Source organism: Paenibacillus sp. FSL F4-0236 (assembly GCF_038000135.1).
Taxonomy (GTDB): Bacteria; Bacillota; Bacilli; order Paenibacillales; family Paenibacillaceae; genus Paenibacillus_AQ.
This window is the reverse complement of the sequence record NZ_JBBOBK010000001.1, coordinates 5,189,648-5,304,990: the sequence shown is the minus strand read 5'-3', so window position 1 is coordinate 5,304,990 and position 115,343 is coordinate 5,189,648. Positions and strand designations below refer to the sequence as shown.

At 45.2% G+C, this 115,343-nt stretch carries 86 protein-coding genes, 15 tRNA genes, 3 rRNA genes and 1 riboswitch (2 of these 105 running past the window's edge); of the genes, 76 read left to right on the top strand and 28 right to left on the bottom strand.

Features of this window, described 5'->3' with window-relative positions; genetic code table 11:
- Positions 1-3,175, top strand: partial view of a HEAT repeat domain-containing protein gene (locus tag NSQ29_RS23750; protein ID WP_341126234.1) — the 3' portion only. 191 nt of this gene lie to the left of the window's left edge; the window shows 3,175 of its 3,366 coding nt (coding positions 192-3,366); the start codon falls outside the window, past its left edge; the stop codon is at positions 3,173-3,175.
- 80 nt (positions 3,176-3,255) lie between these two features.
- Here NSQ29_RS23750 and NSQ29_RS23745 read toward each other — a convergent pair whose 3' ends face one another.
- A complete protein-coding gene (locus tag NSQ29_RS23745) occupies positions 3,256-5,031 on the bottom strand; it encodes an ABC transporter ATP-binding protein (protein WP_042184891.1) in 1,776 nt (591 codons plus the stop codon).
- Positions 5,018-6,793: an ABC transporter ATP-binding protein gene (locus NSQ29_RS23740; protein ID WP_339268748.1), complete on the bottom strand. Its 1,776-nt coding sequence runs from the start codon at positions 6,791-6,793 to the stop codon at positions 5,018-5,020. The genes NSQ29_RS23745 and NSQ29_RS23740 overlap by 14 nt, the downstream gene beginning before the upstream one ends.
- Before the next feature lie 274 nt (positions 6,794-7,067).
- Between NSQ29_RS23740 and NSQ29_RS23735 the strand changes: the two genes are divergently transcribed.
- Positions 7,068-7,769, top strand: coding sequence for an ABC transporter ATP-binding protein (locus NSQ29_RS23735; RefSeq protein ID WP_042184895.1), 702 nt, complete (start codon positions 7,068-7,070; stop codon positions 7,767-7,769).
- Between the two features lie 13 nt (positions 7,770-7,782).
- Positions 7,783-10,428 carry an ABC transporter permease gene (locus tag NSQ29_RS23730; protein WP_341126233.1) on the top strand — a complete coding sequence of 882 codons (2,646 nt, stop codon included), beginning with the start codon at positions 7,783-7,785 and terminating at the stop codon, positions 10,426-10,428.
- A gap of 120 nt (positions 10,429-10,548) precedes the next feature.
- On the opposite strand, the gene NSQ29_RS23725 is transcribed toward NSQ29_RS23730, so the two are convergent.
- The 3 genes from NSQ29_RS23725 to NSQ29_RS23715 form a co-directional block, all read right to left on the bottom strand.
- Entirely contained in the window at positions 10,549-11,007 is a 459-nt protein-coding gene (locus NSQ29_RS23725) for a GNAT family N-acetyltransferase (RefSeq protein ID WP_076286124.1), read from the bottom strand.
- A gap of 20 nt (positions 11,008-11,027) precedes the next feature.
- Positions 11,028-12,020, bottom strand: coding sequence for a DUF4003 family protein (locus NSQ29_RS23720; protein ID WP_341126232.1), 993 nt, complete (start codon positions 12,018-12,020; stop codon positions 11,028-11,030).
- An 85-nt stretch (positions 12,021-12,105) separates the two neighbouring features.
- Complete coding sequence (locus NSQ29_RS23715; protein ID WP_076286126.1) at positions 12,106-12,672, bottom strand: TetR/AcrR family transcriptional regulator; 567 nt, start codon at positions 12,670-12,672, stop codon at positions 12,106-12,108.
- 196 nt (positions 12,673-12,868) lie between these two features.
- Between NSQ29_RS23715 and lpdA the strand changes: the two genes are divergently transcribed.
- The 3 genes from lpdA to NSQ29_RS23700 are packed head-to-tail and all read left to right on the top strand — an operon-like array spanning position 12,869 to position 16,036.
- A complete protein-coding gene (lpdA, locus tag NSQ29_RS23710; RefSeq protein WP_341126231.1) occupies positions 12,869-14,263 on the top strand; it encodes a dihydrolipoyl dehydrogenase in 1,395 nt (464 codons plus the stop codon).
- Entirely contained in the window at positions 14,260-14,892 is a 633-nt protein-coding gene (locus tag NSQ29_RS23705) for an HlyD family efflux transporter periplasmic adaptor subunit (protein WP_076286128.1), read from the top strand. Before lpdA ends, NSQ29_RS23705 begins: the two co-directional genes overlap by 4 nt.
- Positions 14,876-16,036 (top strand): ABC transporter permease, encoded by a 1,161-nt coding sequence (locus NSQ29_RS23700; RefSeq protein ID WP_341126230.1) that lies wholly within the window; start codon positions 14,876-14,878, stop codon positions 16,034-16,036. Before NSQ29_RS23705 ends, NSQ29_RS23700 begins: the two co-directional genes overlap by 17 nt.
- Before the next feature lies 1 nt (position 16,037).
- On the opposite strand, the gene NSQ29_RS23695 is transcribed toward NSQ29_RS23700, so the two are convergent.
- Entirely contained in the window at positions 16,038-16,661 is a 624-nt protein-coding gene (locus NSQ29_RS23695; protein WP_339800447.1) for an NAD(P)H-dependent oxidoreductase, read from the bottom strand.
- A gap of 168 nt (positions 16,662-16,829) precedes the next feature.
- Between NSQ29_RS23695 and NSQ29_RS23690 the strand changes: the two genes are divergently transcribed.
- The gene (locus tag NSQ29_RS23690; RefSeq protein WP_341126229.1) at positions 16,830-17,504 is read left to right on the top strand and encodes a MarR family transcriptional regulator; all 675 of its coding nucleotides are present in this window, start codon (positions 16,830-16,832) and stop codon (positions 17,502-17,504) included.
- 2 nt (positions 17,505-17,506) lie between these two features.
- Here NSQ29_RS23690 and NSQ29_RS23685 read toward each other — a convergent pair whose 3' ends face one another.
- The gene (locus tag NSQ29_RS23685) at positions 17,507-18,445 is read right to left on the bottom strand and encodes a helix-turn-helix transcriptional regulator (RefSeq protein ID WP_341126228.1); all 939 of its coding nucleotides are present in this window, start codon (positions 18,443-18,445) and stop codon (positions 17,507-17,509) included.
- Between the two features lie 96 nt (positions 18,446-18,541).
- Here NSQ29_RS23685 and NSQ29_RS23680 point away from each other — a divergent pair, with 96 nt between their 5' ends.
- The 18 genes from NSQ29_RS23680 (at position 18,542) to NSQ29_RS23595 (ending at position 43,238) form a co-directional block, all read left to right on the top strand.
- A complete protein-coding gene (locus tag NSQ29_RS23680; RefSeq protein WP_341126227.1) occupies positions 18,542-18,991 on the top strand; it encodes a VOC family protein in 450 nt (149 codons plus the stop codon).
- A gap of 190 nt (positions 18,992-19,181) precedes the next feature.
- The gene (locus NSQ29_RS23675; RefSeq protein ID WP_042184917.1) at positions 19,182-19,763 is read left to right on the top strand and encodes a TetR/AcrR family transcriptional regulator; all 582 of its coding nucleotides are present in this window, start codon (positions 19,182-19,184) and stop codon (positions 19,761-19,763) included.
- A gap of 37 nt (positions 19,764-19,800) precedes the next feature.
- The gene (locus NSQ29_RS23670) at positions 19,801-21,111 is read left to right on the top strand and encodes a cytosine permease (RefSeq protein ID WP_076286137.1); all 1,311 of its coding nucleotides are present in this window, start codon (positions 19,801-19,803) and stop codon (positions 21,109-21,111) included.
- Between the two features lie 4 nt (positions 21,112-21,115).
- Positions 21,116-22,228, top strand: a complete 1,113-nt coding sequence (locus tag NSQ29_RS23665) for a DUF917 domain-containing protein (protein ID WP_341126226.1) — start codon at positions 21,116-21,118, stop codon at positions 22,226-22,228.
- Positions 22,228-23,808: a hydantoinase/oxoprolinase family protein gene (locus NSQ29_RS23660; RefSeq protein WP_341126225.1), complete on the top strand. Its 1,581-nt coding sequence runs from the start codon at positions 22,228-22,230 to the stop codon at positions 23,806-23,808. Before NSQ29_RS23665 ends, NSQ29_RS23660 begins: the two co-directional genes overlap by 1 nt.
- A 145-nt stretch (positions 23,809-23,953) precedes the next feature.
- Positions 23,954-24,799: a TolB family protein gene (locus NSQ29_RS23655; protein WP_341126224.1), complete on the top strand. Its 846-nt coding sequence runs from the start codon at positions 23,954-23,956 to the stop codon at positions 24,797-24,799.
- 61 nt (positions 24,800-24,860) lie between these two features.
- Positions 24,861-26,558, top strand: coding sequence for a hypothetical protein (locus tag NSQ29_RS23650; RefSeq protein WP_341126223.1), 1,698 nt, complete (start codon positions 24,861-24,863; stop codon positions 26,556-26,558).
- A gap of 279 nt (positions 26,559-26,837) precedes the next feature.
- Positions 26,838-28,544 (top strand): amylo-alpha-1,6-glucosidase, encoded by a 1,707-nt coding sequence (locus NSQ29_RS23645; protein ID WP_341126222.1) that lies wholly within the window; start codon positions 26,838-26,840, stop codon positions 28,542-28,544.
- 139 nt (positions 28,545-28,683) lie between these two features.
- Complete coding sequence (locus NSQ29_RS23640; RefSeq protein WP_341126221.1) at positions 28,684-30,432, top strand: cache domain-containing sensor histidine kinase; 1,749 nt, start codon at positions 28,684-28,686, stop codon at positions 30,430-30,432.
- Positions 30,410-31,630 carry a response regulator transcription factor gene (locus NSQ29_RS23635; protein ID WP_341126220.1) on the top strand — a complete coding sequence of 407 codons (1,221 nt, stop codon included), beginning with the start codon at positions 30,410-30,412 and terminating at the stop codon, positions 31,628-31,630. Before NSQ29_RS23640 ends, NSQ29_RS23635 begins: the two co-directional genes overlap by 23 nt.
- Before the next feature lie 157 nt (positions 31,631-31,787).
- Positions 31,788-33,011, top strand: coding sequence for an ABC transporter substrate-binding protein (locus tag NSQ29_RS23630; protein ID WP_179085840.1), 1,224 nt, complete (start codon positions 31,788-31,790; stop codon positions 33,009-33,011).
- 62 nt (positions 33,012-33,073) lie between these two features.
- Positions 33,074-34,027 (top strand): carbohydrate ABC transporter permease, encoded by a 954-nt coding sequence (locus NSQ29_RS23625; RefSeq protein WP_339271492.1) that lies wholly within the window; start codon positions 33,074-33,076, stop codon positions 34,025-34,027.
- Positions 34,024-34,836, top strand: coding sequence for a carbohydrate ABC transporter permease (locus tag NSQ29_RS23620; protein WP_339800476.1), 813 nt, complete (start codon positions 34,024-34,026; stop codon positions 34,834-34,836). The genes NSQ29_RS23625 and NSQ29_RS23620 overlap by 4 nt, the downstream gene beginning before the upstream one ends.
- 73 nt (positions 34,837-34,909) lie before the next feature.
- Complete coding sequence (locus tag NSQ29_RS23615; protein WP_341126219.1) at positions 34,910-38,065, top strand: glycoside hydrolase family 2 TIM barrel-domain containing protein; 3,156 nt, start codon at positions 34,910-34,912, stop codon at positions 38,063-38,065.
- A gap of 14 nt (positions 38,066-38,079) precedes the next feature.
- Positions 38,080-38,862 (top strand): SDR family NAD(P)-dependent oxidoreductase, encoded by a 783-nt coding sequence (locus NSQ29_RS23610; protein ID WP_076286146.1) that lies wholly within the window; start codon positions 38,080-38,082, stop codon positions 38,860-38,862.
- Between the two features lie 54 nt (positions 38,863-38,916).
- Complete coding sequence (gcvPA, locus tag NSQ29_RS23605; protein WP_339244904.1) at positions 38,917-40,317, top strand: aminomethyl-transferring glycine dehydrogenase subunit GcvPA; 1,401 nt, start codon at positions 38,917-38,919, stop codon at positions 40,315-40,317.
- Between the two features lie 26 nt (positions 40,318-40,343).
- On the top strand, positions 40,344-41,903 hold the full coding sequence (gene gcvPB / locus NSQ29_RS23600) for an aminomethyl-transferring glycine dehydrogenase subunit GcvPB (RefSeq protein WP_076300304.1): 1,560 nt from the start codon (positions 40,344-40,346) through the stop codon (positions 41,901-41,903).
- 99 nt (positions 41,904-42,002) lie between these two features.
- On the top strand, positions 42,003-43,238 hold the full coding sequence (locus tag NSQ29_RS23595; protein ID WP_340974142.1) for an MFS transporter: 1,236 nt from the start codon (positions 42,003-42,005) through the stop codon (positions 43,236-43,238).
- A 150-nt stretch (positions 43,239-43,388) separates the two neighbouring features.
- On the opposite strand, the gene NSQ29_RS23590 is transcribed toward NSQ29_RS23595, so the two are convergent.
- Positions 43,389-43,847, bottom strand: a complete 459-nt coding sequence (locus tag NSQ29_RS23590) for a hypothetical protein (RefSeq protein ID WP_341126218.1) — start codon at positions 43,845-43,847, stop codon at positions 43,389-43,391.
- Between the two features lie 267 nt (positions 43,848-44,114).
- Here NSQ29_RS23590 and NSQ29_RS23585 point away from each other — a divergent pair, with 267 nt between their 5' ends.
- The 8 genes from NSQ29_RS23585 to NSQ29_RS23550 all read left to right on the top strand — a co-directional run bounded on the left by NSQ29_RS23585 (position 44,115) and on the right by NSQ29_RS23550 (position 49,110).
- The gene (locus NSQ29_RS23585; RefSeq protein WP_042184926.1) at positions 44,115-44,459 is read left to right on the top strand and encodes a YojF family protein; all 345 of its coding nucleotides are present in this window, start codon (positions 44,115-44,117) and stop codon (positions 44,457-44,459) included.
- A gap of 23 nt (positions 44,460-44,482) precedes the next feature.
- The gene (gene bshB2, locus NSQ29_RS23580) at positions 44,483-45,136 is read left to right on the top strand and encodes a bacillithiol biosynthesis deacetylase BshB2 (protein WP_042193301.1); all 654 of its coding nucleotides are present in this window, start codon (positions 44,483-44,485) and stop codon (positions 45,134-45,136) included.
- Positions 45,137-45,303: 167 nt separating this feature from the next.
- A complete protein-coding gene (locus NSQ29_RS23575) occupies positions 45,304-45,468 on the top strand; it encodes a hypothetical protein (RefSeq protein WP_341126217.1) in 165 nt (54 codons plus the stop codon).
- A 12-nt stretch (positions 45,469-45,480) separates the two neighbouring features.
- Positions 45,481-45,900, top strand: coding sequence for a hypothetical protein (locus NSQ29_RS23570; RefSeq protein ID WP_341126216.1), 420 nt, complete (start codon positions 45,481-45,483; stop codon positions 45,898-45,900).
- Between the two features lie 118 nt (positions 45,901-46,018).
- Positions 46,019-47,392, top strand: a complete 1,374-nt coding sequence (locus tag NSQ29_RS23565; protein WP_341126215.1) for a hypothetical protein — start codon at positions 46,019-46,021, stop codon at positions 47,390-47,392.
- A gap of 80 nt (positions 47,393-47,472) precedes the next feature.
- Positions 47,473-48,126: a M48 family metallopeptidase gene (locus tag NSQ29_RS23560; protein WP_339271494.1), complete on the top strand. Its 654-nt coding sequence runs from the start codon at positions 47,473-47,475 to the stop codon at positions 48,124-48,126.
- Between the two features lie 108 nt (positions 48,127-48,234).
- The gene (locus tag NSQ29_RS23555) at positions 48,235-48,792 is read left to right on the top strand and encodes a hypothetical protein (RefSeq protein ID WP_341126214.1); all 558 of its coding nucleotides are present in this window, start codon (positions 48,235-48,237) and stop codon (positions 48,790-48,792) included.
- Between the two features lie 24 nt (positions 48,793-48,816).
- A complete protein-coding gene (locus tag NSQ29_RS23550) occupies positions 48,817-49,110 on the top strand; it encodes a transposase (protein WP_076286155.1) in 294 nt (97 codons plus the stop codon).
- A 62-nt stretch (positions 49,111-49,172) separates the two neighbouring features.
- Here NSQ29_RS23550 and NSQ29_RS23545 read toward each other — a convergent pair whose 3' ends face one another.
- Complete coding sequence (locus NSQ29_RS23545) at positions 49,173-50,894, bottom strand: cellulase family glycosylhydrolase (RefSeq protein WP_341126213.1); 1,722 nt, start codon at positions 50,892-50,894, stop codon at positions 49,173-49,175.
- A 219-nt stretch (positions 50,895-51,113) separates the two neighbouring features.
- Between NSQ29_RS23545 and NSQ29_RS23540 the strand changes: the two genes are divergently transcribed.
- The 6 genes from NSQ29_RS23540 (at position 51,114) to NSQ29_RS23515 (ending at position 61,363) form a co-directional block, all read left to right on the top strand.
- A complete protein-coding gene (locus NSQ29_RS23540) occupies positions 51,114-51,692 on the top strand; it encodes a hypothetical protein (protein WP_341126212.1) in 579 nt (192 codons plus the stop codon).
- Between the two features lie 91 nt (positions 51,693-51,783).
- A riboswitch (cobalamin riboswitch) is annotated at positions 51,784-51,984 on the top strand.
- A gap of 165 nt (positions 51,985-52,149) precedes the next feature.
- Positions 52,150-57,072, top strand: a complete 4,923-nt coding sequence (locus NSQ29_RS23535) for an S-layer homology domain-containing protein (protein ID WP_341126211.1) — start codon at positions 52,150-52,152, stop codon at positions 57,070-57,072.
- 73 nt (positions 57,073-57,145) lie between these two features.
- Entirely contained in the window at positions 57,146-58,120 is a 975-nt protein-coding gene (locus tag NSQ29_RS23530; protein ID WP_341126210.1) for a DUF4430 domain-containing protein, read from the top strand.
- Positions 58,120-59,010, top strand: a complete 891-nt coding sequence (locus NSQ29_RS23525; RefSeq protein ID WP_042124206.1) for an energy-coupling factor transporter transmembrane component T — start codon at positions 58,120-58,122, stop codon at positions 59,008-59,010. Before NSQ29_RS23530 ends, NSQ29_RS23525 begins: the two co-directional genes overlap by 1 nt.
- Positions 58,983-60,653 carry an ABC transporter ATP-binding protein gene (locus NSQ29_RS23520; RefSeq protein ID WP_341126209.1) on the top strand — a complete coding sequence of 557 codons (1,671 nt, stop codon included), beginning with the start codon at positions 58,983-58,985 and terminating at the stop codon, positions 60,651-60,653. The genes NSQ29_RS23525 and NSQ29_RS23520 overlap by 28 nt, the downstream gene beginning before the upstream one ends.
- On the top strand, positions 60,635-61,363 hold the full coding sequence (locus tag NSQ29_RS23515) for an ECF transporter S component (RefSeq protein ID WP_339244954.1): 729 nt from the start codon (positions 60,635-60,637) through the stop codon (positions 61,361-61,363). The genes NSQ29_RS23520 and NSQ29_RS23515 overlap by 19 nt, the downstream gene beginning before the upstream one ends.
- Positions 61,364-61,756: 393 nt before the next feature.
- Here NSQ29_RS23515 and NSQ29_RS23510 read toward each other — a convergent pair whose 3' ends face one another.
- The 5 genes from NSQ29_RS23510 to NSQ29_RS23490 all read right to left on the bottom strand — a co-directional run bounded on the left by NSQ29_RS23510 (position 61,757) and on the right by NSQ29_RS23490 (position 68,444).
- Complete coding sequence (locus NSQ29_RS23510; RefSeq protein ID WP_341126208.1) at positions 61,757-63,181, bottom strand: HAMP domain-containing sensor histidine kinase; 1,425 nt, start codon at positions 63,179-63,181, stop codon at positions 61,757-61,759.
- Complete coding sequence (locus tag NSQ29_RS23505; RefSeq protein ID WP_341126207.1) at positions 63,178-63,855, bottom strand: response regulator transcription factor; 678 nt, start codon at positions 63,853-63,855, stop codon at positions 63,178-63,180. Before NSQ29_RS23505 ends, NSQ29_RS23510 begins: the two co-directional genes overlap by 4 nt.
- 59 nt (positions 63,856-63,914) lie before the next feature.
- Entirely contained in the window at positions 63,915-65,888 is a 1,974-nt protein-coding gene (locus tag NSQ29_RS23500; RefSeq protein WP_341126206.1) for a serine hydrolase domain-containing protein, read from the bottom strand.
- A gap of 286 nt (positions 65,889-66,174) precedes the next feature.
- Positions 66,175-67,449, bottom strand: coding sequence for an MFS transporter (locus tag NSQ29_RS23495; RefSeq protein WP_341126205.1), 1,275 nt, complete (start codon positions 67,447-67,449; stop codon positions 66,175-66,177).
- A gap of 77 nt (positions 67,450-67,526) precedes the next feature.
- Positions 67,527-68,444 (bottom strand): ArsR/SmtB family transcription factor, encoded by a 918-nt coding sequence (locus NSQ29_RS23490; RefSeq protein ID WP_339800535.1) that lies wholly within the window; start codon positions 68,442-68,444, stop codon positions 67,527-67,529.
- Positions 68,445-68,660: 216 nt separating this feature from the next.
- Here NSQ29_RS23490 and NSQ29_RS23485 point away from each other — a divergent pair, with 216 nt between their 5' ends.
- Both NSQ29_RS23485 and gshAB read left to right on the top strand, forming a co-directional pair.
- Positions 68,661-70,004 carry an MATE family efflux transporter gene (locus NSQ29_RS23485; protein WP_341126204.1) on the top strand — a complete coding sequence of 448 codons (1,344 nt, stop codon included), beginning with the start codon at positions 68,661-68,663 and terminating at the stop codon, positions 70,002-70,004.
- A gap of 19 nt (positions 70,005-70,023) precedes the next feature.
- Complete coding sequence (gshAB, locus tag NSQ29_RS23480; protein ID WP_341126203.1) at positions 70,024-72,354, top strand: bifunctional glutamate--cysteine ligase GshA/glutathione synthetase GshB; 2,331 nt, start codon at positions 70,024-70,026, stop codon at positions 72,352-72,354.
- Between the two features lie 81 nt (positions 72,355-72,435).
- Here gshAB and NSQ29_RS23475 read toward each other — a convergent pair whose 3' ends face one another.
- On the bottom strand, positions 72,436-72,879 hold the full coding sequence (locus tag NSQ29_RS23475; RefSeq protein WP_076286168.1) for a hypothetical protein: 444 nt from the start codon (positions 72,877-72,879) through the stop codon (positions 72,436-72,438).
- A gap of 156 nt (positions 72,880-73,035) precedes the next feature.
- Between NSQ29_RS23475 and NSQ29_RS23470 the strand changes: the two genes are divergently transcribed.
- The 3 genes from NSQ29_RS23470 to NSQ29_RS23460 are packed head-to-tail and all read left to right on the top strand — an operon-like array spanning position 73,036 to position 76,370.
- Positions 73,036-74,319, top strand: a complete 1,284-nt coding sequence (locus tag NSQ29_RS23470; protein WP_341126202.1) for a glycoside hydrolase family 5 protein — start codon at positions 73,036-73,038, stop codon at positions 74,317-74,319.
- Between the two features lie 10 nt (positions 74,320-74,329).
- Complete coding sequence (locus NSQ29_RS23465) at positions 74,330-74,977, top strand: response regulator transcription factor (RefSeq protein WP_076300313.1); 648 nt, start codon at positions 74,330-74,332, stop codon at positions 74,975-74,977.
- The gene (locus NSQ29_RS23460) at positions 74,961-76,370 is read left to right on the top strand and encodes a sensor histidine kinase (RefSeq protein ID WP_341126201.1); all 1,410 of its coding nucleotides are present in this window, start codon (positions 74,961-74,963) and stop codon (positions 76,368-76,370) included. Before NSQ29_RS23465 ends, NSQ29_RS23460 begins: the two co-directional genes overlap by 17 nt.
- A 651-nt stretch (positions 76,371-77,021) precedes the next feature.
- Here the strand turns inward: NSQ29_RS23460 and NSQ29_RS23455 are convergent.
- Genes NSQ29_RS23455 through NSQ29_RS23445 form a run of 3 tightly spaced genes read right to left on the bottom strand, consistent with a single transcriptional unit; the run spans position 77,022 to position 80,055 of the window.
- Positions 77,022-78,161, bottom strand: coding sequence for a DHHW family protein (locus tag NSQ29_RS23455; RefSeq protein WP_341126200.1), 1,140 nt, complete (start codon positions 78,159-78,161; stop codon positions 77,022-77,024).
- A 13-nt stretch (positions 78,162-78,174) separates the two neighbouring features.
- Entirely contained in the window at positions 78,175-79,560 is a 1,386-nt protein-coding gene (locus NSQ29_RS23450; protein WP_341126199.1) for an MBOAT family O-acyltransferase, read from the bottom strand.
- Between the two features lie 6 nt (positions 79,561-79,566).
- Positions 79,567-80,055 (bottom strand): DUF4358 domain-containing protein, encoded by a 489-nt coding sequence (locus NSQ29_RS23445; protein ID WP_042184975.1) that lies wholly within the window; start codon positions 80,053-80,055, stop codon positions 79,567-79,569.
- Positions 80,056-80,282: 227 nt separating this feature from the next.
- Here NSQ29_RS23445 and NSQ29_RS23440 point away from each other — a divergent pair, with 227 nt between their 5' ends.
- Together NSQ29_RS23440 and NSQ29_RS23435 are read left to right on the top strand one after the other, a co-directional pair.
- Positions 80,283-80,723, top strand: a complete 441-nt coding sequence (locus NSQ29_RS23440; RefSeq protein ID WP_042184977.1) for a HEAT repeat domain-containing protein — start codon at positions 80,283-80,285, stop codon at positions 80,721-80,723.
- Between the two features lie 11 nt (positions 80,724-80,734).
- Positions 80,735-81,313 carry an SMI1/KNR4 family protein gene (locus NSQ29_RS23435; protein ID WP_042184979.1) on the top strand — a complete coding sequence of 193 codons (579 nt, stop codon included), beginning with the start codon at positions 80,735-80,737 and terminating at the stop codon, positions 81,311-81,313.
- An 80-nt stretch (positions 81,314-81,393) separates the two neighbouring features.
- Here the strand turns inward: NSQ29_RS23435 and mbcS are convergent, their stop codons facing one another.
- The gene (gene mbcS / locus NSQ29_RS23430; protein WP_341126807.1) at positions 81,394-82,989 is read right to left on the bottom strand and encodes an acyl-CoA synthetase MbcS; all 1,596 of its coding nucleotides are present in this window, start codon (positions 82,987-82,989) and stop codon (positions 81,394-81,396) included.
- A 164-nt stretch (positions 82,990-83,153) separates the two neighbouring features.
- Between mbcS and NSQ29_RS23425 the strand changes: the two genes are divergently transcribed.
- Together NSQ29_RS23425 and NSQ29_RS23420 are read left to right on the top strand one after the other, a co-directional pair.
- A complete protein-coding gene (locus tag NSQ29_RS23425; RefSeq protein WP_076287051.1) occupies positions 83,154-83,675 on the top strand; it encodes a GNAT family N-acetyltransferase in 522 nt (173 codons plus the stop codon).
- 187 nt (positions 83,676-83,862) lie between these two features.
- On the top strand, positions 83,863-84,567 hold the full coding sequence (locus NSQ29_RS23420; RefSeq protein WP_339244981.1) for a hypothetical protein: 705 nt from the start codon (positions 83,863-83,865) through the stop codon (positions 84,565-84,567).
- Positions 84,568-84,679: 112 nt separating this feature from the next.
- Here the strand turns inward: NSQ29_RS23420 and NSQ29_RS23415 are convergent, their stop codons facing one another.
- Positions 84,680-84,805, bottom strand: coding sequence for a DUF4023 domain-containing protein (locus NSQ29_RS23415; RefSeq protein WP_052404154.1), 126 nt, complete (start codon positions 84,803-84,805; stop codon positions 84,680-84,682).
- A 167-nt stretch (positions 84,806-84,972) separates the two neighbouring features.
- Between NSQ29_RS23415 and NSQ29_RS23410 the strand changes: the two genes are divergently transcribed.
- The 20 genes from NSQ29_RS23410 (at position 84,973) to NSQ29_RS23315 (ending at position 96,706) form a co-directional block, all read left to right on the top strand.
- Positions 84,973-89,301 carry an S-layer homology domain-containing protein gene (locus tag NSQ29_RS23410; RefSeq protein WP_341126198.1) on the top strand — a complete coding sequence of 1,443 codons (4,329 nt, stop codon included), beginning with the start codon at positions 84,973-84,975 and terminating at the stop codon, positions 89,299-89,301.
- 471 nt (positions 89,302-89,772) lie between these two features.
- Positions 89,773-91,330 (top strand): 16S ribosomal RNA (locus NSQ29_RS23405).
- Between the two features lie 233 nt (positions 91,331-91,563).
- Positions 91,564-94,492 (top strand): 23S ribosomal RNA (locus tag NSQ29_RS23400).
- A gap of 75 nt (positions 94,493-94,567) precedes the next feature.
- Positions 94,568-94,684: ribosomal RNA gene (gene rrf / locus NSQ29_RS23395) — 5S ribosomal RNA — on the top strand.
- Together the 16S, 23S and 5S rRNA genes with 15 tRNA genes alongside form the textbook arrangement of a ribosomal RNA operon.
- A gap of 58 nt (positions 94,685-94,742) precedes the next feature.
- A tRNA-Ile gene (locus tag NSQ29_RS23390) sits at positions 94,743-94,819 on the top strand.
- A gap of 3 nt (positions 94,820-94,822) precedes the next feature.
- Positions 94,823-94,898, top strand: a tRNA-Asn gene (locus NSQ29_RS23385).
- A 5-nt stretch (positions 94,899-94,903) separates the two neighbouring features.
- Positions 94,904-94,996 (top strand) — tRNA-Ser (locus NSQ29_RS23380).
- Between the two features lie 16 nt (positions 94,997-95,012).
- A tRNA-Glu gene (locus NSQ29_RS23375) sits at positions 95,013-95,084 on the top strand.
- Between the two features lie 6 nt (positions 95,085-95,090).
- A tRNA-Val gene (locus NSQ29_RS23370) sits at positions 95,091-95,166 on the top strand.
- A 17-nt stretch (positions 95,167-95,183) separates the two neighbouring features.
- Positions 95,184-95,260, top strand: a tRNA-Met gene (locus tag NSQ29_RS23365).
- A gap of 72 nt (positions 95,261-95,332) precedes the next feature.
- Positions 95,333-95,409 (top strand) — tRNA-Met (locus NSQ29_RS23360).
- Between the two features lie 25 nt (positions 95,410-95,434).
- A tRNA-Asp gene (locus NSQ29_RS23355) sits at positions 95,435-95,512 on the top strand.
- A 16-nt stretch (positions 95,513-95,528) separates the two neighbouring features.
- Positions 95,529-95,603 (top strand) — tRNA-Gln (locus NSQ29_RS23350).
- A 7-nt stretch (positions 95,604-95,610) separates the two neighbouring features.
- A tRNA-Lys gene (locus NSQ29_RS23345) sits at positions 95,611-95,686 on the top strand.
- Positions 95,687-95,701: 15 nt separating this feature from the next.
- A tRNA-Leu gene (locus tag NSQ29_RS23340) sits at positions 95,702-95,785 on the top strand.
- Positions 95,786-95,791: 6 nt separating this feature from the next.
- Positions 95,792-95,866: transfer RNA gene (locus tag NSQ29_RS23335), tRNA-Gly, on the top strand.
- Between the two features lie 8 nt (positions 95,867-95,874).
- Positions 95,875-95,951 (top strand) — tRNA-Arg (locus tag NSQ29_RS23330).
- A 30-nt stretch (positions 95,952-95,981) separates the two neighbouring features.
- Positions 95,982-96,055 (top strand) — tRNA-Pro (locus tag NSQ29_RS23325).
- 12 nt (positions 96,056-96,067) lie between these two features.
- A tRNA-Gly gene (locus tag NSQ29_RS23320) sits at positions 96,068-96,138 on the top strand.
- Between the two features lie 103 nt (positions 96,139-96,241).
- Positions 96,242-96,706: a YdeI/OmpD-associated family protein gene (locus tag NSQ29_RS23315; RefSeq protein ID WP_341126197.1), complete on the top strand. Its 465-nt coding sequence runs from the start codon at positions 96,242-96,244 to the stop codon at positions 96,704-96,706.
- Positions 96,707-96,807: 101 nt separating this feature from the next.
- Here NSQ29_RS23315 and NSQ29_RS23310 read toward each other — a convergent pair whose 3' ends face one another.
- A complete protein-coding gene (locus tag NSQ29_RS23310; protein WP_060625163.1) occupies positions 96,808-97,263 on the bottom strand; it encodes a GreA/GreB family elongation factor in 456 nt (151 codons plus the stop codon).
- Between the two features lie 394 nt (positions 97,264-97,657).
- Here NSQ29_RS23310 and NSQ29_RS23305 point away from each other — a divergent pair, with 394 nt between their 5' ends.
- On the top strand, positions 97,658-97,852 hold the full coding sequence (locus NSQ29_RS23305) for a sporulation protein Cse60 (protein ID WP_042184993.1): 195 nt from the start codon (positions 97,658-97,660) through the stop codon (positions 97,850-97,852).
- Between the two features lie 156 nt (positions 97,853-98,008).
- Here the strand turns inward: NSQ29_RS23305 and katA are convergent, their stop codons facing one another.
- Together katA and glgP are read right to left on the bottom strand one after the other, a co-directional pair.
- Positions 98,009-99,466 (bottom strand): catalase KatA, encoded by a 1,458-nt coding sequence (katA, locus tag NSQ29_RS23300; RefSeq protein WP_341061154.1) that lies wholly within the window; start codon positions 99,464-99,466, stop codon positions 98,009-98,011.
- 250 nt (positions 99,467-99,716) lie between these two features.
- Positions 99,717-101,333 carry an alpha-glucan family phosphorylase gene (glgP, locus tag NSQ29_RS23295; protein WP_341126196.1) on the bottom strand — a complete coding sequence of 539 codons (1,617 nt, stop codon included), beginning with the start codon at positions 101,331-101,333 and terminating at the stop codon, positions 99,717-99,719.
- A 253-nt stretch (positions 101,334-101,586) separates the two neighbouring features.
- Here glgP and rbsK point away from each other — a divergent pair, with 253 nt between their 5' ends.
- Entirely contained in the window at positions 101,587-102,525 is a 939-nt protein-coding gene (rbsK, locus tag NSQ29_RS23290; RefSeq protein ID WP_341126195.1) for a ribokinase, read from the top strand.
- 45 nt (positions 102,526-102,570) lie between these two features.
- Positions 102,571-103,335, top strand: coding sequence for a type I 3-dehydroquinate dehydratase (gene aroD, locus NSQ29_RS23285; RefSeq protein ID WP_341126194.1), 765 nt, complete (start codon positions 102,571-102,573; stop codon positions 103,333-103,335).
- Positions 103,336-103,409: 74 nt separating this feature from the next.
- Here aroD and NSQ29_RS23280 read toward each other — a convergent pair whose 3' ends face one another.
- The 4 genes from NSQ29_RS23280 to bglX form a co-directional block, all read right to left on the bottom strand.
- Positions 103,410-104,186 carry a MerR family transcriptional regulator gene (locus tag NSQ29_RS23280; RefSeq protein ID WP_340974189.1) on the bottom strand — a complete coding sequence of 259 codons (777 nt, stop codon included), beginning with the start codon at positions 104,184-104,186 and terminating at the stop codon, positions 103,410-103,412.
- 126 nt (positions 104,187-104,312) lie between these two features.
- Positions 104,313-105,065: a 3'-5' exonuclease gene (locus tag NSQ29_RS23275; protein WP_341126193.1), complete on the bottom strand. Its 753-nt coding sequence runs from the start codon at positions 105,063-105,065 to the stop codon at positions 104,313-104,315.
- A 193-nt stretch (positions 105,066-105,258) separates the two neighbouring features.
- Positions 105,259-106,227: a metallophosphoesterase family protein gene (locus tag NSQ29_RS23270; RefSeq protein WP_341126192.1), complete on the bottom strand. Its 969-nt coding sequence runs from the start codon at positions 106,225-106,227 to the stop codon at positions 105,259-105,261.
- A 31-nt stretch (positions 106,228-106,258) separates the two neighbouring features.
- Positions 106,259-108,418, bottom strand: a complete 2,160-nt coding sequence (bglX, locus tag NSQ29_RS23265; protein WP_341126191.1) for a beta-glucosidase BglX — start codon at positions 108,416-108,418, stop codon at positions 106,259-106,261.
- A gap of 591 nt (positions 108,419-109,009) precedes the next feature.
- Between bglX and NSQ29_RS23260 the strand changes: the two genes are divergently transcribed.
- The 5 genes from NSQ29_RS23260 (at position 109,010) to NSQ29_RS23240 (ending at position 114,551) form a co-directional block, all read left to right on the top strand.
- Positions 109,010-109,945 carry an ABC transporter permease gene (locus NSQ29_RS23260; protein ID WP_339268868.1) on the top strand — a complete coding sequence of 312 codons (936 nt, stop codon included), beginning with the start codon at positions 109,010-109,012 and terminating at the stop codon, positions 109,943-109,945.
- Between the two features lie 28 nt (positions 109,946-109,973).
- Positions 109,974-110,870: a carbohydrate ABC transporter permease gene (locus NSQ29_RS23255; RefSeq protein ID WP_197069743.1), complete on the top strand. Its 897-nt coding sequence runs from the start codon at positions 109,974-109,976 to the stop codon at positions 110,868-110,870.
- A 77-nt stretch (positions 110,871-110,947) separates the two neighbouring features.
- Positions 110,948-112,528, top strand: coding sequence for a DUF3502 domain-containing protein (locus NSQ29_RS23250; protein WP_339268871.1), 1,581 nt, complete (start codon positions 110,948-110,950; stop codon positions 112,526-112,528).
- Between the two features lie 68 nt (positions 112,529-112,596).
- Positions 112,597-113,625 (top strand): LacI family DNA-binding transcriptional regulator, encoded by a 1,029-nt coding sequence (locus NSQ29_RS23245; protein ID WP_197069744.1) that lies wholly within the window; start codon positions 112,597-112,599, stop codon positions 113,623-113,625.
- A gap of 38 nt (positions 113,626-113,663) precedes the next feature.
- Positions 113,664-114,551 (top strand): sugar phosphate isomerase/epimerase family protein, encoded by an 888-nt coding sequence (locus NSQ29_RS23240; protein WP_341126190.1) that lies wholly within the window; start codon positions 113,664-113,666, stop codon positions 114,549-114,551.
- A gap of 82 nt (positions 114,552-114,633) precedes the next feature.
- On the opposite strand, the gene NSQ29_RS23235 is transcribed toward NSQ29_RS23240, so the two are convergent.
- Positions 114,634-115,343: the 3' portion of a spermidine synthase gene (locus NSQ29_RS23235; protein WP_445164903.1), read on the bottom strand. It continues 70 nt past the right edge of the window; the window shows 710 of its 780 coding nt (coding positions 71-780); its start codon lies beyond the right edge, outside the window — the gene reads right to left on this strand; it ends in the stop codon at positions 114,634-114,636.

The window sequence follows — 115,343 nt, the reverse complement described above, 5'->3', positions numbered from 1 at the left end:
CATTGCAACACATGATGCCCCTATTATTCTGTCAGCCCTGCGGCATCCCATGGCAAGTATCAGAAATACGGCTGCGGGTCTTTTGGCAAAGGTGGCTTCAGATGCTGATATTGAACGTGAGCTCCCCCATTTATCATATGATTGCCGCCGTAAGCTGCTGCACAGTATTTCACAGATTAACCGTCAGGAATTGGCGGAACGTTTATTGCCTGTGGTGTACGACCGGTGGGGAGCGGAGGAGGCAGCGATTGTACTGCAGGCCTGTTACTCGGAAACAGTTAGTAAGTGGCTTGCTGATATCGGATATGCCATAAAAGACTGGAAGAAACTAGCCAGCAGGCATCTTGACGTAGTAGCGGAATACTTTGAAACAACGCTAGAAAGCACACCACTCAGGGAAAAGGGATATGTCTGGTGGAGGTTCTCATCAGCTGTGGAGATTCTATGCAATCTGAAGGCAGATCTGGTACTTGCGTGTGCGATGAATCATGGACCCGAGGGTATCATACATCCTGCGTTAAAGGAACAACTTGGCACGCTAGTACGCCAAAATCCGAATATGGTGTATCAGCTGCTGACACGAACGGAGTCGCGGAGCGATCTGATTTCTTATGGTGTGCCTGAAGGGGTACTACAAAGAAAAAAATATTTATCCATGAATCAATGGATTGAGATAGCGAAATTACTCGCAGATCACCCAATGCATTTAGCGAAGTTGCTGCATAATATTGCACCTTCCAACCGCCAAGTGATTTTTGATGCCGTGTATGAAGAAGATAAACGCCAAGATCATGTTTTTCCGGAAAGATTACTTTATGTATTACCGCATGCCTTGCGTGACAAGGAAGCCACCCGGATGCTTGGCCTTCGTGAAATCAATGATGACCGGGAGAGAACAATCAGACTCACCGCTTGCCGTTCGATTCTTCATTCAAGAGCGGGGCTTGAACAAGCAACAAAGGTATCCAGTTCAGAAGAACGTTCCACGGCGCTTATGCAACTGATCAGAAGTACGGTTCTGTCGAGACAGGGTATGCATGAGACTTTGGTATTTTTGGGCCGGATTAGAAATGAGCAAGATCCTGTTCGAGGTTTTGTGTTTAAGGAGCTTTCAGAAAGTCCTGCATCTGTGTTCACCGATGCCCATGTACAAGAACTTACTATGCTTGTTGATAGTGTTATAGATGCCAGAGATACTTCATATGGTACGAAGTTTTCCGTTCAACAACTGGCATTTGCTATTCTCCGGCATAACGCATTAAATCCTCACAGTGAGTTGTTCAAGTTCTCTTTAAATACGATCCGGAAACTGGCCCAGCAGAACGGACAGCTTTCACTTCCATCATTGGAGAAGAATTTACCCCAAGGAGTAAAAGAGGTCATCTTTGATGAAATCTATACATTAGCTGTACAGGGCAACAAAAGAGAAGACTACAATCTGGTGCTTAGCCTGGCTAGCTCATTTGGTAAAAGAGGTTACGGCATCATAAAACTTCAGAATCTGTTAAAGGAAGCAACGAGGGCAAAGGCAGATTCTACAGCTATACAAGCAGCCAGATACTGGCTTGCGCCTCGTACAACACGTGATGCCAGAGTTAAGGAATTATTAGCTTTAGATAAATCGTATATTACGATCCATGAAGTATTCCAGCATCTGCATCTGAAGCGTCAAGAATGGCTCGATCCTTTTATTTCAGGGGCTGTCATTAAGGGCAAGTTCCTATCAGGCAAAACTATCTATCTTGTGCCGGCCGCGGATGGATTCCACAGATGGCTGCCACGTCAGCAACAAGCATTAAGTGCCTTATTAGAAAAAATTGCATACGATGCCGAACGTAATCTTTGGGAGCGTGCAAGAGTTATTAAGATCATGGCAAGCATGCCTGATCTCGGTTCGGATAGGTTACTTGGGCTTATGCAGGATAAGGAAGTAACTGTAGTAGAAGCTGCACTTCATGCCTTTTCACTTATGGAAGAACCGGAGAAGGCACTTCCCATTCTGCTGGAGAATCTGGATGGGGACCGGGCACGTGTAGCCATGTACTCGATACCCAGATGCATCCGCAGGGTGAATCCGGTGTTACTGGTTACCATGCTGAAAGAGCTTCTGAATCGGGATAAGCTGAAGATCACTGTCAGAAAAGAGGCCATCCGCTTACTGGGTACTTATAGAAGCGATGACAGCATTCCGCTATTGATGAACGAGTTCGAGAAACCAAATGCACACAAGGATGTAATCATTGCCATAGGGCATGCTGCAAAACAGCTTTTAGATGATGAGCGCGCTTGGGAGATTTTAAGTGCAATGGCTGCTTCATCAGAAAGTGATATCGCAAGAAGCTTGTTATCCCAACGGCCTAATGATCTTCCGCTAGACTATAGACTTCGCTATTTAAAATTAATCATTGAAATCGGAAATCATCCGGATGGGTTTGTCGGCAAGTATGCTTTCAGTTCTATGATGTGGTGGACCAATGGAAATGAAGGCATTGTTGCAGCTGCCACCGCTCAGGCTATTATGGATTTGGAAGACAGCAACAGATGGGAATTTGCCATGAACACGCTAATACAAACCTGCCGCGATGGTAAGATCAATGAGGTTGTAATCGGCGTTTGTCAGAAATTAGCTAGTGCGGCGATAAGGGATGAATGGAATGCAACTACCAGTAGAGATTTGCCTCATCGGCAACGTCTCCTGAAACTTATCAACCAGCTGAACGCTTTGCCAACAATCACCCGGGTGCACCTTAAACCTTTGTATACGGGATTGATTGAGTGTCTAACATCGGATGAGACTTTACAGCAAGTTGTGATGAAGCTGTATATAGCAGTAATAGACTGGAATAATGTGCAGGAATCCGCCGCTTATCTGAATCAGATGGTTAACTGTATTTCAAATCAGCCGCAGCTGTTGAGCGACGGCTATAAGCAGGTTGCTTATAATTTAAAAGACAGCACAGGCTACTGGAGTCCGGAGACTTTATTGGGAATTGTAGATGTGCTAGGGTCTGAGGGGAGTTACGAATCTCAGTATATTGGACTTTCGTTGCTTGAGGTTGCCGGAAGTGCTCTACTCTGGAGTCCAGAGCCTGCGGAGCGTTTGAGGGTGTACAGAAATCACACGAATATTGCGATTCGCTCACTTGCGCTAAATATTTGGACGGTGATAGATTAGTTTTCATATTTTTAATAAAATATAAACACCAAAAAAGCTCAGGCTACAATTCGGCCTGAGCTTTTTTGGTGTTTATTCAATTAAGCTTCCATCTTCTGCGCCGTATAAAGGCGGTGGTAAAGCCCCTTTTGTGCGATAAGCTCATCATGTGAGCCGCTTTCTGCGATACCTTTGTTAGACACATACATAATGCGGTCGCAGTTTTTTACGGTGGACAGGCGGTGCGCGATAATGAATGAGGTACGTCCTTTAAGGAGCTCATTCAGACCTTTTTGCAGCAAACGCTCAGTCTTCGCATCGATCGATGAAGTGGCTTCATCTAATATGAGAATTCTCGGATCAGCCAAAAGCGTTCTTGCGAACGAGATGAGCTGCCGCTGTCCCTGAGACAGCTTGGAGCCACGCTCGTTGACCTCCGTCATGTAGCCTTGATCGAATTCACGGATGAATTCGTCGGCGCACACGGCTTTCGCCGCAGCAATCACTTCTTCCTCGGTGGCATCGAGTTTACCGTAACGAATATTGTCCAAGATCGTACCGGAGAAGATGAAGCTGTCTTGAAGCATAATCCCCATCTGGCTGCGCAGGGACTTCAGCGTAACCTGCGAGATATCCTGATCGTCGATAAGAATCTTACCGCTAGAAATATTATAGAAGCGCGAGATCAGATTGACGACTGTAGTTTTGCCTGCACCTGTTGGTCCCACTAGAGCGATGCTTTCTCCCGCTTTGATCTTAAAGGAGATATTCTCCAGAATATTGAGTCCTGGGTCATAGGCAAAGGTCACATCGTCGAAAGTGACATGGCCCTCTACAGGCCGCAGTGTCTTCGCATCCGGAATATCACTGACGGTAACGGGCTCATCCAGCGTCTCGAAGATACGCTCGAGATAGGCAACGGCGTTGATGAAGTTATTGTACAGGTTCGAAAGATTCAGAATCGGCTGCCAGAAGCGGGCAGCGTAGCTGCTCATCGCCAGAATGACGCCGAGGGTCATGTCTTGAGGACTCAGTGTTAGTAGGCCTACAAGGAAAATCAATGATGTAACGATCGTAGACAAGTTGTCTACGGAGAACGGAATAAGTAAGTTGTAACGTTGAGCCTTCATCCATTCTGTACGGAAATTACCCGCGAGACGTGTGAAGATTCCTTCGTTGCGTTGTTCCCGGGAGAACATTTGCGTCACACCAATACCGCTGATACTTTCTTGCAAATAGGCGTTTAGGTTGGAGCTTTTATTGGATACTGCTTGCCAAGCCCGGCGTTGCCGAGTTTTGATCAGCATCATGATGACAAAGAATACTGGCAGCCCTGCAAGGATGACAAATGATAGACGCACATCAACAGCGAACATGAAGGCTGCGATAAAGAGCAAATTCACGATTTCCAGAATAAAGTTGATAATACCGTTGGATAACACATCTGAAACGGCGTTAACGTAGTTTACGACCCGGATGAGAATCTTGCCTTGCGGACGGTCGTCATAATACTTAAAGGGCAACTCTTGCAGATGCTTAAACAAATCTGTACGGATGTCAAAAATAATATCCTGCCCAACACTCGTCATGATACGTGAACGTATGGTAGCGAGATAAACGCTGACCACAATGGTCAGAAGCATCAGTCCAGCCCAGCCCAGTAGCGCAAGCTTCGCTTTTGCCGGAATGGTCACGTCGATCACATGCTGCATGATCAGTGGAGCTGATAGTGAAATGGCCGCTGAAAGTGCACTGAGGATAAATGCAACAATCATTGGCGTTTTCTTTCGTTTGATGTATACCATCGCACGCCGGAAGTGTTTTATATTAAACGGCGATTCCAGATTCTCATCGACGTCGAATTTATTCCTTGCCACTTGCGGTCACCTGCCTTCCAATACCCTCGTTCTGCAGTTTAAACACATCGTAGTAGTAGCCCCGTTTCGCTAGCAGTTCGGCGTGGGTGCCTTCCTCAACCAGCTTCCCGTTATCCAGAATGAGAATACGGTCAGCCTGCGCGGTCGTAGATACACGCTGCGCGATAATAATCTTCGTGCAAGGATAATCCAGCTCGCGTAGACTTTTCTGAATATGCTCTTCCGTCTCAAGATCGACAGCAGAGGTCGTATCATCCAGAATGAGGATCGGACGGCGAACTGCCAAAGCACGTGCTAAAGCGATACGCTGTTTTTGACCTCCAGATAAGCCGACTCCTCGTTCTCCGACAACTGTATCATAACCTTCAGGCATTTTGGTAATGAAGTCATGTGCGGCTGCGAGCTCGGCAAAGCTTATCGCATCTTCTTCCGGAAGATCAGGATCACCGTAGGCGATGTTTCCATCGATAGTATCAGAGAACAAGAGCACATCTTGGGTCGCCATGCCGATATTATCGCGCAGCTCATCGAGCTCCAGCTTTCGGACATCAACGCCGTCGACGAGTACACGTCCTTCGGCTACGTCATAGAAGCGAGGAATCAGGTTGATGATTGTTGTTTTGCCTGATCCGGTCGAGCCCATGATTGCTATGGTTTCACCAGGTTCTACGGTAAAGCTAACATCGTCAAGTACGATAGCGCTGTCATATTTGAAGCGAACATGATCGAACTCAATACGGCCTTCGTAACGGCGTTTGTCAGTAGACTTATGCTCGTTTACGATATTAGGCTTTGCGTAATAGATATCAATGATTTTGGACAAGCTCGCAAAAAAGCGCTGAATGTCGTTGATAATAATACCAATGTTGCGCATAGGGTTGGATATAGCCCAGATCAGTGAAGAGAAAGCTGTAAATTCACCGAAGGTGATCCGGCCGTTCATCAGGAACAAACCACCAGCCAGCATTAGAATGACGTTGAAGCCCTGAGCGAAGGATTCCAGAAAAGGAAAGTAATCAAGCCATACAAGGGCGGCCTTTTTGTTCGCTGTAGAGTAATTGACATTCTTCTCCGTAAATTTTTGAACTTCGAACTCTTCGCGGGCAAAAGCCTTAACCACACGGTTGCCTGAAATATTCTCCTGAGTAGTCGTGTTAAGCTGGGACAGCCGCTCACGCAGGTCAATATACATAGGACGGACGCGTTTAGCGAATATGTAAGCCACGATAAAAATGGGCGGTGACAGGATTAGCATCCACAGCGTTAGCTGAGCATCTATAGTGAAAAAATAGATAACAGCAGCAATGAAGATCGTTAGCGATTCAATGATCGTTTTGAAAATCCATGCCATCGAGTGCCGAACCATGTCCAGATCCCCGGTCATCTTGGTCATGAGATCACCGGTACGGTTACGGTCGTAATATTCTCTGTCCTGTCCTTGAATCTTGTTGTACAAAAAAATACGGATATTGTACATCATGTTTTGCGAGGATCTTTCGTACTGCATGGTTGTAATATAAGCAAGTCCTGTGCGCAGTAGAGAAAATCCAATCATGCCCAGACAGAGCATAATCAATAATTGCCGTTCTTGTGTAAGATTCTGCAGCGCATTGTCACCTGCTATAAACGTATCGACAATGCGCTGACTGATGTAAGGGTTTACAATCGTAAGACTTGAACCCACTACTGAGAGGCAGAGCGCTAGAATGTACCGTGTCCGGTTGCCCTCTAAGTTCTGCCATAGCCATTTCAGTTCGAACATCTGATCACCTGTTTCTGATTGTTCTTGTTCTTTCACTCTTGCCTGAAAAGAGTGAATAAAACAAAGTGATTATAACATTATCAATTGACTAAGTATCGTTTACGGTAAAATTTCCTTGTTACATTATTGTTACAAAAAAATGAACTTATTAATGATGTGAATTTATCCTTGAGTAATGAGGGTTTGCCATTCGGGCTTGGGCGTTCTAATTATGATAAACTGAAACAATGTAAAGTGATTAGGCTTGGTTTGGATAGAGACAGGAGGATGGAAAATGAGCTTTGTTGCTGTCAAAAATGAGTACAAGCGTTACAAAATGGGTGAAAGTGTGATCGTTGCCAACGACGGAATTGATTTTGAGATAAATAAAGGTGAGTTTGCAGTGATTGTCGGCCCCAGCGGTGCGGGCAAATCGACGGTGCTTAATATTCTTGGCGGGATGGATTCTGCTGACGAAGGCCAGGTCATTGTGGACGGTACGGACATTGCCAAGTTCAGTGCCAAAGAGTTGACGGGCTACCGCCGCAATGACGTGGGTTTTGTGTTCCAGTTCTATAACTTAGTGCCGAATCTTACCACACTGGAGAATGTTGAGCTTGCTTCTCAGATTTCCCCGCGTGCACTAGATGCGCGTAAGGTGCTGGAGGATGTGGGATTAGGTGCACGGCTGGATAATTTTCCGGCTCAGCTGTCTGGTGGTGAGCAGCAACGTGTCGCTATCGCCAGAGCGCTAGCTAAACAGCCGAAGCTGCTCCTTTGCGATGAGCCAACAGGTGCGCTAGATTACAATACTGGTAAGCAAGTGCTTAAGCTGCTTCAGGATACCTGCCGTAACACAGGTACTACGGTTATCGTAATCACGCATAATTTGGCGATTGCGCCAATGGCAGACCGGGTTATTGAGATTAATAATGCTAAGGTACGGAAGATGGTAACCAATCCTTCGCCAGTATCCGTTGAAGATATCGAATGGTAAGGAGAAGGCATCTATGAAAAAGCGCGCGTTATGGAAAGATATTTTTCGTGAAATTAGGCATACCAAAGCCCGATTTATTTCGATTTTTGCAATTATCATGCTGGGCGTTAGTTTCTTTTCTGGCATCAAGTCAGCCGGTCCAGATATGCTGGATACAGCCGGAACCTTTTATCAAGAGACGAGACTGATGGATCTGAAGGTGCAGACCAACTATGGTTTGACCAAAGATAACATAGATCTGCTGAGCGATGTACCGGGGATCGATGAAGTCCAGCCGGGTTACAGCGCAGATGTGTTCAGTGGCGATAATGCTTTGATACTCAAAGTCCATTCTTACAATTCAGATAAACCGCTTAACCAGTACAGTATGATTGAAGGACGTCTTCCAGAGGATTCCGGAGAAATCGTATTGGATGACAAGCTGGCTGGAAAGTATGCGCTAGGCGACAAAATAACGTTCAGCGGAGCTGGAACGGATGCGGTTTTGTCGAACAACTTTGAAACATTGAATTATACTGTTGTGGGCTTTGTGCGAAGTCCTCAATTTATAGAGAAGAGTACCCGGGGCACCAGCGGAATTGGTAAAGGGACGGCGGATGCATTCGCAGCGATCCCAGAGTCGGATTTTAAGCTCCCGGTCTATACGGAGGCCTATCTATCCTTCAAGGATACAACCGGAGTGAAGGCTTATTCACCAGAGTATGAGGGATTGATCGAACAGCATACCAAGTCAGTAGAGCAGGCGATGTCGAGTGTGCCGGAAGCTCGGCTTGCGGAGATGCGCGCGGAAGGTGAGAAAGAGCTGTCCAGTGGACGAGGCAAGGTGGCCGCCGCCGAGAAGCAGCTCGCCGATTTAAAGCGCCAGCCAGAAGTGGTGCAGCAGGGACAAGCTGCAAACATGAAAGCCATTGCTGATGGGCTGGTCTCTGCCAAGGCGGAACTGGCTGCAGGGGAGCAAAAGCTTGCAGAACTAGGGCTCCCGAAGGTCTATGTCACTGACCGCAGTGCCAATCCGGGATATGCCGAATATAAAGACAACGCTGATCGATTATCGGCAATTGCGAGTGCTTTCCCGGTATTCTTTTTCCTGATTGCTGCGCTGGTCAGCTTGACGACTATGACTCGAATGGTCGAGGAGCATCGTTTGCAGATCGGGACACTTAAAGCGCTTGGGTATGGCAACCGTGACATTATGGCCAAATTCTTGGTTTATGGTACACTTGCCAGCTTGACGGCTTCGGTTGCGGGACTTGCGCTCGGTTTTACCATGTTTCCAACCATTATCTATAATGCGTACAGTTCGCTTTATAATCTGCCGGATCTTATCAAAAGCTTCTATCCGTCGTATTCCATCATTTCCATTATAGTGGCGCTTATCTGCACTACATTGACGGCTTGGATTGCCGCACGTGTAGAGCTGCGTAGCAATGCTTCTGTGTTAATGCGTCCGAAGGCGCCAAAGAGCGGGCAGCGGATTCTACTGGAGAGAGTTACGTTTGTATGGAAACGGCTGAGCTTTGTTCAGAAAGTTACCGCACGGAATTTATTCCGCTACAAGCAGCGGATGTTCATGACTGTGTTCGGCGTGGCCGGCTGTACGGCGCTGATTCTGACCGGGTTTGGTCTTAAAGACTCGATCGGCAGCATTGCCCCTCAGCAGTTCGGCACGATTATGAAATATGATGCACTTGTAGCGCTGCATGAAGATGCGTCTGCTGATGCGCGGGATGCCTACGAGCAATTGATCACTGGCGAGTCCACTATAACTGGATCACTAAGTGTGGCACAGGAAACGATGAAAGCGCACAGCAGTGGTGTAAATGATCAGGATGTGCATATGTTCATCCCTGCATCTGTTGATGCGATATCCGATTATGTGGAGCTGCGGGATCGAGTGAGTGGAGAAAAACGCACGCTTTCGGACGAGGGCGCTATAATCTCGGAGAAGCTGGCTAAATTATACGGGCTTGAGCCCGGCGACCAGTTGAATGTGGTGGACAAGGATAACGAGACATTCAAGATTAAGGTCATAGGGATTACAGAGAACTATGTAATGCACTATGTTTATATGACACCTGCGTATTATTCTTCCGTATTTGGACAAGAACCGGTGTTCAACACAGAGCTGCTGAAGTATACCACGCACGATAAAGCATGGGAGGACAAGTTCGGCGAGAAGCTAACGGACAATGAGGGAGTGGCCGCGGTCAGCTTTTCCAGCAACGTAGGTACTGCCTTTGATGACACCATGAAGAGTATGGATGTTGTAACCTTGGTACTCATTGTATCAGCTGCTGCTTTGGCTTTTGTCGTCCTCTACAATTTGACCAATATTAATGTCTCTGAGCGGATCAGGGAACTATCAACCATCAAGGTATTGGGATTTTATGATAAGGAAGTAACGTTGTATATTTACCGCGAGAATATGCTGCTAAGCCTACTTGGTATTGTAGCCGGATCGGGTCTTGGCATTATATTGCACAGCTTCGTCTTAAATACAGCTGAGCTGGATGCGACGATGTTCGCGCCGATTATTAAGTGGCCAAGCTATGTGTATGCCGCGCTATTAACACTGCTGTTCTCAGGCATAGTCATGGCTTTCATGCATATTAAGCTCAAACGGATTCATATGATTGAGGCGTTGAAGTCGGTAGAATAAGCGGAGCTTTCACACCAAAAACAAAAGTTGATCCTACTTAAACACAAAGGACCGCTTCGAACAGCCATTGTTATGGCTACTCGAAGCGGTCTCTTTTGCTTTGAGAGGCGATGGAATCTTTTAACGTGAGTCGATCGATAACTTCATATGCAGGATAGGAAAAGGATTGCCCTGTTCATCCAGTGCAGAACGCTCATAAACTTGAAAACCCATATGCTCATAGAAACCTAAGGCCTGCGGATTTTGTTCATTTACATCAACGTAGCGTACGTTCAGTGTCTGTATAGCATAAGCAACGAGCGATTTACCAATTCCTTTTCCCATTGCAGCAGGTTCTACGAATAGCATTTCAATCTTGTTATCCTGAATCCCTATGAATCCAAGCGATTGGTCATGGTCATCTATAAAAGCAAGCAGATGACTTATATGCTCCATCCCTTGTATAACCAGTGGCCGCAACGCATCAATGTCCTGTTCAGACAGGAATAGATGTGTATGCCGCACAGATAATTCCCAAATATTCAGTAGACGGTATAAACATTCTTCATTTCTAGCGGTGATTGGTTGTATCGAGTCCATGTCTTCCCTCACATTTCCACTTAATTCGAAGAAGATGAAGCTGCAGCCGCAGCCGACGCAGCCGCAGCCCCAGCAAGAGCAGCCTGCTGTGCGATCACAATATTAGTGATGCTGGTGGAAAGCATCGAGGTTACAATGCCGCTTTGCACATCCTCTACATATTTGAAGGCTACCAGCGCAGCTGACAGCAGTAGCAATTCCTGCTTTACAATGGACCAGCTGCCAAAGCTTTTTTTGGTACGCAGTAATTCGAAGGTCTCTGAGACTTCCGTAACCATGTCCTTATTGTTGGAGGAGAGCAAAGTTAGCACGCCCAGCGAAGAAAGGGTATATTCCTTATCTAACCGGATGCCATGTGCACGGAACGCATCTCGTAATGCCAGTACACGATCCGCTGCTTCTGAAGCTTCTTTTCCAAGAACCAGTACCTGTGTCAGAGCTTGCACACTGTTCCCCGACATAAATTCAGGCTTTAGTGTAGTGTAAAGCTGCTCCATCCGGTCGATGCCGCTGTCCACGTCGATATCGGAAAGGCCGAGCATGGCAGAGAAGATATAATCATCATGTCCGGTAAGGAAACGGTGCTTCGCTTTCATGCTATCGTAAAACATCTTTGCGCGTTCTACCGTACGCTGATACTGATCTGTTGTCGTATTAGCGGCGATTTGATAAGCGGCAACGACGAGATAATCAGAGGCTCTAAATTTGACATCCTTCAATAAGTCATACACGGTCAGCGTGTTAGCAAGCTGTTGTTCCTTGTCAGCAGAAAGAGAGAGCATAGTAGCAATACTGATTGCCGAATTCCCCCTAAACGAAGAAAACATTCCGGTATTTTCTTTAATAAGCTCGTGGCTCGCACGAATCGCATCCTCATCTGCACTTTTATTCTCTGCTGTGTACAGTAACCCCGCCAAACGGCTAACCATTGCATTATGCCAAGGAAAAGCCTTTTTGATCCTCTGCGCGTTCTCTGCGAACAATTCAACCCTTGCAGCATACTGCTCGTTCATTGGATACACCCCTCAGTTATCTATAATTCATAATATTACGAAAATTTTCTGAGTTGGATTCATTTGTTTGGGGTGTTTATTGTTTTTAGATCGTAACCAGCTCTTTAGCATACCGTTTGCCTGACGAAAGAAGGCTGTCGCTCAGTTCAGGGTCATTTACAGTCCTTGCAAGAACTAGAGAGCCAACCATGGTGCTGAACAGTGCGCTACCTTTGGAGGGTTCAATTCCCGCCAGATCGGAGATAAAAGCAGTCATCCGCTCCAGTTCCTGGGTGAATACTTGCCGAACTTCTTCGGAAGAATGAGATATCTCGGCAGAAAGGGCAGGGATAATACAGCCCATCTCTGTTTTGTCGCGGTGATACGGACTTAAATAATAGTCAATGACCGCATTGATTTTGGGGTTCTGCTCTTCCTGGTCCGCGACCTTCTGCAAAAGTGCGATGGTATCGCTGATGGCATACCGGCAGGCTTCGGCGACGAGTTGTTCTTTGTTGTCGAAATGTGAATAAAACCCGCCGTGAGTCAATCCGGCTCCCTTCATAATGAATGGAACACTTACATCATGAATGCCATGGGTGCGAAAAGCCTGGGCAGCACTTTCAACAATCGTATTCCGTACTTTTATTTTATGGCCTTTGGGATAGGGCATCATAATCACTCCATAGCTTCATAATTCTACTTTTAAAATATTATATGCATCATAATAAAGCCTGTCAATTTAACGATTCTGAGCACTGTCTGCTTATGAAAGGATAAACACGGTTGTTGACGGTTTTAAAATATGATGGTAATAATATATTACGATCATCATATTTTAAAATAGCAGGTACAGGAGGTATCAGGAGATGGGGAATCTTGAGTTCGTAGAAACGTTGGTCATTGGATCAGGTCCGGGTGGGTATGTGGCGGCGCTGCGATCTTCACAACTTGGAATGAGAACGGCGATTGTTGAACGTAATCAGCTAGGTGGGGTCTGCACTAATGTTGGGTGTATTCCCTCCAAAGCATTAATTGCTGAATCCCATCGTTACGAGTTGCTTAGACCGTTCAGCTCTGCGGATGCGGCAGTGTCATTTAAGAATGCTCAGGATTTCAAGCAAGGAATTGTGAATAAGCAGGCAGGTGGAGTTGGCTATTTATTAAAGACTGCAGGTGTGAGCATTTTGGAAGGGGAGGCCAGATTGGTCGATGAGCATACCGCTATTATCAGTCAGTCCGGACAAGAGCAAAGCATTTCTTTTAAAAATGCCATCTTAGCCACAGGATCACGTCCGATTGAGCTGCAAGCCTTTCCAGTTGGCGGACGTGTTTTGTCTTCGACAGAAGCTCTGTCGCTCCGTGAAGTTCCAACTAGCCTAGTAGTTATTGGCGGTGGATATATAGGCGTTGAGCTGGGGCAAATGTATGCCAAATTTGGAACAACGGTAACGATTCTGGAGGGAGGAGATCAAGTGCTGCCTGGATTTGAGGCGGAGCTTGTGAGCCCTGTTGGAAGGCAGTTGAAAGCTGATGGGATTAAGATGATTACCGGAGCGACAGCTGTGAACGTAGTGCAGAGTGCAGACGCCATCACACTGCATTATTTGAAAAATCAGGAGCAGCTGCATGTGACAGCGGAATATGTGTTAGTCACTGTCGGCAGAAAACCAAATACAGATGGCAATTTAGGGCTGGACCGTATAGGTTTGCCAGTGACGAGCAGGGGGTTCCTTGAGACAGATGAACAGTGCAGAACGGCTATCCCGAATATTTTTGCAATTGGAGATATTACGTCGGGTCCTGCCCTTGCTCACAAGGCGTCCTATGAAGCCAAAATTGCGGCAGAAGCCATAGCAGGTCTTTCCTCCGAGGTTGATTATAGAGCCATTCCGCTTGTTGTTTTTTCTGATCCAGAGCTGGCCAGTGTTGGCTTAAGTGAAACAGAAGCAAAGGCAAAAGGCATCCCGCTGGTTATTGGCAAATCTTCTTTTGGGATTAACGGGAGAGCATTGGCCTTGAGGGAAACGGAAGGTTTCGTCAAGCTTGTAGCGGACCTAAATTCAGGAGTCGTAGTGGGTGCACAAATCGTTGGAGTAGAGGCATCCACACTCGTGTCGGAGCTTGCTCTTGCTATTGAGATGGGAGCCACTGTGGAGGACTTGGCGATGACCATTCACCCTCATCCCACATTGGGAGAAGTAATTATGGAGGCTGCTGAAAATGCAGTTAAAAAAATGGTGATGAAAGAGAGTGGAAAATGAAGATAAAAGCAGGGCTATATATAGGAATTGCGATTGTGCTGATTGTTGGTGGGGCGCTTCTTGCTGTAAAAGGAAAGGATGCAGTCAGTCAGGCTGAGAGCAGGAAACAAGGGATTCTGGATGCGGAGCAGAAGACAATATTTTATCAGAACAGTCCAGGGTCAATTGTAGAGGTCAGTGTGGCTGTAGGTGATTCTATAAAACAGGGAGAGGTATTGTTCAAGGTTAAATCCGCTGAAGAAGGAGAAACAGATGTACTCGCGCCGGAGGACGGGTCGGTCAACAGGATTGTTGTAAAGCCGGGAGATCAAATACAGCTAGGAATGCCAATGGCGGTTTTACAAAAAAACAACTTTTATACAGACCTTTACATACAGGAGAGCGAAATCCAAAAGCTAAAGGTGAATCAAAGTATCGACGTTCATTTTCCGTATTTGAACCATCCAAGCGAGGTGACGGGTGTGGTTACTTCCATCGCAGCCGCCCCTCAATTTGCGAGCTTGCGCATGTCACGTGAAAAAGGGCAAGCCGATTTAAGCATGTTTCTTGTCCGTATAGCTATGGATGCGAATGCTGATTTGCTTCCGGGGATGACAGCGGAGGTGAAGCTCGATGAAATCACTGATTGACGAGTGGAAGTACGTGGCGGGCAGTAAGTATTTACGCCTGATTTTTATTGGTCCACTTATCGCGGCTATATTTTTTGGCTTGATGTTCTCGAAGAATCAAATCAGCGAATCGCATGTTGTAGTCATTGATGAGGATCACAGCTCGTATTCACGACAGCTGATCTCTAAAATAAATGCTTCTCCATATATGAAGGTAACTAATGTGTATGCCAGCCCCTTAGATCCAGAAACATTATTGGCAAATGAGCAGGCTGTCGCGGTCATCACCCTTCCCAAAGCGTTAGGGCTGCATCAGCAGCAGGGGATATCAACGAATCTCGGCATCTTAATGGATAACACCATGCCATCAGGTCTAACCGGCATCCGAACTGCGATTCAGGAAGTCATCCAGACGGAAAATATGACTCTTTCTATGACCCGTCTCCTCCAAAAGGGGATGGATGCCGAAACCTCTAAAGGACTTGCTTCTCCGTTGTCCCTGCAGCAGCGGATGTTGTTTAATCCGACCACAAGTTATGTGAGCTTTATGGTCATTGGATTTGTGAATATTGTGGTGCTGATGATTACAACAAGCGCAGCAGGTTCAATTGCCCCTCGCTTACGGCAGGAGGGGAAACTTTTTGCAAACGGGAAGTCTCCTTGGCAGATTTGGGTTCGTAGTATACCTTACGCTGTTTTATCAACGATCTCGCTGCTCCTGTGTTATGGCTTATTAAAGCAGGTAGGGGGAATGCGCTTTGAAGCAGAGCCTTATCTTTTTATTATTCCGCTGTTTGTGTATGCCTTTGCTCTGTCACTTATGGGCCTGTTGATTGGTTATACTGCCAAAGACGTATCCAAAGTTAATTTACGAACTAATTTCGTATTGTATCCGTCGTTTCTTGCCACTGGAATCCAATTGAGCCCATTAGCGTTTCCGGAGTTTTTTCAAATTTCCGCTTGGGCATTGCCGATGAACTGGCTTAATCGCCTTATACGCGGGATGGCTTTTCGGGATGCGGCGTTAACAGCCTACAGCCAGGAGCTGGGAGCACTGCTGATCATTATTGGTGTTGTGTCCTTATTCATCGGATTGCTGGTGCTCAGGGAGGCGAACAAACCCGAGGTTCAGCTCTCGAAATCAGTCCCAGCTTCAGTAATCTAATCTACTCTAGTCGTGCAAAACGTTGTTCTGTTTTATTAAGATGCTTCACCCGTTCTTCTAAGCTGCGATCTGACATCCCGGCATAATTATACCAACGGAGGTTCTTCCGTATTCCCATTTTGCGGAAGGTCCCTCTGAACAGAATTTTGGTGATGGGGTTGCCAAAAATCCAGCGATAAAAGAAGTCGGGCGTGTTCATTACGGTCAGCAGTGACACTCCTTTAAGATTCGTGAGCAAGCATTTGAAGGGCCTTCCAGGTTTAATTTCCTCGTAGACAATACCTTTTGCGAATACCTTATCAAGAAAGCCTTTGGTGAGAGCGGGCATGGCCTCCCACCAAATGGGGAATAGGAAGACGATATGATCTGCTGCCAAAAGCCGTTGCTGATAATTGGCGACTAGGGGGTCGGTGGTTTTCTTTTGTCGCCAAACAGCAAGTTCTTCGCGCGACATGACTGGATCAAATCCATCGGCATGCAGATCGATAAGATCAATCGTATGACCTTTGGTGGTAAGACCTCGCATTACGGAGGCTAATAAGGCTGCGGAATAGCTTCGCTGATGTGGGATATTCTCGGACGCTGATGCTCCGTAGGGATGATCAAAAATAACTAAGACATTCATATAAATACCTTCTCTTCGTTTTATTGTTTCCTAGAAATTAAATATTAACCATGGAAACAATAATACGTTTTAAGTTTCCTTATTGTCAATATTATTTCTAGGAAACTTTATTTATGAGCTGTGTCTTGTTAAAATGAGCATAAGATGAATTTACGAGGAGACTTAACAGTGACGCATTCTTTCGAGAACTTACCTAATAAGGATATTATGATAAAAAAATTGATAGATATGATTCCCCAATTACAAAAGCGATTTCAATCGGAGGATGATGAAGAGAAGGCGTGGCTGATTCAGAACTGTAGTAATCCCCTTATCATTGATTTCCTCCAAGACTCCACAGTCATGATGCTGCATGTAATCGATGCAATTGGACAGCTTGAGCCGGTGAATGGCACTACCATTTCGAAGCATTTCGGAATTCCGAAAGGTAGCGTGTCCAAAATCACTAGAAAATTAGTTCTGCAGCAAATTATTCGCACGGAGTTTCTCCCCGATAATAAAAAAGAAGTGCTGTTTCTTACAACACCTCTTGGAAAAGAAATATTCGATTTGCATCAAGCACTACATAAGGAGATGAATAAAGGGATAAATCGGTTTCTACAGAGATATAACACAGATGAATTGTTATTTCTGATCCAAGCGTTCGAGGATACTTTAGAAGCATCATGGGTTCATCCGGAATCGGTTGCTGAAGAAGAACCATTAAATGCTGGAGAATCTCTTGAGGCAATGGAAATCGATGAAATGAGTCAAATCGTAGACATGCTTAACCAACTTGATACACGCAACCTTAAAAAGGCTAAAGCCATTCTCCAAGATGTGTTTTTTACCTCTTTTGAGTAGCTTTATAGTTTCTGATAGTGAGTTAAGAGTTGCTCTAGCTTATCCTGAATCATTTGTTTCAAGCCTTCAGGCTTCACCGCTCTAACATACTGACCATAACGCATGAAATAATTAGCTAGAAATTCTTCTTCGCCTGGATTATAGAATCCCTTAATGACGGTTATCGGTCCAGCTTCTATTTCCATAGAGGGATAATGCTCTTTATAAAAAATATCTTTGGCTTGCTCCGCAATCTCAACTTCAAAGTGAATACTGTTCTCGGATTGATAAAATTCTAAGGAACGATTAAGAAGTTCTTCTATAGAATAGCGGGCTGTGCTTTCCTCTTCTTCAATGAAGGTTATTCGATCACATCTAAACACTCTATATGTATTCGTATTTAACTCTATTCCAGTAGCATACCATTGACCAAACTTCGCGGAAATTCTGAAGAATTGTACAGGGTAGCTTTTTGTCTGGTTATTTTTTGTGTATTCAATGTTACAGGCACATTCATTTAGAATACTTGCCAGGATTTTATCTAAAGAACGACTGACATGCTTATGCTGATACATTTCGAATTGTAGAACTTTTTTCATTTTATGAATCTGGTTGATTTGTGTACTCGATAGACAGTGCTCGAACTTTTCGTTTAGCTTGTTAACACTTAAATGAAAAGGTGTAGATTGATAAGATTCTAGCGTCAGCATAGCAAAGTACAGTGCATAGACTTCATCTATCGTGAAAATAATAGGAGATAACAATCTATTTTTCAAAATACCATAACGTCCGTGTCTTCCATGTTCCGCGAAAATAGGCATACCCAATTGTTCTAATGAAGTAACATCACGTAGCGCTGTGCTTTTTGAAATATTGTATTTCTCCATAAGGTCACTTAGATTGAAAAACTCTCGCCCGTTTAAGTATCTCATCATGTCATTTAAGCGTTCGGATTTCTTCATATAAAAAACTCCTTATTAAGGTGTCATGTTTTGATACCTTTATATATGATAATAAGTTTAAGATCACATATCAAATATACGAAGGAGATTTACACTATGAGTACAACATTAGAAGTAGCTATTTTCTTATCGATGAAGGGAAGAGCCAAGGAAGCTATAGAATTTTACAAAAAGCATTTTAATGCAGAGGAATTGTTACGTGTTACCTATCAACAACTAGCAGAACGTGACAGCTCCATACGGCTTACGGATGAAAATAAGGATTATATTACTCACTCTGTCTTGTTAATCGGCAAAACCAAACTAATGATCGCAGAAGAAACCATGAATCCAAGTGAAGAATATACAATGGGTAATAACACTTCATTATGTATTCAAAGTGCTGACCTAGAGGAAATTGAACACTTCTATAGTAGCTTAATCACGGATGAGCGCGTGAAAATTATTACTCCTTTATCTAGTAATGTGTTTAGTAAAGCCTACGGTATCATTGAAGATCCCTTTGGTATTCAAATTCAACTCATGTTTGATGAAAGATTACAGTAACAACTTTGCTTCTAAAGTAAACCCAGTTCACCGTTCAGCTGATCATAATTCAGGGATTATCCTGATGTTGGTCGGCTTTTTTGTATGTATTGATGGCTATTTTTTATGAAAAATATTGAATTATTATGCATAAAGATGTATAGTGTTTTTTAATTAACGTTAATTAAGTAAGTAAGGGATGTGGAATGTCTTGACCAAAAACAAGTTGAAAGAAGTAGCGATGCGACTATTCGGAGAGAAGGGTTACGAGGGTACGGCTCTCTCTGAAATTACGAAGGAAGTTGGCGTGAAGACTCCGGCGATCTATGCCTTTTTTGAGAATAAAGAGGATTTGTTTATGACGGTCTTTCGTGAGGCTATGCAGTCCTATAACACTTATATTCAAGAGCTGTCGGAAGAACAGAAAGTACTGAGTGCCCAGGAAAGTCTACGAGGCATATTGTCTAGACAGTATGAGTTCTATCAGAAGAGTCCTGAAGCAAGCAAAATTGTGCTGAGGTATGTGGTCTTCCCACCGGCATTCTTAAAGGAAACGATTGAGGAAGCATTCCTAGAGTCCGACGCGATGCTGACGAAGATCATTGAACAATTCATCTCAAAAGGGATGGAAGAGGGCGTAATTCGCGATCAATCCGTGCAGCTTCTCACAGATGCTTTTCTCAACTTGATGGATGGATTAAGCATGCAGTATTTCTATTACACTTCTAAAGGAATTTATGAGCGTAAGCTAAACCATGCGTTTGAAATGTATTGGAAGGGTGCGTCCTCATAGCGCTACAGAAGAAGATAACAACAAGGGGATGGGGAGAATGGCAGAAGTAAGTGAAGTAAAGGGGAACGAGCTTAGCTCGGGGGATTTTGAGAGAGAGCCGGTTCCAGCGCATTTGCGTAAAAAATGGCTATCTATGTCGCTCGTCTGGATCGCCATCGGGATTGACCTATCAGCGATGTTCTTGGGTGCTCAGCTTGGCAATGGAATGAATCTGACGGATTCACTCACAGCAACAATAATCGGTTCGTTAATCCTAGGGGTGATCGGAGCGTTATGTGCGTATGTAGGAGCGAAAACAGGGTTATCGACATCGATGATCTCTCGGTTTCTATTTGGAAATGTGGGTGCACGTGTCGTAGCAGTTATCCTCGGTATTTTCTCACTCGGTTGGTTTGGGGTGCAGGTCGGGTTCTTCGCTTCGAATATGCAGACTGCTTTTAGTCAATTATGGGATATTCATCTGTCCTTAGGGGTGCTTTCATTCATAGGTGGGCTTTTGATGATGTCGACAGCTATTTGGGGATATCAATCTATTGAACGACTAAGCACCTGGTCCGTACCATTGCTTATTTTGTTTATCGGTGTGGCTATTTATTCCGCGTTCCACACCAAAGGAGCTTCAGCCGTGTGGGAACCGATTAGCGGAGCAGCGATCCCGATGGGGACAGCGATCTCGCTTGTTATTGGTATCTTTATTGTCGGCACGGTGCTTTCACCGGATATCGCTCGTTGGGCGCGCACACCCAAGCATGCTATAACCGCGGCCTTTATCGGCTTCTTTGTGGGTAACAGCTTCATGACGATTGTAGCTATTTTTCTATCTCGAATTATGGACACAGATGATCTGACGAATATTTTCATTGCGCTAGGACTTGGGCTTCCAGCCATTATCGTCTTAACCCTTGCCCAATGGACGACAAACACGAACAATTTATATTCTGCTTCGCTAGGGTTCTCTGTCGTGTTCCAAAAGGTTCCGAAAAAGCTAATTACTATTGTGGCAGGTATCTTTGCTACGTTGCTTGCCGTACTTGGCATCTATGATAAGTTTTTATCTTTCCTAAATATTATTACGGTGTTTGTCTCTCCAATCGGGGGGATATACACGTCCGAATTTTTGCTTGTAGATCGAAAGAAATTCACTTTTGAAGGTCTGGATCGCAATAAGAACTGGGTGATTCGCTCCTTAGCGGTGTGGGTTGCAGCTACGTTGTTCGCTTTTATGACAACCGCAGCGCCAGATGGATTTGGATGGTTCCAAATCACGAGCGTACCGGCATTAGATGCGTTTATGTTCGCCTTTATCGTGCAGTGGATTGTCGGCAAAATCATGACAAAGAAGGGATAACAACATGAGAAATCACAAACTAACAGAATTAAATGAACAAGCGGTGCAATACATTGCTGTTGGTGCAGCCGTTCTTGGAACAGGCGGGGGCGGTGACCCGCATATTGGTAAATTGATGGCGATGGAAGCCATTCGCAAATATGGTCCTGTTCGTTTATTAAGTCCTGAGGATCTGGAGGACGATGCATTGGTTGTTCCCATATCCATGATTGGCGCACCTACGGTTATGAATGAGAAGATTCCTTCGATTCAGCAAATGATCAAGCCTTTGGATATGATTGAGAAAGAGCTTGGACGCAAGGTGAGCGCCATTATGCCGATTGAGGTCGGTGGCGGTAACTCTCTGGTTCCCGTAATTACGGCTGCGGAACGCAATATTCCTATCGTAGATGCGGATGCCATGGGACGGGCTTTTCCAGAATCGCAAATGGTGACGTTCTACTTGGACGGTATTGACTGCAGTCCGATTACGATGGCAGATGAACGCGGCAACGGTGTGCTTATGCATGCGATCGACGGTGTTTGGGAAGAGCGGATGGCGCGTGCGGTTACGATTCAAATGGGCGGATCAGCTTCGATTTGTGATTATCCGGTAACTGGAGCGCAGGTAAAGCAAAGCGCAATCCCACATACCTTGACGCTTGCGTATGAAATCGGAAAAACATTGTTCGAGTCCAAGGAATTGAAGCAGAATCCAATTGAAATGCTGCTGAAGCAGCTGAATGGATATGCGTTGTTCCAGGGGAAGGCAGTAGACATTCGCCGTCGTACAGAAGGCGGATTTACACGCGGTGAAGCGATCTTCGAAGGTACAGATGCTAAAAAGGGACGTACGATGACTTTGTTCTTCCAGAATGAGTTCCTTCTTGCCACAGAAGATGGACATTCAATTGCTATTACTCCTGACCTGATCTCAGTGCTTGACCAGGATACCGGTATGCCAATCACGACTGAGAATTTGAAATACGGTGCCCGGGTGAGTGTGGTTGGTTTCTCTTGTGATCAGAAATGGCGTTCACCAAAGGGCCTCGAGACGGTAGGTCCACAATATTTTGGCTATGATGCACCTTATGTTCCAATTGAACAATTGGCAGCAGAGAAAGGGGGAGCAGAGTAATGTCTCATACGAATGTAAACAACATGGAAGAAATATACCGCATTGGGATTGATGTCGGCGGGACAAATACAGATGCAGCCTTGCTCGACTCCAAGCTAAACACCATTCATACGATAAAAGTGCATACCACACGTGATGTGAATGAAGGCATTACTGAATCCATCCGTCGTTTGTTAGCAGAGAGTAGTGTGAATCCGGCGCAGATTCGTTATGCAATGCTCGGAACTACGCACTGTACGAATGCTATTGTGGAGCGCAAACACTTGGGGAAAGTCGGCTTGATTCGAATCGGGGCACCGGCAACAACTGCGGTTCCTCCACTTGCAGATTGGGACGATACACTTAAGGCAACGGTTTGCCCACATGCTTATGTTGTTCATGGCGGATATGAATATGATGGCCGCACGATTGTTGAAATGGATGAAGAAGAGATTCTAGACTGCTTTTTGAAAATGAAGGGTGAAGTCGAGGCGGTTGCGATCTGTGGTGTGTTCTCCCCAGTGAATACCTCGCAGGAGAAACGTGTCGAAGAACTAGCAAAGCAAGTACTTGGCACAGATATGCCTGTGACGTTGTCTCATGAGATTGGAAGTATTGGATTGCTCGAGCGTGAGAACGCGTCGTTGCTGAACGGCGCATTACTTAACGTCATTGCTGGAGTCGTAAAGGGCTTCGAAGAGGCGCTTCACACTTATGGAATTGACGCGAGCCTATACATCTGTCAGAACGATGGAACACTGATGTACAGTGAATATGCGCTTCGTTACCCGATTCTGACGATTGCTTGCGGTCCGACGAATTCCATTCGGGGCGCGGCACACTTGTCAGGTCTGAATGATGCACTTGTTGTTGATATCGGTGGCACCACGACAGATATCGGCGTCCTGATGCAAGGCTTCCCGCGTCAATCCTCCGCTGCGGTTGAGATTGGCGGGATTCGAACGAACTTCCGCATGCCGGATATCTTATCGATCGGGATCGGCGGCGGTACAATCGTTCGCTTGGATGAAACGCAGGATCAGGTAACAGTGGGTCCGGATAGCGTGGGATACGAGCTATTGAAGCGCGGCCTCATCTTTGGTGGTGATACGCTCACAGCAACCGATGTGGCGGTGAAGCTTAATCGATACGAGTGGAAAGATGTGCAGACAGAGGTACTTGATGAATCGATCTGCAAGAGAGCAGATGAGATCATTACGCGGGATATCGAGGAAGCGATTGATCGGATGAAGACAAGCTCAGATCCTGTTGACGTCATTTTGGTCGGTGGCGGAAGTATTCTTGTGGCAGACAAGCTTGAAGGTGTATCACGGATTGTGAGACCGGATCACTATGATGCTGCGAATGCGATTGGCGCTGCGTTAGGTGAGGTGAGCGGGGAGACAGAGCGGATTTATTCCCTGGACGAAATGTCTTATGATGAAGCTAAGGAAGATGCCCGCAGCCATGCAATAGAGCAAGCTGTTCTAGCCGGTGCAGATCGCGATACCGTTCAGATCGTATTGTCTGAGGATATTCCGATTGCATACTTGCCGGGCAATGCCTTGCTGGTAAAAGTAAAAGCGGCTGGACGTTTATAAGATGATTATGGATCTGCCTTGAGGAGTGAACTCTCTTCGAGGCAGATCTTTTTGTCTTTATAATTGCATTACCAAGAAAGAAAGGGGATTTAGAATAGCTGTCGAAGTGGGTTATGTACATATTTTAACGATGGGAGAGAGGACAATGAAAGTGATTAGCACATTAGAAATCGTAGATGTACAGACTGGGGAACGTACTGCGCTCCGCTCATTTGATTATTTAATCGAGGCACCCAATTGGACTAGCGATGGTAAGCGTCTTATTTATAATAGTCGAGGTTGTCTCTATTCGTTCGACATCGCAACCTGTGAGCTTGTTCAAATTGACTCGGGGTTTGCTGCGGAATGTAATAACGATCATGTTCTGTCTTTTGACAACACTAAGATTGCAATTAGTCACCATACGAAAGAAGATGGTAAATCTCGTATATATATTCTTCCCATGGAGGGTGGCGAACCGGTTCTAGTTACACCGAATGCTCCAAGTTATTTACATGGTTGGTCTCCAAACGGTGCTGAGTTAGCTTACTGTGCAGAGCGCAATGGTCAGTATGATATTTATACCATTCCAGTAGACGGGGGAGTAGAGGTACAACTGACGGATTCGCCTGGGCTGGATGATGGGCCTGAATATTCACCAGATGGGGGACATATATGGTTCAATTCGGTGCGTACAGGGCTGATGCAGATATGGCGAATGAATGCCGATGGCACTGAGCAAACACAGATGACTTTTGATGAGAGTAATAACTGGTTCCCGCATGTATCGCCAGATGGTCAGACGATTGCCTACCTGAGTTACCGCAAAGGGGATGTAGATCCTGGCGATCACCCTGCGAATAAGGATGTTGAGATTCGATTGATGGCAAGTACGGGAGGAGATTATCGCACACTAGTACAATTGTTTGGAGGACAAGGAACGATTAACGTGAATTCGTGGTCTCCGGATAGTAAGCGCTTGGCGTTTGTAAGTTATGTGGTGGAGGAATAGGAATAAAATACCGATAAAAATTATAGTATTTTTATTTATATATAAATGGGGGAAAAGTTGGATGAAGAGGATTTTTAGTGTTTTGCTAATTGTATTACTGGTTATACCAGCGCTAGGCACTACAACCTTTGCGAGCAGTACGGTGAAGGCTAAGGTAACCGAGAGCAGTACATATTTTGACGGAGAACAAAGGGACCTGAACGGATTCAATATCTCGAACAACAATTATTTCCGGCTGCGCGATGTAGCGGAGTATTTCTCGGGAACAGCCAGTCAATTTGATATCACTTGGAATAAAGCAAACAATGCGATAGAGATCATAACCGGGCAAGCCTATACTCCTGAAAAGAAAGCTAGCAGCAACTATTATAGTCGCAATAGAAATTATTCAGCTACGCTGTCGACCTCTAAAGTGCTAGTGAACGGACAGCTACAGTCGATTACGGCGTACAATATTGACGAGAATAACTATGTTCAGTTGCGAGATTTGGCGGGGAAAATTCCATTCGATATCGAATATGACGTTCAGTCTGATCGAATATCCTTGTTCTCAAAAGTTCCAGATCATGCTTACCGGGTAAAGACGGCGGTGAAAACCGAAAGTAACGCTGTATCTTCTTATTTTCCCAGATGGAAAAGTACGGCCACTTCTTATCTTGTGAATAATAATGATGGGACTGTAAGTGTCCTTGAGGCGAATAAGGAAGTTACGATTGAATCATATAATGAGAAGTTTGAACTAACTGGAAATAAGAGTATCCCTTTTGAGCTTCCGATATTTGGTGGTTTCTATAGTGGGGAGAAGTATAACTATATTGCTTTTGGACAAGAGAATCGCGAAGAGAATGATAGCAAAGAAGTGATTCGTATTGTCCGTTATGATAAAAGCTTCAATAGAGTAGACAGTGTCTCCGTTAAGGGTGGCGAGAGTTATACGGTTAGCCCTTTTGATTCTGGCTCTGGTAGTATGGCCGAGGCTGGTGATACGCTTGTATTCCACACTTCACGTACAAGGTACACGACAGAAGATAAACTAAATCATCAATCCCAGCTGACCATTATCGTGAATACCCAAACAATGACCGTGACGAATGATCTGGGAAGATTCCAGAAGAATCATGTCAGCCACTCTTTTGATCAATATGTATTGTTTGATGGTGCTACTCATGTTCTAGTGGATCATGGTGATGCCTATCCTCGTTCGATTGTGCTGAATAAAGGAAATGGAACCAGCTATAACGAGGTAGACCTGTTTAATATTCCCGGCAAAATCGGAGCGAACACCACAGGCGTTTCTATAGGCGGATTTGAGATGTCTTCGGCGAACTATATTGTCGCTATGAATACGATTGACCATTCGCTTGTCAAAGAATATACGTCTTATGAGATGGTGGGACTAGAGAAGGATCAGAGAGATATCGTTCTTAGTGTTCTGCCAATAGCCAACCTGTCTAGCACAGCAGTGAACCACATCACCTTGGCTAAATATGTTGGTACGAACCAGATCGCTTCCATTCCTAAATTGGTGAAAATAACAGACGACAAAATGATGGTGCTGTGGCAGGAGTTTGATAAAGAGAATCATCCGGGTGACCTGAAATATGTTCTTATAAATGGAGAGGGTGCAACCACTGGCGGTATCCAAACGATTAAGAACTTTGTACTATCAGAAAGCAGCCCTATTGTTAGCGGCGACAAAATTGTATGGTATACCAACAACAAAGGATCCCGACTGTTTTATTCTATTCCATTAAATTAAATTACCAGCAAAAGGTTATCCCGTTAATGCCTACATGAGGTATTACGGATAACCTTTTTTTCTACCAAACTCATATGCCGTTTCCCTATCGATATGCTCGTTTACAAAGACGTGCTAACATTTGTACCCCTGATCATCTAACAAAAAGACACCCGTGTACGCCTCAGACTTCTCACTCCAACAATATGACGCCCCATCGCTAACACCTGTCTGTTTCGTAATTCTGACGCCTTGGATAAACTGAAAGCGCATACTTCCTTTGGAAAGGAGTCCAACGATATGAACTTTAATCTTAACACGGTACCCTTCAGCCGAAGAGGCACCTTTCTGGCTATTTCTGAACTACCTGAATCGGATGTCAGGGCGGAGGGACTTTACTTACGGACCGTGCGTGGTGGGGATGATAAATTTGGTGAAGCTTTTCAAATTGAACTGCTGGACGAGAGTAATCAGTATATTCCGTACGAGGCTAAGGCAGAGCCTGCACTGCTTCGATTGAATACGGATACCGACAATATCTATGCGGAGATCTGTATCACAGATGGTCGTACGGTCCGTTTCAAGAGCAGAGGATGTGGCATTCGCCTCACCTTCCGTACCTCAGCCTATGATTATGCTTATGAACACAGCGCAGGCAGTTGGGAAGTAAACAGCTTCACCCATGAATGCCGGTTCATGCTCACCCGGTTAACCGGGGCTCTCCGGATGGAGGTACCTTGGGACAAAATCAAAAGTTCCCGCATTGTGGCGGAGTTCATTCCTGAAGCGGGTACGGAAATTGCCGAGTTCGCGGTGGAAGAATTCCGCACGGTATGGGAACGGCGTGATGCCTGGACACCATGGGAGGAAGCGGTACTAGCGGTGCAACAGGAATATGACCAATGGCTGGGTGCCAGCTTGACCGTTCCCGAACGCTGGCAAGACGGCCGTGAACTGGCGGCTTATATTACCTGGTCCTGCCTGGTTCCCGCGGAAGGATGTTTGACCCGGCCAGCAATGTATATGTCGAAGAACTGGATGACGAATATTTGGAGCTGGGATCACTGCTTCAATGCGATGGCTCTGGTCAGACATCACCCGGAGCTGGCCTGGGACCAGTTTATGATTTTCTTCGACCGCCAGGATGAGAGTGGCCTGATTCCGGACTTTATCAACGACAAGTACGAGCTTTGGAACTGCAACAAACCCCCTATTCATGGCTGGACGCTGGCCTGGATGATGCAGCGGACGAATTATATTAAGGAATCCCATCTTCGTGAAGTATATGGGCCCTTGAGCAAGTGGACGAACTGGTGGTTCCATTACCGGGATAACGACAAGGACGGTATACCACAGTACAATCATGGAAACGATTCGGGGTGGGACAACAGTACTGCCTTTAATAACGGGATTCCGGTGGAGAGTCCGGATCTGGCAGCATTTTTAATCTTGCAGATTGAACTGCTTGCCGAAATTGCCGGGCTTCTGGGGCTTACCGACGAAAGCACCGCATGGAGACGATTAGGCGAGGAGACCCTGGAGAAAATGCTGCGTCATTTCTGGAAGGATGGAAGGTTCACCGCTTGCCGTTCTGGAACTCACGAAGCATCCGACGGCGACAGCCTGCTGCTCTTCGTGCCCATTCTGCTTGGCAAGCGGCTGCCGGAGCCAATCCTGCGCGAACTGCTGGATGGCCTGCGGGATGAGAGCCGCTTCTTGACGCCGAACGGCTGGGCTACAGAGAGTGTGAAGAGCCCTTACTACACGCCGGATGGCTATTGGCGGGGCCCGATTTGGGCGCCATCAACCATGTTGCTCGTGGAAGGTGTGGCCGCGGCGGGGGATGTTGAACTGGCAAGCGAGGTAGCCCGCCGATTCTGCAATATGCTGAACAAGAGTGGCATGGCCGAGAACTTCGATGCCCTGACGGGTCAAGGGCTTCGCGACAGGGCGTTTACTTGGACCTCAAGTGTCTTCTTAATCCTAGGGCACGAGTATACAACTTAAAAATATACGGGCACTTCCTCTTGGTCAAGACCGGCGTGAGGGGAAGTGCTTTCCCATTTTCCGAGATATTCCCGAGCGTGCCAGTCCGTGCTACACTTCAACTATAAAAATGAAATATATAAGGCGGGGATGAGAAGTCATGTGGAGTCATTTCTTTAAGAAGTTATATCATCGCTTCTCTATTCGCTCTTATTTCAGCATCCGGACTAAGCTGCTCTTTTGCTTTCTTATTGTCGCGATTATTCCGCTACTGTCACTGGGAGCCTTGAACTATTATCAATCCGCTATAGTCATCAACTCTCAATTCGGGAGATACGGGGAGAACACCGTGGCACAACTTGATCAGCAGATCAGCTCCGCTTTGAACCGGATGAATCAGACGACAGGAACAATCTATTCGTATCTCCTTGATCCTGCACGGGTGGGACTAGGTGATCACGTTCCAACTACGTATCAGGAGATTATGGATAAAGATGACTTCGAGGCGCTGCTTAAATCACTTAAGACGGATCTGACAAGAGGTATTTATCTGATTACCCGTTCTGGCTATTACTATGGAGAGAATAATCTGGATGTCAGTAAGCTTAATGATATCCCCGCCTGGCGGGCCATTACTTATTCATCCAAAGGGCCCTATTGGCTGGGCTTCTATCCTATGAATCATGGCATGGAAGCTTCGGATACCGGAGAACCTATACTGGGGCTCGCTGTACGGATTAATAATCCGGCTGGAACCCAGCATGGAAGCACGATCTTAATAGAAGAGAATGCGCAGGTTCTTCTAGATATGTTCCATATGTTTGAGGAAGATACCAAAGCGCATTTGACGATAACTGGTTCTGAAGGGCAACCCATTTACCAGTCAGATTCTCCATTCACTCCAGACGATAGTGATGTGGTGTGGAATAGGACACTTGCAGCCAACGGATGGAAGATTGAAGCAAGGCTGCCGGCCAAAGCATTTTATTTTTCCTCGAGCCTGATCCGCTCCAACACAGTACTTGTAGCCATTGTTTCTTGTCTGCTTGCCTTTGGGCTAGCTTATATATTCTCATCGAAATTCACAGCTCGAATTCGCAGGCTGAAAGACTCGATGCAGAAGGTCAGCTTTGGCAAGCTACACACGAGGACCTTGGTGGAAGGCAAGGATGAACTCGGCAGCCTGGACACCAGCTTCAACCGTATGGTGGGGGGAATTCAATCCCTTGTCCAGGAAGTGGAGCAGAGTGAGCGGCTGAAGAAGGAGGCCGAGCTTAAGGCATTTCACTACCAAATTAATCCACATTTGCTCTTCAATACGCTGAATTCTATCCAGTGGAAAGCAAGGCTCCAAGGGGCAGAGGATATCCGCCAGATGCTCTATCATCTGACGATGGTGCTCGAAGGTAATCTGGATATCTCTCAGGAGTTGATCACGCTAGGCCGTGAACTCCGCATGATTGAGCATTTTCTGAAAATACAAGAGATCCGTTATGGGTCCGCATTCAGTTATGAACAGACCTGTGACGAAGAGTTTAAGCCGTATCTGATTCCCCGTATGACCCTTCAGCCGCTCTTTGAGAACATCTTTTTTCATGGATTTGAAGACGGGAAGGGTAACATCTCGTTAAGTGTACGGGAGGAAGGCGAGCATCTGTTGTTAACATTGTCTGATGACGGTGCAGGGATCACTGAAGAGAAGCTGAAGGCGCTTATGCGTGCAAAGCCGGAAAGCAAACCGCAGGGACGCGGAGGACTCGGTGTTCAGAACGCGAATCAGAAGTTCAAGCTTCATTTCGGACAGCAGTATGGCTTGACGGTGCATTCTACGAAAGGTGAAGGCACTACTATCGTAATTCGGTGGCCCAAGAAGGAGGAGAGTCCGCATGGAGACAACCAAGACCATTAAAGTGTTAATTGCAGATGATGAGAGTATCGTGCGCAAAGGACTTCGCTCTACAATTCCTTGGCATAAGTATGGGATGGAAGTGGTGGCGGATGCGCCGAACGGCCTTAAAGCCTGGGAGGCCTATCAGATTCACCTGCCTCAAATAGTGATTACCGATATTGTCATGCCGGAGATGAATGGGATTGAACTGTTACGCAAAGTTAAAGAGGTCGATAAGGACACCCGGATTATTCTGCTGAGCTGTCACCGTGACTTCGAATTTGCTCAGCAGGGAATTAAGCTTGGGGCTTCAGGATATCTGCTTAAGACGGCCTTTGAAGATGAAGAGCTGGAAGGAATGCTGGAGAAGTTCCAGAGGGAGCTGACATCGTCTGCTCCCGTAGCGGATGCTGAAACAAGCGAAATCTATGGAGAACGTCTAGGCTCTCTCTTGTTTGCCTGGCAGAGTGGACACAGCAGCAAATTTGTTGACGAAATAGATAAGCTCATTAGGGAGAAGCTGCCGCTGAATAGGGAGCCCTTGTACATTTATCTGATCAAGACCTGTGGATGCGATTGTACTTATCTGGATCTCGTCAAGCTTAATGAGGATGAGAATAGCCGGATGCCCCACAGTGCACCTGTTATCATCCCTTACGGTGAGGACCTTTGCTACTGCATTGTACCTGGTGACGAGCAGGAAATTGCGGACAGTCTGCTCGTTCAGATGAAAAGCCAAATCGAGAAGCTGAAATGGGCTAAGAGAGGACCGCTGGGCAACGCTGAAGATTTAAGCAAGGCCTTCATGGCGCTTCACAAGGAAGCGGAAGTGGAGAAGCTGCATGGTATTTCGTCTCAGGACTGGCCTGAACCGATCTGGAAGGCCGTGAAGCTTCTGCATGAGAACCCTGGAGCGGATTGGTCGGTTAGCGATTTGGCGAGCCAGGTGGGACTTAGCCGAAGCCATTTCTCGATCCTATTTAAGAAGACGGTTGGCGACAGCTTTGTGGCTTTTCAATATAAAAGGAAGCTTAAGCTTGCCAAGGCATTGCTGCGGGATACGCAGTTGACGATGCAGGATATTGCGGAGCGGACAGGGCTGGGCGACAGTAAATATTTCAGCAAATGGTTTAAGCGCTGCACGGGTCAGACGCCTAGTTATTACCGCATACAACAAAAAGACGCCGTGATTCGAACAGATGGACACCCCGATCTGTAAATCGAACAAAAGTACTCAAACATTCGAATAGATATCGGTTTTGAACCGCTTTCATAAAAGTTAAGATGAAAGCGGTTCAATTATTATTACCTCATTCAAAGGGGAGGCTGCCACAGTGAAAAAGAAAATTTCTCTTATTGTACTTGCCACTACGTTAATGGCAACTATGGTCACAGCTTGCGGGGGGAACAGTGAGCCTTCATCATCCACAGGTGCTGCAGGCTCAGGGGAGACGAAGACGCTTCGTTTTGCGACATGGGATACCGGAGACGCGCTAAAGATTGAGCAAGACATCGCCAAGAAATTCGAAGCAGCCCATCCGGGTACGAAGGTTCAGGTAGAGGCTTATGCAGACGGTTTTGACCAGAAGCTTGCCGCCGGATTCGGGGCAACCAATCCGCCAGATGTGATGTATATGTGGGATTTCCCGACCTATCATCAATCCCTGGAACCACTGGACAGCTATTCGAGCAAAGATAAAGAATTGAACATCGAAGATTTCTATCCGGGATTGTTCAACTATGGCAAAATTGACGGCAAGCTATATGGCATTCCGGCAGGGTTCACCACACGTGTGGTCTATTACAACAAGAAGTTGTTCGATGATGCCAAGATCCCTTATCCGAAGGATGGATGGACATGGACGGAGTTCCAGGACATCGCGGCCAAGCTCAGCGATAAGTCGAAGAAGCAGTACGGGTTCGGGGTTCGGGCAGAGAACGATACGTATGACCTTCAGAGCTTCGTATGGAGCAACGGAAGCTCGTTCATCTCTGATGACGGGAAAACGATTGAAGGATTTATGAACAGCAAAGAGACAGCTGAGTCTATCCAGATGCTCGGCGACATGGTTAAGAACGGCTCGGCTGTGCTGACCGGAGGCAAAGGCCAGCAGAGCGGAGATGACATTTTTAAAGCAGGTAAAATCGCTATGTGGGAGAGCGGTATCTGGCCGCTGGAATCGTTCAAGACGGCTGGTATAAATGTAGGTACGGTCGAAATCCCGGCGTTCCCAGGCAAACCGGTCAAAGGGGTGCTTGCGGAGTCCGCTTTGTCCATCGCCAAGGATTCGAAGCAGAAAGATCTGGCCTGGGAATTCGTGAAATTCTATGTGTCTAATGATTCGATCAAGATGCGTGTGGCGGATCTGCCTGTAAGGGTCAGTGTCGTAAATGAGCTGAAGAAAGATCAGGACCCGCTTTATAAACCGTACTACACGATGCTGGAGCGTTCCAGCAATACACCTGCGTTCCTGCTCAATCCGAAATGGAATGAAGTGAACCGCCAGCTCTCTGCTGCGGTGGAAGCGGTTATGCACGGCAGCAATGCCCAGGAAGTGCTGAATCAGGCTGTTAAAGATAGTCAACGTTATTTGAAATAACACATTTACAGAAAGAAGGTTAAGAGATGGCTCAGACCTTTCTGCATCAAGCAGGGGAGCCTATGGCCCAGCTCAAGCCTACACGAAAACGTAGTTGGGGTAGGGCTGTTCCCTACCTCTTCATTTTTCCTTGGATCTTCGGATTCCTCGTGTTCACCTTGGGGCCATTGTTATTTTCCCTTATCATCTCTTTTTTTGATTGGCCGATTGTCGGCGAAGTACACTTTATCGGGTTTGGTAATTATGCGGAAATGTTTACGGATGACCCGTTATTCTGGACCTCACTCGGGGTCACCCTCAAATTTGCAGCTCTGTTCGTTCCATTGAACATCATTGTGGCGCTTGGGCTTGCGATTCTCTTGAATCAGAAGACACGGGGCAGTGCTATATTCCGAACCGCCTTTTATATTCCCTCCGTTATATCCGGTGTCGCTCTGGCTATGATCTGGTCTTGGGTGTACAGCGGTGATTACGGGATTCTGAATTACTTCCTGTCCCTGATCGGTATTCAGGGCCCTGATTGGCTCAATGATAAGCAATGGTCATTAGTAGCGATGGTGATTGCAAGTCTCTGGGGACAAGGATCGATGATGCTGATCTTTCTGGCTGGCCTTAAAGGGATTCCAAGAGATCTTTATGAATCCGCTTCCATTGATGGGGCAGGTAAGCTCAGACAATTCTTCAGTGTGACGATTCCGATGATCACTCCGACGATTTTATTTAACTTAATTACATCCATCATTGCAGCCTTCCAGCAGCTGACTCTGGCTTTATTGCTGACCGGAGGCGGTCCAATGAAAGCAACCTATTTTTATGCCATGTACATGTATGAGAATGCGTTTAAGTATTTCAAAATGGGATATTCGGCAGCTAACGCCTGGTTCATGTTCCTGATCGTGCTCGGCTTGACCTTTCTTGTGTTCAAATCCTCGGAAGCCTGGGTGTTCTACGAAGGTGAAATGAAGAAGAATCCTCAGGAGAAGCTGAAGGCTCAAGGAAGGAGACGTTCTTTGTGAAGAAAATACTCGTATACGTTCTGCTGCTCTTGTTTTCACTGTTGTTCATAGCTCCGCTGTTCTGGGCGGTTACGACTGCGCTCAAGTCACAGTCCGAGCTGTATCTTTTTCCACCTAAATGGATTCCTTCTGTATGGAAGTTCAGCAATTTTGCAGAGGCGTGGAACATTCAACCTTTCAATATGTTTCTGAAAAATACACTGATTATTACCATCCTGTCGACGTTTGGTCAACTGATTTCATGCACGCTCGTAGCCTATGGATTCGCAAGATTCCAGTTCAAGGGCAGGGATTTTCTGTTCCTGGTTGTGTTGGCAACCATGATGATTCCCTGGGAAGTCACTATGATCCCACAGTATATGCTGTTCAACGTTCTGGGATGGATTAATACGCTCAAAGCTCTTATTGTACCGTCTTTCTTCGGGTCCGCCTATTTCATTTTCCTGCTGCGGCAGTTCATTCTCACCATCCCGCGGGAGCTAGACGAAGCAGCTACAATCGACGGAGCCAATAAGCTGACCGTATTAACACGGATTATTGTCCCGCTGATGGGGCCTTCGCTGATCCTGGTCGCTGTGTTTCAGGTTATGGGATGTTGGAATGATTATCTGGGGCCGCTCATTTTCCTTAACGACCAGACGAAATACACATTGACCCTAGGGCTCTCACAGTTCAAAGGGATGTACGGTGTGGATATGCAGTCCATTATGGCGATTACAGTTCTGATTTCGATCCCGCCGCTGGCAATCTTCTTTTTCGCTCAACGCTACATCGTTGGCGGCATTGCGACTACGGGCATTAAAGGTTAATTCGCCGTAGCGGGTTCGGAAATCTAATAACAGCACACAGCGCAGAGTAGAGAAAAGAGAGGAGAAATGAACCATGTCACAGCAAACTATCGGGAGGGATTGGGATGATCTTGGCATCCTTCAGCGAGGGCGGGCCAAAAGCCGGGCCTACTTCATCCCCTATTCTGACTGGTCAGGGGCACTAACTTACAATAGGGGAAGCTCCCCCTGGTTTAAATCCTTGAATGGCATATGGAAGTTCAATTATGCAAAAGGGCCAAAGTGGGCTCCGAATTATTTCTACGAGGAGGCGTATGATACTTCCGGCTGGGATGAGATTCAGGTTCCGGGGCACTGGCAGCTACAGGGATACGGAACTCCACATTATACGGACCTATATTATCCGTTTCCGGCAGACCCCCCGCATGTGCCTGACGAGAATCCGACAGGCAGTTATGTTAGAGAGTTCATGCTGCCTGAATCCTGGAACGGACGGAATGTCGCCATTAAGTTCGACGGGGTGGATAGCGCGTTTCATATCTGGGTAAACGGCAAACCGGTCGGATACAGTCAGGGCAGCCGCCTAACCTCAGAATTCGATCTCACTCCTTATGTGAAACCGGGCCACAATACTTTAGCCGTTAGAGTGTACCAATGGTCGGACGGCAGTTATCTGGAAGATCAGGATATGTGGTGGATGAGCGGAATTTTCAGAGATGTGTATCTGCTCTCCGAGCCGTCTTCGCTCCGCATTGCCGATTATCGGATTATAACGGAACTGGATGAATCAAGCCGTGATGGGATCTTGTCTGTTCATGTGAACATACAAGGGGAAGCTGCTGAACAGGGCAGTCTGCGGCTTGAACTGCTTAAACGAAGTGGTGAATCTGTTGCATGGGCTGAGGATCGGGTTACTGCAGGAAAGAATGTGCAGCTTATAATGCCGGTAGGACAGCCGGAACTGTGGAGTGCGGAATCCCCCAATTTGTACCATCTGAAGATCACTTTGTTGGATGAAAGTGGAGATACGGTAGAGATGACGGCTCAGCGGGTTGGATTCCGCACAGTTGAGGTGCGCGGCGGACAATTCCTGGTGAATGGAAAGGCGATTCAACTCAAAGGAGTCAACCGTCACGATCATCACCCGGATACAGGTCGCACAGCCACCGTCTCCACCATGCTACAGGACATCAAGATGATGAAGCAGCACAATATTAACGCTGTAAGAACCGCGCACTACCCGAATGATCCCCGGTTCTATGATCTGTGTGATGAGTACGGCTTATATGTTATGGAAGAGACCGATCTGGAGACACACGGATTCGAACTGCTAGGCAACATTTCCAGACTCAGCGATGATCCTGCCTGGCAGGAAGCCTACGTGGAGCGCGTTCAGCGAATGGTTGAGCGCGACAAGAATCATCCTTCCGTGATCTTCTGGTCGCTTGGGAATGAGTCCGGCTTCGGCTGCAATTTCCGGGCGATGGCGCAGTGGTGCAGAGAAGCTGACCCAACACGGCTTATTCATTACGAAGAAGATCGCGAAGCTGAGGTCTGTGATGTGGTAAGCACGATGTACTCCTCCGTTGAGAAGATGGAAGGCTTCGGTCAGTTGACTGATCATCCGAAGCCGCATATTCTGTGTGAATTCGCGCATGCCATGGGCAACGGCCCCGGTGGATTAAGACCTTATTTTGATACTTTTGACAAGTACGATAGACTGCAGGGCGGCTTTGTGTGGGAATGGATTGACCACGGGCTGAGCTGGAAGACAGCGGATGGGAAGGCTGATTATGCTTATGGCGGGGACTTCGGGGATGTGCCCAATAACAGCAACTTCGTTATAGATGGTCTAGTCCGGCCGGACCGAACGCCATCACCGGGCCTGCTTGAATATAAGAAAATTATCGAGCCGGTTCGCGTTGAGTATATAAGCAGGAACAAGGTTAATGTGATTAACCGCTATGATTTCCTGACACTGGATCACCTATATGCTGATTGGAGCATTACCATGGATGGACGTACCGTTCAAAGCGGGGTTCTTGCACTGCCAGAGATTGAAGCGGGCGGACAGGCAGAAGTGGAGATTCCTTATGACCACAGTCTTGATGCTCTCCTTCGCAGTGAGGATGCGGAACAGTGGCTGAACATCAGCTTCTCGATCGCCGCTGACTGTCTTTGGGCGGAGCAGGGGCATGAAGTGGCTTGGGCTCAGTTTCTAATGCAGGATGAGTTGGGAAATCGTGTTGGCGATAATCATACAGGGCATTCAGATGACCATTCCAATGCTGCTATCGGGATGAGAAGTCAGCAGATCAGGCGGAATCTTCACTGCACAGAAGCTGCTGGACAGATCATTCTCACAAATGAGGACTTCCGGATGATCTTTGACACGCGGAGCGGGCGAATCGATTCGCTTCGTCTGAATGGCAAGGAACTAATGAAAGCCGGACCGCGGCTGAATTTCTGGCGTGCACCGATCGACAATGACATGTATGTGCTACCGGACTGGCGCAAAGCACACCTGGACCGGCTAACAGAACGTGTTGATGAGGTTAGCTGGGCCTGGCTTGATGAAGGGAACATCCGCATCACTGTGAGTTCAAGGATTGCTCCGCCAGTTTTTGATTGGGGTTTCCGGTGTGTAATCACCTATACCGTAAACAGTATAGGGCAAATCACTATGGATGTGCAGGGCACACCGGAGGGCAAGCCGCCAGAAATGCTGCCTAAGATTGGACTCCAGATGGAGATTCCGGGCGACATGGATCGGGTGAAATGGTATGGCAGGGGACCTGGTGAGAATTATTCGGACAGCAAAGAGGCAGGCCGTGTTGGAGTGTACACAGCTTCAATTGATGGACTATTCACTCCATATATATATCCGCAGGAGAATGGGAACCGGATGGATGTCAGATGGATATCCGTCACAGACGCATCCGGACTTGGTCTACTTGCTGCGGGTATTCCGACGCTTGAATTCAGCGCGCGCCGTTATACGGACAAGGATCTTGAAGAGGCACAACATGCAAGCGAGCTTGTTCCGCGTGACTTCGTCACGCTGAATCTGGATTACCGGCAGAATGGGCTGGGCAGCAACAGTTGTGGACCTGCCCAGATGCCGGATCATAAGGTAACATCGGAAGCTTTTACATTCCGTATTCTGCTTACTCCGTTTTTATCAGAAGATACCACGCCAGAGTGGCTTGGTAGACAAATGCTGTACGGGTTACCACAATCGCATCAATGAGAGGAGGGGACAGTATGCTCCACACACAGGATGTACTCAATTTAAGCGGAAAGATAGCTGTTGTTACCGGAGGTGCTTCAGGTATTGGCCTTGCTACGGCCGGACTGCTTGCGGATTTCGGAGCACATGTGGTTGTGCTGGACATCAATGTAAGGCAAGGGGAGCAGGCTGTTCATGAGATGAAAGAGCGGGGAAGGAAAGCAAGCTTCCACCGCTGCGATGTCTCCTCTTCGGAGGACTGTAAGCGTGCTGCCTCAGAGATTGAGAACGCGTACGGCAAGGTCGATATTCTGTTCAATAATGCGGGGATTATCCGCCGTAAGACCGTTGTCGAGCTTGAGGAAGCCGACTGGGATCTGGTAATGGATGTATCACTTAAGGGAGTTTATCTACTCTCCAAATATATAATCCCGGTGATGGAGCGCGGAGGCGGTGGCAGTATCATTAATACCGGCTCCGGCTGGGGCCTTAAAGGCGGGGACCGTGCCGCTTCCTACTGTGCAGCCAAGGCTGGAGTGGTCAATCTCACCCGAGCCATGGCTATTGACCACGGTCCCGCGAACATTCGCGTGAACTGCGTGTCCCCAGGTGACACGGATACGCCGCTTTTACGCGATGAAGCCAAGCAGCTTCAACAGGACGAAGCTACTTTCCTCGTAGCCTCTGCTGGGGGACGTCCATTGGAGCGATTGGGTACACCACGTGATATCGCAAATGCGGTATTGTTCCTAGCTAGCGATCTGTCTTCCTGGGTCACCGGAAGCGTACTTGTTGTGGATGGCGGCGGCATTGCCTAACGGTTAAAGAAATAAATACTAGAAATCAACCTTTTAAGGACGGAGGCGTTAACCTTGTCTGAACACAGAACTTATGCCCATCCCTATATCCCGAATACAGCACCGGAAGTCCGTGAGGCAATGCTGAAGGAAATCGGCCTGAGCTCCGTCGACCAGCTGCATGATGCAATTCCAGACAGTCTGAAGCTTAAGCGGGAGATGAATCTTCCTCCAGCTATGAATGAATATGAGCTTCGTCGACATATCGAGGCTCTGCTTGCGAAGAACAAGCATGGCGCCGATTATATCAACTTTCTCGGGGCTGGCTGCTGGCAGCATTTCGTTCCGGCTGTATGCGACGAAATTAATCAGCGCTCGGAGTTCGTGACGGCTTATGCAGGAGAGCCTTACGAAGACCACGGCCGATTTCAGTCCTTGTTCGAGTATCAGAGCCTGATGGCCGAACTCGTCGATATGGACGTAGTTAATGTCCCTACCTTCGACTGGGCACAGGCAGCCTCCACGGCCATCCGAATGGCAGGTAGGATTACAGGCCGCAGGATTGCGCTGCTCTCCAGATCCGTCGATCCGGATAAAGCCAAGATCATTACCAATTACTGTACACCTGTAATGGAGATAAGGTACGTGGAGATTGATTCGGTGACAGGAAAAATAGATTTGGATGATCTGCAGGGCAAGCTTGAGGAAGGAGCGGCGGCGTTCTACTTCGAGAATCCAGGTTATCTCGGAATTATTGAGGATCAGGGTGCTGAAATATCTGAGCTTGTGCACGTGGTAAATGCTATCTCTATTGTGGGCGTTGATCCGATCTCCCTTGGCGTACTGGAACCTCCAAGCCGTTATGGCGCTGATATTGTCTGTGGGGATTTGCAGCCGCTGGGCATGCATATGAACTATGGTGGGGGTCAAGCCGGATTCATCGCTACCCGGGATGAAGAGACTTATGTGATGGAATATCCGTCCCGCCTGTTCGGTATTGTTCCTACTGAAGTGGAAGGTGAATATGGCTTCGGTGATGTAGCCTATGAGCGTACATCCTTTGCCCAACGGGAGAAGGGGAAAGAGTCGGTGGGAACACAGACAGCCCTGTGGGGAATTACCGCCGGAGTTTATCTATCCCTGCTTGGACCAGTGGGGATGCAGGAAGTAGGGGAGACCATTATACAGAAATCTCAATATGCGGCGAATAAGCTGTGTGCCATTCCCGGGGTCTCTTTGCGCTTTAAAGATACAGCCTTTTTCAAAGAATTTGTCTTAGATTTCAACGAGACTGGAATATCTGTTGCTGAGATTAACAAGCGTCTTTTGGAAGTAGGGATTTTCGGAGGAAAAGATATATCCTCCGCATATCCCCAGTGGGGACAATGTGCTCTGTACTGCGTAACTGAAATTCATATGCAGGCAGATCTGGACCGGCTTGCCTCAGCTATCGAGAACATTGTCTGCAAGAATTAATAGTACAGAAGAGTAGGAGGAAAGCCATGAAACGGATTCGTAGAGATCATAAGGTACGCCGCTTTCACCAGGCCAAATGGGATGAACCGGTGATCTTCGAGCTTCACCGATCGGGTGAGCGCGGAGTGATCCCGCCGGGCACCGAGGCTGGGATTGCCGAGGTTGTCGGTCAAGGCTCCGCCCGAATTCCATCAGCGATGCGGCGAAAAGAAGCACCGGCGCTGCCCGAGATCGGTCAGGCCAAAGTTCTTAGGCATTATTTAAGACTCTCTCAAGAGACTTTGGGTTCCGACCTTAATGTAGAGATCGGACAGGGGACATGTACGATGAAATATATTCCCCGTATCAATGAAATGCTTATACGTACCCCAAATCTGATGGAACTGCATCCTCTGCAGGATGCTGGATCCGTTCAAGGAATTCTGGAAATCTACTATAGGCTGGACCAGGCGATGCGTGAAATATCAGGGATGAATGCTTTCTCGTTCCAGCCAAGCAGTGGCACCCAGGCCTTGCTGGCCATGGCTTCCATTGTACGCGCATATCATGATTCACGTGGCGAGGGAGACCAGCGGGATGAGATCATTACGACGATCTTTTCACATCCGTCCCAAGCGGCGACCGCAGCTGTTAAAGGATATAAGATTATCACACTGCATCCTGACGAAGACGGATTCCCGGATCTTGAGAAGCTGAAGAATGCCATTTCTGAACGCACGGCGGGTTTCGTCGTGGCCAATCCGGAAGACACAGGTATATACAATCATCGTATCCGTGAGTTCACGGACGTGGTTCATGAAGCAGGAGGAATCTGCTTCTACGATCAGGCGAACGCGAATGGGCTGCTGGGTATCACCCGGGCCAAGGAAGCCGGGTTTGACATGTGCTTCTTCAACCTGCATAAGACCTTTGCGGCACCTCACATGTGTGGAGGGCCGGCTACAGGCGCTCTTGGGGTAACCGATTCCCTTAAGCGTTTCCTGCCCGGTCCGCTTGTTGACTGGGACGGCAGTCGTTATGTCCTTGTAGAGCAAAGCGGTGATAGCATCGGCAAAGTCCGCAGCTTCCACGGCGTGGCCCAGACTGTACTTCGTTCCTACGCTTGGATTATGAGTCTGGGGCCAGACGGTCTTAAGAATGTGGCCCAAATCGCTGTACTGAATAATAACTACCTGTATCACAAAATTCTGCAAATCCGCGGAGCCAGCGCTCCTTACATCAAAGGTCGACGTCTTGAACAGGTAAGGTACAGTTGGAAGCAGCTTACGGATGAGACTGGGGTAACGACAGAAGACATCACCCGCCGGATGTGTGATTTCGGCCTGCATTATTGGACTTCCCATCATCCGTACATCGTTCCGCAGCCGTTCACCCTGGAGCCGACTGAATCTTATTCGAAGGAAGATCTTGATGAATATATCGAGGCGCTGTCCCATATTTCGAATGAAGCTTACACGCAGCCGCATATCGTCAAATTAGCTCCGCACAACAGCACCGTTCACCGGAATGTGGAATCTTCTCTTGATGATCCTGCAAAGTGGTGTATTACATGGCGGGCTTATCTAAAGAAGACACAGCCGGAATAGGGCTTGGTCCCTACAATTAAAATATACATTTGAAAGTAGAGGGGCTCCGTTTGGAGCCCTTCCTATTTGACTGTATCACCAAAGAAAGGGGTTATGGGTATGTCTGGGTATATGAGGAACTTGCTGCGCCTGTCTGTCGGCGTCCGCCGGTTTCTTATGACCGAAGCCATGTATGGCATCGGCATCGGTATGTATTCGCTAGTTCTTAATTTGCATTTGCTGTCCAAAGGAATGAAGGAGGATGAAATCGGGCTGCTCATGTCCATAGGTATACTGATCATGGGTGCATTGGCTATTCCTGTATCCATATCGGCAAACCGTATAGGTCGTAAAAAGCTGCTAGTATCCGGCATCATGTTTATAGCGGCAGGAAGTGCACTTTATGCGATTGGCAATCATTCCGGCATATTCTATTTGGCTCAAACTTTGGTCTCGATTGGCCTTACTCTTGTGGAGACGACTGAGGTGCAGTTGCTATTTCACTATTGTGGCTCGCGCAAGGAAGAAGCAAGTGCCTTCTCCCTGATGTTTGCCGTGTTTACGGCATTTACAGGGGCAGGAACCCTGGCTGCCGGATACTTGCCGAATTCGGCTGATAGCGGGGATGGGTATGGGCTAACGCTGCTGCTTGCTGCACTGGTTTTCGTTGTTCACAGTATGATTAGAGGACTCTGGCTTCCCTCTGAGGGGAGGGAAAGCGAAACGGTTAGAACCTCTGAAGTTCTGGAAGTGAACCGTGAAGTCTCTAGCTTGAGGAAAAAGCTGCCTTCCGGCACACTCTGGCTGTTCTCGGTATTCATGGCCCTGCTCGGAGGAGCGATAGCCATCACTGGGTCATTTCTTAATGTAATTGTGAAGTATAGACTGAACTGGATGGATGATAAAGTGTCCATTCTGCTGGCGGTAAGCGGAGTTGTTTTGTTTGCAGCTTCTTTAATGACGCCTTATGTATTAGAGCGTTTCGGCCACAATGTGGCGATCGTATCTGTCTTTTTGGTTAACATACTCGTGTTCGCCTTATTATCCTGGGCTATGCCGGTCTGGATGTTCACAATCGTGTTTCTGGTTCGCGGGGGAGGGCTTACGATGCTGTCTAATCTGCTGGATAGTCAGTTGATGTCTGCCTTTAAGGAGCGGGAGAGGAATCTCTACGCAGGGATGAGATCCGTATTTCGGAGCCTCGGATCATCCGGCGCCGCTCTGCTTACGGGATGGATTTTGATTGGACAGGATTATGAAATCCCCTTTTTTCTGACATCTGTAGTATTGCTTCTCTGTCTGGTTTATTATATCTGGTTCATCCGCCCAATTCTGGATAAAAGGCTGAAAGAATGAATGGCTGAATACAATTTTCATAAGTAATTCAATCTGGACAGCAGTGTGAATAAATATATAAGGGGCTGTCCAAAAATCCATGTAAAATGGATATAGGACGCCCCTTTGCATTGAAGTAGGCTTTCGCTTTTCCTTCTAACATAACCTGCATTAAATCCATCCAAAGAAGAACTTATATCTTATGGGCTTGTTGTTTCTTTGTGCCCACTCCCTAATTTCGTTCATGCCATTAACCGTATTCTCTTTTTTAAAAGTAAAGTACAGCTGTATTGGAACTAACTTTTTATCAACAGTCTTAAATCCAATTCGTTCACCATCGATAAACACTGAACTTATTTCATCCGCATCGTATCTTTTCTTATTTAAAGAAATAATAAAATTGTCGCCAAGTGTAATACTCTTGGAACTGAGCAATCGATAGAGTGAAAATATGATAATAATGAATATAAAGATGAACCATATTCTTGGAAAGAAGAACAGGAAGTCAGGTATGCGACTAGTACTATTATACATAGTAATTATTAAGGAAACTTCTAAAAAACACATTGCAATTAGTGTTTTCATTACGTTTGGATATTTGATTGAAAGAGACGTTTCATGAAATCCCAAGTCACTCCATCCTTTCTCCTAATTCAAAGGCTCCACAATGATTTTACCATATATTGTGATCTCAGTGCTTGATCAAGCTACGCGGGCTAATGCTCTTTTTTTATGTGTAAGGCCTCTTCTCAGGAGTGACCATTGAATTACAAACCTTTGGAAGTTATACTTTGATGAGAAATACGGACCCGCTTATCCTTTAACAGATCCGTCCTTAATAGGGTAGGGATCTTATTTTTCGTAGGTATAATTTCATTCAGATATGGAGGCGTAACCTTGCAGCTAATTAATCAATCCGAAATACAAGAGAGGATCGACCTGCTTAAAGATCAGGATCTATATATCCATCTTGAGATGACGACGGGAGCATACGCTGCCCATTTCGATAGTTCTAAGCACCCAGCGGCTACTTTCATTACTAATGCTGTGATCCGATATTCTCATGGTTCGATTTCCGGTCATGGACCTTATCGCGTAGGCCTAAAAATGTCACAAGGCTGGGTGTACTCGGAAGGACTAACTCACTATGAAGAGAGTGAGACCGAAAGATTAATTCTGGCCGGTCATGACAGCCAAGGCAAACTGGTCGTATCCTTGCAATTAAGCCGGGAGCCGTTCTAATGGTAGAGGAGATGAGGAGTTCAGTGGAAAGACATATTCTAGTTATATTACCGCATCCGGATGACGAGGCCTTCGGTATATCCGGAACGCTTGCCAAGCATGTGCAAAACGGCACCCAAGTCACCTACGCTTGTCTGACACTTGGAGAGATGGGCCGGAATATGGGCGTGCCGCCATTTGCGAATCGGGTAACCCTCCCAGAGATCCGTAAAAAGGAGCTGGAAGAATCCTGCCGAGCGATTGGAATACAGGATTTGAGAATGCTTGGTTTCCACGATAAAACGATTGAATTTGAAGATCAAGCTCTGCTCGAGGGCCATATTGATGCGCTTCTGAAGGAGCTTAACCCCTCACTGGTCATTACATTCTATCCGGGGTACAGCGTTCATCCCGATCATGATGCTACCGGAGCTGCAGTGGTTCGAACGGTTGGAAGAATGCCCAAGGCAGAGAGACCTCCTGTTCACTGTATAGCTTTCGCCAATAATATTGAAGAGATTGGAAAGCCTCAGGTAATCATTGAAGTGAAAGATTTCCTGAAGCAAAAGATGGCATCCATTCAGGCGCATAAATCCCAATTCCAAGCCGCTGAACTGTTAGGCAGCAAAACGCTAGAGGATAAAGAAATCCAAGATCGTTTTGGAACAGAGCATTTCTGGATCTATCCATTTGAATGATAATAAGTCCGAGCATAAACGCTCGGGCTTTTTCTTTGGGGCCCACTACCGTGGGCAGGCTTCATTTCCTAATATAAGATTTGAATATCTGTGCCTTTTTTCAAATATATGGTAAGGTTTAGGGGGATCAACCAAACCGGTTTCGTCAGGCCAGGAGGTGTATTCGTTTGAAAAAATCATATTTCAATCTCATTTGTGGAATAGTCATTCTTTTGCTGGTATTCACTGCATGCAGTAAGGAAGGACCCAAGTATGCTGAGCTTTTCACACATGTGGAAGAGCATCGGGCTGTGTTCATGCAGCCGCGTGAAGCAGGGCTTGCTGCTTTGTAAATTGCGGATGCAGTGGGTGAATACGATACAACCTTGGGTACAATTATGCAGGATGATATCTTATCCGTGAATCAAAAGGAGTTTATACAGCAGATTGTGGTAGATGTTAAGACCAATAAAATCGTTGGTTACCGGGTAGGAACGGTCTTTCCCAGATCGGAAAGTGGTTATCAAGATGCGAGAGAACTGGTACTTGCTTTTATGAACCAATACAAACCTGCGGATGAGGAGGCGGCTGACAAAGTCGAAAAATCCATCCAAACGATTGACAGGATGGCTCTTCCGCTAAAGCCATTAACAGGCTCTATCGAAGAGTCATGGTCATACGGCAAGGACGAGGATAAATTGTATATAATCTACAGAATGTCGACCAGTTTTCAAAGTGATGATGAATTGCCTTTGAACTTTTATTTCAGCTATGAGGGGGAGTAAGGAACGAAGAAATAAGATGTGATTTACAAAAAAATACACAAAGACTATTATATTTCTATAGGGAATTATATCCTTTTTTTCCTAAACAATTGTTCGGACTAAATAACTGGAGGATCAAATGAAAAAGCACGACAAAATCATTTCCTTCATCTTCATACTTGTTATGATGGTGACGGCTATTTACTGGGCCATTTCGACTCAGAGCTGGACCATGCTGGGCACCCTCGCTTCTGTGGTCTGTTTCGGGCTTTTTGTGCTATTGGGGCTCCGCACTATACCTGTATTGACGGATTTTGTTTTGACGAATCCAGCACCTGAAGTGACTTGGAAGAGTAAGGAGCAGGATAGAAGACAGGCTTGGCTTTATATTATTGGATGGATATTGGCGAGTCGTATCCTGCTTATGCTCATCGGGTATTCATTTTTGATCATACAGAATGGCTATTCAGGTGGTCTGCTTAGCAAAATGGCAGAGACTTGGCATATCTCTGGAATTGATGCTTCTAGTTATTTGGGCATTGCTGAGAATGGATACGTGACCGAGGGTGATGCGAGATTCCATATCGTGTTCTTTCCCTTTTTTCCAAATTTAATAAGAGTAGTTCAGGCATTCGTAGGGAATTATCTCGTTTCTGGATTCATCGTTTCAAATATCACTTCAATTGTCGCAGCCCTGGTCGCTTATGAGCTTGCTGCACTAGACATGCATCGAAAGAATGCCATGCGGGTCGTGAAATACATTTTCATATTCCCTGCCGCGTTCTTTTTCTTCATTCCGATGACCGAGGCTCTATTTCTGGCATTATCTTTGATGTGTTTATATTTTGTGAGAAAAAAGGAATGGCTGATCGGATGCTTATGCGGTGCACTTGCAGCTTATACACGTTCTCCCGGAGTGCTTCTGATTGTACCGGTTGCGATTGAATTTGGACGGGATCTGATGGGCAACTATAAGCTATTAAGTAAAAAAGTCTTTATACATAGAATCATCAGCGCTGTATGTTTTCTCGCTATTATATCAACGGGCTTGCTGGCCTATCTGTTTATTAATTATCACGTGACGGGAAATGCGTTTCAGTTCAGTATTTACCAGAGAGAGCATTGGTCTCAGCGGTTTTATCTCTTTTTTGATACGGTAAGATATCAGATGGAATACGCTGTGGGCACCTTTAAGAGTGGAGATAGCCGTTCTTTTCTCGGCTTATGGCTGCCTAATTTAATCGCTATATTCTCAGCACTAATTATCATGTTCATGGGTGCAAAAAAGATACGACCTTCATACACCGCCTATTTCATCGTGTATTTTGCGTTCGTAGTGGGAGCTACCTGGCTGCTGTCAGCCCCGCGGTATTTGCTTGTTGCATTTCCACTAGCTTTTGCTGCTGTCGCGCTCACTGAAGAGAAATCAAAGGATGCTATCCTTACTGTAGTTTCTGTTGCGGGGAGTCTTTTGTATTTAGCGATGTTTGTGGCAGGATATCCAGTGTATTGATGAATCATGTTAAAATAGGGGGACGCTTAAACGCGTTCTCCTTTTTTTTTGCGAATAACCTTATAGAAACGATGGTGGGTATGAAGATTGAGTACGACAATCAGGTGATCGAGTTTAATGTTCAATATGGAAACGGCAAGAAAATCTCCATTCACATAGATTCTTCAGGGCGTATAACGCTCAAAGCTCCCAAGAAAACAAGTGAAGAGACGATCAAAAGCGTGGTAGAGCGTAATGGGAAATTAATAGTGGAGAAGCTGCAAAGTATTGAAGCGAACCGAGAAACACCAAAGCTCAAAGAGTATGAAGACGAGGGTAAGTTCCTGTATCTAGGCAAATATTATTCGCTGCAAGAGCTAATAGAGACAGGGGATTTAAATGAGGAAGAGCTTAAACTTAAGCTGAAGAAATTCTATTTCGCTAGCTGTAAGAAGGTTGTAGCTGAACGGATCAATAAATATCAGACGCAGCTTAGAGTAAAGCCAAAGACGATTGACATTGTTGAGTCTAGAACCAAGTGGGGAAGCTGTAGCTCGGATAAAAAGCTAACCTTTAACTATCGCCTAGCGATGGCTCCAGTGGAAGTTATCGATTATGTAATCATCCATGAACTGTGTCATTTACTTCATATGAATCATGACCGCTCTTTTTGGCGAAAGGTTGGAAGCCTCATGCCGGATTATAAGGAGAAGGAAGAGTATTTGGCTAGATATGGGCGTGCTATGACGCTGTGATAATCAGAGATTAATTCAGATGGTCCATTTTCTGGTGAATAAAAGGAAGGGAAGAGGTAAAACTATGTTCACAAAATAGAACTGGAAGAAATTTAAATGCGGAGGTAAATGATGACACAGAATAAAGGAAATTCACAACGCCAGATTCGAACTTCAATTCTTTGTTTGATCTGTGCCTGCACCGTCCTATTAAGTGGCTGCTCTAAAGCTGCCAATGAAACCACACAAGTAACTCCAACACCTATAACAGAAGCCACTGCACCTGCGACTACGAACAATGCAACAGAACAACCCAATGCATCATCCGGTACAAATACAGAGGGACTTCCGGCGGATGTTAGCGTTCAGAGAGTCATTAAGGAAGTCACTTTAAAGGACGGCTATCATAAAAAGATTGAGCTGCTGACAGACGGAGGCAAGCGGGTTACCATTACGGATCCGAGCCAAAAGATTGTTTTGCAGCAGATTGAATATGATGGGAAGATTACTACGTCTAATGGTAAACAGGTTACCGTTAAAGTCGAAGGTGGGGGAGAGCAGACCCTAACCATCCCCGATCATGTAGTGATCGAAGATGAGGACAAGCTTGGACTGATGCCAGGTGTTGATATCGAGTGGACAGTGAATGCCGAGGGGCAAATCGAAAGTGTTGAACTGGAGGATTAAAGAGATACTGAGGTGGCTGGCTAAATGAAATTTCTAATCGTATTTGGCAGTATAGTGGTTCCCGTCGCCATGCTAATGATACAACGGAAATGGATAAAGTGGCGTATTGTTTTTAATGTAACTTCTGTGTTGTCTACGCTTATTTTAGGTAATATTTCTGCCCTAGCTATATATGAAATATTAAGAGATAACACGGTATTTATGACCTCGATCCATGCGATTTTTTTGAATCCAATGTTTCTTTTAACGGGAGCATATCTTGGAGTATATCTGGTCTATCGCTTGATGTTGATGACGTATGAAGAAGTATATGTATGATGTAGTTAAAAAAAAGAGTGTCCCCGTGAAGGGACACTTCTTTTTATGTTATACAGCGAAAGTTAAGAAGACTTTCCTACAACGTTTGTTCCACTCTTCGTGATCTTGTACGTAAGGATATCACCATTCCAGAAGTGGAATTTCAAGATGACCTCTCCATCTTTAACATCTTTAAAGAAGGCTGGAAGCAGCTTGATTTCTTTCGTGTTATAAGAGGGTGAGAACGTATTGCCGAACTCCTTGAATGGTGTCCAGTCTTGCGGGCCTGCATTGCCACCAGCGGTATAGACAGCCTCCATCGTGGCAAGCTGGTTACCATTAAAGGTAGTTGGAATCGCAAACGATTCAGTCGTACCTTTGGCATCACTTAATTTGGCAGTGTCATTCACGATGATCTTTAGTCTCCACGCAACACCTTTGTTGAATTTCAACGTTAACACAGCATTTTCACCGTATTTTTGGGAAGCTGTGAGTTTTTTGAGTTGGCTGGCTTTGAGTGTGAGCTCCTCGCCATTCAAGGTGTAATCTTTTCCCTTTGTTAGATACTTCCCATTTGCACTAATCGTGGTTAGCTTATTGCCGTTTAGGTTCAGCTTCACCTTGGTGTCTTTGATCGCTGCACCTTTTTTTAGATAGACCAGATCGCTTTCAGTGCTGGAGGAACGTTCCTTCAGACCAGACATTAATACACCCTGCAGCTCAGAATCGGACCACTTATACGTTTTGCGGTTGAAATGCTGCCCATTATCCCAGAGCATGGAGGTCATTTTCTTTTCTTTTAAATAATAGGTAAGGTACTCGAAGAATTTCAGCTTCTCGCCTTGTTCAATCACACCTGTATCTTTATCGAATCCTAGCAGTCCAAACTCACCAACGATAACAGGGATTCCTTTGGCTACGAATGTGTTGTAAACGTTATCAAAAGTTTGGATGATATCGTTTTTTGTATCTTTTTCAAACGTGGTGTAACCAGCGATATTCACACTGAACGGCCAGAAGCCATAGTAGTGAACGGTCGCAATTATGTTCGGATCGTTAAGAGCTGTAATCGTCTTGTAGAGCTGTTCCATTCTAGGTTGGGTAGGAGAAGTCTCTAATGAAGGTAGCACTAGCGGACGGACATCATTTTTTCCACCTGAGTTTCGAACGATCTGATGGAAGGAATTGTTGAGCTCTGCAAGCATCTGTTCCATCTTCGCTTCATCCGTACTTCCGCCATCTGTGAAACGAGGTTCATTAATGCTTTCGAAACTCAGCTTATCGGATTTATCCTTGAAGCGGTCAGCAATTTGAGTCCATGCTGCATTATAACGCGCCAGCGTCTCATCATGCTTCTCTTCCATATGACTTACCCATAACCAGGAGTCGTGATGGACATTGATCATTACATATAACTTGGCGTCTAGCGCCCAGTCTACAACTTCTTCGACACGGTCGAGGTAAGTTTGATCAATGGTGTAGTTCGGTGCTTCACCTATGTGTGAATCCCAAGTGATAGGAATCCGGATACTTTTGTAGCCTTGTGCGGCGATTTTCTTAATCAGTTCTTGGGTCACACGCGGATTGCCCCAGGAGGTTTCATCCTCACCTGTAGCATCTAGAGTATTGCCAAGGTTCCATCCGGGCTGCATATCGTCTACATAGGATTGGATCTTACTCTTTGGTGCTGCCTTAGCTTGTTGCTCGTCCTTAGTGGCAGCGGCGGCAATGGATGAGAACAAAGAGAGCAGAAGAGCGGTGACAAGGGTCAATGATAAGAATGATTTCTGGATTCGAGTAGTCATTGAATTCTCCTTTGTAAGATCATTTTTGAGGATGCTTAAACCTGACCTTCCGTAGTACTTTGGTGCTTAGATGAATACGTACACCTCCATGAATTTGTTGTAAACGCTTACCGAATACCCTAACATAAAATAATTTCAACGAGTACCTTACTAATTTGTGGTAAATTCATATATGAATTAGTGATTTGCAGTGTTTCCAAAGTTATGGAGGGCAATCCAGTGAGCAGATTTCATTACATAGGCTCGGCTACAGAGCTTCCGTTAGGAGAAAGAGGCAGTGTACCGTCAGCAAAGACATATAATGAAGTGAAAAATTCCCCGGAGTATAAGAAACAAAGAGAGGCTCTGCGCCTGCAAGGCATAATTCCTTTGGATGACATCGCAGATCTATCTCATTTAAGAGATGAGGACTGTCTTGTATACGACTCGGAAGAAGATGCAGCGGGTATTTTTATAGAGGAACTTGGGTATTGGAACGATGAGATTCGCAAGCATTTTCGGAGTCCATATGTGTACCGGATTTCACCGAATTGGGGCGGCTTCTCTGTATCCCCTAAGCTAAAAGATACTCTACCGGGATCATATAACGCCTCACTCAAGTGTTGTCGGGAGTTATTTAGGCTTATGACAGATTATGGGGTATCTGGTGCCGAGTTTGAGCTTTATACATGCTGGGCTGAGGAAGAAGGGCTCCCACGTAATAAAAAGTATGATCGAATCTTTGATTTGGCCTCTTTGTCACTGGAGGATGGTTTTGAGTTGAGAGAAAAAGAGTATATTGTGGTTAAAATGATTTGATATTCAATAGGATTATCGCTAACTACTCGTTATACAAAAAACAAATATTGCATGACAAAAGCATATATATTAGATATGATGAAGCATGGAAAAATTAATATTAGCAATAGGTGCCAATTATGAATGTTTCGGAAATACAATCATAGATTGGTTAAATGGAAAGCGGGTGTGAATCCCGCACGGTCCCGCCGCTGTGAAAGAGGAGTCCTTGCAAGGTACCACTGGGAAACTGGGAAGGTAGCAAGGGTGATGATACTTGAGCCAGAATATCTGCCTATTTCTGATACACCGTTAAACTCTACGAGCGATAGAGAGGTGTTTGATATAGTATATGCCTGCTATTGTTGCGGTTCACTATCTTAAACCTCTTGACGTTATGTTGAGTGGTTTTTTTGTAGTGCTATGAAAGTTTATTCTGTTTTTTAACATAGGAAGAGAAGGGAAGGGTTATGGAAACATGAAGAAAAATAAGTTTTTAGCTTGGTTACTTATTGTAGCAGTATTTATCACGACGTTCTCTACAAGTGTAATCCCGGCTCATGCGAATGAAGCAATTGCCGATAGTGCAGTTGTAACAACAGAGGTTGATCAAGCTCTAGTAGAGCAGATTAATGCGCTAGTACAAGAGCCAGATACAGAGAAGCCTACGATTTCAATAGAAGGTATACAAGATAAACAGGAAGTATCCAGTAAAGATGTAAGCTTCAAAGTAGTGGTTACAGACAATGTCTATAAAGACATTATTCCAGTAGTAAAGCTGAACCAAGTCGTTCTGTCAGCTACTAATGGTGAGTACAAAGCATCTCTAAACCCAGGTAGTAACGTAATCGCAGTAACAGCTATAGATGGCGCAGGAAACAAAGCAGATAATGTAACCTATCAGGTTACTTATAAAATCACTGCTAAAGAACAGTTAGATAAAAGCTTGGCCTACATCGTTAACACCGTAAAGAATCCTTCATTTGGAACAGGTAGCGGAGAATGGTCGATTCTTTCTCTAGCACGTGCGAACTACAAAGTACCTAACGGTTATTACAATCTCTATTACAACAATGTAGCTACGCGAATAGCAACGATAATTAAGGATGGAAAACTCGACGCTAGTAAAAGCACAGAGAATTCCAGAGCCATTCTAGGACTTACCTCTATCGGAAAAGATATCACGAATGTTGCAGGTCATGATCTAAGAAATGCACTCGCTGATTATCAATATATTCAGAAGCAAGGGAACAACGGTCCCATATTTGCTCTGATTGCACTAGATAGTCATAACTACGAGATTCCAGTATTATTCCCTGATCCTGATGAGAAGGGAGTTATATATCAAAGCACAAGAGAAAACCTGGTTCAGTACATCTTAGATAGAGAAGTTAAAAAAGGTGCAGCAGATGCCGGGGGCTGGGCTTTAGGTGTAACCAAAGCCGACGTCGATATGACCGGGATGGCGATGCAAGCACTTGCGCCTTATTACGCAAAGGATCCTAATGTAAAAGCTGCCGTGGATCGGGCGATTGCATGGTTATCGAGTGTACAAAATGCTCAAGGCGGATTTACAAGCTGGGGAAGCACAAGCAGTGAGAGCATTGCACAGGTTGTTGTTGCCTTAACTGGCGTAGGCGTAGATCCGCACAGTGACCCTAGGTTTATTAAAGAAGGAAATTCACTTATAGATGCTTTACTTAGCTTCTCTGGGCCGGATGGTGGCTTCAAGCATATTCTCACCGGTAAAGTAGACGCTATGGCTACGGATCAAGGTACATATGCGCTCGTATCCTATGATCGTCTGATCAATAATAGCAACCGTCTCTATGACATGAATGATGTTCCATTTGAACAACCTACTACCGTTGTAGCCAAACAACAATTAAATAAAAACCTTGCCTATATCCTAAACACTGTAAAAAATCCGTCTTTTGGAACAGGTAGTGGGGAATGGTCGATTCTTTCTCTAGCACGGGCCAACTTCGAGGTTCCAAGTGGCTATTACAATCTTTATTATAATAATGTAGCTGCTGAAGTAGCTAAGCTAATGAAGGATGGAAAACTCGACCCTTCTAAAAGCACAGAGCATTCAAGAGCGATTCTAGGACTTACCTCGATCGGAAAAGATATCACGAATGTTGCAGGGCATGATTTAAGAAATGCACTTGCAGATTTTCAATATGTTCAGAAGCAAGGGCTTAATGGTCCCATATTTGCGCTGATTGCCTTAGATAGTCATAACTATGATATTCCTGTAGTAGAAGGCGTTACAGATCAAACCACAAGAGAAAAACTGGTTCAGTATATTTTAGAAAAAGAAGCACCAACTGGTGGATGGGCGTTATTTGGTACTAAAGCCGATACCGATATCACTGGAATGACGATGCAAGCACTTGCGCCTTACTATGCAAAGGATCCTAATGTAAAAGCTGCTGTGGATCGCGCGATTGCATGGTTATCAAGCACACAGAATGATCAAGGTGGATTTACAAGCTGGGGAAGCACAAGCAGTGAGAGCATCGCGCAGGTCATTGTTGCTTTAACTGGCGTAGGCATAGATCCGCACAGTGACTTAAGGTTTGTTAAAAAGGGAAATTCACTGATTGATGCACTGCTTACCTTTGCTGATCCGGATGGTGGATTTAAGCATATTCTCACCGGAAGAGTAGATGGGATGGCTACGGACCAAGGTACGTATGCACTTGTGTCCTATGATCGTCTGATTAATCACAGTAACCGTCTCTTTGATATGAATGATGTGGTAATTGAACAACCACCTGTACAACCAGAGGGTCCGAAAGAATTTCCGTTACCTTCTGGTGATAAGCCGGAAGTTGTAATCAATGATGATGCTCATGATTATATCGTTCCGATCAGCACAGGAGATAGCAACAAGGAAATAACGGTAGTTATTCCTAAAAGTCAACAATCGAAGGTTAGTGTTAGTTTACCTAATAACAGCGATCTTCCTCAGATTGAGGCTACCAAAGGTGACGTATCTGTAGTCATTCCTAAGGGTGCAAAAGTTACAAGTGGAAATGCCGCAGCGATTGAACTAATGTCACCTTTAACAGGCACAGAAGCTGCACTAAAAGATAGTCTGAATCAGATTATTTCCCAGGATAAGAAGCTGGAGAGCATTATTCAAGCTTTTTCTATGGGTGGCAGCGCAAGAGTAGAATTCAGTCAATTTATCACATTAACCTTTAAGGACCTTAAAGGAAGAGATGTAGCTTATATTCAAAATGGTGCACCTCATGCGATTCAAAAATTTGCAAGTGACGCCTTAGGTTTGGCAAGCGGCAAGTCAGAGTATGCCTACGATAATGGAAATGATTTAATCGTAAAAACCAATCACTTCACTGATTACATTGCGTACACATCCAGTGTAGTTCAGACACCTGGTGGCGACGGTGGTAGTGGCAATGGTGGAGGAACCACTCCATCGAAACCATATGTAACCCTATCCGTGGATAAGCTTACGATTAAGAAGGGATATGTTCTTCCATCTGTACAGGTAGAGCTACAATCTGGTGACACAGTGTGGTCTGTACTAGAAAGAGTGCTAGATAGCCGCGATATCGACTATAGATATTCTTGGAACAGTACATTTGGAAGTGTATATGTTGAATCCATAGCTGGTGATGGAGAATTTGACCATGGTAGCGGTAGTGGATGGATGTATAATGTGAATGGAAAATATCCTAATTATGGTGCATCTTCATATAACCTAAGTGCCGGGGATAGAATTCAGTGGCGTTATACTACGAATTTGGGTGTGGATCTAAATGCACCGATGCCAACTTTGAGCCCAACTCCAACCCCATCTGCTACACCAAAACCAAGTGGTACGCCAGCTCCAGGTAATATTGCTAAACCGGGTGACCCGAATGCGAGTCCATCGCCAACAGCGACTCCTAACGATATCAAGCAAGTGTATAAAGACGCCGATAAGATCTCATCCTGGGCGTTCTCAGCGATTGAAACAGCTACAGTAAAAGGGTACATCCAAGGTAACAATGGTCAGGTAAATCCGAAAGATCACATTACAAGAGCAGAATTTACTAAGATCCTAGTATCAGCATTGGAACTTGATATCAAGAGTGACAAAGGAATTACCTACAAGGATGTCGCTCTGGGAGATTGGTTCTATCCATATGTGAATGCTGCTCATAAAGCAGGGTTAATTACAGGCTTTAATAATGAATTTAAGCCAAATGATAAGATTACTCGCGAACAAATGGCAGCCATTATTGTCAGAGCATTATCAATCCCGGCTACGAAGCCTGGGACAGCTATTAAAGATATCAATACTGTGTCTGCGTGGGCAAAAGCAGATGTGGAAACCATTGTTGCCACCGGACTTATGTTAGGTGACAATAATCAGTTTAAGCCTAAAGAGCTTGTAACTAGAGAAATGGCAGCTGTTGTAGCTACTAGAACCCATGATTATAAGAGTGGCGACAAAGCAGTTAGTCCATACATTCAGAACACAGCAGCCTTTTTGCAAAAAACAGTGACAAACCCGGTCATATCCTCGGTTGGCGGGGATTGGACAGTGTTCGGGCTGGCACGTTCTGGTGTGAAGGTTCCAGATAGTTATTACGCTAAGTACTATGCGAATGTAGAAGCCACCCTTAAAGAAAAAGCTGGGAAGCTGCATAGCGTAAAATATACGGAATATGATAGAGTTATTTTGGCATTAACTTCAATCGGCAAAAATATTGATAAAGTGGCGGGTTATAACCTTCTTGAACCACTCGCTGATTTTGATACTGTAATCAAGCAAGGCATTAATGGACCTGTGTTTGCCCTGATCGCTCTGGATAGTAATCATTACGACATTCCAGTGGTTAAGGATGTAAAGACGCAGACAACTAGAGAGATGCTCATTGATTACATTTTAGGTAGAGAGATCAACGGCGGGGGTTGGGCACTAGGCAGTAATGCTACTGCGGCCGATCCGGATATTACGGGAATGGTTATACAAGGCTTGACCCCTTATTACAAAACGAATGCTAAAGTAACGGCTGCTGTGGATCGTGGAATTGCTTGGTTATCCAAAACGCAAACAGCAGACGGAGGTTATGCAAGCTGGGAGTCTACGAACTCCGAGAGCATTGCTCAGGTGATCGTAGCTTTAGCTGGACTTGGTATAGATCCACATAAGGATTCCAGATTCATTAAAAATGGCCGTTCAGCGGTAGATGCGTTGCTTGGCTTTGCTGCACCTGAAGGTGGTTTTTATCACGTGAAGCAGGGTGGAGTAGGCAACGGAGGCGCGAAACCCGGAGAAGTAGATCTTATGGCTACGGATCAAGCGATGTATGCACTGGTTGCTTATGATCGGTTGGTTAAGGGTCAGACGAGTCTTTATGACATGACAGACGTTAAATAGAACTTTATTTAAAGAGATAAGCAAGGGTAGCGTGTATACCCTTGCTTATTATTTAAGGTGGGGAACTTAAGAAATGAACAAGAAAAAATGGCTAACAGCGATACTAATTATTGGTGTGTTGGCGATTGCCTTCTTTTGGGGCGGGAATTATCAGAAGAGCCCGAACAAGGTTGCGAGTAACAGTGTTGAGTCTCAAGTTGTAGAATCAGCCAATACGGCCTCCAATCAGAATGTTGATGTAGAGCCTACAACCTCAAGTGATGCCGAGACAACGGAGATAGCTCCTACAGCTACACCTGGTGAAACAGCTAAGCCTAAGCCCGTTGAAACGGTAAAACCAACTGAAGAGGTAACGCCAACCGAAACTGCGGTAACAGAGGTTGAAAAGCCGACTGCAACACCTAAATCGGATACACAGGCACAACCGACCGTAACACCAAAAGCGGCTAAAACGTCTGCGCCGGAAACGAAAGCAACGGCAAAACCAGTAATCAAACCGGATTCAAAAGTAGCGACAACAGAAACAAAGCAGGAACCGAAAAAGGATAAATTCCTTACCGATCCAGTACCGAGCGGGAAACCTAAGCCCGTGGAATGGCAAGATGCAACGGTAGATAAGAAGAAGCAATTAACGGCTACTTTGTCCGTGTCGGCAGCAACGATTTTAGATAATATGGATATTTTCAATAAGGATAAGGTTGAAGTATTGCCGGCAGATGGTATCATTTATAAAGCGCAGAAGGTAACCTTTTATGAAGGTGAGTCTGTGTTTGATGTTTTGTTAAGAGAGATGAAGAAGAATAAAATCCATATGGAATTCAGCATGACGCCGATCTATAACAGTAATTATATTGAAGGCATAAACAATCTGTATGAATTTGATGCTGGAGAGCTTAGTGGATGGATGTACAAAGTAAATGGCTGGTTCCCTAACTACGGCAGCAGTCGTTATGTTCTTAAGGATGGCGATGTCGTTGAATGGGTATACACTTGTGATTTAGGTCGAGATGTAGGTGGTTATGTAGCCACAGGAGGAGCTCAGAAATAATGAAGGATAGCTTTTCTACCTTTCATCCGTTTGTGAATTTTCTATATTTTGTCGTTGTATTGCTGTTTAGCATGGTGTTCATGCATCCCATATTTCAGGTGATTGCCCTTATCAGTGCAGTGGTCTACTCCTTTATGTTAAAAGGAAAGAAAGCCGTTCGATTTAATCTGCTGTACATGGTTCCTTTTCTACTATTTATGGCGATTATGAACCCTGTTTTTAATCATCAAGGGGTAACGATCTTGTTCTATTTGAACAATGGAAATCCCATCACGAAGGAATCCATTCTTTATGGTGTAGCAGCGGCGTGCATGTTTGTGACGGTAATCATATGGTTCTCCTGTTATAACGTCGTGATGACCTCGGATAAGTTTATTTATATATTCGGAAAAATACTGCCGGCACTGTCGTTGATTTTTTCGATGGTGCTTCGTTTTGTTCCTAGATACTTAGCGCAAATCAAGGTGATTTCGAATGCTCAAAAATGTATAGGCCGGGATGTCACGCAGGGAAATCTTCTCGCGCGAGCGCGAAATGGGATTACGATCCTATCGATAATGACCACCTGGGCTCTGGAAAATGCGATTGAAACGGCAGATTCCATGAAGTCAAGAGGATATGGATTGCCTGGACGTACAAGCTTTTCGATCTTCCGTCTAGATGCCCGGGACAAAGTAGCCCTCTTGATTATGACAGGCTTAATTGCGATGGTAGCCATCGGCGCAGCAATGGGTGAGAACACGATGAGATATTATCCGTCGATTAAAGCGAGCGCAATTACACCTTTTAGTATCCTTGTATATATCGCTTATTTTGCGCTATGTATGATCCCTGTGCTCATCAATATGGTGGAGGCAATGAAATGGAAATCTATCGAATCGAAGAACTAAGCTTTGCTTTTCCTGAACAAGAGCAGATGGCTCTTTCGAATATCAATCTTACGATTGCAAGCGGAGACTTTATTACTGTTTGTGGAAAGTCAGGCTGCGGCAAAAGTACCTTACTAAGACAACTGAAAACAATCCTAACCCCACATGGCAAACGCCAAGGGGCGATTTATTATAAGGGTCAACCTGTAGAAGAGATCGATCAACGGACACAAGCAGCGGAAATCGGTTATGTACTCCAAAGTCCGGACAATCAAATTGTGACAGACAAGGTGTGGCATGAACTGGCCTTTGGCCTTGAAAGCTTAGGTTATGACAATTCTACGATTCGTTTGCGCGTGGCTGAGATGGCGAGCTTTTTCGGAATTCAGACCTGGTTCCATAAAAGTGTGACTGAGCTATCGGGTGGCCAGAAGCAGCTACTCAATTTAGCAGCGATTATGGCTATGCATCCTTCGGTTCTAATCCTTGATGAGCCTACCTCTCAGCTAGATCCCATCGCCGCTTCCGATTTTTTGGAGACGGTCAAAAAGATTAATCGCGAGCTTGGAACAACCGTTATCATGACCGAGCATCGTCTAGAGGATGTTCTTCCGCTTACAGATCGGCTGATTGTGCTGAATGAGGGCATCGTGATTGCTGATGATACCCCGCAAAGGGTGGGAGAAGCTCTAAGCAAGCTGAACCATCCGATGTTTCTTTCCATGCCCTCACCGATGCAAATTTACGCAGGCGTAGAGAATGCCTTAGCATGGCCTGTTACAGTAAAGGAAGGACGCCAATGGTTGGATGCTTTTCTAGAGGATAAGACACCTGCAACGATCGCGGAATCTCAGCCAAGCACGAAAGAGGACGGCCCAGTAGTCATAAAGTTCAAGGATGTATGGTTTAAATATGATAAGCACGGACCGGATATTATTAAAGATTTGTCCTTTGAAGTGAAGCAGGGACAGTTCTATTGCATTGTTGGTGGAAACGGAACGGGCAAGACATCGACGCTGTCGCTAATGAGCGGTATTCTTCAGCCCTATAGAGGCAAGGTTCAAATTGGCGGGAACAACCCTGCGAAGATGAATGCCAAAGAACTGTTTACTAACAATATGGGCATCCTCCCGCAAAATCCGCAAACCTTATTTGTGAAGAAAACAGTCGAGTTAGATTTATACGAAATGTTATCCCAGCTCCCTTTAACGAAGGAAGAAAAGACGGCTAAAGTTGAGGCCGTGGTTAAGTTCGCAGAACTGGAACATCTTCTCTCCATGCATCCGTATGATCTTAGCGGGGGAGAACAGCAGCGGGCGGCGCTGGCTAAGGTGCTTTTGTTAGAACCAAAGATTCTGCTGCTGGATGAACCGACTAAGGGACTGGATGGACCTTTTAAAGAGAAATTAGCTTTATTCTTACAGAAGCTTAATGCTGAAGGTGTTACCATCGTAATGGTTTCGCATGATGTTGAATTCTGTGCCAAATATGCTGAGGTCTGCGCCATGTTCTTTGATGGAAGTATCATCACTACGAATGAAGCCCAGAAGTTTTTTGCTGGAAACAGCTTCTATACGACTGCCGCCAACCGTATGGCGCGTCATGTATGGAGCGAGGGAGTAACGATAGAGGGTGTGATTGATTTATGTCAACGAAGCAGGTAACGGGTCGTCGTTTGAGTCGTCGAACTTTATTAGCAGGACTGCTAATCTTTATAGTTATTCCAGCTACAATTTTGTTAGGTATCTTTGTCCTAGACGATCGCAAATATTACTTTATCAGCCTATTGATCGTCCTCTACACGATGATTCCGTTTGCGCTGGTGTTCGAGAATCGGAAGCCGCAGGCGAGGGAACTCATCGTCATAGCGGTGCTAGCAGCTATTGCCGTTGCTGGACGCGCAGCCTTTTTCATGTTGCCGCAGTTTAAGCCGGTTGTTGCCATTGTCATCATCGCAGGGGTGAGTTTGGGAGCTGAGGCAGGATTTCTGGTCGGTGCTGTTGCGGGCTTCGTCTCCAATTTCTTCTTTGGGCAGGGACCTTGGACGCCTTGGCAAATGTTTTGTTTTGGCATCATTGGCTTCCTGGCGGGCATTTTCTTCAAGAAAGGTCTGCTTAAAAAGACTAAGCTATCGCTGTGTATATTCGGGGGGCTAGCGACGTTCTTGGTATATGGTGGCATTATCAATATAGGCTCGCTGATGATGTTCACTTCTGAGTTCTCATTATCGGCTTTGATGACGACTTATGTTTCCGCCTTTTGGTTTGATATGGTGCATGCGGTCTCGACGGTGGTGTTCCTCTTTTTCATTGCTAACCCTATGATTGAAAAGTTGGATCGGATAAAAACGAAGTATGGGTTGATTGAGCCTTAGGTTTTGGAATTGGGTGTTTGGCGTTTTAAGTGCTGCGCATTGCGCTGGCGGACGCTCCGAGAACGGACTGTTGTTACAATCGCTGTTGTGTCCAGATTTTTTTGAATTTTTCCCCCTAGGGTAAAATCCGGACACAAAGGCGAACGCTCCGCTTTTCCACAATCAGTCCGTTCTCTCCGCTGCTATCAGCGCGAAACCCAAACTCTACATCGAAGAAAGACTCAAAGAACCCCCCTTCGGTTTTTAGCCGAAGGGGGGCGGTAGTACCTAGTGGCTGGAGGTTTGGCCACTATAAGATATTACAATCGGTATGGAATTCTAGTAGCGATGCTCCTAGATCTAACCTTAAAAAACAGGCGATGCTCCGGTCTACCGGTATCGCCTGTTTTTTGATTATTCCCTTACGATATCCATAGGCGCTGAGGTATCTTCAAAGGGCTTAAGGCTCTTTCGGCTGGGAGCAGACGGGGAGACGGGCAACCTAACGATAATCGTCGTTCCCTCTCCGATAGCACTGTCTACCTCTATCCTTCCCTGATGCAGAGAGACAATTTTTTTAACGATCGCAAGTCCGAGACCGTTGCCATTGTTGTTTCCGTTCCGCGACTTGTCTATTTTATAAAATCTTTGGAATACGGCGTTGAACTCTTCCGGGGACATCCCGATTCCATTATCGATGATGGTGACAGATACTTCTGCTGCACTACTAACTATACTGATGCGAATATTCCCGCCTTCCGGTGTGAATTTGATGCTATTGCTGAGCAAATTCATCCATACTTGCTTCAGCTGATCTTCATCACCCTTAATTTTGACCACTTCCGGCAATTCAAGATCGATAACAATGCCTTTGGCTGACCATTGGGGCTCACAAGTCACAACGATGGTTCTAATCTGCTCGTCAAGATTGAAGGGACTTGCGTTGAAGGGATGATGTTCAGAATCCAGGGAAGCGAGCTTCAGTAAATTATCACTTAGCCTCGACAGACGTTCACTCTCCGCAATGATGATATCAAGATATTCGCTGCGTTCCTCTTCCACGATCAAATCATAGTTCTGCAACGCCTTGGCAAAGCCGGAAATAGATGTGAGCGGTGTCTGGATTTCATGAGAAACGTTGGATACGAAATCCTGCCTCATCTGTTCCAACTGCTTCAGCTCCCCTGCCATCTCCACATAGCTTTGTGTCAATTCCCCGATTTCATCTATTCGGTTCACTTTAAGCTCCACCTCGAAATCACCCTTGGCCAGTCTTTTTGTTGCATTCGTCAGTGCTTTGATCGGCTCCACCAAATATCTGGCGGCAATAAGAATGCATACACTACCCAGCAAAAGCACGAGCAAAAGCACAAAGAGCACCATCCGATTAACGATATTTTCGTTCTCAGCAGAATACTGCAAGAACATCGCGCGCCACTCCCCGTCCAACATAAAAGGCATCCCGATAAAAATATCCTTATCTTCCGCGGAGGAACGGTAGAGCTTTCCTTGCAGTACTTGTTTGACAGCTTCGGGGGGGACAGTGACAGCCGGACTACCCTTGAGCCCATAAAAGGTATGTTCTCCGGCATGATTGTACAGGTGGACAGGGTGTGCAGATACCTTAACCATACTATTCAGGAACTCGTCCGTATCTTTAGGTTTGGCGTCATCATAGCGGTGAATGATCTCTTTTCCCACTACGATCATTTCATTCTGTCCCTCATAACTTATTTGTTTCTGAAAGACATACAAGCCAATGAAAAAGGAACAGATTAGACTAAAGATGATGATGCCCAGAAACGTGAGAATGACGCGTACATACAATGTCTTGATCATGGCATAGGGATCAGCCGATATCCCAGGCCGCGGGCCGTTTCGATTTGAAATTGCTCGCCCTTGCCGCTGAATTTCTCCCTCAACCGACTTATATGCACATCTACAGTCCGGCCGTCTCCTTCATAATTCAATCCCCAGATTTGAAGGATCAACTGTTCTCTTGTGAAGATTTGCCCAGGATGGCTGGCCAGCAGAAACAGCAGCTCAAATTCCTTCAAAGGAATTGTGACCGGTTCTTCACCACGCGTGACCTGAAAAGTGCGCCGGTTGAGCGCCACATTACCCAACTGTACGGACTGGGAAGAAACGACCAGCGAGCGTTTAAGCAAAGCTTTTACTCGCATTACCAGTTCAAGCGGATCAAATGGTTTCGTTAGATAGTCATCCGTACCAAGTTGAAAGCCTTTCACTTTGTGTGCAGATTCTGCTTTAGCTGTCACCATGAGGAGGGGGATGTTGGCATCCCAGCGCCTGATTTCTCTGCATAGATCCCAACCATCCAATCCTGGCATCATAATATCTAGAATGACGAGATCGACACGCGAGTTCTGTATAATGGACAGAGCTTTGGTACCATTCCTGGCTTCTTTGAGTTCAAAACCTTCTTTTCGCAAAAATAAAGACATTAGCTTTCGGATGTTATCATCATCATCAGCGATAAGTATAGTAGCCACGATTTTCCTCCTCTATTAAGCTTTCATTATATCTGATTTGTACTTGGCAAGTAATGGTGTTATCCGAACTGCCAACCTAACAGGTTCCAATAGTAGAAGAACAGAGTCATCGCCACAGCCGAAAGCGCCACTAACGTATAATGCACACGCTTGAAAGCTGTCCAGTATTTATTCTTCCAAACCAGTATAGCCGAGATTAGCAAAGCTAAAGTCAGACCAACCAAAATGATTGGCATAACTAAACTGAGAGAAAGCGAAAGACTGATCCCGCTGAACTTCTGCATCATGTCCATGGACATAACCACCATAAATATCGTGACGAAAGATAGCAGCGCCCAACCAGCAGTTCCCGCAGATAGGCGGATGGCCCACTTTTCAGGTGGCGTCATCGCCTTAATCTTGCGTCTGGAGAAGATTAGTCCGAGCAATGCAGTGATGAAAATCAACCCCGAGAACCCTAGTACGATAAACCAAAATTTATTCTGATCCAAGAGAGGCGTACGCTCCAGCGGCATATCCGGTGCCATCCCTAAGATCATATGTGTAACCTTACCGGACTCATTCGTGCGGAAGGCAATTTGTTCGGTACCTCCCTCGAGTTGGAACATATTCGGACTGACTTCATTATACAATTGTTGTTCACTACCACTTCCCAAGGATAGCTTATTATCCTCAACCGAGACATTCAGCTGAGCGAAAAAGTTGAAAAACTTATCAATATCACTGATGTTTCGGCGTGTAAATTGATAGGCTCCTGCATATTTTTGAATAGATTCATCAGAAGCGATGAATTCAGGCTGACTCGCATCAGGAGCAGGGTAGTAGCGGTTGAAAAAGGCTTGGATGAGGTCTTCTGCGGAATCACCGCCCTCACCGCCGTTGTAGGATACAAAGATGCCTACATGCTTGGCAGGCACAAGATACAATCCCGTATTAAACATGGGGTCAGAACCACCATGAGTGATCAGCGTGAGCCCATTGATTTGTTTCTCTGCGAACCCAAGATCCACCCCCGGCAGACGTTTATCAAATTGAAACGCCGTTGAATGCATTAGTTCTGCCGTCTCGGGTCTCAGAATCTGCTGGTCACCATATTTGCCGTTCTGCAGATGGGCGATCATGAAATGCGCCATATCGACTGCTGATACTGTACCCGAGCCGGCAGGACGAAAGCCGCCCTCGAAGGTAGGTGTGCCTGGAATAAAACTGCCGTTCTCGCTGTTGTACCCCACAACTTTGTTGGGCATGAATGACTCCGGTAAAGGTTCTACTACAGTCGAATATTTCATGTCGAGCGGATCAAAAATATATTTCTTTATATAATCATTGTAAGGAACACCGCTAACTTCCTCTACAATTAGACCTGCGAGTGTAGCACCGTAGTTCGAATAAGAACTTATCTGTCCGGGTGGTCTTACTCGTGCCAACATATGCTTATTGAGTGTTTCCGAGATTGACCCCGGCAATTTGGCAGGGTCTGTAGTGATTTGATAACCAACTCCACCTTCTTCGAACCCTGCTGTATGTGTCATCAAATGGCGCATAGTGATAGGTTCAGGATAAGTAGCAGGGATCTTCACTGATTTCAGGTAGGTGTTAATATCCGTGTCTAGATCAATTTTGCCTTGCTCGACCAGTTGCATTACCGCTGTCCAGGTGAAGAGCTTTGTCGTTGAAGCGATTCGAAACATGCTGGTTGTCGGGTCAACGGGTGCTGCCTTTTCCAGATTGGAGCTGCCATAACCTTTGGCCAAAATAATCTTGTTGTCCTTTACGATCGAGATGACCGCTCCCGGAATTTGCAGCCGATTCATATCTTGTTCCATAATGCCATTAACGAAGGCAGTCAGACTCGCGGTATCATCGAGATTGGCGGGTTCTTCAGTCTGAGTTATGGGTAGCACGGTTTGATCCGTTTTGGTCTCGGCCGATGCCTGGTACCCGGGCAACACCAGGCTTGCGCCTAATCCGGCACTAATCACAGCCAATAGGGTTAGACCAACGATCAGTCTTTTTTTTATATAAGTTAACATTATTATCCTCCACATCATCATTTATTGGGTTTGGATGATCATCCACCTAACGCTTATAGACATTATCAGAGTAGTGTGAATGGAACGTTAACAAGACTATAAAAAAACAGACTGCCATCCGCCGCCATCAACGACAGTGGGTAGTCTATTGTGAAAAAATTAAAAATCCGGTTTCCTTTTTTGCCTGATAAATTAAAATAAACAGCGGTAGTTTAGGACGGGATTTCCTTGTCCTAAACTACCGCTGTTTCTATTAGAATCAGTGAACTCTTCTACATATCCCTACTTATCGTTCAGTTACAACACCTTGTGACGGAACTTCCACAACGGGTCGCCTATGGGTAGCCTCAAGGGTGGAAAGGTCACCATCCAGCGCTTTTAGTCCGGGGAGCAGCAAGGCTGCGCTAGCACAGAGCATTGGAAGCAGTCCGGCGATTACAAAAAGTGCGGGCACCCCATAATGCTGGGCAATCGCGCCACCGGCAAAAGCACCAAAAGGCTGCAAGCCGCCACCGATCAGAAAGCGAATAGAATTGACTCTTCCTTGCAGATGGCTCGGAACTAGACGTCCATGGAGTGAAGAGCTTAAGGAACCGAAGAAGGGACCTAACGTCCCAGTAGCAAATACAGCGGTGAGAGCAAAAGAAAAACTAGGGAATAACCCCCATAAGGTAGTCACTAAACCTATGATCCCCAGACTGCTAAGCATGACAAGCCGTCTTTTTTTAATTTCCCCTATCATGGAAATCACACTTAGCCCGACTAAGGTTCCCAGTGCGAAAACTGTACTTAGCGTGCCCATCGTGGCCGCATCGCGGTGGAGCACTTCACGTACAAAAGGGACCATCATCGTCCAGACGGCAATTGAGCTTAAATTACTGATGGAGGCCATGATCATAATCGTAAGCATTGCAGGAAATTGTTTATAGAAGGTAAAACCCTCGGCTATCTCGCGAACGTAAACGGTGATGGAGAAACTACCTGGGGCTGGAGAAGGTTTCGGTAGCTTTTGTAAGCACAGCAAGGTAGTGATGGCGGCTGCGTAACATATCATGTTGGTGCCAAGGGCGGGCAGCGCTCCACTAGCAGCGGTCAACGCACCTGCTAAGGCAGGCCCCAGCAGGACTGCTGCGCTTTTGCTGCCATCAATGATAGCAAAAGCTCGCACCAGCTTCCGGCTGTCGGCAACGCCAGGAATAACAGCCATCGCTGTTGGCATGAACAATGCGGCGCAAGATCCGCTGAGACCCGCGGCGACAAACAGATGCCACAGCTGCAATTGGCCAGCCAGGCCCATGCCGAGTGGCAGTGCTATAGCCAACAAGCGAATGGCTGCCAAGCAGGCCATAAAACGGATCCGGTGCAGCCGATCGGACAACGGTGAACCGAGCAAGCGCAACAGCAGCTCAGGTATGCCGGAGCTGAGCGCGAGTGCTCCCATCGCTAGCTTAGAACCGGTTAGCTCATAGACGAGCCATTCCATAGCCAGTAAGCCAAAAGCATCTCCAAAAGCGCTTAAAGTGATGGTGGAGAGTAGACCATAATAGCTGCGTTTTATCATTGCTTGGTAGCTCCTTTCTTAAAATAAGAAAGTATAAGTTTTGCGCCTATACTATCTTATATTTCTCGCAAATACGCTTAACTCTCCAGATACGCCCCAATCTGCTGAGGCAGCCCGTTTAACGCTTCTAATCGCAGGCTGTACGATGCGTTTCTAACATTGGTATGGACAATGACCAGCCCAGCTGCACGCAGTGCGATAAGATGGTAGTGGATTGTGCTTTTAGAAAGTCCTACCTCACGCACGATTTCTGTGAAATTGAGCTGCTTGCCTGTGAGCAAACGAAGGATATACAGCCGGGTCTCATCTGACAACGCACGGGTAAGGCGGAGTAATGCAGGCGCAGGCCGTCCAGCTTCCGGAGGGAGAACATCACAAGAGTAGCTGGTGAATACGAATTCATCATACATAGCGGTCGTAACCAATGGACGAGCATGATATTGCGGAATGATAATGACCTGCTTCAGATGTTCGGTTGGATAAAGGCGCATTCCAGCAGTAGCTGCTTCAAAGACTTCCATATCATTGTTCCCGCTTAGCATCGCGCGTCTTGATTCGGCTTCTTGCTCAAGCCCTTTGATGATATTAGGATCGATTCCACTGAAGTAACCTGAGTTCCATTCGCGGAGGATGTCAGCGGCAGTGTCCCTAAGCTCCGCAAGATTGGAAGGGACCGATTGGCCGAAACGTCCGGATATTTCATACAGTTCGCCCGAAGATAAACCATCGAACCACTCCAAAAACCCCTCTACCGAACGCTCTCCCGGACAGCACCAAATATAGGGAGCCAAACTGAAATCATCAAGTTTCTTAACGACTTCCTGCATTTTACGTAGCAGCATTGGCGCGAATCTGGCTTGAACATCGCGTACCCAGAGCTTACCGGAATCCATGGCAGTATGGTTCTGCTTACTTAGAAAAGCAGTCATACTACTAACACATTCATACATGGGTGCAAAATCGACCTCTACTTTATAATCCAAGAGCTGCTCCATTCTTTCAGTGAAATACTGAACTTATTATCAGTTCTATAAATATAGAACTGATCGTTGGTTTTATTCTAAACGAACTAATCGTTCTTTTCAATAGCCATTTCGCCGAAAAATCCGAACTCAAAATATTGTTCACATATAATCAATTGATTATATAAGTGCGTGGTTATATAATGGATTTGAAATTAGATGAAGAAGGTGTAATTAGACTTGAAGGACTTGAAGGACACAAACGATTTGACTCAGGGTCCTATTATGCCTACCTTAATGAAATTAACGCTTCCGATTATTGCGACGAATTTCATCTCTACTACTTATGGTCTAGTCGATATGATTTGGGTTGGAAGATTAGGAAGTGGTCCGGTTGCCGCGATTGGTACAGCGAGTTTTTTCATTAATCTAGCGATTGCTTTATCGACTATGGTTACGATCGGCACAGGGATTAAGGTGGCGCATTGTATGGGATCTGGTCAGTTAGAGAAGGCTAAATCTTATATAAAGAACGGATTTATGATGTCTATTTTATTAGGACTTCTCTATATGAGTTTAGTGCTACTAACCAAGAATCAGTTGATTGGTTTTTTTGATCTTGGAAGTGATGAAGTAGAGCGGATGGCTAGACAATTTCTAGTGATTTCGATATTTGGATCGGTATTTTCCATCGTGAATACGTTATTCGCAACTCTCTTAAACGCTATGGGAAATAGTAAACAACCGTTTCAGATCTTCTCCATTGGTCTTATGGTTAATATTGTCCTTGATCCATTTTTGATTTTTGGCTGGGGCAGTTTTGAAGGATGGGGAGTAGCGGGGGCAGCTATTGCAACATTAACGGCGAACATTTTGGTTACGGCTCTTTTTATCGTGAAGACAAGAAAGTCAGAACTCATTTCAAACACATCCGCGTGGGACAGTCGTCAAATGAAAGAAGTCATCCGCATGGGGCTACCGATAACGATCCAACGGGTCACCTTTACGATCATATCGATCATCATTGCCAAGATCATTGTACGATTTGGAGCGGATGCTATTGCGGTTCAAAAAGTAGGAATCCAAATTGAATCCATTTCCTATATGACCATTGGCGGACTACAGGGAGCTATTGCTGCCTTTTTTGGTCAAAATTATGGAGCACGTCGCTTCGATCGTATTGGGCAGGGGTATCGTCAGGCCTTAATTTTAACCTCCATTTTTGGCGTGATCGTGTCGCTTATATTTATTGCGTTCCCGCAGCAGCTATTTTCATTGTTTTTATCAGACCAGACAAGTTTGGAATTGGGCGCAGATTATATGCGGATCATCGGTTACTCACAATTATTCATGTGTATGGAATTGATGACAGTAGGTGCTTTTAACGGCATGGGTCAAACCCACATCCCGCCGATCTTTAGTATTTCATTTACTGCACTCCGAATTCCACTAGCCTTACTCTTATCCGAACCTTTTGGCTTGAATGGGGTGTGGATGTCGATTGCGCTAAGCAGTGTGTTTAAGGGTGTTATTCTTGTATTCTGGTTTAGAAGATCTTTGTTCAGAATGAATAAACAGCAGGCAAATTACTAAGCAAAGGATGGGCGTAGGAATGGCTTTATTAAATCGTAAACTCATACAGCTTTTAAAGGATAACCATTTGAATAAGGAGATTTTTCACGGAGAATTTGGACTGGAAAAAGAAAATGTCAGAGTGGATCCAGAGGGAAGACTTGCGCTGACACCACATCCAAAAGCCTTTGGAAACAAGCTGGAGAACCCCTATATTCAAACGGATTTCTCAGAGAGTCAGGTTGAAATGGTGACACCCTCTTTTGATTCTATTGAAGAGACTTATAACTTTCTGGAGGCGCTGCAGGATATTGTGTCGCTAGAGCTTAATGAAGAATATCTGTGGCCGAGTAGTAATCCTCCCATGCTGCCGAATGATAAGGACATTCCCATTGCCAAAATGGGTAATCCGGTAGAGGACGAGTATAGACATCAGCTAGCCGATAAGTATGGTCGTAAAAGACAATTGCTGAGTGGGATCCATTATAATTTCTCTTTTGATGAACAATTTCTAAAAAAGCTTCATGATATCGCTGATCCACAAAAGAGCTTTAAAGATTTCAAAGATGCTACCTATTTAAAAATAGCCCGCAACCTATTGCGATACCGCTGGCTTCTAATCTATTTAACAGGTGCTAGTCCTGTTTTTGATAAGACTTATATGGAGCAATGTGTGGCACGTGGTGAATCAGATGATGAAAAAAGCTTCTATTATCTGAATATGAATTCCCTGCGAAATAGCGAATGCGGGTATCGGAATGAAAAGCCTCTCTATGTATCTTTTGACTCGCTTACCGAATATGTACATGATTTACAAGCATTGATTGAATCGGAAGAATTATTAAGTGTAAAAGAGTTCTATAGCCCGGTTAGAGTGAAGACGGCAAGAGGTAAACATCCGTTAGAGGAGCTGCTGCAGGATGGGATTGCCTATTTGGAGCTTCGTTTTATTGATCTCAATCCACTCTATAAAATAGGAATTGGCAAAGAATCAATGACTTTCATTCATCTGTTTATCCTGTATATGCTATTAAAAGAGGATGAACCGTTCGGAGTAGAGGATCAGAAGATGGCGAATCTTAATCATGATCAATTGATCATGGAGGGGATCAAAGGCTGTTTGCATGATTACGGAGATTCTTGCGGGACAATGGAACAGAAGGCTTTAATTTGTATGCAAGAAATGCAGGATATGATTCAGCTATTGAACCCAGAGGATAAACAGCTCTCGAACGTTCTGAACGGAGCTAAGGATAAGATTCTAAATCCAGATCAGAGCTTTGCGGGGATTGTGAAGTCGGAAGTTCAACAATCCTCTTTTATTAAATATCATCTGAATAAAGCCAAACAATATGCTAAGGAAAGTCTTGCGAATGGATACCGATTTGTAGGATATGAGGATTTGGAGCTATCTACACAGCTTCTGCTGAAGGCAGCGGTTAAACGTGGGATTAAGTTCCAATTGCTCGATCGGGAAGAGAACTTCGTTGTACTTACGAAAGGCGATCATAAAGAATACGTTAAGCAGGCTACGAAGACATCCCTGGATTCTTACAGCACGATACTAATTATGGAGAATAAAATTGTTACGAAGGAAGTTCTCAAACAACAAGGCATTCGTGTTCCCTCAGGTGAGGCATTTGGAGATCTGGAAGCGGCAATGAATGCATATGGCACTTATCGTAATAAGCGAATAGTGATCAAACCCAAATCAACCAACTTTGGACTCGGCATTACTATTTTTACAGATGATTTCTCCAAAGAAGATTATCAAAAAGCCTTCGAAATCGCCTTCGAGCATGATCGAACAGTGCTGCTTGAAGAATTTATGACGGGGAAAGAATATCGTTTTCTAGTCATGGGTGATGAAGTAGTCGGAGTATTGCACCGGGTTCCGGCGAATGTGGTCGGTGATGGTGTACATACGATTGAAGAGCTGGTCCACGAAAAGAATAAGGATCCGCTAAGAGGTCGTGGCTACAAAACTCCGCTTGAGAAGATTCGGATTGGCGAAGCAGAAGAGATGTTTTTGAAGAATCACACTATGACTTGGAGCGATATCCCTCCATTGAATGAGATCATCTACCTGCGGGAGAATTCAAATATTAGTACCGGTGGAGATAGCTTAGACTTTACTGATGAGATTCCGGGCTGCTATAAAGATCTAGCCATTCAATCAGCTAAAGCTGCAGGGGCCACTATTTGTGGAGTAGACATGATGATTGATGATATTAGGGAAGAGGCGAAGGATACCAATTACAGCATTATTGAGATCAATTTTAATCCAGCGATTCATATCCACTGTTATCCTTTTAAAGGCAAGAACCGTCAAGCGGATGAACGAATTCTGGATCTATTGTTTGGGGAATAAACAGAAGCTCAACCAGTACTTTTGGTTGAGCTTCTGCTTTTAAATGAGACAATTCACTCATCCACCCGCTGCATATTAATGCTAGAAGTTACCCGCTGCCGCAACGCCACTAAAGTTTCTGGCTTGGACATTATTAAAGGGATCTGTTGCAGCAGCATTAGTGAAGATCTCCGCCGTGTACTGAATTTGACCTGCTGCGACCGCTGCTGGCGGTGGAACATCTACTGCTGTAAAGCCGAAAGCCTCGTTTTCTCTGCTGATCGCAACACCAAATGTTGTGGTGAAAATGATGGTTCCGTTTCTGCGAACATTAACGGTATTAGTGTTGAAAAGAGGATTGTTTTCTACTTTTAGAAATCCAGTCAAAAGTATGCGGACATTGCCTTGATTATCTGCCGATACGCCTGCGGTCTGAATACCAATATCCCCAAAAACAAGGGGAGTCGCTGCTAGTGGAATAACTGCTGGTGTAGCATCCGAAGCAGCTTGGTTGGAAAGTCTTAAATCTACAAACTGAATTGTCATATTATACTCACCTCCTAGAAATAGAATATGAAAGAGTAAGGTTTGATTCTTGGATTCGTATGAAATTCATCAGCTACCTACTTGTAGAGCTTGATTCCGACCCCTTGTGACACTCTTGTAACAGAGATTCGCTACGATAGGCTACGAGGTGAGAAAATGAAGAAATCTAAAGCTTTTATCGTGTTGATCTTATTGTTGGTTGTCGGATGCAGTTCGGTACCATCACAAGCCAATCCAGAACTGAAGAAAGAAGAGAAGAAGGAGGAAACGAAAGAAAGGAATGAGAAGTTAGCCTTCTGGGAGGGCCAGAGAAAAGGAACTAATTTCATGAATTCAAAATCTTTACCGGAAAACTATGATGCTGCCAAAGAGCAAAATATTGAATTCATTCGTTTGGCACCAGATAAATGGGCAAAAGACAGTGACTATTTATTTAATGACAAACCGGATGCGAACCCGGATAAAGATTTTCTAATAGGGAATGCAGATAAGTATGAAGGGATTGTTGAGGAGGATTTTGCCGAGTTAAAAGCGGACTTAGATTCAGCCGAGGCTCGGGGCTCCAAAGTAGTGCTGACCGTCCTCAGTCTCCCCGGAGATCGCTGGAGGCAGTTCAATAATTACAAAAATGATGACCGGATATGGAAAGATTTCAGTTATCATGAACAAGCGGCAGTGTTTTGGAGAGATCTAGCAAGCCGGTTGAAAGATCATCCTGCGGTAATCGGTTATAACCTGATAAATGAGCCACATCCAGAGACCGCCACGGGATTTAATGACTTCTGGACACAGGACTACAGCGAATGGTATAGCTCAGTAGAGAATACCCCTGCGGATTTGAATCTTTTATATGAGACGATAGTGACCGCTATTCGTACCGTAGATACGAAGACACCAATTATCGTAAATTCTGGGCTGTATGCTACACCTTGGGCTTTTAAATATTTAAAACCGATCGATGATGAGAATGTGTTGTATGCTTTTCATATGTACGAGCCTTACGAGCTAACCAGTCAAAATAAGAAAAAAGGGTTTACCTATGAGTATCCTGGAACGGTAAAGGTCGGGGATAATAAAACGGAAAAAGCTTTTAACAAGGAAGCCTTAAAGGAATTTCTGGAACCTGTTGCACAGTGGGCAAAGGAAAATAACATCCCCGCAAATCGGATTGTTGCAGAAGAGTTTGGAACGAATCGATTAGTAAAAGGTGCAGATCAATACATGGCTGATTTAATTTCGATTTTTGATGATTTCGGCTGGCACTGGGCGTTTTATGCTTTCCGCGAGGATACTTGGGACGGTATGGATTATGAATTGGGAAGTAAGCCCCCAACCTGGGAATATTGGCAAGCGATAGAGAATGGCGAACAGCCTCCTCGAAAAGTAGTCGATAGCCCAATATGGGAAGTATTGAAGAAAGGACTTGAAGGAAAGGAGTAAATGATGCTACTTGAACATTCTAATTGCGGATGATGAGAAACACATGACTACTATATTGAAGACTTATTTCGAAAAAGAGGGCTATAACGTTTGGGTAGCTATGGATGGGGAGGAGGCGCTGGAGCTCTTTTTTTCGAATAAGATCGACCTTGTGGTACTGGATTGGATGATGCCTAAGCGAAGCGGGATTGAGGTGTGCAATGAAATCAAGCAGGTTAGTTTAGCTAAGGTGGTCATGTTGACCGCTCGATCTTCCCATGACGATGAATTTAGCGCATTAGATATCGGTGCAGATGAATATATAAGAAAACCATTCGATCCACGGATCTTAATGCTGAGAATCAAAAAAATGCTGGGTACCGAAAAAGTAGCTGCTATACGGGACTTAGAAATTGATTTTGAGCGAAAAAAAGTGTTCAAGAATGGGGAGGAGCTGTCCCTATATAAAAAAGAGTTTGAACTGCTAACCTTCCTATACGAGAATAAAGGCCGGATTTTGTCCAGAGATTCTTTGTTATCTTCCGTTTGGGGGATGGATTATCTTGGTGAAGAGAGAACCGTGGATACACATATCAAAAGATTACGCGATAAGATTGGGGCTGACCACGTAATTACACACAGGGGAATGGGGTACAGCTTCCATGATAAAAATCAATAAAATAAGCACGAAGTTATTGATTATGGTAAGTATTATTCTGCTGATTGTGTTTGGGACGTCCTATTCATTGCACAATTTTTTCTCGTCTGATTATTACCTTTATAAAATGAAAACCAAAATTAACGACATTTATGACGAAGTAAAGGATCTCAGTCTGGATCAGCTCATGGAGAAAGAAACAGCGATCGAGAACAATAACAATGTAACGATAGTTAGGGTTGAGAACAACGGAAGCGCAACAATAATCAACGAGAACATTCAATTTGCGTTGTACAAAGATAAAGTGGCACTTAATAAGTTCTGGATTACGGAAGAAGTTTTGCAAAAGGTAAATGAAGGAAAAACGGTGAATCTATTATTTAATCAGGGGAAATTGAAGTCCAGCCTGTTAACGAAAATATATGAGCAGGATGGTAGCTTAATCCTCATCGGCACAGTGGTTGTGCACAATACAGATGCTTTAAACATCGTAAACCAATTCAGCTTCTATTCTATTCTTTTGGGGATTATTATCAGCTTGCTGTTAGTGGCTTATTTTTCGAGGAAAATCATTACTCCGTTAGAGCAATTGCAGGATGTAGCGAAGGATATCTCCAATCTTGATTTTAAACAAGTGACGATTAAGTCGGGGGATGAAATCGAAGAATTATCAAAGAGCATTAACCAGATGAGTCAGCGTTTGAAAAGCGCCCATGCAGAGCTGGAAAAGAAAAATCAAAGCTTAAACACACTGATCTCAAGCATTTCACACGAGGTAAAAACACCGTTATCCTTAATCCAAGCGTATACCATTGGTATTCAAGACGATCTGGATGATGGCACCTATACGGATATCATTTTGGAACAGGTGAAGTATACGTCTGATATGGTGGATTACTTAATTAAACTATCCAAGATCCAAAAGACCGTAGTGCATAAAGGAAAATTCGATCTTAAAGAGCTTCTGCTCAAAGTGATCTCACAATATAACATTACGTTCAAAAATAAAAACCTGATCTTACAGACCGACTTCCATTCGGTTGAACGATCCATCGTTGAGGAGGATAGCAGCCAGATAGAAATTGTATTCAACAACTTAATTAGTAATGCCATTAAATATGGGGAAGAGAATGTCTTTAGCATCTCAGTAGAGAATGATATCCACGGCACTTTGAAATTCACCATTACTAATAAAACCACGCGCCTAAAAGAGAATCATCTAGCGTATATCTGGGACCCGTTCTATGTCATCGAGGAGTCTCGGAATAAAGAAATCTCCGGTACTGGACTTGGCCTGTCTATTGTCGCGGAGATTCTAGCTAAGAATGATCTAAAATATGAAGCCACATTAGAGGACTCGTATATTAGTTTTAGTGTTTGGTTTGATGTAGAGGTTACAGAAAATAATTGCTAGTGGGAGGAAAATGTCCCTTAAGAAATCTTCAGTTACTGTGGCAACTCTTTCACTCTTAATCAACCTCATAATGAATATGTATCAGGCACTATCAATGATTAAATGTTTAGATTAGGGAAAGCCTCCCTAATTATGTGAGATTAATCGTGCTCCAAGCGATAATTAGGGAAAATCTCCCCAATTATCAGGGTGTTTCATTCATAAAGAGGGTATTCTCGTATTTATTAGGGAGGATTTCCTTAAAAGTCACAAATTGAGCCGATAATTGACTAATTTTAGGGAGGATTTCCCTAATCCGCAAAGTGGTGTGATATGAAGCTTAATGCAACGCTAGTGGAATTGAATTGCAGCTCATAATAAATGAAGCACTCCTTCAAGGAGGATTCATTCGCTTTAAAGCTATCGGCAGAGACACGATTCTACACATAATCGTGAATGGTTTTTAGATTTAACCCATAAATATGGTGAAAAGTAACGGAGGGAATTTTGGAACTGTAGGAGCGGAGCGTTCGCCATTGTCTCCGGATGTTATCCGCTGATAGCGGTGAAATCAAAAACATCTGGAGACAACAGCGACCGAAAGTCCAAACTTCCCACAGTTAGCCCCGTCACCATATTCATCACACAATCACCATATACATCGCCCTACCATCAATTCAGCTTCAAGATCGAAGCATTATCAACAAAAGTAGCTGTATTAAACAGCATCAATACATCCTTGATATCATTCTGAGCCATGTACTCACTGATACTCCCGTTATAATAACGGATGTCGATCACGTGGATCTCAGGCACATGCTGAGTCAAAAAAGGGATGACACTATGCGCATAGGAGTCCTTGATGACGAGCAACTTCTCCTGTTTGACCACTTTAGGATCAAGCTGGCTTGTGATTTTCATAAGGGCATGAACGCCGCCTAGGAAATAAGAGTATTTATCTTTTTTCTCCAGATAGCTTAGATCGTACATACTTGTTAAAGTCTCACCCGTATCTACAATATGCATCTTGGTGGATACATCATGAACAGGCTTATACACTTGAATGGAATCTGGTGCCACTCCAATGAATTGACTCCGCGTATGGTAGCTTCCAAGGAACGAATCGCTTACCGTCTCAATCTCGAATTCGCTCTGGGATAGAGGCAGCCATCCCATACTTTTAGCATAAGTTACGTAAGCCAAATAAGCGCCGTAGGTTGTCCAGTGATGATCGGTCCGATAATAAATGTCCTCTGCGGCATGAGGAGCAAGAACATTAAATCCATTTATAAAAGTAAGGCTATCCCCTACATCCTCAGCAATCGTTTGATTCACCTCGGCTTGCGAATATACGGGTGCTAACCAGGGAAGACGCTCGTTGTACAAGCCTACCGATGTCGGCGCAAGCAGAAAGGTCGTTTTGGCTTCAGCATTTTTATCGGCAAAACGCTTCACAGCCGCTGTATATTGCTGAAACTTATTGTGATCAGGTGCCTCGAATTTTTCGAATAAGTAGCCGTCTTTCCCCTTATATATTCCGTTATTTTCTTGCTGCAACCTCATTTGCTCCATCGCCGATTTCACCCATACCCATTTGGCGCGAAAAGGGAAGTGATCGGTTACGAAGCTTTCCGCCTCTTCCGCATAGGTGTGGGATAATAAATTGTCCCATGTCAGATGGGGAGCGCTTTGTAAATATCGGTTCTCTAGCTCAGAGAAACGTTGAACAGGCAGTAAGAAAAAGGTTATACCCACCAGAAACAGCGTCGCGACAAATCCCACCACTAGTATTCGATCCGTTCTCTGCTTCATAAACAATCACCCCCTAGAATCGGAAATATAAGAATGGGTTAAAGGTAGCATCCACTAAGTAAGCGACAGATAGGAAGAATAGCACGCCATACCAAACCAGAGAAGGAATCGTTTCAGCATCCATACGCTTGGAGAGTTTCAAAGGTACAGATGCTAATATGAGTACCAAAAGTAGAATCGCGTTTGTGTAAGTGAAGTATAAAGTTGTGTTATTCCACAATGGCTGGCCACTAAAACCGAGCATCGCTTGCAAATAACTCAGCACCAACGGAAGTTCTTCAAAGGCAAACAAGACCCATCCGATAAGGATAAGTACAATGGAATAGAGATGCCTTGTCCAGCGCGGTAGACGGCTCAGCAGTTTTAGTCCCCACCATTTTTCAAAGATAAGAATGACCCCAAAGTATAATCCCCAGAACAGAAAGTTCCAGCTCGCCCCGTGCCAGATTCCCGTCAACAGCCAGACGATGAGGATATTGCGCACTTGAATGCCTAAACCCCGGCGGTTGCCTCCAAGCGGGATATATACGTAGTCACGAAACCAACTGCTAAGGGAAATATGCCATCTCCGCCAGAAGTCGGTAATGCTCTGTGAAATATAAGGTTTGTTGAAGTTCTCGTTAAAGCGGAAGCCGAACATAAGTCCGAGGCCAATCGCCATATCCGAATATCCACTGAAATCAAAATAGATCTGAAAAGCAAATGCAATAATGCCAATCCAGGCGGTTAAAGCAGGCATGGAATCTAGATTGGAGCTGGAGATGGTGTGCCAGAGCAAACCGATGTTATTGGCAAGCAGCACTTTTTTGGCTAGTCCGATAATGAATCTTCGTACACCCTCTGCGAACATGGGGATATCCACCGAACGCGCTCGTAATTGCTCTGCAATGGTGTTGTATTGAACGATAGGACCGGCTACTAATTGCGGGAACAAGGCTACAAACGTTCCGAAATCAATCCAATTTCGCTGTGCTTTAGCAGTTCCTCTGTATACGTCAATGATGTACGACATGGATTGAAAGGTATAGAACGAAATCCCAATAGGTAGTGGTAAATCAGTTAATGGGATATGAGTACCGAGGAGTTCATTTACATTTTGGATGAGAAAATCTGCATATTTGAAATACGACAATAAGCCTAGGTTAATAACCATAGAGCTAACCACAATCCACTTGCGCTGTACCTTAGTTAGCTTCGGTCTACTAAGAAGTAGACCAAAGCCGTAATCCGTAATGGTGGACAGCAACATAATTACAATGTAGACGGGTTCGCCCCAAGCATAAAACACCAGACTGCTTAAGAACAATATGAGGTTTTTGATTCGCCAAGGCGAAACATAGTAGAGTGCAAGGACAGCCGGCAGGAACAGGAATAGGAACAGTAGGCTGCTGAATACCATCGCTAATTATTTTTTAGTAAACAAGGTATCAAATTCAGTCACCAGCTGATCAGCACTCTCCGAAATCACGAATAAGATGTAATTGCCTTTTGTGACCAGCTTATAATTTTGGGCGTTCTCATACTGATCCGGAAGGTATTGTTCGAATTGCTTTTGAATATCAGTCGCACGCTCTTTGACGGCGGTTTCGACAGTAGAGATATCTTTTGCATCTTTAACTTTTAAAATGGCAATTTCGTTACTTTTCACATTCATCATTGGCATTCTAATGCTATAATCTTCAAGTAATGATGGAGCTAGATGGTACAGCTGAGCCACCATATCTTCTTCAACTTCCATTAATGAAGGCTGTTCCACTTTTGCGAGCATCTCGTCGATCATTTCTTTCGGCGTCAGATTGGTTTCGACAACGGCTTCATTGTTACTACTGGAACAGGCGCTAAGCATTACACTTAATACAATAGTTAACGCTAGAATGAAGGTATGTTTTTTCAATTAGGTCACTCTCCTTGGTGTGTTTGATCTACGTTTCTCTAGTTAACTAACGTAAAGAGTATATAGAATGTTGCGGGACACTTTCTTTCGAATACTTTACCCCAATTTTGTGGAAATATGTTTGAAGGAAAAGGTCATGCAAAGATCTTCCTCTCTTAGCTTGCGCAATGGTTGGTTATACTGTTAATGTTAGATAGATAGTTTTGAATAGAAGGGGATTGAACGGAATGATCGAAGAACTGAACAATAATGGACTACCGGAGAATTACGAGGAATTAAAGAAAGCTGCCAACCGCTCTGCGGATTGGAGAGCCCGTCTAGAAGCTGTTGAAGAACTGGGACAGACTAACCACAAACAAATTATCGATATCCTGACGCGTTTAATGGAGAGCGATCCTGTATATACAGTTCAAGAAGCGGCTTACCTTAAACTGAAGGCATTCGGCGAAGATGTTAAAGCACCGTCCAAGAATAAACCAGAGCTAGTAAAAGGCGTATCCAAAATACTCCTGAGAATCAAGAAGAGCTTGCCAAGAGATCATTCGTACGAAGATTTCAAAGAGAAACTGAAGAAGATGAGAATCGACGTGTACGATATTTACGAAGGCGAAAAGGGCGCTGACTTTGATGCTTGGCTGATGAAGATGTGGAATTCCTCGAACAAGTAAAGGATGACAACATGCAAACTAACAAATTGACAGAACAATTTCAAGAATATCTCAAGCTTTCCGCTGACTTACGTCCTGACTATATTGCCAGCTTAGGTAAGGGTGATAATGAAGCGAAGATTACGGCGATTTTTCCGGAAGCCCCTGAACTGCTGAAGGCCATTTATAACACAGTTTCGGGTACAAGCAGTGAGGAAGAAGAACCAAGTCTGATCGAATTTATTCCAGGGTATCGTCTAATTCATATTAATGAATATGAAGCAGAGATGAAGATTTTAGCTGGAATATTGGAGGAAAAAGGCCATCAAGCGGATGGCGTTATCTTGCCGATCTTAACGAACTACGGTAGCGACTTCATTTGTTACTATAAATCTGCAGATGGTGTGGAACGTGTATGTGACCTGCTGCATGATTTTGGGGATCTGATTGTCATGTATGAATCACCTGAAAAGTTCCTGGAGACTTTATGTGAGTTCTACAAGCAGGAGGTTTATTTCCTGGATGAAGAGGGTTACCTCGATTGCGATTTAGTAAAAGAGGGCGAAGTAGGCGCGGCTCTAAACCCGGATGCGAAATATTGGTCCGAGTAACAAGCTGATACCCTATAAAGAAGAGCAGCAGTCCTATTACGGACTAGCTGCTCTTTGTTTATTAAATATCTACTGTTATGTTACTCCTGCGCAGCACGTTTCTCCTGCTCGCGAAGCTCTACTCTCCGTATTTTTCCGGAGGTTGTCTTCGGAAGATCTTGAATGAACTCGATTTTGCGTGGATATTTATAAGGAGCGGTCCACTCTTTAACATGGGATTGCAGCTCCTTCACAAGCTCTGGAGAAGCGGCGGTCTCATCTTTTAGTACAATAAAAGCTTTAACGATGTGTCCGCGGATTTCATCCGGACTTGCTACGACCGCGCATTCCTTAACCGAAGCATGTTTCATAAGGGCTTCTTCTACTTCGAAAGGACCTATGGTGTAGCCCGAACTAATGATAATGTCATCTCCACGGCCCTCGAACCAGAAATAACCCTCTTCATCTTTCCGTGCCCGGTCACCAGTTATGAAGAACTCGCCGTGAGTAGAGCTTTCTTTTCTGCCAGGGTCTTTGTAATAGGTATGGAATAACGCTGGCATGCTTAGGTGCACTGCGATATCTCCAACAACTCCAGCAGGTAACGGAATACCGTCCTCATCTACCACTTCAATTAGACCAGGAGCAATAGACTTACCCATAGAACCTATTCGGATAGGTGTATCTTTGAGAGTACCGATAATAAGCGTACTTTCTGTTTGACCGTAACCATCACGAATCGTGATATTGAATTCCCGCTGGAAGGTGTTGATAACCTCTTGATTCAAAGGCTCTCCAGCGGAAACCGCGCAGCGAAGGTGGGACAAGTCATACTGATTGAGATTTTCTAATTTGGCCATCAAGCGATATTCGGTTGGCGTACAGCATAATACCTCGATGTTGTGATCTTGTAACAGCTGCAAATATTTTTTGGGATGAAAAGATCCACTATATACAAAGCCGGTCGCCCCGTTGCCAAGGACGGTTAGGAAGGGGCTCCAGATCCACTTCTGCCAGCCCGGTGCTGCTGTTGCCCAAACGGTGTCGGTTTCTTTGATATCAAGCCATTGAGGCGATGTGATACGTAAGTGAGCATAACCCCAGCCATGACTGTGAACGACTGCTTTAGGGTTGCCAGTTGTTCCAGAGGTATATGCCAAGATCGCCATATCGTCGCGGTGGCTTTCGACTGCTGTGAATTTATCTGGCTGATCAATCATTAGGCCTTCCAGATCTAGCCATCCATGACAGAGCTCGTCAGGGTCGCCGGATACGGAAAGACGGTAATCCAGAGCAGGCAGATCGTCCGAGATTTTATTAACTTCATCAGTGACCTCGGACCAGGCAATAACAGCTCTGGCTTCGGAATGCCGCAGACGATAAGATAAATCCTTTGCGCGAAGCATTTCCGATGAAGGGATAATGGCAAGTCCTAGCTTCAGACATGCTAAATAGATGACATAAGCGATGATTCGACGGGGGACCATTACAAGAACACGATCCCCTTGCTGAAGGCCGAGTGCTGCGAGCCCTCCGGCAAGCTGGTTAGCTTGCTTGCGAAGATCTCCGTAAGTGATCTCCTCGTAGTCTCCTTGTTCATTCAACCACTTAAGCGCAATCTTTTCCGGAGCATGACGTTCCATTTCCGAAGTGAGATTGTAGTACTCAGGTGCGATCCACTGCTGATTATCCAATATGAACCTCTCCTATATAAAACAAGATGTGTATAACTGTTATGCTTAGTATAGCACGTTATCCTAGTACCAGGTACTAGTACCTTGAGGCTTAAATTTGATATCATAGGGTTTAGAAGGTTAAGATAACTTGTGTAAATATAAATCCAGAAAGTGAGAACTATGTTATGAATCACACAACTTTTGATGAAATATTCGCCATTATGGAAGCCTCTTTTCCTACCTCCGAGATCAGAACCTATGAGGGACAACAGGAGTTATTGGATGTTTCACATTACCGATTGATTACCGAAGTGAATGCTGAGGGGAAAATCATTGCTTTTATAGCTTGCTGGGAGTTTCCAGGATTTCGATTTGTAGAACATATTGCCGTGGACCCAAGTATAAGAGGTGGGGGCATTGGTAAAAAGCTGATGGAAGAATATATCCGTCAGTCGGGCAAGCCTGTGCTTCTTGAAGTAGAGCCGCCACTGGGTGAAATGGAACAACGGAGAATTGGCTTTTATGAGCGACTGGGCTTCCATTTGAATCCTTATGCGTATGTGCAGCCCCCTCTGCGTGAGGGAAATGCGGATTTACCGCTTCAAATTATGACTTACCCTAACCCAGTCGATGTAGAAGAATTCAATCTTTATAGAGAAATTTTATATACAGAAGTGTATAAGGTTACAACGCCGTATCAAAGTTAATCTAACTGCAATCCGTACGATCCTTTTTAGGACAAGCGGGTTGCTGTTTTTATTTTTTTTGAATTAATGATATTTTGATTTTTTTAATTACAAAATGGGTACAAGTAAGAAACAACTTAGAGACATAATCTTATTTTGTTTGAGCTAAAGTAAGAACAAAGATTGAACTTTCGAGGAGGGCTTACTTATGAAAAACAAAAAAATAATTATAGCAACAATGGTGTTTGGGATGGTAGTCACAGGATCAGCCGGTGTGTACGCAGGAACTAAACTTCAGAAAATTACGGCATATCTCAATCACAGCATTGGATTTAAGGTGAATGGCACGGCTTATACGCCAGTTGATAATAAAGGAAATGCACTGGCACCAATTACGTATAACAATACAACCTATCTTCCTGTACGTGCGATTGCTGATGTGATGAAGGTGCCTGTGACCTTTGATGCGGTGAACAATCAGGTTATTCTTGGCACAGGAGGCTCGGTGACTGACACTATTTCTCTGACTCCAGTACAATACAGCAACACTCAGAAAGAAGAGATTGTTAAAGCCTTCGCCAATTTCCAAGGTTTTGAAACAGCCTATGCACCTACTCAAATGGTGAGTGGAGACGCATTTCAAAAAGTAGTGGGTTCAGATGATGGTGTGAACTTTCTGTTTAAGCAGATGAAGGTGAACATTTCTCCTCGTGATTACGCTTACGAATATAAAGGTGAAACCGTAAAGCTCTCTAACGGAACCGAAGCTAAATGGTATAGTCCATCCACCGATTCGTTGTTCTTGACCTATAAACTGGATGATCGTTTTGTTACTATTAGTTCCCCGAATAAAACACTGAGTAAGACGCAATTAGAAAAAGTAGCAGTGAATGTAGTGAAATGGACGAAATAAGCCCTCATTAGCACTTATCTTTGTGCCTTAAAAAGTAAAGCAGCAAGTCTCCCATAGTTGGAGAGGCTTGCTGCTTCTTTGTCGTGTTTGGGAGCCAATGATTTAAACGCTTTTACTTACTGTGCTGTTTATTTGGCAGCTTTTGACTTGGTGTACTTTTACCGTGATTTTCTTTATTCTTTTCAGCTTTCTTTTGGGTATCGTGTACTTTTTCTACAAAAGCATGAGTATCGTCCATGTTTATCCTCCTTGATTGGCAACCTTGCCGTTACTGTAACCACTTTTGTAAGAATACATACACGATGTACTTTACAAACTTCTATGTTTATAAAGACATTGCGAAAATATTTAATAGTTACTATAAATGGATGCAAGCATTTCATAGAACAGTAAGGGAGACTGATTATGAACAGGTTATTTAAACAAGCTGTATCCATGACCTTAGCTTTCGTTATGGTACTGGGAATTACATTCACAGGAATACCAGCTTATGCTGAAGACAGCAATGGGGATGCTGGACTACTGCAATTACAATCGTTAGAGCCTGTTACATTATTGGCAGGGAATTCTACGTGGAAGTATCTAGATCACGGAACAGATCAAGGGACGGTATGGCGGTCCGTGTACGATGATTCAACATGGGCGTCTGGCCAAGCACCGCTTGGTTATAAAGATAGTGGATCCGGAGTCAGCAGTAAGCAATTTGGTGCTCTGAACACAAATATAAGCTACGGTTCTAATAAGAGTATGAAATATCGTACTTCTTACTTCCGTACAAACGTAACGGTGAATAAGGATGAGATTGCGAAATCCGATAAAATCTTGGGTAACTTCGCATTTGATGACGGAGCTGTACTATATTTGAACGGTAAAGAAATTTACCGTGAGGCTATGCCAGCGGGCGAAATTAATTTTCAAACAAAAAGTTCAACTAACTTAAGTGATCCAAACGAATATACCAAGGTAGACCTTACCGAAGTAGTAAAGGCTAACTTGAAGGACGGAAGTAATGAGCTTTCAGCTGAGGTGCATCAGTCGAGTGATGGTAGTTCTGACCTCTATTGGGATATGAACCTGATTGCTTATCCGGTAGTAGAGCCTGTAGACCCTGGAGTTGGGAAGCCTGAGTCTATCGCACTTACTTTTAACGGAAACCCTCAGACTAGTATGGGATTCAACTGGTATGCACCTGAGAGGGTGACGGGTACCAAGCTTGAAGTAGTAGAAGCTTCTAAATTAGTGGACGGTCAATTCCCGGTAGGTGCTCAAACTTACGAAGGAACATCGGTTACAACAAGCGTGTATATGACCAAAGCGGATAAGTCAGCCAAGAAACCAGTAGTACTGACTAGTCATAAGGTCATTGCTGATCATCTGCAGCCGGGAACGGAGTATGCTTACCGTGCTGGGGATGGACAAGCTGACAATTGGAGTGACATCGGAACGTTTACAACAGAAAGCTCCAGTAATCAGGCATTTAAGTTCTTATATACAACGGACTCTCAAGGTACAACTGAAGGTGATTTTGATATTTGGAATCATACCCTTCAAGAGGGATTGGCTAAATTCCCGACAAGTGAATTCATTCTGAATTCCGGTGATTTGGTAGACAACGGTGATATTGAGGAGCAATGGGGATGGTTCTTCAATAAACCAAAGGATATTCTAGCAAATATTCCATTGGTTCCACTGGTAGGTAATCATGAAAGTAAGAGTTATAGCAATTACACAACTCATTTTAATTTACCTAATGTCTCGAATACGGGCGCAAAACCAGATGGCTCTGTATATTCTTTTGACTACGGTTCAGCACACTTTATGGTTATTAATACAGAATATTATGGTGCTAGCTCAAGTCTTGAGAATAACGAAATTTACAAAAAACAAGTAGAGTGGCTGCGCAGTGAAGCCGCGAAAAGCGACCAGAAGTGGAAGGTTGTGCTCTTGCATAAATCACCTTATTCTGTTGCCAGTCACACAAATGATACAGATGTACTCTATTACAGAGCTAATTTGACAAAGGTATTTGATGAGCTTGGTATTGACATGGTTATCGGAGGACATGACCACACCTATACTAGAAGCTATCAAATGTACAACAATCAGCCGTTGACGGATATTAAGCCGGACAAAAACGGAGTGGTAACTGATCCTAAGGGTACGTTATACCTGATTACAAATGCAGCGGGCAATAAAAAATATAATGTTGGCGCAGGTCCGTTTCCTTTTGCAGCTAAATACGAGCAGCCTGGTAAGGAAATGTTCACAGGAATGACTGTAACTAACGATGAATTCTCGTACGAAGCCTACACCACAACAACTGGTGGAACTACAGACTTGTATGATAAGTACAGCATTCATAAGTCAGACGTAGCTGTTAAACCTGTGCAGAATGCAAAAGCTACTGTAGCAGATGGCGGTAAAATCACGTTAACTTGGGATGCTCCTGCATCCGGTGCACCAGTATCGGGATATCGCATTTATGAGCAAAATGATCTGGTATCTGCAAATTGGACGGTCAGTGTTCCTAATGCAGAAGGTCAAACTTCTTATAGTTACACTGTAGAAAATACTAATCCGAACCAAACCTATCAATTTGTTATCAAAGCGGTAAGTGACAGAACCAATTCAGAAGCTAAAATTGCTTCTACCGATTCTATCAAAAAAGTTACAGTTACCTTTAACGGCGACCCAGTGAGTGCAAAAGGATTCACTTGGTACACAGCGTTGAAATCTGCAGGAAGCGACCTACAGGTTGTGGAGAATACGGGCGTTACTCCAGACTTTGCAAAAGCTGCTGAATTTACAGGCCGTTCAGCTGTTTCCAGAAATTCAAAGGATGAATTAGTTCATAAAGCTGAAGCTTCTGGCCTTAAGGCTGATACGAAATACTACTTCCGTGTAGGTGATAAAGCACTGGGATTGTGGAGTGCAGTGGGAACTTTCGAAACAGCTGCTAAGACAGGTGCATTTACTTTCATCGATCTGGCGGACACACAAGCTAAGACGGAAGATGAGGCTATTCTTTCTGGAGAAACGATGGCAAAAGCACTTACGACATTCCCGAATGCAGAGTTTGTGGCGATTAACGGAGATATCGTAGATACTGGAACCAACGAATCACAATGGAATTGGTTGCTTGGCCATTCGCAGGAAACCTTGCTCAATACTACTATTGTTCCAGTTGCGGGGAACCATGAGGATAAAGCGAATGCCTTCTATGAGCACTACAATATTAAGGAAGCCGCAGGCTCACCAACAGAAACAGGAGCATACTATTCCTATGATTACAGCAATGCGCACTTTGTAGTCTTGAACACGAATGAGAATTCGGATGAATATGCTAACTTCAGCAAAGCACAGTTGGATTGGATGAAGGCCGATGTAAAAGCAGCGAAGGCTGCTGGAGCGAAGTGGATTATCGTCGCTATGCATAAAGGACCATATACAACCTCTAACCACGCTACTGACAAAGATATTATGGGCGCTAATGGAGAAAGAGCGAAAGTCGCTCCAATGATGGCTGAACTGGGCATTGACTTGGTTCTTCAAGGCCACGACCATATTTATGCACGGACGAAGCCAATCAAGGCAGACGGAACTGCAGCAGACACAGTGAAGATCAAGGAAAGCTTCAATGGTCAAACTGTGGAGTACACAGTAAACCCAGATGGAACAATATATCTGATTCCAGCTACGGCAGGAGCGAAGGTTTACTATAAGAACATGAAGAAAGAATTGGGAGATGCTTACTATAATCTCTTTGAAGTAGCCAATGAGAATACAGCAGCTAAATACGGAGCGGACCCAAGTGATGCTACGCGTCCAATGCGCGGTCAAGTTCAGACCTTTGTTGGTATCACTGTAGATGCAGGGAAGCTGACAGCTGTATCTTATGAGATTGATCAGAATGTTAATGAGGCTAAACCATATGTTCTTGAAGAGTTCGGTATTGTTAAGGGCGATGAGAATGGTGGAGTTACACCAACACCAACACCAACACCAACGCCAACAACAGAGCCGACAACAGCGCCAACAACAGCACCAACAACAGCACCAACAACAGCACCAACAACAGTACCAACAACAGCACCAACAACAAAACCGACAGCAACAGCAACACCAACAGTAGCGCCAACAGCTACACCAGCACCGACAACGGCGCCTTCACCAACTGCGACGCCAGTTAGTAAGCCATCTTTAACGGATACTAGCAATCACTGGGCGGCTGCTGTTATCGAGAAAGCAGTAGCAGCTGGCTTCGTTAGTGGTTATCCGGATGATACTTTCCGTCCGAATCAGAAAGTAAATCGGGTTGAATTTATCACAATGCTGGCACGTGCATTACAATTACCGGAGAATGGTGACACTTCAAGCTTTAAGGATTCTGCGAAGATTCCAGCATGGGCTAAGTCTTTTGTGGCACAGGCTGTATCTCTGCAAATTATCAGTGGCTATGATGATGGAACATTCCGTCCTACACAGGAGCTAACACGTACAGAATTAGCAGTTATGGTTGTTCGCGCTCTTGGTATTACGGTAGATCCTAAAGCGACATTAACCTTCAATGATGCTAAGGATGTACCAGCATGGGCAGTGCCGTATATTGCAGCGGCAGCGAAATCAGGCCTTGTGAATGGTATAGGGCAGAATAAATTTGCACCTAACCAGAAGGCAACAAGAGCAGAGGCGGTTACCATAATCCTTGCATTATTAGAAAAAGGGCAGAAGTAAACTATTATCTGCGTGAAATGAATGCAAGCTTAGCTTGTATCGAACAAAGGGGTCTCAGCTTATCTGCTGGGGCTCTTTTGTGTTTAATGCTTTTTGTATAAGAGGCCATCACTTTGCCGGAAAACATCACTAAGGAAGTGGACTATTATGATGAAGAAGTAACAGAGTACAAAATAATATGAATTTTAAAATAATGCTTGCAATGAATCTCTATACATGATATATTCTAAGTCCGGCCAAGAAACACACATGCCGAGCTCGAAAAAGAAGTTAAAAAAGAGCTTGACATTAAACGGCCGAACATGATATAGTATAAGAGTTGCTGCTGAGACATTAAACGGCGCCAACGAGAACTTGATCTTTGAAAACTGAACAACGAGTGAGTAGGAAATCACGAAAGTGAAATCCAAAATTAGAGAATTAATTTTCTCGTCAGATGTTTCAAAATGAGCATATCGCTCTTTTCAATACTAATTGGAGAGTTTGATCCTGGCTCAGGACGAACGCTGGCGGCGTGCCTAATACATGCAAGTCGAGCGGAGTCACTTTGGAAGCTTGCTTTCAAAGTGACTTAGCGGCGGACGGGTGAGTAACACGTAGGCAACCTGCCCCTTAGACTGGGATAACTACCGGAAACGGTAGCTAATACCGGATAATTTCTTTTTTCTCCTGAAGAAAGAATGAAAGACGGAGCAATCTGTCACTGAGGGATGGGCCTGCGGCGCATTAGCTAGTTGGTGGGGTAACGGCCCACCAAGGCGACGATGCGTAGCCGACCTGAGAGGGTGAACGGCCACACTGGGACTGAGACACGGCCCAGACTCCTACGGGAGGCAGCAGTAGGGAATCTTCCGCAATGGACGAAAGTCTGACGGAGCAACGCCGCGTGAGTGATGAAGGTTTTCGGATCGTAAAGCTCTGTTGCCAGGGAAGAACGTCCGGTAGAGTAACTGCTATCGGAGTGACGGTACCTGAGAAGAAAGCCCCGGCTAACTACGTGCCAGCAGCCGCGGTAATACGTAGGGGGCAAGCGTTGTCCGGAATTATTGGGCGTAAAGCGCGCGCAGGCGGTCATTTAAGTCTGGTGTTTAAACCTTGGGCTCAACCTGAGGTCGCACTGGAAACTGGGTGACTTGAGTACAGAAGAGGAAAGTGGAATTCCACGTGTAGCGGTGAAATGCGTAGATATGTGGAGGAACACCAGTGGCGAAGGCGACTTTCTGGGCTGTAACTGACGCTGAGGCGCGAAAGCGTGGGGAGCAAACAGGATTAGATACCCTGGTAGTCCACGCCGTAAACGATGAGTGCTAGGTGTTAGGGGTTTCGATACCCTTGGTGCCGAAGTTAACACAGTAAGCACTCCGCCTGGGGAGTACGGTCGCAAGACTGAAACTCAAAGGAATTGACGGGGACCCGCACAAGCAGTGGAGTATGTGGTTTAATTCGAAGCAACGCGAAGAACCTTACCAGGTCTTGACATCCCTCTGAATCCACTAGAGATAGTGGCGGCCTTCGGGACAGAGGAGACAGGTGGTGCATGGTTGTCGTCAGCTCGTGTCGTGAGATGTTGGGTTAAGTCCCGCAACGAGCGCAACCCTTAACTTTAGTTGCCAGCAGGTAAGGCTGGGCACTCTAGAGTGACTGCCGGTGACAAACCGGAGGAAGGTGGGGATGACGTCAAATCATCATGCCCCTTATGACCTGGGCTACACACGTACTACAATGGCCGGTACAACGGGAAGCGAAACCGCGAGGTGAAGCCAATCCCATCAAAGCCGGTCTCAGTTCGGATTGCAGGCTGCAACTCGCCTGCATGAAGTCGGAATTGCTAGTAATCGCGGATCAGCATGCCGCGGTGAATACGTTCCCGGGTCTTGTACACACCGCCCGTCACACCACGAGAGTTTACAACACCCGAAGTCGGTGGGGTAACCCGCAAGGGAGCCAGCCGCCGAAGGTGGGGTAGATGATTGGGGTGAAGTCGTAACAAGGTAGCCGTATCGGAAGGTGCGGCTGGATCACCTCCTTTCTATGGAGAATCGTCTTCTGCAATGAAGACATTCAAATCGGAAGTTAAACTTCCAAATCTCAGGTTTAGGCCTGTTACTCACTCGTTGCTCAGTTTTGAGAGTTTAAGCTCTCATCTTTAAACTTGATCCTTGAAAACTGGATACCGAAACGAATTTGCGTTTTAGAACATCTTTTAGCAACTTGTGCAAACAAGTAAATGTTATTAGTGAGATTTTTCTTAGGAAAAATCGAGGTTAAGCTAATAAGAGCACACGGAGGATGCCTAGGCGCCAGGAGCCGACGAAGGACGTGGCGAACAACGAAACTGCCTCGGGGAGCTGTAAGCAAGCTTTGATCCGGGGGTGTCCGAATGGGGAAACCCAGCTGTGGTAATTCGCAGTTACTCATCTCTGAACACATAGGAGATGTAGAGGCAGACCAGGGGAACTGAAACATCTAAGTACCCTGAGGAAGAGAAAACAATAGTGATTCCGTCAGTAGCGGCGAGCGAACGCGGAACAGCCTAAACCTAAGAGCTTGCTCTTAGGGGTTGTGGGACGTCTCACATGGAGTTACAAAGGAATATGGTAGGTGAAGAGGTCTGGAAAGGCCCGCGATAGAGGTAAAAGCCCTGTAACCTAAACTGTGTTCTCTCCGAGACGGATCCCGAGTAGTGCGGGGCACGTGAAACCCCGTATGAATCCAGCAGGACCATCTGCTAAGGCTAAATACTACCTGGCGACCGATAGTGAAACAGTACCGTGAGGGAAAGGTGAAAAGCACCCCGGAAGGGGAGTGAAATAGAACCTGAAACCGTGTGCTTACAAAAAGTCAGAGCCCTATTTATGGGTGATGGCGTGCCTTTTGTAGAATGAACCGGCGAGTTACGTTTAACATGCAAGGTTAAGTCGAGAAGACGGAGCCGCAGCGAAAGCGAGTCTGAATAGGGCGATTTAGTATGTGGACGTAGACCCGAAACCGTGTGATCTACCCCTGTCCAGGGTGAAGGTGCGGTAACACGCACTGGAGGCCCGAACCCACGCATGTTGAAAAATGCGGGGATGAGGTGGGGGTAGCGGAGAAATTCCAATCGAACTCGGAGATAGCTGGTTCTCCCCGAAATAGCTTTAGGGCTAGCCTCGGTATAAGAGTAGTGGAGGTAGAGCACTGATTGGGTGCGGGGTCCGCAAGGATTACCAAGCTCAGTCAAACTCCGAATGCCATATACTTATTGCCGGGAGTCAGACAGTGAGTGCTAAGATCCATTGTCAAAAGGGAAACAGCCCAGACCATCAGCTAAGGTCCCCAAGTGTGTGTTAAGTGGGAAAGGATGTGGAGTTGCACAGACAACCAGGATGTTGGCTTAGAAGCAGCCACCATTGAAAGAGTGCGTAATAGCTCACTGGTCGAGTGACTCTGCGCCGAAAATGTAACGGGGCTAAACACACCACCGAAGCTATGGCTAGATACGTATGTATCTGGGGTAGGGGAGCGTTGTATGTGGGTTGAAGGTGTACCGTAAGGAGCGCTGGACAGCATACAAGTGAGAATGCCGGTATGAGTAACGAAAAGATCAGTGAGAATCTGATCCGCCGAAAGCCCAAGGTTTCCTGAGGAAGGCTCGTCCGCTCAGGGTAAGTCGGGACCTAAGGCGAGGCCGAAAGGCGTAGTCGAAGGACAACAGTTTGAAATTACTGTACCACCGTAATCCGCTATGAGCGATGGGGTGACGCAGGAGGGTAGTGACGCGGACTGATGGATATGTCCGTCTAAGCAGTGAGGCTGATGTGTAGGCAAATCCGCACATCATTAAGGCTGGGCTGTGATGGGGAGCGAAAATTATAGTAGCGAAGGTCATGATCTCACACTGCCAAGAAAAGCCTCTAGCCAGGAGAAGGTGCCCGTACCGCAAACCGACACAGGTAGGCGAGAAGAGAATTCTAAGGCGCGCGGAAGAACTCTCGTTAAGGAACTCGGCAAAATGACCCCGTAACTTCGGGAGAAGGGGTGCCCCGGTAGTGTGAATAGCACGAGGGGGCCGCAGTGAAAAGGCCCAAGCGACTGTTTAGCAAAAACACAGGTCTGTGCGAAGCCGCAAGGCGAAGTATACGGGCTGACGCCTGCCCGGTGCTGGAAGGTTAAGGGGAGTGGTTAGGGGTAACCCGAAGCTATGAACCGAAGCCCCAGTAAACGGCGGCCGTAACTATAACGGTCCTAAGGTAGCGAAATTCCTTGTCAGGTAAATTCTGACCCGCACGAATGGCGTAACGACTTGGGCGCTGTCTCAACGAGAGATCCGGTGAAATTTTAATACCTGTGAAGATGCAGGTTACCCGCGACAAGACGGAAAGACCCCATGGAGCTTTACTGCAGCTTGATATTGAATTTGGGTACGATCTGTACAGGATAGGTGGGAGCCGTAGAAATCGGAGCGCAAGCTTCGGTGGAGGCGCCGTTGGGATACCACCCTGATCGTATCTAGGTTCTAACCTAGTACCCTTACCGGGTACGGGGACCGTGTCAGGCGGGCAGTTTGACTGGGGCGGTCGCCTCCTAAAGAGTAACGGAGGCGTTCCAAGGTTCCCTCAGAATGGTTGGAAATCATTCGAAGAGTGCAAAGGCATAAGGGAGCTTGACTGCGAGACCTACAAGTCGAGCAGGGACGAAAGTCGGACTTAGTGATCCGGTGGTACCGCATGGAAGGGCCATCGCTCAACGGATAAAAGCTACCCTGGGGATAACAGGCTTATCTCCCCCAAGAGTCCACATCGACGGGGAGGTTTGGCACCTCGATGTCGGCTCATCGCATCCTGGGGCTGAAGTAGGTCCCAAGGGTTGGGCTGTTCGCCCATTAAAGCGGTACGCGAGCTGGGTTCAGAACGTCGTGAGACAGTTCGGTCCCTATCTGTCGTGGGCGCAGGAAATTTGAGAGGAGCTGTCCTTAGTACGAGAGGACCGGGATGGACGTACCGCTGGTGCACCAGTTGTTTCGCCAGAAGCATGGCTGGGTAGCTACGTACGGACGGGATAAGCGCTGAAAGCATCTAAGCGTGAAGCCCCCCTCAAGATGAGATTTCCCAATTAGTAAGACCCCTTGAAGACGACGAGGTAGATAGGTTGGAGGTGGAAGTGCAGTAATGCATGGAGCTGACCAATACTAATCGGTCGAGGGCTTATCCTATACTTAAAATGCAAATTCAATTCGGATTCAGTTTTCAGGCGACTCAAGCCTGAGCATTTACGATGTAAATGCCCGTTTGGTGGCGATAGCGGAGGGGTTCCACACGTACCCATCCCGAACACGACCGTTAAGCCCTCCAGCGCCGATGGTACTTGGACCGAAGGGTCCTGGGAGAGTAGGACGTCGCCAAGCGGACAACCACATTACCCGTGGTATTTTTTTTGCCCTTAATATTGATGTGTCTTAAAAAGGGCCTTTAGCTCAGCTGGTTAGAGCGCACCCCTGATAAGGGTGAGGTCGGTGGTTCGAGTCCACTAAGGCCCACCATATTCCCTGATAGCTCAGTTGGTAGAGCACTCGACTGTTAATCGAGTTGTCACAGGTTCGAGTCCTGTTCGGGGAGCCATTTATGGAGAGGTGTCCGAGTTTGGCCGAAGGAGCACGATTGGAAATCGTGTAGGCGCCACAAGCGTCTCGAGGGTTCGAATCCCTCTCTCTCCGCCATAAAGTTTATTAGCATGGCCCGTTGGTCAAGGGGTTAAGACACCTCCCTTTCACGGAGGTAACATGGGTTCGAATCCCATACGGGTCATAACATGGAGGCTTAGCTCAGCTGGGAGAGCATCTGCCTTACAAGCAGAGGGTCGGGGGTTCGATCCCCTCAGCCTCCACCATATTCATTTAAGAACGACGCGGGGTGGAGCAGCCCGGTAGCTCGTCGGGCTCATAACCCGAAGGCCGCAGGTTCAAATCCTGCCCCCGCAACCAAATTTTCCTTAAGCATGATGTTTTGGGACTAGCTGGCGTAGTGTAAATGAATAGTATATAATTATTAAATGACGCGGGGTGGAGCAGCCCGGTAGCTCGTCGGGCTCATAACCCGAAGGCCGCAGGTTCAAATCCTGCCCCCGCAACCAATTTACTCTTATGCATTATGTCTATGGAACCGTGGTGTAGTTGGCCTAACATGCCTGCCTGTCACGCAGGAGATCGCGAGTTCGAATCTCGTCGGTTCCGCCATTTAGTTAATTATTGTTGGGGATTAGCCAAGCGGTAAGGCAACGGACTTTGACTCCGTCATGCATAGGTTCAAATCCTATATCCCCAGCCATTTATGAGAGCCATTAGCTCAGTTGGTAGAGCACCTGACTTTTAATCAGGGTGTCGAAGGTTCGAGTCCTTCATGGCTCACCATTATTTTCAAAGTGTGCGCGTGTGGCGGAATGGCAGACGCACCAGACTTAGGATCTGGCGTTTCACGACGTGGGGGTTCAAGTCCCTTCACGCGCACCATATTTTGCGGAAGTGGCTCAGCGGTAGAGCATCGCCTTGCCAAGGCGAGGGTCGCGGGTTCGATTCCCGTCTTCCGCTCCATAATTTTTGCGCCCTTAGCTCAGCTGGATAGAGCGTTTGACTACGAATCAAAAGGCCGGGAGTTCGAATCTCTCAGGGCGCGCCATTTTTATTACTAAGTAATTACATGTTTTGACGGGATGTAGCTCAGCTTGGTAGAGCACCTGGTTTGGGACCAGGGGGTCGCATGTTCAAATCGTGTCATCCCGATTTTATACCTTTGCGGGTGTAGTTCAATGGTAGAACTTCAGCCTTCCAAGCTGATAGCGTGGGTTCGATTCCCATCACCCGCTTATAATTAAGAAACATCTGCCTATTATAGGCAGGTGTTTTTTTTGTATAGTTACATTCATATGGATACAATAGAACTTAGGGCTTTTAGTTGAGGAGGTAGCAATGTTTGAATTTGAAGCTAAATTAGTGCGACCTGATGCAAGTGGGAGCTGGACTTATCTTAACGTCCCTTTTGATGCCGAACAAATATTTGAAACAAAGTCCAGAATACAGGTAAAAGGAAGTGTAAATGGAATCCCCTATAGAGGAACGCTTATGCCCCATGGAAACGGAAAGCATTTTATGGTGGTAAAGAAGGAACTACGGGATCTAGCCAAAGCTCAACCTGGTGATATTGTGCAGGTGACGATGGAGCAAGATCATCAATTACGGGAGGTAGAAGCCCCAGAGGATTTCCTTGATGCGTTGAGTAGCCATGAGCAGGCAGAAGCTTATTATAACGGTCTGGCTTATTCTTATCAGAAGGAATATGTATCTTGGATCGAAACGGCGAAAAGACCTGAAACCAGAGCATCTCGTATCGAAAAATCAGTCAGTAAACTGGGTGAAGGATTGAGGCTCAAATAAAAGTATGAAGAAGTGCTTAACAGGCTGAATAGATGAACAGCGTCCTCTTCCATAAGATTGGAAAGGGACGCTGTTAATGTTGGTGATATGTGCGAGTGGGCTTAAATAAGAACGGCCACCTCACCACAATTCACAAACTTAATACTTTCGATTTTTACTGATAACTCACCTGAAGGAATAGCTAGCTGACATGTACTGCCGATCTGAGCTAACAGCAGCTGCATGCCAATAGGCGAGAACATTGAAATCTTGTTATCATTGGGTTCTGCCTGGTTTGGAAATACGATGGTGTAGGTATCTGTAGTATTGTCGTCTAAGTAGCGTAGCTGAAGCTGACTTCCAATCAATACGAGTGAATTCAATTCTTCACCATTGAAACGGGAAAGTAATTGTTCCAGCTCGGAGCAATAACGGGACAACAGCGTTTCAGCATTACTTCTTTGTTTGCTTCGTTCCGGGAAATACTGATTTAGAAATGCGATTTTTTCCTCATCAAAATAAATAAGCTGCTGGACCAGTTGTGTCCTTGAGCCTTCATAAATTAGACTATGGTTCATAGTAGATTTCACCCCCTCTAAGTAGCACATTCTTTGCAAATTTGTTATGACGCGTTGCCATATTAAAATCCCTCCTATACAAATAGAGGTCCCCTAGAGGGAACCTTCTGATCAGTATAACAGCTTCTATATGTAAATCCAATCCATTTTGCAAAGGCAATAAATTCTTACTAAATATTGTATTTAAAACGTTTGACTATTGTATAGTTGGGTGCTATGATAGGCTGATGTTATAGGCATTTCGTAGAAAACTGCGGAATGCCTATACTATATTTCGAAGATAATTTTACATTAAATGTTACCAGGGGAGTGATACGCCATGTACATTTCGTTGAGTTCACCTATAGAATCTAGACATAAAAAGTAACTATAATTTATTAAAGGAGAGATCAGGATGATTCAAGTAAAAGAGTTTGTAGATGCTGATAATTCGTATGCTGAGAATAAGGCGAATGAGTTCTTGGCAGGGCTGCGTGAGGAACAGGTTGTGAATATCTGTTACGGTTCGGTAGTCAAATCTTCACGTGATGGGGCAGAGCATCAAAGAAGCAGTATACTGGTCGTGTATAAGACAAATGAAGGGCAATAACTGGAATACTTTTTTTTCGTGCTTATCTGTTGTCTCCACGCTATGCATCGTGATCGTTCTTATATATTATATGTTTTAGCTTTTCTTATGAAAAAAGAGGACCTTTCCCATTTACGGGTAAAGGTCCTCTTTGATTGTATAAGTGCAATTACAGTCTTATAATTCGCCTGGGACGGATAATCCTAAACCGGATGCAACACGCTGTCCCAGTTCTGGATCAGCTTTATAGAAATGAACAATTTGACGAAGTTTAATATCGTTACTTTCAACTGGTGTCATAGCGCCTACGATATTTTGAACAAGACGGGTACGTTCTTCTTCACTCATCAGGCGATACAAGTCACCAGGCTGTGTATAATGGTCATCACTATTATAGGAGACACTGTCGGCATTTCCAGATACTTCGAAAGGTGATGTTTTGTACTGTGGTGCTTCTTTAGGTCCGCCTAAGCTGTTAGGCTCATAATAGGCACCGGATCCGCCATTGTTGCCGAGTGCCATGCCACCGTCACGTTGATAGTTCTTCACTTCTACTTTTGGACGGTTGATAGGCAGGCTGTTATGGTTAGGACCTACACGGTGACGATGAGCATCGCCGTAAGCAAACAGTCGACCCTGTAGCAATTTATCAGGAGAAGCTTCAATACCAGGGACAAAAGAGCCAGGAGAGAACGTAACTTGCTCTACTTCCGCGAAGTAATTCTCTGGATTGCGATCCAGTACCATGCGGCCAACCTCAATTAATGGATAATCTTTTTGCGACCATACTTTGGTTACATCGAATGGATCAAAGCGGTAAGTGTTCGCATCTTCGATCGGCATAATCTGCACGTAGAGCTTCCACGCTGGGAAATCTCCTTTATCAATAGCATTGAACAAGTCTTCTGTATGATAATCTGGGTTCTCCCCAGCTATTTTGGCGGCAAGATCTGGAGCAAGGTTCTTAATGCCTTGTTCTGTTTTGAAATGATATTTCACCCAGACGGTATTGCCTTCGGCATTTACCCATTTGAAGGTGTGGCTTCCGAACCCGTGCATATGTCTCAACGTAGCTGGGATTCCGCGATCTGACATCAAAATCGTAACCTGATGTAGAGATTCCGGCGATAAAGACCAGAAGTCCCAAACCGCATTAGGGTTCTTTAAGTGTGTCTGTGGATCACGCTTCTGTGTATGAATAAAGTCGGGGAACTTGATTGCATCACGAACGAAGAATACAGGTGTATTGTTACCTACGAGATCATAGTTTCCTTCTTCGGTATAGAACTTCACAGCAAAACCACGTGGGTCTCTTACAGTATCAGCAGAACCTAGCTCCCCAGCTACCGTTGAGAAACGGATGAACATTGGGGTACGCTTGCCTACCTCAGATAAAAAATTAGCTTTTGTATATTGAGTTAAATCCTGAGTGACCTCAAAATACCCATGAGCGCCAGCACCCTTAGCATGAACGACACGTTCAGGAACACGTTCTCTGTTAAAGTGGGCTAATTTTTCAAGCAGATGGACATCTTGCAGCAAAGTAGGACCACGATCACCGGCTGTCATTGAATTTTGATTGTCGCCTACTGGAGCACCCCAGCTGGTCGTAAGATTATTATTATTGGAGCTCATTAATAGAATCACCTCGTAAGATTTGATTTTAGATTTAGTATAAGTTCTATATTAATGTTTTTTGGGGAAAATGCAACACTTTTTGAATAATTGACACATTACAGTATGTGGTAATCGTCGTCCCATTCAGATATATATGATAGATAGAGTGATTAATTACTAAGCAGAGTTAAAAAAGAAACAGCGCACCTCTACCATCACTGGAGGGTGCGCTGTTCTATTTTGATATAGGAATATCCGTTTTCTGTACTTAGTTTTTAATGTACATTCTGTTATAGTATTCATCCAGCATTCTTTTGGTGGCAAATTCGGTGCGAGTGGTTTCGATACTCTTCTTCATCATTTGTACCCACTGTTCACGATTCTCATAATAGGTTGGGAGTACTCGATTCAATAGGGTGTCGTATAGCGCATCACTATCATGCTTATCCAGAACCTCGAAGTCAGTAGTCTCGAAGCCGTCTCCGATCTGCCAGCCATTCTCGCCATCTATACAGGCTTCCGGCCACCAGCCATCTAGAATAGAGCAGTTCAATACGCCGTTCATGGCTGCCTTCATCCCGGAGGTACCACTTGCTTCCAATGGTCTACGCGGATTGTTGAGCCAAATATCAGAACCGCGTGTCAGCTGTGCGCCGATAGTCATATCGTAATTCTCCAAGAAGACAACACTCTTCGGATATTTTTTCATCATCGCCACTAAATTGCTGACGATTTTTTTGCCGTTATCATCGAGTGGATGGGCTTTGCCAGAGAAGACGATTTGTATTTTGCCGGACTCCAGATAAGGCTCAATAATTTCCGGCTGCGAGAAGATCAGGTCACTGCGTTTATAAGGAGCAGCTCTGCGTGAGAAGCCAATGAGTAGATTGTCAGCATTTAGACTAATGCCGGACCGTTCTTTGATGAAATCAATCAGTTCACCCTTAATTTCTTTATGCACTGCCCATAAATCGCCATTTTGTTCATAGGCTTGTGTCATTCTTTCATCTACCCAGGTAGGGGTATGAATGGCATTAGTAATGCCAATGATGTCCGATCTTCCGGCAACCTCTTTCCACATCTTATTGGCTGTATCCGCATGAAGCTGAGCCACTGCATTAGAAATACGGGAGAGTCGCAGACCGGCAACCGTCATGTTGAACGGCTCACCACCGATACGCTCCATCTGGTCGCGGGTTAAGCCATTGAATGCACTCATATACTCTAGGCGGTCGAGTGGATGGGTTTCGTTGCCTTCTTTTATCGGCGTATGTGTAGTGAACACAACCTCTTCCCGAGTAGCTTTCCAAGCTTCCTCAAAGGTGCTGCCTCCGGACATCTTCTCACGAATGAGTTCGATGGCTGCTAAGGCTGCATGGCCTTCATTGAAATGATAGACATCAATCGGAATGCCGAGAGCACGCATAGCTTTTACTCCGCCGATCCCGAGTACGATCTCTTGAGCGATCCGTTCCTCACCGAACCAGCCGTACAATTGTCCAGTAATCCATGCATCATTATTCTCGGGGATATCCGTATCCAGTAAATACAACGTGCTGTTGCCAAAATAATCAGTCTTCCATACTTTGCACACCACATCGGTCTTTCTGACTTTTACAGTTACCTTCACCCCTGTATCTTCAAGAAAATCATAAACATAATTGTGATAGGAGTCGTATGGATTACCGTTCGCATCAATTTTTTGATCCGTATAACCTTGTTTCCACTTCAGCCCGATAGGGATGATAGGAGCATTGATGTCTTTAGCTCCCTTAATGTAGTCACCGGCGAGAATTCCAAGCCCTCCAGCATACATTTTAAAATCGGAATGTAACCCGTACTCCATACTGAAATAAGCTACTGATGGTAATTTTTGTTCGTTCACTTGATAAGCCTCCTAATCGCGGATTAGATTGAATTGCAGTAAAGCTGCTGGCATTATCTACGATGCAAACGTTTGCTCAAAAAACAGTCATCAATCGTTGTGGAAGCGATTGCACCATCATTCTAGCACACTTTATCTACAAAAGCATAACGTCAATTTGGTGAAAATAGCCAATTAGGGGCAAAATCAACGGAAGTGATTGATAAAGTGAAGGGAAGACCCTAAGATAAAGAGATTGAAGAAATAATTATTGGTGGTGTTTAAGTTGGGTATAGTTGTGATTGGAAGCTTAAATATGGATATGGTAGTACGTACGAACCGGGCACCGAATGCAGGAGAAACGCTTATGGGACAAGCATTTGCTCTATCTCCCGGTGGAAAAGGAGCGAATCAAGCCGTTGCCGCAGCACGTCTGGGTGCTGAGGTTAGTATGATCGGCAGCGTCGGAAAAGATACCTTTGGAAGCGAAATGCTGGAGATTATTAAGCAGGAAGGTATTCATATAGAACATATCTCAGTGAGTGAAACTGAGGCAACAGGTGTAGCTTCAATCGTTATTGAAGAAGATGGAGAGAATCGGATTATCGTTGTACCCGGAGCGAATATTGATCTCTTTGCAGAGGATATACAGGCGTTAGAGACTGTAATCAGCCAGGCTGAGATGATTGTGATGCAGCTTGAAATGGAACTGGCGATGAGTGAGCATGCTATTGCTATTGCCCATGGTTATGGGATTCCAATCATTTTAAATCCTGCACCAGCCAGAAGGCTTAAGGATGAGATGTTAAGTCAAGTAACCTATTTGACGCCAAATGAGACGGAAGCAGGAATTCTAGCTGGGATGACTGTCGATAGTATAGAGACGGCTGAGCGGGCTGCCCGTATTTTGCTGCAAAAAGGTGTTAAAAATGTGATCGTAACCTTGGGATCTAAAGGCGCACTGATCGTTAATGCTGAAGGCGCTAAGTCAGTTCCTGGATTCCCGGTCAAGGCGATAGACACGGTTGCTGCCGGAGACTCATTCAATGGGGCATTAGCCCAGCAATTGGTCTTAGGCAAAACGTTGGAGGAGGCAGTGAGCTTCGCTAATGCTGTTGGAGCACTGGCTGTAGGGAAAGAAGGCGCGATCCCATCGCTGCCGCAGTTATCAGAGGTTGAACAGTTTCTAAAACATGTATCGGCAGTAAAATAAACAATACAGAATCTATAGCAGACGACTGGATAAGGGGCTGAAATAATGAGCAGGACAGTAATCGTTAAAAATGTGATCATTGGCGAAGGAATCCCTAAAATATGTGTTCCGTTGATTGGAGCTACCTTGTCTGAACTAAAACAGGAAGCCGAATCATTAAAAGAGCTTAGTCCCGATTTAGTGGAGTGGCGGACGGATTTTTTTGATGAAGTTGAAGACGTAGAGGCGGTCAATTTAGCACTAAAAGAAATCCATTCTGTAATTCCAGAGTTACCGCTGATTTTTACTTTTCGGAGTGCCAAAGAAGGCGGCGAGAAGCAGGTTAGCACAGAATATTACATAGCACTGAATATAGCTGCAGCTGAAAGTGGTCTAGTAGATATAATTGATGTTGAATTATTCAATGAGGAACAGGATGTAAAGCTACTAGTCGAGACTGCTCATACTCATAACGTGTCTGTCATTATCTCGAATCATGATTTTCATGGAACACCTTCTCAAGAGGAGATCATCTCGCGATTACGCAAGGCACAGGAGCTTGGCGGGGACTTGCCTAAAATCGCGGTGATGCCTCAGGATGCGGGGGATGTACTGACTTTACTAGAAGCTACCCATATGATGAAAGAACAATATGCAGATCGCCCGATTATTACAATGTCCATGGCGGGAGCTGGGGTCATTAGCCGTCTAGCCGGTGAAATATTCGGTTCAGCGCTTACCTTTGGAGCGGCGCATAAGCCCTCTGCGCCTGGACAGGTAGCTGTGGTTGAGCTGCGAAATATACTGTCACTGCTGCATCGCAGTCTATAGGAGCTATCAGTGAGGTTCAGATAATAGAAATAGAGCGGCGACCGGATTTCCGGTGCCGCTCTATTTCTATTTTATTATTTTGTTCCCGTGTATACGTGAACGGCATCTCTTAGGAACGCTGCAAGTCCAGGGCGATGCTTGTCGTAGTACTTGGTAAAACGTTCATCATCCACATACATTTGCGCGACACCGGCATGTGCCTCTTTGGAATAGGAATCCCAGTAGAAGGAGAGCCACTGGCGGTGTAGATCAGCACTTTTTTGCGCCAATACACTGGCAGGATCTCCATGCTCCATCGCTTGCACAAGTGTCTCGAACATTTCCTCCTCAAGCTGCTGTATAGCCGCATATTGTTCTTCAGTCATACCTTTAAGCTTCTTGTTGGATTGTTCTACGGTGCTGTCCCCATATTTCTCCCGTATTTCTTGACCGTATTTCTTCTCGTTATCCTCTACCAGCTTTTGCTTGAAGCCTTCGAATTTTTCAGCGTCACTCATAGTCATTCTCCCTTCTTGGTGAGCCAGCGTCTGTTCGACGTTAGCGATTAATAGATCTAATTGATGTCTCTTTTCAAGCAGCTTGTCATGATGCTCCCGTAGCGCTTTGGCTCCGTCGAATGACGGTTCAGTCATAATAGCTTTGATACGTTCCAGACTTAAGCCAAGCTCTCGATAAAATAAAATTTGCTGTAGAAGATCTACTTCGGTGCGGCCATAGATACGATACCCCGAGGAGTTGATTCTCGCCGGCTTAAGAATGCCAAACTCGTCGTAGTAGCGCAGGGTTCGCGTACTGATTCCAGCTAGCTCAGCGAGCTTCTGTACTGTGTATTCCGTAGTATCACCTCCCACAAATTCAATGTACACCTTTACGTAGCGTGAAGGTCAAATGTTTTTTTAGCGTATCCCAAACAGCGGCAGTTACCCGCTGAAGATCATTGGGAAGACTGCCGCTGCTATGATTTGCTGATGTTGAAGTTATTTTTGACCCATCTGCACCGCAAAATAATTCTGTAATTCCTCTAATTTGCGAGAATCAGCTAGGGTTGTTTTGTCTGAGAAGTAATGTTCGAGAACAAGGTCCCAGGTAGGTACTATTTTTTGTGAGTTCATCGCTTTAATGGCGACTTTGACCGTCTTGCGTTCTTTGGCATTAGAAAAGGTATCTACGTAATGCTGTGAGCGCTCAAAATCCAGATCCTTAAACACAGCGCGGAAGATTTCCGAAGTCATCTTTGCGTCATCCAACGCACGGTGAGCAGATCCAGACGGTTCAAGTTCAAATAAAGCCATCGCACCTTCGACACTGATATCATTGCTTAGGCCACGAGCTCGCAGCACACCCTTCAGTAAATCAAAATACGTTGCGGACATCCAGTAGGAATCGTCCATTTTGTGCATACGCACATCCTGAATGATTCGCTTCATGTCCTCGCCGCCCCAAGTAAGCAGCAGCACTCCGTCCGTACTTAGATCAAGCCACTCTCTAAACGCAGTGATTACTTTCGGAAAGCGGGCTGCGATATCGATTTCCTCTTGAGGAATACCGGTTTTTTTCTTAATGAAAGAATTAAGGGTGGAGAAATATATGGGTTTGATCAAGGAAGAAAATTCATCCTTATACTGCAATGAAGAGTCTAACCGGACAGCTCCAATTTCAATGACCTCCATAGGGTGCTCGCTGGCAAACTTACGGCCGTTGAATTCGATGTCCAGAATAATATAATCCACAGGTACTTGCCTCCGTTCCATGACTGACGCTGTAGTGCTTAATACGTCGACTACTCTATTTTAACAAAAAAAGCGATGTAATGGGGAATATGGGAACAAGCTAATATTGGAACATAAAAAAGAACCAGCACTATGCGGGTTCTTTTTATAACTATTAATGAGCAAAAAGATTGCAGACAATAAAGTAAGACGATTAATGTTCTGAACCGGCAGCAGGTTCAGGCTGATGAATTGGCTGTTCCAGCAGGACAGATCCGTCTTCAAGACGAAGCCAGGTATCGAAGTCTTGGGTGCCTTGGGTCAGTCTGATGACGCGTGCGCCCCGCATAAAGCCTTCTTTTCCATAAGTATTGTAGCCGGTAGCACGGCCATAGGAAAGACGTATGCCATACAGGCTGCCCGTAAAATCATTGATATGGTCATGTCCGCAGAAGGTGCCCAGCACATCACCCATTTCAAGCAAAGCCGAGAATAATCCCGAGTTAACCTCAGGTGAGCATACACGCTCATACTTATACCCATGACAGACTTGTGTAGACCAGACCTCACGATATTCGGGAATCGGGATATGGAAGAAAGCTAATGCAGGCAGCCTGTTCTCAGCAGTTTTAGGATTCAATCTAGCGGATTCAGCAGTTAGCCAGTCAATCTGATTTCGGCTAACCCAATTGTAGCCAGGGATATGCTCCATCTCGGAGTAGCTGCCGGAGTCAACAAAATAAAGGACAGCGGCCGCATGGCCATCCTGATCTTTTATTTCAAGTGTGTAATTGCCTGAGCCTTCAAGATCCTCTGGACCGGCTTCGGCCAGACAGTGGGGATGTTCCAATGCAATCTGCATCAGTTCACTGCGGGAAATCAGGGTTTCTGTATCATGGTTGCCAAATACGAAGGCCCAAGGGGTACCTGTTTTCTCAACAGCAGCGACAGCATCCCGAAATGCTTGGGCAGGGTCTTCACACGCCTGTTCACCAGGTGAGACAGGGGCAGTGTAAATCAGATCTCCCGTGAAGACCACAAGATCAGGTTGTTCCGCTTCCAGAACGCGTTCCATCAGTTCCCGAGTACGCTGATCTTCGGCTCTTCCATCCATCCAGTGAAGATCAGTGAACTGTACAATTTTCAAGGTTCCATCTTGCTGAAATGATAAGCTGTGTCTCATTGGGGGGTATCTCCCTTACTGTGTAATATTGTTAGCCGATCCAGATCCGCTGTGTGAAATGATCTCCGGAGTTTCTACCAATCATAATATCAAATTCTCCGGGCTCGTAGACCAATTGATCGTCTTTTCCGTAGAACATTAGCATATCTCTAGTGATCTCGAAAGAAACTACTTGTTTCTCATGCGCTGCGAGTGTAATTTGCCGGAAGCCCTTTAGTTCTTTGACCGGGCGAACGACACTTGCGCTGACGTCATGGATATAGAGTTGAACGGTTTCCTTACCGGCGATGTCTGAAGTATTCTCCACCTCAATGGAGGCAACAATCCGACCCTTAGCATCAACATTGAAGTTGCTGTAATCAAAACTGGAATAGCTCAGACCATAGCCAAAGCAGAAGAGAGGGTCATTAGGGCAATCCAGATATCGAGTTACATATCGTACATTGGGATATAGGGGATCATAGGGACGCCCCGTCTGATAGGCATTGTAATAGATAGGAATTTGTCCAACCGAGTAAGGGAAGCTCATAGATAAACGACCGGATGGATTATAATCTCCGAACAGCACATCAGCTAGTGAGTTTCCGGATTCTGTACCCAGAAACCAGGCTTGCAGCAAAGCGTCGCTGGCCTCAAGAACAGGGGTTAGTTCCAGTGGTCGGCCGCTAAATACAACGGTAACAATCTTTTTGCCGGTATCTTTCAAACGCCAGATCAGCTTCTCCTGATTGGTCGACAAGCGCAGATTGGTTTTGCTTCCGCCTTCCCCGGTATCCTGCTGATTCTCACCTACAGCAGCGAGAATTACATCGCAATCCTTTAGGCGCTGGAAGGCTTCTTCGATTTCATCCTCAACATCAAAAACACCCTCCAGCATGCTTCCCAGCTCACCAGTCATGGCCGTAATAATATCTGCGGCAGATGTTTTTTGAGAAATGCCGTTGTAGAGTGATACGGCCGGGTCTTTTTCCGTTCCAGACCAGCCGCCCAGCACATGAATAGAGGTAGCGAAGGGACCAGCCAATCCAATCTTCATACCGCGTTTAAGGGGCAGAGCGTCATTGTCATTTTTCAGCAGTACCACTGAGCTGGCACCCAGCTCTCTAGCTGCTTGCAAATTCTCCGTGCTCGGCGTGGGCGCCTCATCTACTAACGGGTCTGCATCCTTGAACGGATTGTCAAACAAGCCGAGGGCATCCTTAAGTTCCAGCACTCGGATAACGGCTTCATCGATCAAAGAGACATCCAGCTTGCCTTCCTCGACCAGACCGGCACCGTGGTTTAGATAATGGGTGGACATCATTTCAATATCAAGTCCAGCAGCTATACTTTTCTCCGCTGCTTCACGGCCATCCTCAGCTGCACCATGGGGGATTAGCTCATTGACGGAATTGAAGTCGGCAATGGTAACGCCGTTGAAGCCCCATTCCTCACGCAAAATTCCCCGGAGAAGTTTGGAATTACCGCTTGCTGGTATGCGGTCAATCGTATTGAATGCGGCCATCACCATGGCTACACCAGCATCTACAGCAGCTTTATAGGCTGGTAGATAGAACTCACGTAATACGCCGAGGGACATATCTACCGTATTGTATTCACGACCGCCTTCGGGAGCGCCGTAACCGGCGAAGTGCTTCACACAGGCAGCGATCCGCCCTTTTTCTTTTAGGTCTTTGCCCTGATAGCCCCGTACCATGCTCTCAGTTACACGGGCATTTAGATAAGGATCCTCACCGGATGTCTCCATCACCCGTCCCCAGCGCGGATCGCGTACGAGATCCGTCATAGGTGAGAAAGTGAGATGGATGCCGGCAGCTGCGCTCTCTTTGGCTGCAATTTCAGCAAATCGTTCGCAAGCTTCCATATCAAAGCTACAACCTATCGCAAGCGGGATCGGAAGAATTGTTCTGTAGCCATGAATGACATCCGCCATGAAGAGCAGAGGAATCTTCTGACGACTGGCTTGCAAATGCCGGGTCTGCAGATCAATCACATTTCTGGCTCCAATACCGTTCAGAACACTTCCGATGTTCTCCATTACTTGTGGCTGAATGTTCAGTTCTTTAAATGGGCCGGTTAAATCCACGGTATCATCCAAGCCCCAATAGTGAGGGCCTAGCTGGGTTAATTGGGCCAGTTTTTCTTCCAGAGTCATATCGTTCACAAGATCTTGGATAAAAGATTTAGTCATGGTTAACACCTTCCTCGTGAGCGCATTGATAGTTATTGTGAAAATTAGATGTGCTATACCAATAAGAAAGCGCTTGCGATTTCTGTTCGCCGCTACTTTAAGCGGGAGAGGATTCCGAGTAAAGGATAGCTTTCAATACCCTGTTCCGTGTGCATACGCAGATTAATATTATTGGATGAGACATGTAATAGATCGGTACGGGGAGTTCAACGTCAGACGTCATAGATAGAGGCTGACATGTTTATGAAAGAACAGATAGAAACGTTTCCATAAACGATACATATCGATCTTAGTCCGAAGGCCATAAAAAGTCAATTATCTTCGTGAAATCGGCCGATTCATTATATTTAGGTTGTAAAATGTGATTTTTATTACTAGAAAAACAAAAATAAAATGAATTGACAGCGCATACATCTAGGGAGTATGATTTTCGTACAGGGAGTTTCAAAGAAATTATGGAAACGTTTCTATATCATCCGATACGCTTTATCATAAAGGATGAGCAATCAGTTTTAAGCTGGTTGCGGGACAGGAAAGGAAGCTAAGTTATGCATCTGACGAAATGCATTTTTCAAATTGGAGGTGGGCTCATTGGCAAGAATTAAGCTTGCGGGTGGAAATATTGTCCGGGAAGTCATTAAGAACAAAGTGCTTTTTCTAATGTTGCTGCCTGTAATCCTATACTTCATTATTTTTCACTATGCGGTAATGCCTGGCGCTTACGTCGCATTCGTAGATTACAAGCTCAATAAAGGTATTTTCGGTAGTAATTTCATTGGCCTTAAGAACTTTGAGTTCCTGTTTCAAAACGGTGATCTCTGGAATATTACTAAAAATACACTACTCTACAATGTTGTATTTCTTGCCTTGGGGAATATTATTCAAATCATTTTCGCCATTATGTTATCTGAAATAGCAGGTAAGTGGTTCAAGAAGATAACGCAGTCCGTCATTCTTCTTCCAAACTTTATCTCAATGGTTATCGTCGGTGTATTTGCCTACAACTTGTTCAACTTCAACTCAGGTTTTATTAATACGATGTTTGTAAGCTTGGGGTTAGATCGTTATGAATTTTACTCTGACCCTGGGATTTGGAAGTATATCATTGTTGCCTTTAAGATTTGGGCTGGAACTGGATACGGTATGATTGTCTATTTGGCAACCATTACAGGAATTAATCATGATTTGTATGAGGCGGCCTATATGGATGGGGCTACGACCTGGCAGCGGATTCGCTACATGACTCTTCCAATTCTGAAGCCTACTTTTATTCTATTGCTGTTGTTCGGATTGGGTGGCATTCTTAAAGGCTCCTTCGACCTATTCTACAACCTGATTGGTACTAACTCCGTGCTGTATCCGCAGACGGATATCATTGATACCTATGTCTTCCGTTCATTAGTGGGGCAATTCAACTTCTCCATGGGTGCGGCAGTCGGCTTCTATCAATCCTTATTCGGTCTGATTCTGGTACTGGTGATAAACTTTATTGTTCGTAAGGTCGAACCAGACAGCGCATTATTCTAAATTCAGAAACGAAATAGGGGTGATATCAGTGGAACAATCAAAAATCAAGCAGGATTCTGGCAGTATTCTCATTAAAGCGGTCAGCTATCTCTGCATTACAATCTTTGCACTATTTTGTGTATTTCCTTTTGCATTAATGATCTCTTCCTCGTTCATGAATGAACAGGAAATTGTCCGTGAAGGCTATAAGCTCTGGCCAAAGGAATTCTCAATAAAGGCTTATGAATTGCTGTTAAATAACTCTGGCAAACTAGTAAGTGCTTATCAGGTTACGATTTTTATCACCGTAGTAGGTACGGTACTTGGACTATTCATGATGTCAATGGCTGGGTTCGTACTTAACCGAAAAGATTTCAAATATCGTAATTTCTTCTCCTTTATGATTTACTTTACAACGCTTTTCAGCGGTGGTTTGATTCCAACGTATATCCTGATGGTCAAACATCTTCATATGAAGGACAGCTTATTCGCCATGATCCTTCCGGGTGTAGTGGGCGCTTGGTCCATCTTCCTAATGCGTAACTTTATGAAAGCTATTCCGGATTCTCTATATGAATCCGCTACAATTGACGGCGCCGGTGACTTCCGCATCTATTGGCGGATATTCATTCCACTAGCAGTTCCATCCTTAGCTACGATTGGATTGTTCTCGGCACTGGGCTTTTGGAATGAATGGTATAACGGAATGTTGTATATCGACGATCCGACGAAGTATCCGCTTCAATACTTCTTGCAGCGAATGGTCAATCAGGCGAATCTCGGAGCGCTAGTCAATTCGGGGGCGGTAATCAATACTGCTGATCTTCCGACGCAATCCATTAAAATGGCTACAGCTGTGCTAGCTACTGGACCTATTATTCTTCTATATCCATTTGTGCAGCGTTACTTCGTAACAGGCCTCACAATCGGGGCAGTAAAGGGTTAATGGACGTTTCCTTTTCATAGGGCGTTTATTATAAATCAAGCAATCATTATTAACAGAAAAAAAGGGAGGTTTACCTAATGAAAGGTAAAAAAACGGCGTCTTCTTTACTAGCTGTCCTAATGCTTACGGGGGCACTTACAGCTTGCTCATCATCCAAAGACAATGCTTCTAGCAATGATGCAGCAGCTACTAAATCACCAGAAACATCTGCTAACAATACAGGAGGAGTCGATACTTCCAAAGAAGCTAAGCTGACGTACTACTTGTGGGGCAGTGAAGGTGTTCAAAATAAGGCGATTCTAGCTGAGATTAACAAAAAACTCAAGGCAGATATCAATACAACTTTAGAAATTAAATATATCGACTGGCCAGATATTGCAACGAAATATCCATTGCTATTTGCTTCTGGTGAAACATTTGATTTGTCACATGCTTCTCCTGGAGCACCGGTAAACTACTATACATTAGCAAGTGAAGGTGCATTGGTAGACATTACTGACATGCTCGATAAAGTTGCTCCTAAGCTGAAGGCAGAAATTCCAGCAAGTGTGTGGGAAAATACGAAGGTCAAAGGTAAAATCTATGGTGTTCCGAGTCTTTATAGCGAATATACACCAAGCGGTTATGCTTATCGTGTAGACTTGCTGAAAAAATACGGTATGGAAAAAATTGCATCTATCGACGATATGGTTAAATACATGGACAATGTAGTTGCCAATGAATCATTCCCACCTATTAATGGTAAAGCTGAAGATGCACAAAATATGTTCAGAATGCTCGTAGATACTACTGGTCAGTGGCTTAATGCACCAGGGATCTCAACAAATGAAATCAATTTAGTGACTAAGAGCGCAGAGGACTACAAAACAGTGTTCTCTCCAGCCTACACCCAAGAATTCGAAGATTGGGCTGTGAAGATGCGTGAATGGGCAGACAAGGGATACTGGGGCAAAGATGTACTGTCCTCATCACTTGGAAGCAAGGATAACTTCAGAGCAGCAAACTCCGCGGGTTACTTGACGCATACTCAGGACTGGCTCGGTCAATATGGCGGGGATAAGACGGCACTACCAGGGGTAGAAACTGATTTCTATACTTTTGCAGAAGCTAACAAGAAGATTAAACGTAAAATGGGTGTTGATAACTCTACCGTAATTAGTGTCAACTCTGAGAATCCAGAGCGTTCTTTGATGGTAATCGAGAAGTTCATGACTGACGAAAGCTACTACAACCTCATCCAAAACGGTATTGAAGGTAAGCAATATGTCATGGAAAATGGAGTTAAAAAGCAGCCTGCAGGCTTCAACGAAAAAACAGACGGCGGAGGTTTCGCTGCTTGGTCACTTCGTAATGACAAATTCGTAGTTCCTACGGACACAGAGAACCCAATCCGTAACTCTCTGTTCGCAGAGTGGGATAAAGTGGCTATCAATGATCCATACAACGGCTTTACTTTCGATCCAGCGAATGTAACTACAGAAATTGCTTCCATCTCCAACGTGAATTCCCAGCTTGGTATTCAATTGATGCTTGGTAAAACAAGCAAAGATCCTAAAGCTGCTGTAGCGGATTACCGTGAGCAACTGAAAAAAGCAGGAATTGACAAGGTTATTGCCGAAGTAGAAAAGCAATTGGCTGAGTTTGTTCCGGTGAACTAAAGAACGTTAAAAGGTGTGAGGGAGCTATAGTTTCATATAGCTCCCTTATTCATAAGTGGGGGAGTATAGTGGACGTAAATATCAAGGATATCGCGCGGATTTCCGGTGTGGGCATCTCGACGGTTTCCAGGGTCATCAACAACAAGGGGCTGGTGAGCAAGGCTACACGGGAAAAGGTTCTAAATGTTGTAAAGGAATATAATTACATTCCCAATTCGAATGCAAGAAATTTAAAAACTACGGAGTCTAAGAACATTGCACTTATGGTCAAGGGGATTACGAATCCGTTCTTCTCCAATATGATCAAAGAAATCGAGCGCCAGGCTAATCTGCGAGGTTATCCTTTCCTTATTCATCAGGTAGAGGACGGTACGGATGAAATCAATGCGGCGATTCAGCTGATCAAAGAAAAAAATCTATGCGGGATCATCTTCATGGGGGGAACCTACAATCATTCCGAAGAGAAATTCAAGCAGCTGACGGTTCCGTTTGTACTGACAACGATCACATCTACACAAGAGGTGGACCCTGATATCTTTTCTAGTGTCACCATTAATGAATTGAAAGAAGCATATAAAGCCACCAATTATTTGATCTCACTTGGGCATGAGAATATTGGTTTTCTAGCCAAGTCCCCACTGCTGGATGAAACTACAGGGAACCGGCGATATTTGGGCTACAAAAAAGCACTGGAAGAACATAATCTGCCTTATGATCCACAGCTGGTAGAGGATTGTGAATACAGTCCTAGCTCGGGATTTGATGCAGCACGAAGACTGCTTAAAAGGAATAAGGGAGTAACCGCAATATTTGCGGCTTCTGACACGATTGCTATCGGTGCTGCCAAAGCTGTACTTACCGCGGGGTTGTCTATCCCGGATGATATTTCAATCATTGGCTTTGACGGAATTGAGATGGCTGAATATTTTCATCCTTCACTCGATACGATCAGCCAACCGGGTACAGAAATGGCCTTATCTAGCGTGGGCGTCCTGTTTGATCTTATTTCTGGACGATCAGGCCATCAGCATATTGTCTACGATGCGGTATTGCTCAAACGAGGCTCTTGCAAGATGCTCAAAACACTTAAGGTATAATACTGACTATAAACGCTATCATTGGAGTGGTAACCCAAATGCAAGACACATTAAGAATAGGTACTCTAGTTCGTGGCGGGGAGGCCGTCGCCGTTATTCCGCAAATTGTTCAGCATGGGTTTGAGTCCTTTAACTTGAACTTTTGGCAGACCACCGGTGAAACCAATCTTGTAGAAACAGCTGCACGACTTAGGGAACTGGCTGCTGAACATGATTTTGTCATCTCTTCTGTTGGGATTTATGGCAATCCACTTTCAGGAGATAGAGACAATGCTGACACACTCGCCAGTTGGGAGCGATTGATTGATCATGCCCATTTATTCGGCACAGATATTATCGGTGGATTCACCGGACGTCTTCCAGGTTCTTCGATTGACGAGTCGATTCCGAGATTTGCAGAGGTGTTTAGTGAATTGTCCAAAAGGGCAGCCGATCGTGGCTTAAGAATTGCTTTTGAAAATTGCTCTATGGGTGGAAACTGGCAGGCCGGAGAGTTGAACATAGCTCACAATCCTTCAGCCTGGGAGAAAATGTTCAATGCTGTACCAGCAGACAATCTGGGTCTGGAATGGGAACCGTGCCACCAGCTGATAGGTCTCATTGATCCGATTCCGCAGCTACGCAAATGGGTGAACAAGGTGTTCCATGTGCATGGTAAAGATGCCACTATTGCCTGGGATATCGTCAAGGAATACGGAATTCATGGACCTAAGCCTTATGTGTGGGACCGGACGCCTGGCTTCGGAGATACGAACTGGGTGGATATCATATCGATTCTGCGCCAAGCCGGCTATAAGGGAACTATTGATATTGAAGGCTGGCATGATCCTGTCTACCAGGGTGAACTAGAAATGACTGGACAAGTACATGCACTAAATTATTTGAAGTATTGCCGAGGTGGCAGTTTTGTCCCTAATCCGGTGTAAAGGATATCAGATAGTAACAACCCAAAAATGACCTCAAAACCCACAGTGAAGTGGAGGATGAGGTCATTTTTATATGCATAGCTTAATCCCGAATAAGATATCCTTGCCCAAGCTGGATTTCTTTAAAGCCTGCCATGTGGCGAGCTTGAAAGCGGATCGGCTTAAATCCACCTATAATAATGATGTTTTTGATATCCGCAGCCCCATCTGAAGGCAGTGAAAAGGATTTGATATAGGTGAATTCTTCCGCGAGCGTGGTGTGAATCGCGTTAATATGTGGGTCATTTTCACCTTTTCCCATTAGATTCATTAGTAGATACCCTTCGGCATTCAGTTTTGAATACACGATGCTGAAAAATTCACTGGAGATTAAGTGCCTCGGCGTGCCCGCGGCGGTGAAAGCATCCAAGATGATGTAATCATAGTTCTGTGGTTCTTCACCTTCAAGGATCTGACGTCCGTCCCCGATCACTACGTTATCTTGGTTGTATCCAAAATAGCGGCGGCTTAATTCGACTACTTCACTGTCTAGCTCAGCTACTTTAAATCTTTTGTCTATAAAATGCCCAGCAATCGTTCCAATCCCATGACCTATAAGAAAGGCATCCTCGAAAGAGGGAGCATTGCATTCCATCAAGTGAATGATGGCTCGCGGATATTCAAACACAACTCGTTCTGGGTGATTGAGATCCATCGCACCTTGAATGGCCTGATTGGAAAACTGCATGACGCGGAACGCACCTTGTTCACCGTATAGATCTGTGGTGTCATAGACGGTGATTTCATGATTAT

Excerpts from the sequence above, each read along its gene's own strand:
- NSQ29_RS23740 (WP_339268748.1), bottom strand. The coding sequence starts at position 6,793 with ATGTTCGAACTGAAATGGCTATGGCAGAACTTAGAGGGCAACCGGACA.
- NSQ29_RS23735 (WP_042184895.1), top strand. The coding sequence starts at position 7,068 with ATGAGCTTTGTTGCTGTCAAAAATGAGTACAAGCGTTACAAAATGGGT.
- NSQ29_RS23730 (WP_341126233.1), top strand. The coding sequence starts at position 7,783 with ATGAAAAAGCGCGCGTTATGGAAAGATATTTTTCGTGAAATTAGGCAT.
- NSQ29_RS23725 (WP_076286124.1), bottom strand. The coding sequence starts at position 11,007 with ATGGACTCGATACAACCAATCACCGCTAGAAATGAAGAATGTTTATAC.
- NSQ29_RS23720 (WP_341126232.1), bottom strand. The coding sequence starts at position 12,020 with ATGAACGAGCAGTATGCTGCAAGGGTTGAATTGTTCGCAGAGAACGCG.
- NSQ29_RS23715 (WP_076286126.1), bottom strand. The coding sequence starts at position 12,672 with ATGCCCTATCCCAAAGGCCATAAAATAAAAGTACGGAATACGATTGTT.
- lpdA (WP_341126231.1), top strand. The coding sequence starts at position 12,869 with ATGGGGAATCTTGAGTTCGTAGAAACGTTGGTCATTGGATCAGGTCCG.
- NSQ29_RS23705 (WP_076286128.1), top strand. The coding sequence starts at position 14,260 with ATGAAGATAAAAGCAGGGCTATATATAGGAATTGCGATTGTGCTGATT.
- NSQ29_RS23700 (WP_341126230.1), top strand. The coding sequence starts at position 14,876 with ATGAAATCACTGATTGACGAGTGGAAGTACGTGGCGGGCAGTAAGTAT.
- NSQ29_RS23695 (WP_339800447.1), bottom strand. The coding sequence starts at position 16,661 with ATGAATGTCTTAGTTATTTTTGATCATCCCTACGGAGCATCAGCGTCC.
- NSQ29_RS23685 (WP_341126228.1), bottom strand. The coding sequence starts at position 18,445 with ATGAAGAAATCCGAACGCTTAAATGACATGATGAGATACTTAAACGGG.
- NSQ29_RS23680 (WP_341126227.1), top strand. The coding sequence starts at position 18,542 with ATGAGTACAACATTAGAAGTAGCTATTTTCTTATCGATGAAGGGAAGA.
- NSQ29_RS23670 (WP_076286137.1), top strand. The coding sequence starts at position 19,801 with ATGGCAGAAGTAAGTGAAGTAAAGGGGAACGAGCTTAGCTCGGGGGAT.
- NSQ29_RS23665 (WP_341126226.1), top strand. The coding sequence starts at position 21,116 with ATGAGAAATCACAAACTAACAGAATTAAATGAACAAGCGGTGCAATAC.
- NSQ29_RS23660 (WP_341126225.1), top strand. The coding sequence starts at position 22,228 with ATGTCTCATACGAATGTAAACAACATGGAAGAAATATACCGCATTGGG.
- NSQ29_RS23655 (WP_341126224.1), top strand. The coding sequence starts at position 23,954 with ATGAAAGTGATTAGCACATTAGAAATCGTAGATGTACAGACTGGGGAA.
- NSQ29_RS23650 (WP_341126223.1), top strand. The coding sequence starts at position 24,861 with ATGAAGAGGATTTTTAGTGTTTTGCTAATTGTATTACTGGTTATACCA.
- NSQ29_RS23645 (WP_341126222.1), top strand. The coding sequence starts at position 26,838 with ATGAACTTTAATCTTAACACGGTACCCTTCAGCCGAAGAGGCACCTTT.
- NSQ29_RS23640 (WP_341126221.1), top strand. The coding sequence starts at position 28,684 with ATGTGGAGTCATTTCTTTAAGAAGTTATATCATCGCTTCTCTATTCGC.
- NSQ29_RS23635 (WP_341126220.1), top strand. The coding sequence starts at position 30,410 with ATGGAGACAACCAAGACCATTAAAGTGTTAATTGCAGATGATGAGAGT.
- NSQ29_RS23630 (WP_179085840.1), top strand. The coding sequence starts at position 31,788 with ATGGCAACTATGGTCACAGCTTGCGGGGGGAACAGTGAGCCTTCATCA.
- NSQ29_RS23625 (WP_339271492.1), top strand. The coding sequence starts at position 33,074 with ATGGCCCAGCTCAAGCCTACACGAAAACGTAGTTGGGGTAGGGCTGTT.
- NSQ29_RS23615 (WP_341126219.1), top strand. The coding sequence starts at position 34,910 with ATGTCACAGCAAACTATCGGGAGGGATTGGGATGATCTTGGCATCCTT.
- NSQ29_RS23610 (WP_076286146.1), top strand. The coding sequence starts at position 38,080 with ATGCTCCACACACAGGATGTACTCAATTTAAGCGGAAAGATAGCTGTT.
- gcvPB (WP_076300304.1), top strand. The coding sequence starts at position 40,344 with ATGAAACGGATTCGTAGAGATCATAAGGTACGCCGCTTTCACCAGGCC.
- NSQ29_RS23595 (WP_340974142.1), top strand. The coding sequence starts at position 42,003 with ATGTCTGGGTATATGAGGAACTTGCTGCGCCTGTCTGTCGGCGTCCGC.
- NSQ29_RS23565 (WP_341126215.1), top strand. The coding sequence starts at position 46,019 with ATGAAAAAGCACGACAAAATCATTTCCTTCATCTTCATACTTGTTATG.
- NSQ29_RS23560 (WP_339271494.1), top strand. The coding sequence starts at position 47,473 with ATGAAGATTGAGTACGACAATCAGGTGATCGAGTTTAATGTTCAATAT.
- NSQ29_RS23555 (WP_341126214.1), top strand. The coding sequence starts at position 48,235 with ATGATGACACAGAATAAAGGAAATTCACAACGCCAGATTCGAACTTCA.
- NSQ29_RS23550 (WP_076286155.1), top strand. The coding sequence starts at position 48,817 with ATGAAATTTCTAATCGTATTTGGCAGTATAGTGGTTCCCGTCGCCATG.
- NSQ29_RS23545 (WP_341126213.1), bottom strand. The coding sequence starts at position 50,894 with ATGACTACTCGAATCCAGAAATCATTCTTATCATTGACCCTTGTCACC.
- NSQ29_RS23535 (WP_341126211.1), top strand. The coding sequence starts at position 52,150 with ATGAAGAAAAATAAGTTTTTAGCTTGGTTACTTATTGTAGCAGTATTT.
- NSQ29_RS23530 (WP_341126210.1), top strand. The coding sequence starts at position 57,146 with ATGAACAAGAAAAAATGGCTAACAGCGATACTAATTATTGGTGTGTTG.
- NSQ29_RS23525 (WP_042124206.1), top strand. The coding sequence starts at position 58,120 with ATGAAGGATAGCTTTTCTACCTTTCATCCGTTTGTGAATTTTCTATAT.
- NSQ29_RS23520 (WP_341126209.1), top strand. The coding sequence starts at position 58,983 with ATGGAAATCTATCGAATCGAAGAACTAAGCTTTGCTTTTCCTGAACAA.
- NSQ29_RS23515 (WP_339244954.1), top strand. The coding sequence starts at position 60,635 with ATGTCAACGAAGCAGGTAACGGGTCGTCGTTTGAGTCGTCGAACTTTA.
- NSQ29_RS23510 (WP_341126208.1), bottom strand. The coding sequence starts at position 63,181 with ATGATCAAGACATTGTATGTACGCGTCATTCTCACGTTTCTGGGCATC.
- NSQ29_RS23500 (WP_341126206.1), bottom strand. The coding sequence starts at position 65,888 with ATGTTAACTTATATAAAAAAAAGACTGATCGTTGGTCTAACCCTATTG.
- NSQ29_RS23495 (WP_341126205.1), bottom strand. The coding sequence starts at position 67,449 with ATGATAAAACGCAGCTATTATGGTCTACTCTCCACCATCACTTTAAGC.
- NSQ29_RS23490 (WP_339800535.1), bottom strand. The coding sequence starts at position 68,444 with ATGGAGCAGCTCTTGGATTATAAAGTAGAGGTCGATTTTGCACCCATG.
- gshAB (WP_341126203.1), top strand. The coding sequence starts at position 70,024 with ATGGCTTTATTAAATCGTAAACTCATACAGCTTTTAAAGGATAACCAT.
- NSQ29_RS23475 (WP_076286168.1), bottom strand. The coding sequence starts at position 72,879 with ATGACAATTCAGTTTGTAGATTTAAGACTTTCCAACCAAGCTGCTTCG.
- NSQ29_RS23470 (WP_341126202.1), top strand. The coding sequence starts at position 73,036 with ATGAAGAAATCTAAAGCTTTTATCGTGTTGATCTTATTGTTGGTTGTC.
- NSQ29_RS23460 (WP_341126201.1), top strand. The coding sequence starts at position 74,961 with ATGATAAAAATCAATAAAATAAGCACGAAGTTATTGATTATGGTAAGT.
- NSQ29_RS23455 (WP_341126200.1), bottom strand. The coding sequence starts at position 78,161 with ATGAAGCAGAGAACGGATCGAATACTAGTGGTGGGATTTGTCGCGACG.
- NSQ29_RS23450 (WP_341126199.1), bottom strand. The coding sequence starts at position 79,560 with ATGGTATTCAGCAGCCTACTGTTCCTATTCCTGTTCCTGCCGGCTGTC.
- NSQ29_RS23440 (WP_042184977.1), top strand. The coding sequence starts at position 80,283 with ATGATCGAAGAACTGAACAATAATGGACTACCGGAGAATTACGAGGAA.
- NSQ29_RS23435 (WP_042184979.1), top strand. The coding sequence starts at position 80,735 with ATGCAAACTAACAAATTGACAGAACAATTTCAAGAATATCTCAAGCTT.
- NSQ29_RS23425 (WP_076287051.1), top strand. The coding sequence starts at position 83,154 with ATGAATCACACAACTTTTGATGAAATATTCGCCATTATGGAAGCCTCT.
- NSQ29_RS23420 (WP_339244981.1), top strand. The coding sequence starts at position 83,863 with ATGAAAAACAAAAAAATAATTATAGCAACAATGGTGTTTGGGATGGTA.
- NSQ29_RS23415 (WP_052404154.1), bottom strand. The coding sequence starts at position 84,805 with ATGGACGATACTCATGCTTTTGTAGAAAAAGTACACGATACCCAAAAG.
- NSQ29_RS23410 (WP_341126198.1), top strand. The coding sequence starts at position 84,973 with ATGAACAGGTTATTTAAACAAGCTGTATCCATGACCTTAGCTTTCGTT.
- NSQ29_RS23315 (WP_341126197.1), top strand. The coding sequence starts at position 96,242 with ATGTTTGAATTTGAAGCTAAATTAGTGCGACCTGATGCAAGTGGGAGC.
- NSQ29_RS23310 (WP_060625163.1), bottom strand. The coding sequence starts at position 97,263 with ATGAACCATAGTCTAATTTATGAAGGCTCAAGGACACAACTGGTCCAG.
- NSQ29_RS23305 (WP_042184993.1), top strand. The coding sequence starts at position 97,658 with ATGATTCAAGTAAAAGAGTTTGTAGATGCTGATAATTCGTATGCTGAG.
- katA (WP_341061154.1), bottom strand. The coding sequence starts at position 99,466 with ATGAGCTCCAATAATAATAATCTTACGACCAGCTGGGGTGCTCCAGTA.
- aroD (WP_341126194.1), top strand. The coding sequence starts at position 102,571 with ATGAGCAGGACAGTAATCGTTAAAAATGTGATCATTGGCGAAGGAATC.
- NSQ29_RS23270 (WP_341126192.1), bottom strand. The coding sequence starts at position 106,227 with ATGAGACACAGCTTATCATTTCAGCAAGATGGAACCTTGAAAATTGTA.
- bglX (WP_341126191.1), bottom strand. The coding sequence starts at position 108,418 with ATGACTAAATCTTTTATCCAAGATCTTGTGAACGATATGACTCTGGAA.
- NSQ29_RS23250 (WP_339268871.1), top strand. The coding sequence starts at position 110,948 with ATGAAAGGTAAAAAAACGGCGTCTTCTTTACTAGCTGTCCTAATGCTT.
- NSQ29_RS23240 (WP_341126190.1), top strand. The coding sequence starts at position 113,664 with ATGCAAGACACATTAAGAATAGGTACTCTAGTTCGTGGCGGGGAGGCC.